This is a genomic window from Sphingobium sp. FG11 (assembly GCF_057809915.1).
On record NZ_JBMDKW010000001.1, the window covers coordinates 53840 to 166408 of the forward strand.

Consider the following 112569-nt stretch of genomic DNA (forward strand, 5'->3'; position numbering starts at 1 on the left):
GCGGTTTCCCCTTCGCGAAGGTCGGTGAGCCGGAAGTGCGGATCGACCATGAAGAGCGCAAGGGCGATCTCGATATCATCGTGACGCCGGGCGGCTATCGCAGCTTCGGCGCGATCCGGCTCAATGATGACTCGCTGTTCAGCGCGCGCCATCTGGAACAGATCGCGCGCTTTCATACCGGCGATACCTATAACGCCGCCGATGTCGAGGATCTGCGCCGGGCGATCGTCGCGACCGGCCTGGTCTCGTCCGTCAAGCTCAGCCCCAAGGATGCGGGCGACGGCGAGCATGTCGATCTGGCGGTCGATGTGGGGCCCGCGCCGTTGCGGACGATCGCCGGAGAATTGGGTTATGGCACAGGCGAGGGCTATCGCGCGGAAATTAGCTGGCAGCACCGCAATTTCTTTCCGCCCGAAGGCGCGATGACGTTTCGCGGCGTGCTGGGGACGCAGGAGCAGACCGCGTCGGCCACCTTCCGCCGCAGCAATTTCCGCGAGCGCGACCATGTGCTGACCGGCCTGCTGTCGGTCAGCAATATCAAGCGCGACGCCTATGACGCCCGCACTATCACCCTGTCAGGCGCGCTGGAACGCCAGACCAATATCCTGTTCCAGAAAAAATGGGTGTGGCGCGTCGGCGCGGAACTCGTGGCCTCCGACGAGGCCGATGCATTCAGCAACGGCAACCGGCGCACCTTCCTGATCGCCGCCGTGCCGCTCAGCCTGACCTATGACGGCAGCGACGACCTGCTCAATCCGACCACCGGGTTTCGTCTGGGCGGCCGGGTCAGCCCCGAATTGTCCTTCCAGAACTCGACCTTCGCCTACACCCGGGTGCAGGTGGACGGCAGCATCTACCAGCCGGTGAGCGATCGCGTCGTGCTGGCGGCGCGGACCCGCTTCGGCACGATTTTCGGGTCCACGGTCGACCGTATCGCGCCGTCGAGGCGTTTCTATGCGGGCGGCGGCGCGTCGGTGCGCGGCTATGGTTATCAGCGGATCGGGCCGCGCTATGGCGACAATGATCCGGTCGGCGGCAAGAGCCTGGCCGAATTTTCGCTGGAAACGCGCGTTCGCTTCGGCAATTTCGGCGTTGTGCCCTTCGTGGATGCGGGCAATATCTCGACCAGCTTTATGCCGCGCTTCCGCGACCTTCGCATCGGCGCGGGCATGGGGCTGCGCTATTATAGCAGCTTCGGTCCCATACGCCTCGATATCGGCACCCCGCTCAATCCGCAGGCGGGCGATCCGCGCGTCGCCGTCTATGTCTCGCTGGGGCAGGCTTTCTGATGGCCAAGCCGCTGCCCTTGCCGCGCAAGCGGGTCTGGGATGGACCTTGGCAGCGTCGACTGGCGGCCGTCCTCGGCGCGCTGTTGCTGATCCTCGTCGCCGCGCTCATGTGGCTGGATACGGGATCGGGGCACCGCTTTCTCGTCTCGCGGATCGTCGCGCTCCACCCGCCATCCGGCCTGCGTATCGAGGTGCGGGATATCGAGGGCAGCATCTACCGCAAGGCGGTGTTGCGCGGGGTGGCGTTGTCCGATGCGAAGGGCCGCTTTTTCGAAGCGCCCCGCGTGGAACTGGACTGGTGGCCCTTCGCCTGGTTGTCCAACCGCCTCGACATCGACCGGCTGGTGATCCCCCGCGCGACGCTGCACAAGCTGCCCCGGCTCAATCCCAGCACGCGGCAGGGGCCGATCCTGCCGGGCTTCGATATTCGCCTGATGCAGTTTTCCGTGGGTCGGTTGTCGATCGACAAGGGCGTGGCGGGGCGTGCACAAACGGCCAGCCTTTCGGGCGACGCCGACATTCGCGGCGGCCGGGCGATCATCGATCTGTCGGTCCATGTAACCGGCAGCGCCGACTCGCTGCAATTCGCGCTCGACAGTCGGCCGGATGCGGACAAATTCGACCTCGACGTAACAGTGAACGCGCCCGCCGGTGGGGTATTGGCGAAGATGGCCGGGCTGCGACAGGACGGCAATCTGCGCATTCAGGGCAAGGGCAGCTGGACGCGCTGGGACGGGCATCTGGCGGCGATGCTCGATGCCCGCCCTGCCGCCGACCTCACCCTCGCGGTGCGCAGCGGCACCTATTCGGCCAGCGGGTCGATCGAAGGGGCGGCGATCGCCGGGAACGGCCTCGTACGCCGCCTGTCCGACCCCCGCCTCACCGTGCGGGCGGACGGCACCCTGGTCGACCGCATCGTCAAGGGGCGGGTCACGCTTCGGTCGCAGGCGATGGATGTCAGCGCCAACGGAGCGATCGACCTGCGCAACAATGCGCTCGACAATCTGCTGTTCGATGTGAAGCTGATCCGGCCCGGCGCGTTGCTGAAAAACATGGGCGGACGTGACGTCGCGGCGCGCATCCGGCTCGATGGTCCGATGGCGCGACCGGGCTTTGAATATCTGCTGACCGCACGCCAGATCGCATTCGGCAAGACCCTTATCAACGATGTCCGCGCGGACGGAAAAGGCCGGCGAGCGGCGGAAGGGCCGGCGCTCATTCCCCTGCGACTGCGCGCCAGAACATTGGATGGGCAGGGGCAACTTGTCGGCGGCATCGTCCGCAATTTCGCGCTCGACGGGGTATTGCAGGTCCGGGGGCAGCAGATCATCAGCAATCCCATGCCGCTGCGCTCCGACAAGCTGCGGGGCAAGCTGATCGTGCTCGCCGATCTCAGGACCGGCCGTTATGATCTGGGTCTCGACGGGCAGATTATCGGCCTTGCCATTCGCGGGCTGGGTATCGTCGACGTCACGTCGAAGCTGCGGGCGGTGCCCGGTCCGAACGGCGCTTTCGGCCTCAGCGGCAATGCGCTGGCGCGGATGCGCCGGCTCGACAACGCATTTCTCCGATCGCTGGGCGGGGGGCTTCCGACATTGCGCAGCGCGCTGGCGCTCCGGCCGGACGGGCAACTGGCGCTCACGAACATGACGCTCGACGCGCCGCTGCTGACGCTGTCGGCCGATGGCGTCCGCCGCCGCGACGGCAGTTTTCATATCGAAGGCACGGGGCGTCACATCCGCTATGGACCGCTCACCCTGACGCTGGATGGCAAGATCGAGCGGCCGACCATCGACGTGCTGCTGGCGCGCCCGATGGATGCGCTGGGCCTGCGGGATGTGCGCGCGCATCTGGCGCCCAACGAAGCGGGCTATGCCTTCACCGCGCAGGGCGGATCGACCCTTGGCCCGTTCGAGGGCGATGGCGTCCTGCTACTCCCTCCCAATGCGCAGGCGATCATCCGCGTCGCCCGTCTCGCGGTGTCGGGCGTCACCGCGCGCGGGGATATTCGTCCAGTCACCGATGGTCTCGACGGCCGTCTCGACGTCGCAGGGCCGGTGACGGGCACGGTGGGGCTGACGCCGGTGCGGGGTATGCAGCAGGTGGCGCTAAAGCTCGACGCCACAAACGCCAGCTTCGATGGCCCGACCCTCATCTCGGTGCGGCGCGGAAAACTGGATGCGACGCTGCTGCTCGATCCGGCCGGAACATCGATCAATGCGACCGCACAGGCGCGGGGCCTGCGCATCGGTGCGGTGCAGCTCGGCCGGGTCGCGCTCAATGCCGATCTGATCGATGGCGCGGGCAAGGTGCGCGCCAGCCTGTCCGGCCAGCGCGGCCGCCTGTTCGACCTTCAGGGCGAAGCGGCGGTCGAGCCGGATCGCGTGGCGGTTTCGGCCACCGGCACGATCGACAAGCGCCCGATCCGCCTGACCCGCCCGGCGCTGTTCCTGCGCACCGACGATGGCTGGCGGCTGTCCCCGGCGACGATCAGCTATGCGGGCGGATCCCTGCAACTGGCGGGCGCGCGTGGCAATGATCTGACCAGCGTCGAGGCACGGCTGGATAAGCTGCCGCTCAGCCTTCTCGATATCGCGTCCGACGGTCTCGGGCTGGGCGGCGTGGCGACGGGATCGCTCAGCTATGCTCAGCCGCGCGTCGGGATGCCGACCGGCAAGGCGGAACTGCGGGTTCGCGGCCTGTCACGCTCGGGACTGTCGCTCAGTTCGCGGCCCGTCGATGTCGGCGTCAACGCGATTCTGACCCAGGATCGGCTGGCGACGCGCATGGTTTTCGTCGCCGATGGCCAGACGATCGGGCGCGGGCAGGCCCTGCTCTCGCCGCTCGGCAATCAGGGGAGCCTCGTCGACCGGCTGAACCGCGCGACATTTTTCGGGCAGTTGCGCTACAGCGGCACGGCGGACACGCTCTGGCGGCTGACGGGGGTCGAGATTGTCGACATATCGGGACCCGTGACCGTGTCGGCGGATGCGCGCGGCACGCTCGGCGATCCGGTCATCACCGGCCAGCTGGCGACGGATAATGCGGCGCTCACCAGCCCCGTCACCGGCATGCGGCTGAAAGGCGTCAAGGCGCGGGGCAGTTTTTCCGGCGCGCAACTGGTGATTTCCAGCTTTACAGCAACAGCGCAAAATGGCGGGTCGGTGACGGGTTCCGGGCGGTTCACGTTCGCCGGTATCGGGGGCGTGGACATGGACCTGTCGCTCGACGCCGATAATGCCACCCTGCTGGAAAGGGACGATATCGCCGCCACCATCACCGGGCCGATATCCCTCAAATCCAGCGGTGTCGGCGGCACCATCGCGGGCGATCTGCAACTGAACAAAAGCCGCTTCACGCTGGGGCGGGCGGCTGCGGTCGCGCAAATTCCCGAACTCAAGACCATCGAAATCAATCGCGGCGTCGAGGATTTCGACCGCTTGCGCCCGAATGTCCCATGGGCGCTGGCGATCAAGGCGCACGCCCGCAACCGGCTGACCGTGACGGGCCTTGGCCTCAACAGCGAATGGCGGGCCGATCTCGACATCGGCGGAACGGTGAACAGTCCCGCCATCGCCGGCACCGCCCAACTGGTGCGCGGCGGCTATGAATTTGCGGGCCGACGTTTCGAATTGCGCGAAGGCAAGATTCAGTTCGACGGCAAGACCCCGACCAACCCGACACTCGATATTCAGGCGGAAGCCGACGTCAACGATCTGTCGGCGACGATTCAGGTCGGCGGCACCGGCCTTGCGCCGGAAATCACCTTTACCAGCGTGCCCGCCCTGCCGCAGGACGAACTGCTGTCCCGCATCCTGTTCGGCACGTCGATCACCAGCCTCTCCGCGCCCGAAGCGCTTCAGCTCGCATCGGCGGTAGGATCGCTTCAGGGCGGCGGCGGGCTGGACCCGATCAACGCGGTGCGCAAGGCGGCGGGTCTCGACCGGCTGCGCATCATCGCCGCCGATCCGACCCAACAACAGGGCACGGCCATTGCGGCGGGGAAATATCTGACCCGCAAGACCTATGTCGAGCTGATTACCGACGGGCAGGGCTATTCGGCGACCCGCATGGAATATCAGGTGACGCGCTGGCTGTCCCTGCTCGGCGCGATATCGACCCTCGGTCGCCAGAGTGCGAATGTCCGGGTATCGAAGGATTACTGACCGCTCCGGTTCCAGATGACCTGCTTCAACTCATCCAAATTGAGGCACGGCTTTGCGACCAACGGTCCGATCCTGTGACAGATTCATCACATAAGTTCTTGTTTATCTGAGGTTCATGCAACCCTTGGCGTTCCCCTGACTTCATCGTCACTCCCTCGCGGGGGAGCGAATGACGAATGGAGTGAAACATGTATAAATTGATGGTCGCAACCCTTCTCGCCGGCGGCGTCGCCGCTACCCCGGCCATGGCGCAGGACCCGGCCCCCACTTTTACCGGACCGCGCGTCGAGGCGATCCTTGGCTATGATCATGTCGGAGCGGGCAGTTCGGTCGACAACAATAATGGCCGTGACGATCAGTCGATCGACGGCCTGCTTTACGGCGTCGGTGCGGGCTATGACGTAAATCTCGGCAGCGTCGTCGTCGGCGTCGAGGGTGAATTTACCGATTCCACCGCCAAGAGCGATCGCCGTGATCCGACCGACACGTTCGGTTTTGGTCGCGTCAGCCAGGGGCGTGATCTCTATATCGGCGCTCGCGCGGGCATCCTCGCCAATCCGGCCACGCTGGTCTACGTCAAGGGCGGCTACACTAATTCGAAGCTCAACGTGCTGGCCGGTGACACCAATCAGACCACCGACACCGCCTTCAAGCTCGACGGCTGGCGGATCGGCGGTGGCGTCGAACGGGCGATCGGCGAACATAGTTTCGCCAAGGTCGAATATCGCTATTCGAAATATGATGACGGCCGGATCAACTTCGCCAACGGCGCGACCAGCAGCCGCTTCGACGTTGATACCGATCGCCATCAGGTCGTGGCGAGCGTCGGCTATCGCTTCTGAATGAAAAGGGGAGGGGCCGTGTCATGCGGCCCCTTCACTTTAGAGTGCATTTCGGAGGGCCGGTGCGGCAACCCCCTATAACGTCGCTTCGATCGCGCGCGCAGCCATGTCGGGGTCGTCCGCCAGGCTAATCGGGCGACCGACCACCAGAATCGATGCGCCCCGGTCGAGCGCTTCACGCGGGGTGACGGCCCGCTTCTGATCGCCCATCGCCCCACCGGCGGGGCGAACCCCCGGCACCACGAAGAAACCATCAGGCCACGCTTTTTTCGCCAGCGCGACTTCCTCGCCCGAACAGACGATCCCGTCGAGGCCCGCGCTGCGCGCCAGATCGGCGAGCCGCGCGACCTGATCCTGCGCCTTGCCGCCAACGCCGATGTCCAGCAGGTCGCTATCGTCCAGGCTGGTCAGAACCGTCACGGCGACGACCTTGGTATTCACGCCCGCCGCCGCCTTCGCATCCTCCAGCATCGCCCGCCCGCCAGCGGCGTGCACCGTCAGGATCGCCGGTTCCAGCAGGTGCAGCGCCTGCACCGCCTTCGCCACCGTGTTGGGGATATCGTGCAGCTTGAGGTCGAGGAAGATCGGCAGGCCGAACTTCATCATCTCATGCACGCCATGATGCCCGTTCGCGCAGAAAAATTCGAGGCCAAGCTTCAATCCGCCCACATGATTGCGCACCTGCCGTCCAAGTTCCTGCGCCTTGGCAAGGTCGGGCGTGTCGATGGCGACATAGATGGGGCTGCTCATGCGGGACCTGTCGAAACTGGAGGGCTTTGCGTCGATTCTGAGTCTGTCACGACCGGCATGGTCGGCGCCGCGGTAAGGGCGGCCAGCGCGCGCTCGGCGCTTTCAAGACGGCGTTTGAGCCGCCAGCGCGTGGCCCGCGCCATGATCCAGAAGGGGATCGCGCCGAGCAGAAAGGCGATCAACATGGGAAACCAGATACGGGTCTCCCAAATGATGTCGCCCCAGATCTTGATCTCCATGGGTCGATTGTTCGCCTTGCAGAACAGGGCGATCGCGACGGCCATGACGACCCAGAAGGCGGTCCGCAAAAATTGCATCTTCATGGTCTCTAGCTGCTGATTTTGCACAGCCTAGGCGATTTTGGCGGCAGGCGGAAGCAGTTCGTGGGACGAACCGATGCGGCAGCCCATGATCGGCCTCGCCGGAACCGGCAATGCCGCCGCGCATTGAGCCAGGCAGGGAGTGCAGGAACATGGCGGCGCGCGCATATTGGCAGGGACAGATCAGGCTGGCGCTGGTGTCGATTCCGGTCGAAATCTATGCCGCCACCAAATCCGGTGCGCAGATCGCCTTCCACCAGATTCACGAACCGTCCGGCAAGCGCGTGCGTTATGAAAAGACGGTGCCGGGCCTTGGCGCGGTGAAGCCCGAAGACATCGTAAAAGGCTTCGAACTGTCCAAGGGCGACTATGTCCTGCTGGAACCCGAAGAGATCGATGCGGTAAAGCTGGAGAGCAAGAAAACGCTCGAACTCACCCAGTTCGTCGACGCGAGCGAGATCGACGTCCTCTATTATGAGCGGCCCTATTATGTCGTCCCCGCCGACGATCTGGCCGAGGAAGCCTTCATCGTCCTGCGCGAAGCCCTGCGCCGCACGAAGAAAGTGGGGCTGGGCCAGTTGGCGATGCGCGGCCGGGAATATGTCGTCTCGCTCAAACCCTGCGGGCGCGGCATGGTGCTCGAAACGCTGCGCTATGCCGACGAGGTCAACCGCGCGCAGAGCTATTTCCGGGATATCGATGATGTGAAACCCGATGCCGACCTGCTCGACCTTGCCGAAACGCTGATCGAAAAAAAGACCGCGACATTCGAGCCGGACAAGTTTCACGACCGCTATGTCGATGCGCTGCAAAGGCTGATTGAAAAGAAGAAAAAGGCCAAGGGGCGGCGGATCATCGAGGATGATGATAGCGCCCCGGCCAAGGCGGGCGGCAATGTCATCGATCTGATGGCCGCGCTCAAAAAATCGGTCGGCGGCAGCGCTCCGCCGCGCGCGGCGCCGAAAAAGGCGGCCGCCGCCAAGCGCCCGGCCAAATCGCCGCCGCGCAAGCGGGCATGATCCATGGTCGCCGATCCGCTCAGCGACTATAATCGCAAGCGCGATTTCACCCGGACGAAGGAACCGGCGGGCAAGCGCGGGCGCAGCGCCGGTAACAGTTTCATCGTGCAGAAGCATGACGCGACGCGCCTTCATTATGATTTCCGGCTTGAGATCGACGGCGTGCTCAAAAGCTGGGCGGTGACGCGCGGTCCCAGCGCCGATCCCGCCGATAAGCGGCTCGCCGTCAGGACCGAGGATCATCCGCTCTCTTATGCGCGGTTCGAAGGGGCGATTCCCAAGGGCGAATATGGCGGCGGCACCGTCATGCTGTGGGACGAAGGGACGTGGGAGCCACTGCCCGGCAAAAGCGCGAAAGATCTGGACAAGGGCCATCTCCATTTCATCCTCCACGGCCAGCGGATGAAGGGCGAATGGCTGCTGATCCGGCTGAAACCGCGCGGCGGCGAGAAGCGCGAAAACTGGCTGCTTCGCAAGATTGACGATGCGTATGCGGGCGGCGCGGACGATCTGGTGGCGCGCGAACTGACCAGCATCCGCAGTGGCCGCACGATGGGCGAAATCGCGGCGGACGCGCCTGCCGTGTCGCTCAAGGGCAAGAAGGGCAAGGCTTTCGACGCGGCGATGAAGCAGGCGGATGGCGCGATCCCGGCCATTCGCCCCAAAAAGACGGGAACGCGAGCGGGCGCTCTGCCCGCCTTCCGCGCGCCGCAACTTGCGACGCTGGTCGATGAAGTCCCGAACGGCAGCGGCTGGCTGCACGAAATCAAATATGACGGTTATCGCTGCCTGCTGGCGGTGGCCGGGGACAAGGTAAAAATCTTCACTAGGAGCGGGCTGGACTGGACCGACCGTTTCGCGGCGCTGGCCGCAGAGGCGGCGGAGATGGGCCTGCCCGCCGCGCTCATCGATGGCGAGATCGTCGCGCTGGACAGGCGGGGCAATCCGGACTTCTCGACCCTGCAAAAGCGCCTGAAGGGCGAGGATGAGGGCGTACTCGACCTGTTCGCCTTCGACCTTCTCGAACTGGACGGCATGGATCTGACCGATTTGCCCAATATCGCCCGCAAGGAAAAGCTGGCGGGCCTGTTGGGGAAGGGCGGCCCGCATATTCATGTGTCGGATCATGTCATCGGCGCGGGCGAAAAACTGTTCACCGCCATGTGCGGTGCGGGGCAGGAGGGGATCATCTCTAAGCGCGCCGCCGCATCCTATCGCGGCACGCGCACGAAAAACTGGCTCAAGGTCAAATGCACGCGGCGGCAGGAGTTCGTCATCATCGGCTGGACCCCCAGCAGCGCGAGTGGCCGCGCGATCCGCAATCTGCTGCTGGCGCAATATGACGGCGAAAATTTGGTCTATGCCGGCAAGGTCGGCACCGGGTTCAACGCGGGCAATAGCGAGAGGCTGATACGCGAACTCGGACATCGCGCGCGCAAGGAGGCCCCCGTCGCCGTTCCGCGCCCGGAGGCCCGCGGCGCGCATTGGGTCCGGCCCGAACTGGTGGCGGAAATCGCCTTCGCCGAATTCACGGCGGAAAATGTCGTGCGCCATGCCAGCTTCCTCGGCCTGCGCGAGGACAAGGAAGCCGCCGACGTCACAAGGGAGGAACCGATGGCGACACCCGATGACCATAGCGATGTCCGCATCAGCAACCGCGACCGGCTGATCTTTCCCGAAGCGAAGATCACCAAAGGCCAGTTGGCGGATTATTATGAGGCTGCGGGCGCCTGTCTGCTGCCCTGGATCGCCGCCCGCCCGATCAGCCTCGTCCGCTGTCCGCAGGGGCGGGCGAAGAAATGCTTTTTCCAGAAGCATGACAGCGGCAGCTTCGGCGACCATGTGAAGCATATCCCCATTGCCGAAAAGGACGGGGGGAGTGAAGATTATCTCTATGTCGAAGGTATCGACGGCCTGCTCGCCTGCGTGCAGATGGGCACGATCGAATTTCACGGCTGGGGCGCGCTGATCGCGGATGTCGAGCGGCCCGACCGGCTGGTGTTCGATCTCGACCCCGATGAAGGGCTGGACTTCGAGGATGTGAAAAAGGCCGCGCGCGACATCAGGCGGATGCTCGACGATATCGGTCTGGTCAGCTTCCCGCTGCTTTCGGGCGGCAAGGGCGTCCATGTGGTCGTGCCGCTCACGCCGCAGGCGCAATGGCCGCAGGTCAAGGATTTCGCCGACCGTTTCTCACGGGCGCTGGCGCAGGCGGAGCCTGACCGCTTCACCGCGACGATGAGCAAGGCCAAGCGCAAAGGGCGCATCTTCATCGACTGGCTGCGCAACCAGCGCGGCGCGACCGCCGTCCTCCCCTATGTCGTCCGCGCGCGCGAAAATGCGCCGGTCGCGACGCCGGTAAGCTGGGACGAACTGGAGGATGTGACGGGCGCGGGCATATTCACCATCGCCGATGTGGACAGGCTGATCGAGCGCGCGGCGTCTCGCGCCCTGCGGGGCTGGGGGCAGGCGGATCAGCTCTTGCCCGACATCTGAATGCGATGAACATTGTTCGTCCGGTCGACTTCGCTCTTTTCCGGCCAACGGGATTGGCTTAGACAGGAAGCCATGAGCAAAATCAAAGATCAAGCGCCCGTCAGCGGTGCGGAATCCGCCGACGCCACGCCCGCAGCGTCCCCTGCAATTCGCCCCGCGGCAGCCCGCAAATCGACCGGCAAGGCGGTCTGGATGGGAACGGCGGTAGGGATCGGTTCGGCCGCCATCGTCGCGGCCCTGCTTTACACCGGCCGCAATAAGGGCTGAGGCGCAAAAAAAGAGGCGGCATGGCTTTTATTCCATGCCGCCCCGGTGCGACCCGTGAGGGTTCTTATGTCCTGACTTCGTGACACAGGACAATCGGTATGCAGATCAGGCGCCGCCGCTCAGATAGGCGATCAGTTCCGGCTTGCTGACGGACGTGCTCTTGTCCTTGTCAGCCGTCGTGAACGCGCCGCTGGCCCAGGCCGTAACCTGATCGGGGGACAGGGTTTTGCCCGTCGCCTTCACTTCCTGATCTTTCAGCGCCACCATCCAGCGCGAAAACTCCGACTGGTCGAGTTGACCGTCCTTGTTCGCGTCATAAGCGGGAAATTCCGTATCCACGATCGCCGCAACCGCATTGGTGGCGCTCTGCGGCGAAGCGGGCTGCGCGGCGGAGGATTGCGGCGCGGCGGGCTGTGCCTGCGCGCCACTCTGCGTCGGGGATTGAGACGTCGCCGTGCCCTGCGCCAATGCAGGCGCAGTAATGGTCAGCACCGTGGTGAATAAAATCGTACGGATCATCGCAATCTCCTGAAACCGTGTCGAAGCCGGTTCAACTTCGTTCCTTCGAAACTCAGAGGTAACAATGAACGATAATCCGGCTTGTTTCATGAATATTTATTCATGTTGATCGGATCACCCGACAAACTCGGTCATCTTGTCCCCATAGGCAGCTAATTTTGCGATGAGCTGCGCCAGCGGATCGGCTTTTGCGCGATTTGCCCCAGCCTCGCGACGCTGCTACGCGCCCCGCCATAGCCTTTCTCTCATCATCAGGATTCGCCATGGTTCCGCGCTACGCCCGCCCGCAAATGACCGCTCTGTGGGAGCCGGAAGCCCGCTTCCGCATCTGGTTCGAGATTGAGGCGCACGCCACGGAGAAGCTCGGGGAACTGGGCGTCGTTCCGCCCTCCGCGGCCAAGGCCCTGTGGGACTGGTGGGGCACGAACCCCACGATCGACGTTGCCGCCATTGACGCGATCGAGGCCGTGACCAAGCATGACGTCATCGCCTTCCTCACCTGGGTCGCCGAACAGGTGGGCGACGAGGCACGCTTCATGCACCAGGGGATGACCTCCAGCGACGTGCTCGACACCTGCCTCGCGGTGCAGCTTGCGCGCGCGTCGGACATTTTGATCGAGGATCTCGACAAGCTGCTCGACGTCATCAAGCGCCGCGCGTTCGAACATAAATTGACGCCGACGATCGGCCGCAGCCACGGCATTCATGCCGAGCCGGTAACTTTCGGCCTCAAAATGGCGGAAGCCTATGCCGAATTTTCCCGCTGCCGCACCCGCCTGATCGCGGCGCGCGCCGAAGTCGCGACCTGCGCCATTTCGGGCGCGGTCGGCACCTTCGCCAATATCGATCCGCTGGTCGAGGAGCATGTCGCGCAAAAGCTCGGCCTCGCCATCGAGCCGGTCTCGACCCAGGTCATTCCGCGTGACCGCCACGCCATGTTCTTCGCGACGCTGGGCGTCATCGCCAGCTCGATCGAGCGGCTGTCGGTCGAGGTTCGCCACCTTCAGCGCACCGAAGTGCTGGAAGCGGAGGAATATTTCTCGCCGGGGCAGAAAGGCTCGTCGGCGATGCCGCACAAGCGCAATCCGGTGCTGACCGAAAACCTGACCGGCCTAGCCCGCATGGTGCGCAGCTATGCGATGCCGGCGATGGAAAATGTCGCGCTGTGGCATGAACGGGACATCAGCCATTCCTCGGTCGAACGCTATATCGGTCCTGATGCCACGATCACGCTCGACTTCGCGCTCGGCCGCCTGACCGGCGTGATCGACAAGCTGCTCGTCTACCCTGAGCGGATGATGAAGAATCTCGACAAGATGGGCGGCCTCGTCCACTCGCAGCGCGTGTTGCTGGCGCTGACGCAGGCCGGCGTCTCACGCGAGGACAGCTATCTCTATGTTCAGCGCAACGCGATGAAGGTGTGGGAATCGGACGGCCAGCTTTCGCTGCTCGAACTGCTCAAGGCCGATCCCGATGTCTCGGCGGCGCTGACGGCGCAACAGATCGAAGAGAAATTCGACCTCGGCTATCATTTCAAACAGGTCGATACGATTTTCAGGCGCGTTTTCGGCGAAGCCTGAACGGGTCCGGCGGGCGTGAATGGCGCGGCGTCAGGCCGCGCCGCTTATTTCCGGCCCGGCTTGCCCGGCACGGCGGCATTGTCCGCCACAGCGCCATCCGCTGCGTCGTCCTTGGGGGCGAAGATACGCAGGCTGTCGAGCACCTTCTGCGCGATCGGTCGATATTGTTCGCTCAGCATCTCGGGATAGACGAAGGTCGCGGTGACGATCGACCCGTCCGGCTGCTTGAGCAAGCGCACGGCGACATTATTGCCCTCGCCGTCATTGGCGGTGCCGCGATATTCGTTCGCGCCGACGAAATCGCCATCGACGGTGTCCGATCCGCTGCTGACCGACTCCACGATCTCCTGCAACGTCTTGTCATTGTCGTTCGCCTGCCAGAAGATACGGACGTCCGCACCCGCGCCGGGATCCTGAAACACCACGCCTGCGTCCGTGCTGGAACTCGCGTCCTTGACCCAGCCTTCGGGTAGCGTGGCCGAAAATCCGTGCACGACATTCACATAATTACGGCTTTCCGCCGCCTCGTCGGCGCGCGCACCGGCATTGGCCAACGCGCTCGCCGCCGCCGCGTTGGCGGCCGCGGCCAGCTCATTCTGGCTCGGCATATCCTCGACAGGTTCGGCCCTGCCGCAGGCGGCGAGCAGAAGGAAGGGCAGGAGCGGGGCGAGCGAAGCGGTTTTCATCCCCGTTCAAAAGCATAGGCGACCGCAATTATCAACGCTGCTGCGGTGCCGTGTCGCTGCCGATGGACGGAAAATCGCCTACGGGCCGGTGCGGCCTTCGCAATGCGCCCTTTCGCGCATTTTCAAACAGATTTTTACTCAGGCCGCGCTGTCGATGCCGAGTTCGGTCAGCTTGCGATAGAGGGTGGAGCGGCCGATGCCCAGCCGTCGCGCCACTTCGGTCATGCGCCCGCGATAATGGCCGATAGCGAGGCGGATGACATCGGCCTCGATTTCCGCCAGTTGCCGGACATGGCCGTCGCCTTCGAACAGGGTGATGCCCGCGCCTTCCTGCGACCGATGCACCACGGGGCTTCTAGCGCCCATGGGTTCGCTCTGCCCGCGAATCAGGATGTGCGCCGCGATCTGCGGAAAATCCTGCGGCGTCAGGGCGTCGCCCTCGCACAGCACCGCCGCCCGGAACAGGGCGTTTTGCAGCTGGCGGACATTGCCTGGCCAGTCATGCTGCATCAGCAGGTTGAGCGCGTCGCCCGTCAGGCCAAGGCTGCGCAATCCCGGCTGGGCCGCGATCCGCGCCAACAGGTGACGGCTGAGCGCCGGAATGTCGCCCATCCGCTCGCGCAAGGGCGGTACGGTCAGTTGCACGACATTGAGCCGGTAGTAGAGATCTTCGCGAAAACGCCCCGCTTCGACTTCTTCCTGCAATCGCCGGTTCGTGGCCGCGATCACCCGCACATCGACATGGATGGGACGGCGCGCGCCGATCGGCTGCACCTCGCCATCCTGCAAGACGCGCAGCAGCTTGACCTGCGCATCGAGCGGCATTTCGCTCACCTCGTCCAGAAACAGCGTGCCGGTGTCGGCGGCCATGAATTTGCCGACATGGCGCTCGAACGCGCCGGTAAAGGCGCCGCGTTCGTGACCGAACAATTCCGATTCGACGAGGTTGGCCGGGATCGCGCCGCAATTGACCGTGACCATCGCCTGTTTGTGACGCGGTGAGGCGGCGTGGATGGCGCGGGCGATGACATCCTTGCCGACGCCGCTTTCGCCCTCGATCAGCACGGGGATGCGCGCCCGCGCGGCCTTGGCGGCGATGGCGAGCGCCGCCCGGAACTGGGGCGCCGATCCCACCACATCCTCGAATGATAACGGAGCGCTTATCTTTTCGGTGAGCGGTCGCAACTCGCCATTAGCTTCATCAGTCAGCGTGGCGTTCAGCGCGGCGAGAATCCGTTCCGGCGCAATCGGCTTGGACAGATAATCGGTCGCCCCCGCGCGCATCGCTTCCACCGCGACGGCGACATTATTATGCGCCGTGAGGATGAGGATCGGCAAGGCGGGCCGTCGCGCGCGGATTTCGCGGATCAGGCCGGACGGTTCGTAATCCGGGCTCCACTGGTCGAGGACGATAGCGTCGAGCCGCATGCCGTCCTGCGTCCCCAGCATGGCGATCGCCGTTTCGCCATCGCTGGCGAGCAGCGTGCGCCATCCGGCACGCGCCGCGAGCGCCGCGACGAGCCGCCGTTGGGCGGGTTCGTCGTCTATCAGCATCAGCATCGGAATGCCGTCGCGCGCCATGGGTCCCCTCATTTCGGCCAGATCCGGACATTAGCGCCAAGGGGGTAAAGAGCGCCTTAATCTAAAAGGAATTTCTTGGACGCTGCGACTTGAGGGCCAGCCGCCTTGACGATATGAGGACGCCCGGAGATTGCATTAAGGGGATATGATATGGCGTCCGACGGTAACATGAAGAGCGCGACCCAGACCTATTCGAGCTTCATCTCGGTCATGAAATGGGGCACGATCGCGAGCGTGGCGGTGGCGGCGTTGGTGGTGTTGCTGATTTCCTGATGATCGCGGGCGGGTCTGTGCGCCGGGCGATGTCAGCGACGGTTCGCGTCTCGCCCAAGGCCCGGCTGCCCCTCCTGATATTATGCGGCATGCTGTGCGGGGTCGTCCTGCTCGGCGGGCTGATTGTTCTGGCCGAGGCGGGGCAGGTGGTCGCGCGCTATCTCGGACTGGCCTCGATCTTGTTGGCATCGACCGGCCTTGTCGGCGGTTTCGTGACGCTGGAGCGATTCAGCGGGTCCTTGCCGCAAGAATGCGATGAATGAGTGACGCCGCGCTTGCCTCACCGCTGATCGCCCTATGCTATGGGGTCGCGGGGGTCCTTTTTGTCCTCGCGCTGGTGACCATGGCGATGGCGCCGCGCCTGCTGGCGGGACGCATGGCCATGGCCGGTCTTTTGCTCGCATTTTTGACGACCCTTTGCACGCTCGACGCCCTCAACCTGCCGGAAATGATCGGTACGACGCTATGTGGCGCGGGTCTGGGTTGGTTGATCGCCCGGCGGCGGGCGGATGACGGACTTGTCAGCCTCGCGGTCGGCTTCCAGGGGCTGATCGGCCTCGCGCTTCTGTTTCTGGGCAGCGCCATCGCGCTCGATCCGGATTCGCTGGGCATTGTCCCCGGCGTGATCGGGCAGGTGGAAACGATCTTATGCGCTGGTCTCGGCGCGTTGGGCGCGATCATCGCCGGCTTCGCCTTGCTCAAGGGCATTGCCCCGCTGGCGCCGCTTTCCTTCTGCTCCGGGGCGGGGGCTATGGCGGCCGGCCTGCTGCTTGCCAACTGGGCCATGGTCATGGCTGGCGTACTGGTCATCATGCCCGCGCTGATCGTGATGATGCGCCCGGCGGCAGGAAGGGGCTTGCCCATCGTGCATCCCATCCCCTAACCCGATCCGGGTATCGGGCGAGGCATTTCGCTCTTATGTCAGGGTGAAGCGGGTAAGATGCACAAGCTAGGTTTGATCGGCGGTCTCAGCTGGACCTCCACCGCTCGCTATTATCAGCTCATCAACGAGGCGGTGCACCGCGCCAGAGGCGGACAGCATAGCGCGCCGCTGCTGATCGAAAGCCTCGACTTTGCCGAGATCGGCCGGTCGAGCAGCGAGGCGGACTGGGTCCACGCCGCCGATGTGCTGATCGGTTCGGCCCGGCGGCTGGAACAGGCGGGGGCGAGCGCGATCCTGATCTGCGCCAACAGCATGCATCGCGTCTATGATCTGGTGCAGGGGGCTGTCGCGATCCCGATCATCCACATCGCCGATACGGTTGGCCGCCGAATGAAGGCGGATGGCGTGGAGAAGGCGGCGCTCATCGGCACGCGCAATGTGATGACCGAGAAATTCTATCGCCAGCGGCTGGTGTCGCACGGCATTTCACTGCTGCCCGCCGACCCACAGTTGGCCGAGCGGATCGACCGTATCGTCTATGACGAACTGACAATCGGCAAGATCAGCCGCGAGTCGGAGCGCTATATGAAATCGGAGCTGACCGACATTGCGAAGAAAGATGTGCAGGCCGCGATATTGGCCTGCACCGAACTGGAACTGATCGTCGACATCAAGGCCAATGTCCTGCCGATTTACGATGGCACGTCGATCCATGCGAAGGCCGGGGTTGACGTGATCCTGGGGCAGTAGCCGGTCGTTATCAGAACGCCTTGCTGATCGAGCAGGCCGCCGGACCCAGAATGACCACGAACAGCGTGGGCAGAATGAACAGGATCAGCGGCACCGTCATGATCGCCGGCAGGCGCGCGGCCTTTTCTTCCGCCCGCATCATGCGCTCATGGCGGAATTCCGCGGATAGCACGCGCAGTGCGGACGCCAGCGGCGTACCATATTTTTCGGTCTGGATCATGGTCGTGACCACGCCCTTCACCGCGTCGAGCTTGACGCGGGTAGCCAGATTTTCAAACGCCATGCGCCGTTCGGTCAGGAAGCTGAGTTCGATGGCGGTAAGCTGGAATTCATCGCCCAGCTCGGGATAGGCCTTGCCCAGTTCACGCGCCACGCGATTGAAGGCGGCGTCGACCGTCAGCCCGGCCTCGGCGCAGATGACCAGCAAATCGAGCGCGTCGGGAAGCCCCTTGCGGATGGCGGCGGATCGCTTTTGCAGCTTGTTGTTGATGAAGATATCTGGCGCTTTGTAGGCGAGCAGAAGCGCGATCGCGAATGCCGCGAAACGCTTTCCGCCACCCCAGTCGGGCATCGCGCCCACGCCATACAGCATGATGGCCGCAAAGCCGCCCACAACGATCGGCAGGATCATGCGACCGAAGATGACGGCGACCGCCCAGTCCTTCGAGCGGATGCCGGCCTGCGCCAGGCGAATCTGCGCGTCCTTGAGCTGGTCGTCCTGCAACACTTTGAGGCTGGAGAGGAACGACCGCATATTGTCCGTGGTCTGGTTCTTCTTGACCAGCTTCGCGCGGCGCTTGGCGGTGGATGCGGTGATCCCGGCCTTGAGCTGCTCCCGGCGTTCGTTCAGCGCCTTCACGCGCTTGGCCATCGGATCGCGCACCGTCATGACGGCATAGAGCGCGAACAGCGTCGCAAGCGTCGCCAGCGCGGCCAGCAGCGTGCCGAAATCGGTCGCGGTCAGGCCGAACAAAGTGCCGGTGGGGGTGGGGCCGTCCATGATCTCTGCGCTCCCCGTCAAATTTCGAAATTGATCATTTGGGACATGATGAAGGCGCCGATACCCATCCAGCACATGCCGCCGATACCGATGATCTGCATCAGGCTAAGCCCGAAGGTGCCCGCCGGGTCCGGTGTGTAGAACGAACTCATATAGTTGAAATTGATGTAGCTGATCATGGCGAACACCAGAAAAGGCAGGGCGCCGATAATATAGGCCGACGCTTTGGATTCCGACGACATGGCGCGGATTTTGAGCTTCATCTGCGCGCGCTGACGCAACACCGTGGCGAGGTTGGACAGGGTTTCGGCCAGATTGCCACCCGTTTCCCGCTGGATCGCCAGGGTGATGACAAAGAACTGGAATTCGGCCGTGCCCAGCCGGTCGGCGGTCTCCTGCAAAGCCTGCTCCATCGTCCGGCCGATCTTGATGCGTTCGGTGATGAGCTTGAACTCTTCGCCAAGCGGCCCCGGAACCTCGCTGGAAACGATGCCGAGCGTTTCGGCGATCGGCAATCCGGACCGCAGGCCACGCACCAGCAATTCCAGCGCATCGGGGAACTTGGCGTTGAATTTATTAATCCGTTTGGCGATCATCCGCCCGACCCACCAGTGCGGCAGGCCGAGACCGGCGGCCAGACCGAGCATCACCGCGAACAGCGGCGGGAAACCGCGGATCATGAGCAGCGCGGCGACGCCAAGGACAATGGCGGCGCTGGCCCCCATATATTGGCTGAGCGTCCACTTCTTGCCCGTCATGCGGATGCGTTTGGCCAGATTTTCGGGGTTGGGGATAAGCGACACCAGCATCGTGGCGTCCGCGCCGGTGGCCCGGTTGGAGATCGCCTTGCGCATGCGCGCTTCCAGAAGGGCTTCCGCAGAATCGCTGTGACGGCCCCGGATCAGCGCTATCCGGCGCTTGCGCGCCGCTTCGGGCGAGGGACCGGCGAAGGCCATGTAGATCAGGCCCATAAGAGCCATCACCAGTATCGCCATCAGGATGATCTTGCCGTCCATAAATCCGCCCGTCCGCTGGGGAAATCACGCCGCCTTGTGGCGGCGCGCCCGGTCAATCTTCCAGTGCGCTGGCCTTGCGCCGCGAAGGGATCATTCCCCTGAAGTCGCCGATCTTGCCAAGCAGCGAGTCGCTTTTCTTACGTGCGACCTTTGCGCCTCCGGCAGAATTCTCGTCCACGCTCACACCGGCCACGGCTTCAAACAGCGTGGTGCAGGCCGCACCGACCTTGCTGCCCTTGGCGGTTTCCGCCAGCGTCTTGCCCAGTTTCGCCGCCTGAGCGGCGATGCGGAGGTCGAACGGAATGACGACATCGACCTTGCGTTCGATCGACTGTTCGAAATCCTTGCGCGTGATTTCGGGCGCGCCGGGATGCACCCGGTTGGCGACCACCAGCACGCGCGATTGCGGGGCGTGCGTTTTCAGCCAGGACAGGATGCGGATCGAATCGCGCGCCGCAGCCAGGGTCAGTTCCGTCACGACCAGTGTCACATCGACGTCGTTCGCGAGGTGCGGGTGCTGGACCAGCATATTGCGCGGCAGATCGATGACGCTGCATTCGAATGCGGCGCGAAATTCCTCCAGCAGCTGATAGAATGCGCCACCGTCGGTCAGTATCGGCTGGCTGATCGGCGCTTCGGCGGACAGGATCGCCAGCGTATCGCTCGCCCGCACCATCGCGCGCTCGATGAACAGGCCGTCGATGCGGCTGGGATTTTCGATCGCGTCGGTCAGGCCACGACCCGGCTCCAGGTCCATCGCCAGCGCGTTGGTGCCGAAATGGACGTCGAGGTCGAGCAGCGCCGTGGCGCGCTTTTTCTTTTCGCTCATCATCCAGGCAAGCGATGTTGCGATGCTGGATGCGCCGGTGCCGCCGCGCGTGCCGATGACAGCTACGGTCATATGCGGCCGTTCCGGTGCGGCGTCGCGCGGTGCCAGAAACACGGCCTGCGCCTGCGTCAGCGCATCGCGGACCTGATCGGCGCCGAAGGGCTTGAGCAGATAATCCTGAATGCCGCTCGCGACGAGATCGCGATACAGACGCACGTCATTGACCTGCCCGGCGGCGATCACCACCGTCCCCGGCTCGCACACTTCGGCAAGGCTGTTGATGTCGTTCAGCGGATCGCCGCTTTCGGACATATCGACGAACAAAATCTGCGGGCTTGCGGTGATCGACAGGCTTTGGACGGCATTGCGCATGCCGCCCTTGTTCACCTTTTCAGGCGCCCAGCCGAGATCGGCCGCCACCGAGCGCAGCACATCGAAGCTGTGATCGTCGCAGACGAAGGCATGGAAGGGATCACGCGGTCCGGCATGGCCAGGCTTCCAGGGAGCGTTCATCTCACTTGCCTCCTTCGATTGTCTTGAGGTCGCCGGACCCGGTCGGCGTCTTGTCCCGGTAAGTGGCGATCGCGCGGTTCGACGTGGCGGTGCGCAGCTCGCTGTCACTGGTCTGGCCGCGCACGAGATCTTCGGGGTTGGCGACCATGGCGGCGAGATTGCTGTTCACGCCGCAGCCGAAATTGGACGAAGTGCCAAGCTCCGGATCGGTCTCGCTCTTCGTGCTCCAGTCGGGGCAGCCGGGCACCTTGGCGCTCGCACGGCGAACGATCAGGCGGACGGCGCCGTCAGGTGCAGCGCCGGCCGCCGCCGAACTGTCCTCTCCCACGAGCAGCCCGTGCCGCGCCACCAGATCGGCGATGCCATCGCGCAGGCCGGAGCTATATGTGCCGCTGTCGGTCACGATCGCGATCTGGTCGCCATAGGACAGGTTGATGGAGGCGAACCAGTCGTTGAGCCGCCGGGCTTCGTAAGACGGCAGATTGCCGTCGCGGCCCGACATCACGTCGAATGTGTAGGATGTGTAGCTCACCACCGGCTGGTGGATCGATTCCACGCTGCGATTGACGCTGGTCTCGCAGGCCGCGAGCGGCAACGCCAGAAGGGCGAGCGCACCGATGCGAAGAGTGGTCATGCCGGACATAGAAATCATCTCTTTCGTCCTTCGGTCAGAAGCTGAAGCCGGGGGCGGCGCCGCCCGACTTGCTGGAGCGCTTGCCTTCGTCGCGCACGGCGACGGGCGGCAGCGCTGCGGAAGCCTGCGGCCCGTTCGATATGGGAACTGGCGAACCCGGCGCGCGCGTCGGCTTTTCACCCTGTTTGCCGCTGACGCCATCGGACCCCTGCTGAAGCAACAGGCCCTGGCCGATATCGGCGTTGCGGAACCCGTCGGTCGGCAGGCGCACGTCCGAAGCATTCATCGGCTTCACCAGATAGGGGGTGACGACGATGACCAGTTCGGTCTCGTTGCGCTGGAAAGACCGCGACTTGAACAGGCTGCCTAGGATCGGGATGTTGCCGATGCCCGGCACCTTGCTGATCGCGTTGCTGCTGTCGTTGCTGAGCAGACCGGCGATCATGAACGCCTGACCGGAACCCAATTCGACCGTGGTTTCGGCCGTGCGGCTCTTGAGCGCAGGAACGGTCGCGCTGACCGTGAAGTCGAGGCTGGACACGGTCGGACGAACCCGCAGCGAAATGCGGCCGTCGGCCAGCACGGTCGGCGTAAACGCGAGTTGCACGCCATATTGCTTGAATTCGATGCTGTTACCCGACGAAGGACCGTTGTTGACCGTGTACGGATATTCGCCGCCTGCCAAGAAGCTGGCCGTTTCGCCTGACAATGAGGTCAGGTTGGGTTGAGCGAGTGATGTTGCAAGGCCGCTATTCTCGGCGAGATCGAGCGCGCCTGCGACATCCATACCAAACAGCTTGGCCAGAAAGCCGACGGTCGTGGAACTGTCGTTCGGCTGATTGAAAGTGACCGAGCGCGTGATGTCACCCGGTAAGCCAGGTACACCGCCATTGTCGGTGATAGCGCCGCGGGTGGAGCGCCCCAAATAGCCGGAAAAGCTGCCGGAACCCGTGCCCAGCCCGGTGACATTTGTGCCAATCTTGTGAACCAGATCGCGCGATACCTCGGCGATCTTGACCTGCAACATCACCTGCAATGGCGTCGCCATCAACAGACGGCTGACCACGGTCACATCCTTGCCGACGAAGGCCTGCGTCAGACGCTCGGCTTCGGCAGCGTCCTCGGGCGCCTTGATCGTGCCGGTCAGCAGGACCATGCCGTTCATCTTGTTGACCGCGATGTTCGCGCCAGGCATCGCCAGCCGCAGCATATCATCGATGCTGGTCAGGTTGTTGCCGACGCGAACCGTGCCGGAAAACAGCACCTTGCCATTGGTCGCCGTCGCGAACACGGTGGTTTCACCGGGCTTTTTGGCGATCAGGTAGAGCTGGTTCTGCGAGCGGACATGAACGTCGACCACATCGGGATTGCCGATCACCACGTCCGACATTTTCGCGGACAGGTTGATGACCCGGCTGCCGCCGACCGACATCAGGATCGCATTGTCCTGCGTGGAGGATGGGGCGGCGTTGAGCGCCGTTGTGGGTATCGCGGTCAGCGCCATGGCCAGGCTTAGTGCAATCGCCGGACCGACGATCGACTTGGCCTTGCGTTGGGCCGGGCGCCGGGCGAATGTGTGGATGGTCTTCATCTCATTTCCCCCCGACCGAAACTTCGGTCACGTTGGTGCCGCGAGCGATGCGGATGACTGGTCCCCTGGGCGGGGCCGCGCCGACGATCGGGCCATTGGGACCCATCATCGGGGGCATGGCCGCGTCCGGCTTGGCGGGGACGGAACTGCGCTGGTAACGCGACACGTCCGCGCCGGTGGAGAAGGTTGACCCACGATCCACGGGCCGCGAAGCCAGCTTGGCGATGATCGACTTTTCCGCCTTGGGATCGCTGCCGTCGGGCAGCGGCACGTCGCTTCCAGCGATCGCGGCATCCAGATCGGACGCCGTATCGGCGATGGACCGCAGCGACAGCGACAGCGAGCCGACCGTCTGAGCGACCGCGATCTTTTCGGCGATCTTGGGCGTCACTTCGATGGTGACGTTGGAATAGGTCTGCACGACGGGTTTGCCGTCCGGCCCCATCGCATCGGTGCGCTGGTCGGTCGCCAGAACGCGCAGGTTGCGCAGGATGGTTTCGGACACTTTAAGAGGAGAGCCGTCGCCGCCGCCCGTCACGCTCTGCGTCAGGACGAGGTCGACACGGTCGCCGGGAAAGACGAAGCCCGCGACCGAGCTTTGCGCGGACACGGGCACCGTCACGGCTCGCATGCCGGGGCCAAGCGCCGCCGCCAGGAAGCCACGGTCGCCCGGCTTGATGACCGATCCTTGCGTCACCGGCTGACCGGCGGAGATCGCATTGCGCACGACGCTGCCGGCGAGCTTGCTGGGATCGGCCTGACCCTTGAGATAATAGGCCTGTTCGATCAGGTCCTTGGGCCAGGGCTGGAAGCGGAAGCTTTCCGCGTCAAGGATGGTGCCGACCGGCAGCGCCTTGGTCGCGACCAGCACATGCGGCTGATCGGCATCCGGCATCGCCGCGGCGCTTACTTGCGGCGTGCTCGAAGAACTGAGCATGCTGCGCGCCAGCAGAGCTGTAGTGATCGCTATGATAAGCGCCCCCACCAACAGCACGATTTTCTTTGCATCCATGACGAAATTCGCCTCCCTCAAGCGGGTACAGTGCCCCCTAGCACCCACTCATCACGCAAAATGGTTAAAATAACGTTCGCCAAGCAGCCACAGGGCCGCCAGGGAAATAGCCACTCCATACGGAATCTCGGGCTGACCCAGCCTTTTGGTCAGGCGGTGGTGGATTACGGTGACGATGGTGACGACGCCGCCAAGCACCGCCATCAGCACCAGCAGCGACACAACCGCCTGCCACGGGAACCAGAGAGCGAGAGCGCCAAGCAGTTTTACGTCGCCGCCCCCCATCCATCCGAGCGCGAACAGGCCCGCGAACAGGCCGAGTATCACAAGCCCGGTCAGGATTTGCGCCGCGATGCCGGGCCAGAGCGGCAAGCCACAGGCAAGCCACCAAAGCGGCGCAAGCAGCGCGATCACGATATTCAGCCGGTTCGATATGATCCGCGACCGCAGATCGGTGACCGCCGCGATTATCAGCAGCGCGACAAGAACGCTCATCAGCGCCAGCTTGAAATATTCCGCGATCATGGGGATTGGGGTCTAGACCATATGACTTACCAAAGCGTAACCATGCCGCGCATGGATTCGCCCGCGTCCTTTTCCCCGACTTTCGCCGCATCTGTTTTCGACCGGCGAGCCTGGCCGATGGGAGGGCGGCTCGACTATTGGCTGGCGGGCGATGGCTGGCCGCTGCGCCGCTACACGCTCGGATCGGGCGCGCGGGGGCGGATGCTCATTCTGGGCGGTCGTGGCGACATGATCGAAAAATATCTGGAAGTCATCCATCATTGGGCGGAACGGGGCTGGGCGGTGACGAGCTTCGACTGGCGGGGGCAGGGCGGCTCCGGACGGCTGACCGACGATCCGCTCACCGGCCATATCGCGGATTTCGGCCAGTGGATCGGGGATCTGAACGCCTTCGTCGCGGACTGGCGAGCGGCCGGGGATGGTCCCACCGCGATCGTGGCGCACAGCATGGGCGGACATCTGCTGCTGCGGGCGCTCGCCGAAGGGATGGTCGCGCCGGATGCCGCCGTCACGGTCGCGCCGATGCTCGGGCTGCATACGGCCCCAATGCCGCGCTGGGTCGCGGTGGCGCTGGCCGGGCTTATGTGCCGGCTTGGCTTTGCCGCTCGAAGGGCCTGGACCCAGAATGAAACGTCTGAGCGCCAGAGGGCGCTGCGCCAGAAACGCCTGACCCACGACCCCGAACGCTATGCGGATGAACTATGGTGGCGGGACCATAGCCGTGAGGTGGCCCTTGGGCCTCCCAGCTGGACCTGGGTCGCGCAGGCGCTCGATTCGACGCACGCGCTGGAGGCCGGTGGCGGCCTGAGGCGGATCGCAACCCCGTTGCTCGTGCTGGCGACGCGGGCGGACCAACTGGTCTCGACCGCTGCCATCGAGCGGATGGTCCGGCACATTCCCGATGCGCGCCTGCACCTTTATGGCAAGGAAGCGGCGCACGAATTATTGCGCGAACTCGATCCGGTTCGTCTCAACGCCTTGGCGCGCATCGACGCCTTTCTGGACGATGTTGCGCCTTGAGGCCCGATATCGTCATCATCGGTGGCGGCATAGCGGGGGCGAGTCTTGGCGCGATGCTGGCTCAGGATGCGAAGGTGATGATCCTCGAAATGGAGGACAGCGCTGGCTATCACGCCACCGGGCGCTCGGTCGCCTTCTGGGAAGAAACCTATGGCGGTCCGGCCATCCAGCCACTGACGAGCGCCTCGGAAAAAATGCTGTCCTCGCCTGATCCGGCTTTTTCCGAGCGCGGCTTCCTGTCGCCGCGCCGGACCCTGCATATCGGGCGCGACGATGATCGCCCTGCCTGTGAGCGGCTGTTGCGGGATTATGCGGGCAAGGTCGATCTGCTGCCGGTCTCGCCGCGCCAGATCGTGCCGGGATTGCGCCCCGCATGGACGATCGGGCTGCTGGAGCCAAGCTGTCAGGATATCGATGTCCATGCCTTGCATCAGGCCTGCCTGCGCGGCATCCGCCTGCTGGGCGGAGAGATCAGGCTGGCGACCATGCTCCATCGCGCGCGCGGCGGTGCGGATGGCTGGCGTCTCGAAACCAGCGGCGGGACGATCGAATGCGGCCTGATCGTCAATGCCGCCGGGGCCTGGGCGGATGGCGTTGCCCGGTCATGCGGCGTCGAACCCATCGGCATCCGGCCGCTACGCCGCACGGTGGTCCAGTTGCGCGTGCCGTCCATGCCGACGCCCGATCTGCCGCTCGTCATGGATCTCGCCGGTGGCTTTTACTTCAAGCCCGCGGGGGAGGGGCGCATCTGGCTGACCCCACATGACGAAGCGCCCGCCGAGCCGGGCGATGCCGCGCCGGAGGAACTGGCCGTGGCCGAGGCGATCGAGCGGTTCGGCACAGTGGTTGATTGGCCGATCGCGGCGATAGAACATAAATGGGCGGGCCTCCGCAGCTTCGCGCCCGATCGCGCGCCCGTTTATGGATACGATCCGGTCGTACCCGGCTTTTTCTGGTTCGCGGGGCAAGGCGGCTTCGGCATCCAGACGGCCCCCGCCGCCGCGATGCTGGCATCCGGCCTGATGACAGGGACCGCACGTACGCCGGCGATTGCCAGCCTCGACGCCGCGCTCTATTCTCCGGCGCGGTTTCTGACGTGACGGCAAGGAGCATGACCATGGCGCACAAGTTCGTGATCGAAAAGAACAAGGCCGGCGAGTTCGTCGCCAAGTTCAAATATAACAGCGAAACGATCTTCTGGACGGAGGGCTATGCCAGCAAGGCTGGCGCCCGGAACGCCATCGATTCGGTGCTGAAGAACGGCCCCGGCGCGCCGGTGGAGGAAGCGGAGTAAATCCGCCTATCGCAGCGTCCCCTTATTGACCGAAGCGGGCGCTGCGGGCCAGTTCGACGGCTTCGTGGGCGGCGGCGAGCAGGGCGCGGCTCTTTGCCTCGCATTCGCGCTGTTCATATTCGGCCGTCGAATCGGCGACGATGCCCGCGCCCGCCTGCACATGCATGACCCCATCCTTGAGGACGGCGGTGCGCAGGACGATGCAGCTGTCCATATTGCCGTCCGGCCCGAAATAGCCGACGCCGCCCGCATAGGCGCCGCGCGTTTCCGGTTCCAGTTCGGCGATGATCTCGCACGCCCGCACCTTGGGCGCTCCCGATACCGTGCCTGCGGGGAAGCCCGCGAACAGCGCGTCGAGCGCATCCTTGTCCGGCGACAGGCGACCGACGACGTTGGACACCATGTGCATGACATGGCTGTAAAATTCGATGCCATAGCTGTCGGTCACGGTCACGCTGCCCGCCGTGGCGACGCGGCCGACATCGTTGCGGCCCAGGTCGAGCAGCATCAGATGTTCGGCGCGCTCCTTGGGATCGACCAGCAGGCTCTCGCGATGGGCGGCATCCTCGACCGCATTCCTGCCGCGCGGACGGGTGCCGGCGATCGGCCGGATCGTCACTTCGCCATCCCGTGCGCGGACCAGAATTTCCGGGCTGGACCCGATCAGCGCGAAGCCGGGCAGGTCGAGATAATAGAGGAAGGGCGAAGGATTGATGCGGCGCAGCGCGCGGTACAGCGCGATCGGCGGCAGGGTGAAGGGGCTGGTGAACCGCTGGGCGAGGACGACCTGAAAAATATCCCCGGCGACGATATAGTCCTTCGCGCGCTCCACCATCGCGGCGTAGCGGCCTGGCTCCAGCATGGGTGTAACCGCGATGTCGGCGATCTCGGCCGGGAGTTCCTGCGCCGGGATCGGGGCGGCGAGCCGCGCTGCGGTGGCGTCGATCCGCTCCAGCGCCTCGTCGATGGCCCGCTCGATCCCCGCTTCGCTCGTATCGAAGCTGCCCTTCCACACCGGCGCGACGAGGAACAGCGCATCGGCAAGCCGGTCGAAAACGAGGATGACGGTCGGCCGCACGAACAGCATGTCGGGCAGCGCGATCGGATTGGGAGCAGGGCGCGGCAGTTTTTCGACTAGCCCGACCGTCTCATAGCCGAAATAGCCCACCAGACACGCCAAGGCGGGAGGAAGCGCGGGGTCGAGGTGAGCGCTGCATTCGGCAACGAGCGCGCGCAACGCATCCAGAGGGGGGCGTCGCTCGGCCACGAAGGCGTCGCGATCCGTCGCCCACTGGCGATTGATCTCCGCGCTCGTTCCGGCGGCACGAAAGACGAGGTCGGGGGCAAGGCCGATCAGGCTGTAACGGCCGCGCACCGCGCCGCCCTCCACCGACTCCAGCAGGAAGTCGCCCCGATCCGGCTCGAACAGCTTGAGCGCGGCGGAAATGGGGGTATCGGTGTCGGCGATCTGCCGCCGCCAGATGAGCGCCGAACGGCCCTCGCCCAGCGCGGCCCGCGCAGTCACCAGCTCATCGCCTCCCATCTGCGGCTCCTTATTGCGCAGGATTGCCGGTCGCGCCGAGCGCGCGTTCCACGTCCGACAGCGCGCTCGCCCGGCGCGTGACGCCAAGCTGCTTTTCGATGGCGCGCTCGAACTGCTGGCCATATTCCTGACCGACCACCTCGCCCAGCTGATCGCGCACCTGGCCGAGCAGGGCAGGCTGGCCACCGGCATCGCCGCGCTTGATGGCGTTGAGCTGGACAACGAACGTGCCGCGATCCTGCCCGATCGGCAGGGTCTTGACCGTGTTGGGCGCCATGGCGAAGAGGATCGCGACTTCGGCGGGCGGACGCTTGTCGCCGCGCATGATGTCGGCCCGGCGACCGCCGACCATTTGCGGCGCGGGCAGGCGCACCCCGGCGGCGGCGATGGCGTCGGCCAGCTTCGCGCCCTTGGCCACCTTGGCCCGGATCTGCTCGGCCAGCGCCTTGGCTTTTTCATTGCCAAGGTTGAGTTTATACTGGGCGATGACCAGCGGCTTCACCTTCGCGAGCGGCGGTGGCGCGGCGGCGATGATGTCCCCCGGCGCGGCCAGCGCGTAGCGCTTGTCCGCCACGATCGGCAGCAACTGCGCGTCGTCATCCGCGCTCATCGAAAAGACGGGGCCGAGCAGCGGCCGGATGTCGGGCGATGCCTCATAGGCCGGATTTTCCACCTGCTTGCCGTTCGCCACCAGCGCCGGAGTGGTTTCCAGCTTCAGGCCATTATCCTTCACCACCTCGTCGAACGTGCCGCCATTGGCGATCTGGTCCTCGATCTTGCCGGTAAAGTCGGTGAGCAACTGCTTTTGCTTCTGGGTGCGAAGGGCCTCCACAATCTCGCCACGCACCGCGTCCAGCGATCGCGCGGGCGTGCCCTTGATCGCCGTGACGCGCAGCACCACCCAGCCGAGCGAACCGCGAACCGGCCCGACCGGCTCACCCTGCTTCGCGGTGAAGGCGGCGGTCGCGACAGCGGCGGAAGCAGCCGTGGTCAGCGCCTCACGACTCTGGTCGGCGAAGGTCGCGACGGCGAGGCCCGCACCCTGCGCGGCGGCGGCGAGGCTCTTTCCGCCCTTTACCTGATCGGCGACGGCCTTGGCGGCGGTCTGCGTCGGCAGCACCAGCTGTTCGATGCTGCGGCTTTCCTTCGCGGCGTACCGCGCCTTGTTCTGATTATAATAGGCCGCGATCTCCGCGTCGGTCGGCTGCGCGGCCTGCGCGAAACGTTCGGCGTCGATCACCGCATAGCGAATCTTGCGCTGTTCGGGGATGGTGAAACGCGCGGCGTTGCGCTGATAAAAGTCCGCGAGCTGAGCGTCGGTAGGATCCTTGCCGTCGACGAACGCCATGGCCGGGATCGCGGCGATCATGCCTTGACGCGCTTCGAGCAGCAGGGACGCATAGGGCAGCACCAGACTATTGTTCAGCTTCACGCCGACCGCGACCGGCCCAAGCATCTGCTTGGCGAGAATCTCGCGCGCGATATCGTCGCGCAGGGCCTGTTCGGTGATGCGTTCGCGCAGCAGTAACTGACGAAACAGGTCCTGGCTGAAATTGCCCGCCGCATCCTGAAACGCCGGGATCTGCGCGATCTGCGCATCGACCAGCCGCTTGCTGATATGGACGCCCTGATCCTTGGCATATTGTTTGAGCGTCAGCGATGCGACCATCTGGTCAAGAACTTCGCGGGCGCCGCCCTGGGCCAGGAAATCGCCGATCTGCATGCCGGGATTGGCCTTGCGCGCATTTTCGAACACGCGCTGCACCCGGTCCTGAAATTCCGCTGAGGAAAGCCGCGCGCCGCCGGCTTTCGCCACCGTGTCGCCGCCGCCGATCGATGCGCCGAACTTGCCGCTGCTAATATCCCCGGCGATGAATGCGAACGCGATCACCCCCAGGAAGAGCAGGGCGGCGAAGGCACCATATTTGGATCTGACGAAGCGGCGAAAGACTGAAAGCATGAAACGTCCGAACCTGCGGAGATGTGGCGGCACGCTTTAGGCGGGGATCGGCGCGGCGGCAAGTGCGCCATGACGCGCGATCTGGACAAATAGGTTCGGGCCGTCCATCGCGCGGGCAGATGAGTGGCAACAGGGATGGACGGGCAATGAGCAGGCGCAAGCTGGTGGTCGGTAACTGGAAGATGAACGGGATCCGCGCGCATCTGGCCGAAGTGGAGGCGATCGGCCGGGTCGCGGCGGCGCATCCGGCGGTAGAGGTCGGGCTTTGCCTGCCGGCGACGCTGATCCTCGCGGCGACGCAATCCAGCGGCGGCGCGTTCATCGGCGGTCAGGATTGCCATATGAACGAAACCGGCGCGCACACCGGCTGCCTGTCGGCGCGGATGCTCGCCGAAGCGGGCGCGCAATGGGTCATCGTCGGCCATAGCGAGCGGCGGCAGGATCAGGGCGAAACCGACGCCCATATCGCGGCCAAGGCGCTGGCGGCCAGGGCAGCGGGCCTCAAGGTGATCCTGTGCATTGGCGAAAGTCTGGACGTGCGCGATACCGGCAATGCCGAAGCGGTGGTGTCGGCGCAGTTGCTCGCATCGCTGCCGCAGGGCGCGGCGGCGGACTGGCTGGCGATCGCCTATGAACCGATCTGGGCGATCGGCACCGGCCGTATTCCGACCATGGAGGCGGTGGCGCAGATGCACGCCGCGTTGCGCGCGGCGCTGGCCAGCCGGATCGGCGCGGAGGCGGACAAGATGCGGATTCTCTACGGGGGGTCGATGAACGGCGACAATGCCGCCGAGCTGATGGCGATCGGCGATGTCGATGGCGGGCTGGTCGGCGGCGCGAGCCTGACCGCCGCAAAGTTCGAGCCGGTGATCGCCGCGGCGGGCTGATTTTCGGCGGGATGGGCCGGGCAGGTTGAACCGCTGGCCCATCCCCGCTATGTGCCCGCCATCACTTCATTGTCCCGGACCCGACCGACCCCATGTTCACCTTCCTCCTCGTCGTGCAGGCCATCATTGCCGCCTGCCTCGTCACCGTCATTCTGATGCAGCGTTCGGAAGGTGGCGGTCTGGGCGTGGGTGGCAGTCCGGCGGGCCTGATGTCGGCGCGCGGCGCGGCGGATTTCCTGACGCGCTCGACCACGGTGCTGGCGACGATTTTCGTCACCCTGTCGGTCGCGCTGGCGGTGATCGCCTCGACCCGCCATGCGCCGAGCACGATCGACACGTCGCTGGTGAAGCCCGTGACCACCGCTCCGGCTGGGCCGCAGCCCGCGCCCGGCAGCGTCGATCCGCTGGCCGGCGCGGCCAGCTCGGTCGGCAATGGCGCGGCGTCCAACGGCGCGGTTCCGCTCGCCAACTAAGTTTTCGTCGCATCCGGCGATATTTTTACGGGCGTGCGGATTCGCGCGCTTGCCCTACTCGTTTGTATAAGGCTAAGCCTCACCCCCCATGGCGCGGTATATTTTCATCACCGGCGGCGTGGTCTCCTCGCTTGGCAAAGGCCTTATGGCCGCCTCTCTTGCAGCCTTGCTGCAAGCGCGTGGATATCGCGTGCGAATCCGGAAGTTCGATCCCTATCTCAACGTCGATCCGGGCACGATGTCGCCCTATCAGCATGGCGAAGTCTATGTAACCGACGACGGCGCGGAAACCGATCTCGACCTTGGCCATTATGAGCGCTTTACCGGCGTGTCGGCGCGCCAGTCGGATAATGTGACGCAGGGGCGCGTTTACCAGACGATCATCACCAAGGAACGGCGCGGCGACTATCTCGGCGCGACGGTGCAGGTGATCCCGCACGTCACCGACGAGATCAAGGCGTTCGCCACCGCCGACACCGACGACCTCGATTTCGTGCTGTGCGAAATCGGCGGCACGGTCGGCGATATCGAATCGCTGCCCTTCATGGAGGCGATCCGCCAGCTCCATAACGATCTCGATCGCGGCCAGTCGATCTTCGTCCATGTGACGCTGGTGCCCTATATCGCGGCGGCAGGCGAGCTGAAGACCAAGCCGACCCAGCATAGCGTGCGGGAACTGACATCGCTCGGCATCCAGCCCGATATCCTGCTGTGCCGCTGCGAAAAGCCGCTGCCCGACAGCGAGCGGCGCAAGATCGCGCTGTTCTGCAATGTCCGCCCCGAAGCGGTGATCCCGGCGCTCGACGCCCGCAGCATCTATGCGGTTCCGGCGCAATATCATGCCGAAGGGCTGGATATCGAAGTGTTGCGCGCCTTCGGCATCGAGGGTGCGCCAAGCCCTACGCTGGATCGCTGGGCCGATATCATGGATCGCCAGCAGAATCCGGAAGGCGAAGTGACGATCGGCGTAGTCGGCAAATATGTCGGCCTGCCGGACGCTTACAAGTCGCTGCACGAGGCGCTGACCCATGGCGGCTTCGCCAACCGGGTGAAGGTCAATGTGAAGTGGCTCGACGCCGAACTGTTCGAGGATGAGGGCGAGGATATCGCCTCCCGGCTGGAACCGATGCACGGCATCCTCGTACCGGGCGGGTTCGGCGTGCGCGGTTCGGAGGGCAAGATCGCCAGCGTCCGATTCGCGCGTGAACGTGGCGTGCCCTTCTTCGGCATTTGCCTGGGCATGCAGATGGCCTGCATCGAAGGTGCGCGGAACACGGCGGGCATTGCCCAAGCCTCCACCACCGAATTTGGCGAGACGTCCGAGCCGGTCGTCGGCCTCATCACCGAATGGATGAGCGCGGAAGGTTTGCAGAAGCGCACCGCGGAAACCGACCTTGGCGGCACGATGCGGCTCGGCGCCTATCCGGCGAAGCTCGACGGCAACAGCGTCGTGGCGGGCATCTATGGCGCGGGCGACATCAGCGAGCGGCACCGCCATCGCTATGAGGTCAATGCCGGCTATCGCGAGCCACTGGAAAAGGGCGGCCTGATCTTCTCGGGCATGTCGCCCGACGGCATGCTGCCCGAAATCGTCGAGCGGCCCGATCATCCCTGGTTCGTCGGCGTCCAGTTCCACCCGGAACTCAAGTCCAAACCGTTCGACCCGCACCCGCTCTTCGCGAGTTTCATCGAGGCGGCGGTAAAGCAGAGCCGGCTGGTCTAGGAAACGGGCGGGGGCCGCGCCGCACGAATAATCTTGCAGACGGCGTGCTTGCCGCCTATAGCGCCCTTGCTTCCTTACATCGTCAAACATGTCAGGGTCGCGGGCCAACAGCTCGCGGCGGCGACGAGCAGTTATTGGCCGGAGACATGCATGGCGGACATCGCCGAACTGACAGCGTTGATCGAACCCGAGGTAAAGGCTTTGGGCTTTGATCTCGTGCGCGTGAAGCTGTTCGGGTCGGGCGACGAACGCACCTTGCAGATCATGGCCGAGCGGCGCGAGACGCGGCAGCTCGTGATCGAAGATTGCATGACGATTTCGCGCCGGCTGTCGGATCTGTTCGATGAGGTCGATCCGATCGAGGAAGCCTATCGGCTGGAGGTCAGTTCGCCCGGCATCGACCGGCCGCTCACCCGCATTCACGACTTCGTCGAATGGGGCGGGTTCGAAGCGCGGATCACCGTGACCGAGGCGATCGGCGGGCGCAAGACCTTCAAGGGCGTGCTCGGCGGGGTCGAGGGCGAGGATATCCAGTTCAAGGATACGAAGGTGGGCGATGTCGTCATCCCGTTCGCACTGATCGAGGGCGCAAAGCTGGTGCTGACCGACGCGCTCATTTCTGCTACCATGCCGCTGTCTTCCGAAGGCGCGGACGAAATCGAAACCGAAGGATAAGGGTTTACAACTCATGGCCAACGCCATTTCCGCCAACAGGGCCGAACTGATCGCGATCGCCAACAGCGTCGCATCGGAAAAGATGATCGACAAGGCGATCGTCATCGAGGCGATGGAGGACGCGATCCAGCGCGCGGCCCGTGCCCGCTACGGCGCCGAAAACGACATCCGCGCCAAGCTCGATCCGGACAGCGGCGACCTGCGCTTGTGGCGCGTCGTGGAAGTGGTCGATACGGTCGAGGATTATTTCAAGCAGGTCGACGTCAAGGCGGCGCAAAAGCTGCAAAAGGGCGCCGTCGTCGGCGACTTTATCGTCGATCCGCTGCCCGCCATCGATCTGGGCCGCATCGACGCCCAGTCGGCCAAGCAGGTGATCTTCCAGAAGGTCCGCGATGCCGAACGCGAGCGCCAGCATGAGGAATTCAAGGACCGCGTGGGCGAGATCATCACCGGCGTCGTCAAGTCGGTCGAATTCGGCCATGTCGTCGTCAATCTCGGCCGGGCCGAAGGCGTCATCCGCCGCGACCAGCAGATTCCACGCGAAGTCGTCCGCGTCGGCGACCGCATTCGCTCGGTCATCCTCAATGTGCGCCGCGAAAATCGCGGGCCGCAGATTTTCCTCAGCCGCGCGCATCCCGAATTCATGAAGAAGCTGTTCGCGCAGGAAGTCCCCGAAATCTATGATGGCGTCATCACCATCATGGCCGCTGCCCGTGATCCGGGGTCGCGCGCGAAAATCGGCGTCATCAGCCGGGATGGCAGCATCGATCCGGTCGGCGCCTGCGTCGGCATGAAGGGCAGTCGCGTGCAGGCCGTCGTGCAGGAAATGCAGGGCGAAAAGATCGACATCATCCCCTGGTCCGAAGATACGGCGACCTTCGTCGTCAACGCGCTTCAGCCCGCTCAGGTCAGCCGCGTCGTCATCGATGAGGAAGAGGAGCGGATCGAAGTCGTCGTTCCCGACGACCAGCTCAGCCTCGCCATCGGCCGTCGCGGCCAGAATGTCCGTCTCGCCAGTCAGCTGACCGGCAAGGCGATCGACATCATGACCGAAGCCGACGCCAGCGAGAAGCGCCAGAAGGAATTCGTCACCCGCTCCGAACTGTTCCAGAGCGAACTGGACGTGGACGAAACGCTGTCGCAGCTGCTGGTCGCCGAAGGCTTTGGCGAGCTGGAAGAGGTCGCCTATGTCAGCATCGACGAGCTGGCCTCGATCGAAGGCTTTGACGACGATCTCGCCGCCGAATTGCAGAACCGCGCGCAGGAAGCGCTCGATCGCCGGGAAGCCGCCGCGCGCGAAGAGCGTCAGGCGATGGGCGTCGAAGATGCGCTGGCGGAAATTCCGCATCTGACCGAAGCGATGCTGGTGACGCTGGGCAAGGCGGGCATCAAGACGCTGGACGATCTGGCCGATCTCGCCACCGACGAACTGGTGCAGAAGAAGCGCGTCGACCAGCGCCGCCGCAAGACCGAAGCGACCGAGGACAAGGGCGGGGTGCTCGCCGCCTATGGCCTGTCGGACGAGCAGGGCAATGAGATCATCATGGCCGCCCGCGCGCATTGGTTCGAGGACGAGGAAGCCTGATCCCCATGCCGTTCGTCGATATCCGTCTGGCTGGCACCGCCACGCGCAAGCAGAAAGCCGCGCTGGTCGCCGACGTCACCCGGTCGCTCATGGAGCGGCTCGGGAAGCCGGCGGCTGCGGTGCAGGTCACCATTACGGAAGTGTCGACGGAAAATTACGGTGCTGGCGGTCAGTTGCTCGCCGATCGCGCGCCTGCCCCCCATCCAGGGCCAGACCTCCAGCCAAGGGAGGACGCCAATGCTGCGGTCTCTCCCCAATGAGAGGTTAGGCGCTCTCGACAGCTTCGGGGTTGCATGGTCGTCCGTTAACGCGGAGGGACAGGCATGACCGAACGCAAATGCATATTGACCGGCGACCGGGCCGACCCGGACATGCTGGTCCGGCTGGCGGTGGGACCCGAGGGACAGGTGCTGCCCGATATCCGCGCCAAGGCGCCGGGGCGCGGCGCGTGGATCGGCGTCACACGCGCCGAACTCGAAACCGCGCTGGCCAAGGGCAAGCTCAAAGGGGCGCTCGCCCGTTCGTTCAAGACGGGCGACCTGCATCTTCCCGATGGACTGGCCGACCTGATCGAAACGGGCTTGCGCAAGGCGCTGCTCGACCGGCTGGGGCTGGAGGCGAAGGCGTCCATGCTGCTCACCGGATCGGAAAAGATCGAGGTGGCGTGCCGCAAGGGCATCGTCCATCTGCTGCTGCACGCGGGCGATGCGGCGGCGGACGGCAATCGTAAATTGGATCAGGCGCTGCGTGTCGGACAGGAAGCGGAGGGCACGGATCTGGCCGGCCTCGTCTTGCCTGTGGACCGCGACGCCCTATCTATGGCAATGGGGCGCGATAATGTCGTCCATATCGCGGTGACCGACTCGCGCGCGGCAATGCGTCTGCGCGCGGCCCTGGGCCGTTTGGAAAGCTATCTGGGTTGCGCTACCGAGGCGCCCGTGCAGGGGGAGCAGGACTCCGCCGATGCGCCGGGCGCCAAGGTTGCATGAAATGATGCGTCGGCGGACATGCCGGCCGGTGATGCAAGTGAAGGGTTAAGTTCAGTCGTATGAGTGACAGCAAGGAAGACAAGCCGGTTCTGGGTCGCAAGCCGCTGGGCATCAAGCGGACCGTGGAATCCGGTCAGGTGCAGCAGCAGTTCAGCCATGGCCGCAAGAATACGGTCGTGGTCGAGGTGAAGCGGCGCCGCATCCTGGGCAAGCCCGGCGAAGCGCCAGCCGTCGCGCCCCAGCCCGATCCGACGCCCGCGCCCGTCGCCGCCGCGCCCGTACCCGCCGCGCCGCCGCCGCGCGCGCAGCAGCCGGCCCCCCGGCCGACGTCCGCGCCCCAGTCCAGCCTGATGTCGCGTCAGGAATTGCAGGCCAAGCTGCTGCGCGAGGCCGAAGAGTCGCGCATGAACGCGCTCGAAGACGCGCGTCGTCGCGAGGATGCGGCGCGTCTGGCCGCCACCGAGGATGAAAAGCGCCGCAGCGAGGAAGCTCGTCAGGCCGCGGAAAATCCGCCTGCCGAAAATGCGAAGGTCGAGAGCGCGCCCGCAGCCGTAGAAGCGCCAGCCGCTCCTGTCGCGCCCGAGGCTGTTGCGGCTCCCGCTGCTCCTGTGGTCGAGGAGGCTGCCGCTCCGGAGGCGGCACCGACGACCGCATCCACCACGCCGCCGCCGCGCCGCTTCACGCCCGTAGCGCCGATCAAGCGGCCCGAGCCACCCAAGACCGATCGCGCCAAGCGTGGCGAAGATAATCGCCGCCAGGCCGGCAAGCTGACCGTGACGAAGGCGCTCGCCGACGACGACAGCGCCCGCGCCCGCAGCCTCGCCGCGCTCAAGCGTGCGCGTGAAAAGGAACGCCGCGCCCATTTCGCGGGCGGCGCGCAGCAACGTGAGAAGCAGGTGCGCGACGTCGTCGTGCCGGAAAGCATCACGGTGCAGGAACTCGCCAACCGTATGGCCGAAAAGGGCGCGGATCTGGTCAAGTCGCTGTTCAAGATGGGCACTGCGGTCACGCTTAACCAGCCGATCGATCAGGATACCGCCGAACTGCTGGTCGAGGAATTCGGCCACCGCATCCAGCGCGTGTCCGAAGCCGATGTCGAAGCTGGGATTGAGGGCGATGTCGATGCGCCCGAAACGCTCAAGCATCGTGCGCCCGTGGTCACGATCATGGGCCATGTCGATCATGGCAAGACCAGCCTGCTCGACGCGCTGCGCGGCACCGATGTCGTGGCCGGCGAGAGCGGTGGCATCACCCAGCATATCGGCGCCTATCAGGTGACGACCAAGAATGGCGATGTCATCACCTTCCTCGATACGCCGGGCCATGAAGCGTTTTCGGAAATGCGCGCGCGTGGCGCGAACGTCACCGATATCGTCATCCTCGTGGTGGCGGCCGATGACGGCCTGATGCCGCAGACGATCGAGGCGATCCGCCATACCAAGGCGGCCGGTGTGCCGATGATCGTGGCGATCAACAAGGTCGACAAGCCCGAAGCCAATCCGCAGAAGGTGCGCGAGCGCCTGCTGAGCGAGGAGATCGTGGTCGAGGATATGGGCGGCGACGTGCAGGATGTCGAAGTATCCGCGCTCAAGAAGACGGGTCTGGACGAGCTGATCGAAAAGATCCTGTTGCAGGCCGAAGTCATGGAATTGTCGGCCAATCCCGATCGCCCCGCCGAAGGCAATGTGATCGAAGCGCAGCTCGACCGGGGCCGTGGCGCGGTCGCGACCGTGCTGGTCCGCAAGGGTACGCTCAAGGTTGGCGACACCTTCGTCATCGGTGCGGAAAGCGGCAAGGTGCGCGCGCTCGTCAACGACAAGGGCCAGAATATCAAGGTCGCGGGTCCTTCGACCCCGGTCGAGATCCTTGGCCTGTCGGGCGTGCCGATGGCCGGCGATCAGCTGAGCGTGGTGGAAAATGAGGCGAGAGCGCGCGAAGTCGCATCCTATCGTCAGGAACAGGCGACCAAGAAGCGGACGACCAACGCGCCGACCAGCTTTGAACATATGTTCTCGGCGCTGAACACGACGATGATCGAGTATCCGGTGGTCATCAAGGGCGACGTCCAAGGGTCGGTCGAGGCGATCGTCAATTCGCTCAACCGCATCTCCACCGACGAGATCAAGGTGCGCATCCTGCATTCGGGCGTCGGCGCGATCACCGAGAGCGATGTGACGCTGGCCGCCGCCAGCCGTGCGCCGCTGATCGGCTTCAACGTGCGTCCCAATGCCAAGGCGCGTCCGCTCGCCGAGCGGGACAAGGTGTCGTTGCGCTATTATGACGTGATCTACGACCTGATCGAGGAAGTCCGCAACGAAATGGCGGGCCAGCTCGCGCCGGAGCGGATCGAAACCATCGTCGGCCGCGCCGAAGTGTTGCAGGTTTTCCCGGCCGGCAAGAAGGACAAGGCCGCCGGTCTGCTCGTCAAGGAAGGCATTATCCGCAAGGGGCTCAACGCGCGCCTCACCCGCGACGATGTCATCGTGTCCAAGACCGTCATCCATTCGCTGCGGCGCTTCAAGGACGATGTGTCCGAAGTCCGCGCGGGCATGGAATGCGGCGCGGTGCTTCAGGATACTAACGACATCAAGGCGGGCGATACGCTGGAACTGTTCGAGGTCGAAGAGCGCGTGCGGACGCTGTGATCCATTCTGGAACCCCTCCCTTGGCGGGGAGGGGGGAGCGGTAAAATATGGCCCATCAAGGCGAAGGTCCGTCCGTCCGTCTGCTTCGCGTCGGCGAACAGGTGCGGCATATATTGTCCGATATCCTCGCGCGGGGCGACGTGCATGACGATGTGCTGGCAAAGCATGTCGTCAGCGTCACCGAAGTGCGCATGTCGCCCGACCTGCGCCACGCGACCATCTTCATCAAGCCGCTGCTGGGGCGCGACGAGGACGCGGTGCTCAAGGCGCTGCGCACCAACACCGCCTATCTCCAGCGCGAGGTGGCGCATCGCATGGCGCTCAAATATGCCGCCAAGCTCAAATTCCTCGCCGACGACAGTTTCGACGAGGGCAGCCATATCGACAAGCTGCTGCGCGATCCCAAAGTGGCGCAGGATTTGACGACGCCCGACGAGGAATGACATCGACAGCGACGGTCCGCCGCCGCTACCATCGTCTTTCCCGCAGGCGATCCATTGGGGGATAAGGCGATGAAGCAGCTTAAGACACTGGCGATGGCGCTGGCCCTGCTGGCGGGACCAGCGGCGGCGAAGGAGCCGCCGGTGCATCCCGCCGTCATTGCGGACCCGGCGCCCGATGCTGCCTATCCCGCTGGCATGGACGCCTTCGTCATCCCCGTGGATGGCGGCGCGATGAACGCGGTGATGTATCGCGCAGCGGGGGCGGGCACGCATCCGACGCTGCTGCTGCTCCACGGCTTTCCCGGCAACGAGCAGAATCTCGATCTGGCGCAAGCGGCGCGGCGCGCGGGATGGAATGTGCTGACGCTCCATTATCGCGGCTCCTGGGGCAGTCCGGGTGTCTTTTCCTTTACCCACGCCGCGCAGGACGCATGGTCGGCGTTGCTGTTTCTCGAACAATCCTCGACGGTGGTGAAATATCGCATCGATACGAGCGCGATCGTCGCCGCCGGGCACAGCATGGGCGGCTTCATGGCTGCCGACGCGGCCGCTGCCGAGCCACGAGTTGCGGGGCTGTTCCTGATCGACCCGTGGAACCCTGCGGAAACGGCGGCATCGCTCGCCACGCCGCAGGGCGAGGCCGCCTGGAAAGCGGAGGTCGCGGGCGACCTGCCGCCGCTGGCGGGCGCGACCTATGACAGCCTGACCGCCGAGATCAGGACGAACGCCGAGAGGTTCGATCTCGCTCGTCGTCTGGTCGCCTATGCCCGTCGGCCGCTGACCATCGTCGGGGCGGAGCGGGGGATCGGCGCAACCGCGCGGCGGCTGGCGGCGGAAGCGCAGGGCGGCAATCCGGATGCGCAACTGATGGTCTGGCCGACCGACCACAGCTTTTCCGACAAGCGCATCACGCTCGCCGACGCGCTGGTCCGATTTCTCAAGAGCGTCGCCCCGACCGCGCGTTGAACCGCGAATGAAGGGCTGACACGCTCATCGCCGCGCGATAGGGGCGGGCGATGCACGGCTGGATCATCCTTGATAAACCCCATGGCCTTGGCTCGACGCAGGCGGTCGCGGCGGTCAAGCGCGCGCTGCGGGAAAGCGGCGCGGGCAAATGCAAGGTCGGGCATGGCGGCACGCTCGATCCGCTGGCGACCGGTGTCCTGCCGGTGGCGATCGGCGAGGCGACGAAGCTCGCCGGACGGATGCTCGACAGCGACAAGATTTACGATTTCACGGTGGCGTTCGGGGCGCAGACCGATACGCTCGATCTGGAAGGCGCGGTGGTCGCGACCAGCGATCATCGCCCTACGCTGGCGGAGGTGGAGGCGATCCTGCCGCGCTTCACCGGTCCCATCGAACAGGCGCCGCCCGCCTATAGCGCCATCCTGATCGACGGCCAGCGCGCCTATGATCTGGCGCGCGCCGGGCAGGATGTGGAGATGAAGCAGCGGTCGGTGACGATCCATGCGCTGAGCGCGCATAGTCCAGCCGAAGCAGGCACCCTCGACTCGCTTACCCTCACCGCGCACGTGTCGAAGGGCACCTATATCCGCAGCCTCGCCCGCGACATCGCGTTGGCGCTCGGTACAGTGGGGCACGTCACCATGCTTCGCCGCGTCAAGGCCGGTCCGTTCGGGCTGGACATGGCAATTTCGCTGGACAAATTGCGGCAGGCTGCTAACGAGCGCGCCATCGGCCAGCTTTTGCTGCCGTTGACGACAGGGCTGGACGACATCCCGGCTCTGTCGGTGAACCCCGATCAGGCGCTGGCGCTCCGCCAGGGGCGCATACTGGACGGGGCGCGCATCGCCACTGGTCTCCACCTCGCCATCGACGGGATTGTCCCGGTTGCCCTGGTGAATGTGGAAGCCGGAGAAATCCGGGTGGTGCGCGGTTTCAACCTGATGTCGAAGGAAGAAGAATAGATGACGATTACGGCTGAGCGCAAGGAAGCGCTGATCAAGGAACATGCTCGCGCCGAAGGCGATACGGGTTCCCCCGAGGTTCAGGTTTCGATCCTGACCGAGCGGATCGTAAACCTGACCGAGCATTTCAAGGGTCACCACAAGGATAATCACAGCCGTCGCGGTCTGTTGATGATGGTCAACAAGCGTCGTTCGCTTCTGGACTATCTCAAGAAGAAGGATCAGGCGCGGTACACCGACCTGATCGCCAAGCTGGGCCTGCGCAAGTAACGCGGACCTTCAAAGGGACGGCCCCCATGCGGGGCCGTTTCTGATTCCGGGACATGGGCAATTCGGCACCATGTTCCCCACAGGGGCCAGATGACTGCCCCACACCGCCGCAGGCCGGTTTAGCCCGCGACTACAGGCCCCGCCCGGCAATAGGGCCGATGCGGGCAAAGGAAAAATCTATGTTTGATGTCAAGAAAGTTTCGATCGAGCTGGCCGGCAAGACGCTGACCCTCGAAACCGGCCGCATCGCGCGTCAGGCCGACGCCGCCGTGCTGGCCACCTATGGCGAGACCGTGGTGCTGTGCGCCGTGACCGCCGCCAAATCGGTGAAGGACGGGCAGGATTTCTTCCCGCTGACCGTTCACTATCAGGAAAAATATTCGGCCGCCGGTCGCATTCCGGGTGGCTTCTTCAAGCGTGAGCGCGGCGCGACGGAAAAGGAAACGCTGGTTTCCCGCCTGATCGACCGTCCGCTCCGTCCGCTCTTCCCCGAAGGTTTCTACAACGAAATCAACGTCATCGCGCAGGTGCTGTCGTTCGATGGCGAAAGCGAGCCGGATATCGTCGCGATGATCGCCGCTTCGGCTGCGCTCACCCTGTCGGGCGTGCCCTTCATGGGTCCGATCGGCGCGGCGCGCGTCGGCTATCAGGATGGCGAATATATCCTCAACCCCTCGCTGGATCAGGCGAAGGCCGGCGAACTCGATCTGGTCGTCGCCGCCACGCATGACGCGGTGATGATGGTCGAATCCGAAGCGAAGGAGCTTTCGGAAGAGGTCATGCTGGGCGCCGTCCTGTTCGCGCATGACGCCAGCAAGAAGATCGTCGAAGCGATCATCAAGCTCGCCGAAAAGGCCGCCAAGGAGCCTTGGGACATGGCCAAGGGCGATGATCTTGGCGATCTGAAGGGCAAGCTCAAGAAGCTGATCGGCGCGGATATCGCCGCCGCCTACAAGATCACCGACAAGTCTGCCCGCTCCAACCTGCTGAACGAAGCCCGCGCCAAGGCGAAGGCATCGTTCACCGCCGAGGGTCTCGACGCGCAGACCGTCATGGCCGGCATCAAGCTCACCAAGAAGCTGGAAGCCGAAATCGTGCGTGGCGCGATCCTCAAGGACGGCAGCCGTATCGATGGCCGCTCGACCACCCAGATCCGTCCGATCGAGGCGATGGTCGGCTTCCTGCCGCGCACTCATGGTTCGGCGCTGTTCACGCGCGGCGAAACCCAGTCGATCTGCACCACCACCCTGGGCACCAAGGAATCGGAGCAGATGATCGACGGCCTGACCGGCCTGCATTATGAAAACTTCATGCTGCACTATAACTTCCCGCCCTATTCGGTCGGTGAAGTCGGCCGCTTCGGCGCGCCGGGTCGTCGCGAAGTAGGGCACGGCAAGCTCGCCTGGCGCGCGCTGCACCCCGTGCTGCCGACCAAGGACGAGTTCCCCTATACGATCCGCGTCCTCTCCGACATCACCGAGTCGAACGGTTCGTCCTCGATGGCGACGGTGTGCGGCGGTTCGCTGTCGATGATGGATGCGGGCGTGCCGTTGAAGCGCCCCGTTTCGGGTATCGCCATGGGCCTGATCCTCGAAGGCAAGGACTTCGCCGTCCTGTCCGACATTCTGGGTGACGAAGATCATCTGGGCGATATGGACTTCAAGGTCGCGGGCACCGAAGTCGGCATCACGACGATGCAGATGGACATCAAGATCGCCGGCATCACGCGGGAAATCTTTGAAGTCGCGCTCAACCAGGCGAAGGAAGGCCGCGCGCACATCCTTGGCGAAATGAGCAAGGCGCTGTCCTCGACCCGCACCGAGCTTTCGGCCCACGCCCCGCGCATCGAGACGTTGCAGATCGACAAGTCGAAGATCCGCGAAGTCATCGGCACCGGCGGCAAGGTGATCCGCGAAATCGTCGCCGAAACCGGCGCGAAGGTCGACATCGACGACGAAGGCCTGATCAAGATCAGCTCGTCCGATCCGGCGCAGATCGAGGCCGCGCGCAAGTGGATCCTCGGCATCACGCAGGAAGCGGAAGTCGGAAAGGTCTATGACGGCAAGGTCGTCAACATCGTCGATTTCGGCGCGTTCGTGAACTTCATGGGCGGCAAGGACGGCCTCGTCCACGTGTCCGAGATGCGCAACGAGCGTGTCGAAAAGCCGACCGACGTCGTGTCGGAAGGCCAGGAAGTGAAGGTCAAGGTCCTCGAAATCGATCCGCGCGGCAAGGTGCGCCTGTCGATGCGCGTCGTCGATCAGGAAACCGGCGCCGAGCTGGAGGATACCCGTCCGGCCCGCGAACCGCGTGAACCCCGTGGTGATCGCGGCGACCGTGGTGATCGTGGTCGTGGCCCGCGTCGTGACGGCGGCGGCCGTGGTGGCGAACGGGGCGGCGATCGCGGCCCGCGTCGCGAACGCAGCGAGCGTTCGGACACTGGCGGCAAGAATGACGATGACGGCTCCAACGCGGGCCTGCCCGACTTCCTGACGCAGGACTGATCGGCTTCGCCACACAAAAAAGGGGCGTCCGGTTTCGACCGGGCGCCTTTTTTAATGCCCGGCGTCCCATGCTGATTTTGATCAATGGTCACGGAGGAAAGTTTTGATAGGGTAACGATCGGTTGGGGGGAAATATGCAACGCAGTAATGATCGGTTCGCCGAACGCCTGCCGCTGGTGCTCCACCGGCCCGGGCTGGCCTATCTCTTCACGACGCTGCTGTGCGTCATCGCTGTGGCGCTGCGTCTCACGGCGATGACGATCCTGCCGATCGGCTATCCCTTCGTCTCCTTCTTTCCGGCGGTCATCCTGGCCGCGTTCCTGTTTGGCGTCAGGCCGGGGATTTATGCCGCCATCCTGTGCGGCCTGCTGTCCTGGTATCTGTTCATTTCCCCCGACCGCAGCTTCGCCTTCAACCCGGCCGTCGCGCTGGCGCTGTGCTTCTATGCCGGGGTCGTGGGCGTCGACATCGCCCTCATCCACCTGATGCAGCGCGCCAATTTCAACCTTGCCATCGAACGTGAGCGCAGCCGTGCGCTGGCCGAAAATCGCGAGCTGCTGTTCCACGAATTGCAGCATCGCGTGTCGAACAATCTTCAGGTGGTGGCCGCGCTGCTCTCGCTCCAGCGGCGGAATATCGATGACGAATATGCCCGCAAGGCGCTGGACGAGGCGTCGGCGCGGCTTGCGCTGGTCGGCAAGATCAGCCGCGCGCTCTATGATCCGGCCGGGCCGGGGCAGGCGCTCCGCGCGTTCCTTGCGATGCTGGCGGACGATATTCTCGCCGCGAGCGGGCGGAGCGATATCCGCCTGTCGATCGACGCCCCAGACGAGCTGGTGCTGGACCCGCATGTCATGGTGCCGGTGGCGCTGATCGTGACCGAAGCGATGAGCAATGCGATCGAACATGGCTTTGCCGCGCGCGGCGGCGCGATCGGCCTGTCGGTGAGTCACGAGGGCAAGGATCTGGCGCTGCGACTGGCCGATGATGGCCACGGCCTGCCGGATGGCTTCGATCTGGGCGGGAGCGAGAGCCTGGGGCTGCGGATCGCGCGGGCGCTGGCGGCGCAGTTTGGCGGTCATTTCAGGCTGGATCGGCGCGCCGAAGGCGGCACGATCGCCTGCCTGACCATGCCCGCCACCCGCGCCGGTACGCCAGCCGCATTCTGACGCTTGGCGCGGGCGATCCGCTCGGCTATGACCCGGCGCATGCTGACGAAAACCATGACGCGCATCGGCGCGGCCACCGCCCTGGTCCTGCTTTGCGCCCCTGTGCTGACGGGGTGTGCGACATCGAAGAACAAGTCCGACACGCAATATGTCGCGCGCGATGTGTCGACCCTCTATAATAGCGGCAAGGCGCGGCTGGATCGCGGCCAGTATAAACTCGCCGCCGCGCTGTTTGACGAGGTGGAACGCCAGCATCCCTATTCGCCCTGGGCGCGCCGCGCGCAGCTGATGGCCGCGTTCAGCTATTATATGAATCGGGACTATAATGAGTCGATCGCCGCGGCGCAGCGCTTCCTGTCGATCCATACCGGCAGCAAGGATGCGCCCTACGCCTATTATCTCGTCGCGCTGTGCTATTATGAGCAGATCGCCGACGTCACCCGCGACCAGAAGATCACGCAGCAGTCGCTCGATTCGCTGGGCGAACTGATCCGTCGCTATCCCGAGACGCGCTATGCCGCCGATGCGCGGTTGAAGCTCGATCTGGTCAACGACCATCTGGCGGGCAAGGAAATGGAAGTCGGCCGCTTCTATCAGCGCCGTGGCCAGTGGATCGCGGCGACGCTGCGCTTCCGCGTCGTGGTCGACAAATATCAGACCACGACCCATACGCCCGAAGCGCTGGAGCGGCTGGTCGAAAGCTATCTCTCGCTCGGCATCCCCGAAGAGGCGAAGAAAGCCGCCGCCGTGCTTGGCGCCAACTATCCCGGCTCCAAATGGTATGAGCGGTCGTTCAAGCTGATCCGGGAACATGGCGCGAAGGCCTGATCCCCGCCATTTCTTTCGTGTGTCTCTGAGTCTGTTTGGAAATGCGCGAAAGAGCGCATTTCAGTTTGCGGATGCGCCAAAGGCGCATTTCCAAACCAACTCTTAACGGGTAGAAGCGCGGCATGCTGACCGCTCTTTCGATCCGCAACATCGTCCTCATCGAGGCGCTGGATCTGGAATTCGGGCCGGGCCTTGGCGTGCTGACCGGGGAGACGGGGGCGGGCAAGTCGATCCTGCTCGACTCGCTCGGGCTGGCGCTCGGCATGCGGGCGGACAGCGGCCTGGTGCGCAATGGCGAGGCGCAGGCGAGCGTCACCGCCACTTTCGACGCGCCGCCAGCCCGCCATCGCGCGATCGCGATGCTGGCCGACAACGCCATCGACCTGGAACCGGGCGAGCCGCTCATCATCCGCCGCGTGCTGAAAGCCGATGGCGGCAGCCGCGCCTTCATCAACGACCAGCCCTGTTCGGCGGCGCTGCTGCGCGAACTGGGCGGTGCGCTGGTGGAAATCCATGGTCAGCATGACGACAGGGGCCTGCTCAACCCGCGCGGCCATCGTGCCTTGCTCGATGCCTATGGCCGCTGCGATACCGCAGCCGTCAGCGCGGCGCATGGCGCATGGCGCGCGGCGGAGGCTGCGCTGGCGGAGGCGCGGGCCACCGTGGAAACGGCTGCACGCGACCGCGATTACCTGACCCATGCGGTCGAGGAACTGACGCAATTCGGCCCCGAAACGGGAGAGGAGGCGACGCTCGCGGAGGAGCGCGCGACGATGCAGAAGGGCGCGCGGCTGGCGGACGACCTGTCCGCCGTGACCGATTGCCTGACCGGATCGGACGGCGGCCTCGCCCAGTTGCGGCAGGCGGCGCGGCGGCTCGACCGGATCGCGCCCGACTATGCGCCGCTTGCCGAAGTGCTGGCCGCGCTCGACCGGGCCGTGGTGGAGGCGGGGGAGGCGGAGGATCGTCTGTCCCAGGTCGCCGAGGCGCTGAGTTTCGATCCGGCGCGGCTCGACCGGATCGAGACCCGCCTGTTCGACCTGCGCGGCCTCGCGCGCAAGCATCAGGTGCAGGCCGACGATCTGGCGACGCTGCGCGACGAGATGGCGGCGCGGCTGGCGGCGATCGAGGGCGGGGCGGAGCATGTCGCTGCGCTCATAGACGCGCTCGCGACGCGGGCGGCGGCCTATCGCAAGGCGGCGCAGGCGCTGTCGGGCGAGCGCCAGCTGGCGGCCGGCAAGCTGGACGTGGCGGTGGCGGGCGAACTCGCGCCGCTCAAGCTCGACGCCGCGCGCTTCCGCACCGTGGTCGCGCCGCTCGATGCAGCGCAATGGGGTCCGCAGGGCATGGACCGGGTGGAGTTCGAGATTTCCACCAACCCCGGCGCGCCCTTCGCCCCGCTGGTCAAGATTGCGAGCGGCGGCGAATTGTCACGCTTCATTCTGGCGCTCAAGGTCGCGCTGGCGGAGCAGGGCGGGGCCGACACGCTGATCTTCGACGAGATCGACCGGGGCGTGGGTGGCGCGGTCGCTTCGGCGATCGGCGAGCGGCTCGCCCGGCTGGCGCAGACCAACCAAATTCTCGTCGTCACCCACAGCCCGCAGGTGGCGGCGCGCGGCGCGGCGCATATGCTGATCGCGAAGGCGAGTGACGGCGCAGTGACGCGCACCGGCGTCCACGCGCTTGCGGAGGTGGAACGGCGCGAGGAAATCGCGCGCATGCTCTCGGGCGCGGAGATTACGGCGGAGGCGAGAGCGCAGGCGGAGCGGCTGCTGGAAGTGTAATCGCTTCCTTCGTCGCGGCTTCGGTGGTTATGAGGGCCTATGACCGACCCCGCCTCCCTGACCGACGCCGAAGCCGCCAATCGCCTGATGCGGCTGGCGAAGGAGATCACCCGCCACAACCGGCTCTATCATGATCGCGATGCGCCGGAGATCAGCGACGCCGACTATGACGCGCTGATCCGCGAGAACAGCGCGATCGAAGAAGCCTTTCCCCATCTCGTCCGCGCCGATTCGCCAAGCCGGCAGGTCGGGGCCGCGCCAACCTCCGCGCTAAAAAAAGTCGCCCATGCCCAGCGGATGATGAGCCTCGACAATGGTTTTGCCGACGAGGATATCGCCGAGTTCATCGCCCGTGTGCGCCGCTTTCTGGCGCTGGCGGAGGATGTGCCCGTTGCGCTGACGGCGGAACCGAAGATTGACGGCCTGTCCTGCTCGCTGCGCTATGAACAGGGCGCGCTGGTGCTGGCGGCGACGCGCGGCGACGGCGCGACCGGCGAGGATGTGACCGCCAATGTGCGCACCATCGCCGATATCCCGCAGCACCTGACCGGCGCGGACGTGCCCGACCTGTTCGAGATCCGGGGCGAGGTCTATATGGCCAAGGCGGATTTCGCCGCCCTCAACGCCCGGTTGCTGGCGGAGGCGGACGAGCCGGACAAGGCGCGCCAGTTCGCCAATCCGCGCAATGCGGCGGCGGGGTCGCTGCGGCAGAAGGACGCCGCCGTCACCGCCAGCCGGCCGCTGCGCTTCCTCGCCCATGGCTGGGGCGCGCATTCGGCGGTTCCGGCGGATACGCAACTTGGCGTCATGCAGGCGATTGCGCGCTGGGGTCTGCCGGTGTCGGACATGCTGACCCGCGTCGACACGCTCGAAACCCTGATCGCCCATTATCGCGGCATCGAAGCGGTGCGCGCCGAACTGCCCTTCGATATCGACGGCGTCGTCTACAAGGTCGACCGGCTCGACTGGCAGCAGCGGCTGGGCTTTGTCGCCAAGGCCCCGCGCTGGGCCATCGCCCATAAATTCCCGGCGGAACGGGCGCAAACCACGCTGGAGGCGATCGATATCCAGGTCGGCCGCACCGGCAAGCTGACGCCGGTGGGACGGCTGACCCCGGTGACGGTGGGCGGCGTGGTCGTCTCCAACGTGACGCTGCACAATGCCGACGAGATTGCGCGGCTGGGCGTGCGCCCCGGCGACCGCGTCGTCGTGCAGCGCGCGGGCGACGTCATTCCGCAGGTCGTGAAAAATCTGACCCGCGACGAGCCGCGCGATCCCTTTCTCTATCCCGATCATTGCCCGGTCTGCGGATCGGAAGCGGTGCGCGAGGAGGGCGAGGTTGATATTCGCTGCACCGGCGGCCTTATCTGCGCGGCGCAGCGGTTCGAGCGGCTGCGCCATTTCGTCAGCCGCGGCGCGCTGGATATCGAGGGTCTGGGGGAAAAAACGATCCAGGAGTTTCTCGACCTCGGCTGGATCCGGGAGCCTGCCGACATCTTCCGCCTCTCCGCCCATCGCGTCGAATTGCTGACGCGCGAGGGGTGGAAGGAAAAATCCGTCGACAATCTGCTCGCGGCGATCGAGGCCAAGCGATCGCCCGATGGCGCACGGCTGCTGTTCGGCCTCGGTATCCGCCATGTCGGCGCGGTGACGGCGCGCGATCTGCTCAAACGCTATGTCAGCCTGCGCGCGGTCGAGGCGCTCGCGCGCGACATCATCGCCCTGCGCGACGCGACCGTGCCGCTGGAGGGCGAGGAGCCGCATCGCTTCCATAACAGGCTGGACAAGGCGATCGCGGAGCGGATCGGCGTGGAAAATGTCGGCGCGGCGGTCGGCCATGCGCTCGCCGATTTCTTCCACGAACCGCATAATGTCGAGGCGTGGGACGACCTGCTGCGCGAAGTGTCACCGCCCGACACGGTGGTCGAAACGCAGGCCAGTGAAGTCACCGGCAAAACCGTGGTGTTCACCGGCAAACTCGAAACCATGAGCCGCGACGAGGCGAAGGCGCAGGCCGAGAGGCTCGGCGCGAAGGCGGCAGGATCGGTCAGCGCCAAAACCGATCTGGTGGTGGCCGGGCCGGGGGCCGGTTCCAAGCTCAAACAGGCCGCCGCGCTCGGCATCGCGGTGATCGACGAAGCGGCCTGGGCGGAGATTGTGAAGGCGGCGGGGTAAGCGCCGCCTTCAGGTTTCACGCCGCGCTCGGTTCCAGCTTGTCCTGCGTCCGGGTGTCGAAGTCGCTCGCGTCATGCCGCTCGTGCAACTGCTCTTCCAGCGGCCCGAACGCCTTGTTGACGATGCGGCCGCGCTTGACGGCGGGGCGGGCGGCGATCTGTTCGGCCCAGCGCACGACATTCTTATAGCTTCTCACGTCGAGAAACTCCGCCGCTTCATAGACATTGTTCAGGATCAGACCGCCATACCAGGGCCAGATCGCGATATCCGCGATCGAATATTCCTGGCCCCCGACATAGTCGTTTTCCGCCAGCTGCCGGTCCAGCACGTCGAACTGACGCTTGACCTCCATCGCATAGCGGTCGATCGGATATTGCCATTTTTCCGGGGCATAGGCGTAGAAATGGCCAAAGCCGCCGCCGAGAATCGGCGTCGCCGCCATCTGCCAGAACAGCCAGGACAGCGCCTCCGTCCGCGCCGCCGGATCGGTCGGCAGAAATGCGCCGAACTTTTCCGCAAGATACAGCAGGATCGATCCGGACTCAAAGACGCGCTGCGGCGGGGAGACGCTGTGGTCGACCAGCGCCGGGATCTTGCTGTTGGGGTTGGCCGACACGAAACCGCTGCCGAACTGGTCGCCCTCGCCGATGCGGATCAGCCAGGCGTCATACTCCGCGCCCGCATGGCCCGCCGCCAGCAATTCCTCCAGCATGATGCTGACCTTCTGGCCGTTGGGCGAGGCGAGCGAATACAGCTGAAACGGATGCCGCCCCACCGGCAGCGCCTTGTCATGCGTCGGCCCGGCGATCGGGCGATTGGTGGCGGCGAAAGGCCCGCCCGCATCCTTGTCCCAGATCCACACGCGCGGGGGAACATAAGCGCTATCGGTCATGCTGAGCCTTTCTGAACGGTGACGCGCGAGAAATAGGGGCGGGCAGGGGCATCGGCAAGGCGTTGGCCGCGCTGCGGACGCCTTCTGCCCCATATCGCTGGACCTGTCGCCGCCGCCGCGACAAAAAGCGCGCTCATCCCCCTTGACCCCGCGATCGATCGCGCCATATGTGGCGGCGCTGGCACTCTCCATGAAGGAGTGCTAACAAACACAGGTTCATCGGGAGAAGGGTGGGCGAACGGCAGACAGGTGGACATTCCGCCGCCGCGCGCTCCACCGATCCCAAAATTGAAGGGAAAGGCAATCAACATGGCATTTCGTCCATTGCACGACCGTGTTCTCGTCCGCCGCATCGAAGCGGAAGCGAAGACCGCCGGCGGGATCATCATCCCCGACACCGCCAAGGAAAAGCCGCAGGAAGGCGAAATCGTCTCCGTCGGTTCCGGCTCGAAGGCCGAAGACGGCAAGGTCACGCCGCTCGACGTCAAGGCCGGCGACCGCGTGCTGTTCGGCAAATGGTCGGGCACCGAGGTCAAGGTCGACGGTGAAGATCTGCTCATCATGAAGGAATCCGACATCCTTGGTGTTGTCGCCTAAAGGCGACGGACTGGGCCTGAGGGCCTGATCTATCGGACTTTCTTCTTCCCCTAATTTGCAAAAAAGAGGTTTTTACCCATGGCTGCAAAAGACGTAAAATTCTCCCGCGACGCCCGTGAGCGCATTCTGCGCGGCGTCGACATCCTGGCCGACGCGGTCAAGGTGACGCTGGGTCCAAAAGGCCGCAACGTCGTCATCGACAAGAGCTTCGGCGCGCCCCGCATCACCAAGGACGGCGTCAGCGTCGCCAAGGAAATCGAACTTAAGGACAAGTTCGAGAATATGGGCGCGCAGATGGTCCGCGAAGTCGCTTCGAAGACCAACGACATCGCCGGTGACGGCACCACCACCGCGACCGTTCTGGCTCAGGCCATCGTGCGCGAAGGCATGAAGTCGGTCGCCGCCGGCATGAACCCGATGGACCTCAAGCGCGGCATCGACCTCGCCGTCGTCAAGGTCGTCGATGATCTCAAGGCACGTTCGAAGCCCGTTGCCGGGACCAAGGAAATCGCCCAGGTCGGCATCATTTCCGCCAATGGCGATACCGTCGTCGGCGAAAAGATCGCCGAAGCGATGGAGCGCGTCGGCAAGGAAGGCGTGATCACCGTCGAGGAAGCCAAGGGTCTCGAGTTCGAACTCGACGTCGTCGAAGGCATGCAGTTCGACCGTGGTTATCTGTCGCCCTATTTCGTGACCAATCCGGAAAAGATGGCCGTTGAACTGGCCGATCCCTACATCCTGATCCACGAAAAGAAGCTCAGCAACCTTCAGTCGATTCTGCCGATCCTCGAAGCGGTCGTGCAGTCGGGCCGTCCCCTGCTGATCATCGCCGAGGACATTGAAGGCGAGGCTCTGGCCACGCTGGTCGTCAACAAGCTGCGTGGCGGCCTCAAGGTCGCCGCCGTCAAGGCGCCGGGCTTTGGCGATCGTCGCAAGGCGATGCTGGAAGACATCGCCGTCCTGACCAAGGGCGAAGTGATCTCGGAAGACCTCGGCATCAAGCTTGAGAACGTCACGCTGGCGATGCTGGGCACCGCCAAGCGCGTCACCATCGACAAGGACAACACCGTCATCGTCGATGGCGCTGGCGACCATGACTCGATCAAGGGCCGCACCGAGCAGATCCGTCAGCAGATCGAGAATACGACCTCGGACTATGATCGCGAGAAGCTCCAGGAGCGTCTGGCGAAGCTGGCCGGCGGCGTGGCCGTCATCAAGGTCGGCGGCGCTTCGGAAGTCGAAGTCAAGGAGCGCAAGGACCGCGTCGACGACGCTCTCCACGCGACCCGCGCGGCTGTCGAAGAAGGCATCGTCCCCGGTGGTGGCACGGCGCTGCTCTACGCAACCAAGGCTCTCGAAGGCCTCAAGGGCGCGAACGACGACCAGACCCGTGGTATCGACATCATCCGCAAGGCGATCGAAGCGCCGCTGCGCCAGATCGCCCAGAATGCTGGTGTCGACGGCGCCGTGGTCGCCGGCAATCTGTTGCGCGAAAATGACGAGACCAAGGGCTTCAATGCTGCGACCGACGTCTACGAAAACCTCGTGGAATCGGGTGTCATCGACCCCACCAAGGTGGTTCGCGCCGCGCTTCAGGACGCTGCTTCGGTGGCCGGCCTGCTGATCACGACGGAATCGGCGATCGCCGAACTGCCCGCCGACGACAAGGCGCCGATGGGCATGCCCGGCGGCGGCATGGGCGGCATGGGCGGCATGGACTTCTAAAGCGGTCGCATGCGGGCGGGTTTCGGCTCGCCCGCGAAGCGATCGTGAGGAACGTCTTGCTATCCTGACGACAGGAACGGGGCTGGCGGAGCGATCCGCCGGCCCTTTCTTTTGCGCGGCATGTGCGTCTCCCTAATCATGACCTGGCGGCTGGGGATAGACGGGGCTTGCAATCCTGGGCTGGACTGCGGGCAACCCCGACCGAAGCGCCGTTGTCGCATCATTTGTAAAATCCGTAATTTACCAAATGGAAATCATGTTCCGCCAAGGTTGGCGAGACGTGTCACGCTTTCTTCGCCATTGGAGCGCAAAATTGCGCGCGCGCCTTGCGCCCGAAACTCAGCAGAGTGCTGAAGTAGAGGCGAGTCTCGTCAAATCGCTCTATGCGTCCCCGGCATCGCTGATGATCGGCGCGGTCGCGGGCGGGGCGCTCAGCATGGTCGTCGCCTACCATGCCGCTCGGCCCCCGATCACGACGATCGCGATCCTGATCTGTATCGTCGCCGTGTCCCGATCGATCTCGGCCGTCTATTTCCAGCGGCAATATGCGCATCAGGAAGGCGGGATTAAGCAGTTTTGGGGCCTCGCCTATGAACTGGGCGCCTGGGGCTATGCCGCATTGCTGGGACTCCTTGCCTTCGCGACGCTGTTCCTGACCCACGACGCATCGCTGCATATTCTGAGTGTCTGTCTGGTCGCCGCCTATTCGGGTGGCATTTCCGGTCGCAATGCGGGACGGGTCCAGGTGGCGATAGGCCAGACGTGCTTCGCGCTGCTGCCGACGGTCCTTGGCCTCGCCGTGGCGGGCGGTCTTGGCTATCGCGTGCTGGCGGCGATGCTGTTCCTCATGGTCTTCGCCATGGCCGAAATCACGCGCACCACCCACCGCATCGTCGTCGAGGCGTTGCAGGGCAAATATGAAAAATCGCAACTCGCCACCAAGTTCGAGCGGCTGGCCCGTTTTGACAGCCTGACGGGCGTGGAAAATCGCATGGCGATGCAGATGCGCCTGCGGGAATTGTCGGAGCAGCGGTGGACCGATCAGGACCCGATGTCGGTGTTCTGGATGGATCTCGATCGCTTCAAGGAGATCAACGATTCGCTCGGCCACATCGTCGGCGACCAGCTTTTGTGCATGGTCGCCGAGCGGCTGTCGCGGGCGCTCGACGGTCGCGGCCATGTCGCGCGCTTCGGCGGTGACGAATTCATCCTGATCTGTCCCGACGCCGATGCCGTGATCGCCGAGCAGATCGCACTCGATGTGATGAGCGAATTCACCTATGATTTCGAGGTCGGAAGCTATCATCTGACCGTGACGGCCTCGATGGGCATCGCCGTCGCGCCGGAAGACGGGCGCGAGAGCGACGAACTGCTGCAAAATGCCGACATGGCGCTGTATAAAGCCAAGAATGCCGGCCGGAACCGGCACGTTCGCTTCGACTGGTCGATGAAAGAGCGGCAGAACCGCACCTACGAACTGGAAATGGGCCTGCGCAACGCGCTCGCGAACGACGAGCTGGTGCTGCATTATCAACCGATCTTCGACACCGTGACCGGCCGGATTTCGATTTGCGAGGCGCTGATGCGCTGGGAACATCCGACGCTGGGCCGGATATCGCCAGCCGAGTTCATACCGATTGCGGAAAGCAGCGCGCTCATAGAACCGATGACCGAATGGGCGCTCGACCGGGCCTGTCGCGACGCCATGGAATGGGATGACGATATTCGCGTGGCGGTGAACATATCGCCGGCGCTCATCAAAACCGACGGTTTACCGCGCGCCGTGATCGGCGCGCTCCTCGATTCGGGGCTGAAGGCGCGCAGGCTTGAGCTGGAAGTCACGGAATCGATCTTCCTCGAAGATGGCGGCCGCACCAACATCATCCTGTCGGAACTGCAACGGATCGGGCTGCGGCTGGCGCTGGACGATTTCGGCACGGGCTATTCCAGCCTCGCTTATCTGCGCGACTACAGCTTCGACACGATCAAGGTCGACCAAAGCTTCATTCGCGGTGTCGGGATAAATTCGCGTGACCGCGCCATCGCCCAGTCGGTCGCCTATCTGGCGCGCGCGCTCGATGTCGAAACCGTGGCGGAAGGAATCGAGACCGAGGATCAGCTCGCCTATGCCCGCGAGGCCGGATTCACCAATGTTCAGGGCTTCGTGCTGAGCCGGCCCATCCCGGCCGAGGCCCTGCTGGAGATGATGGCGGCGATGCGCGAACCCGAACGCGATATCGCCTGGCTCATGAGCCGAAGCGCCTGACCCGGTTCGGCCGGCGCTCCGCCTGGCATCAACTGTGCAGCCGCGTCTGCGCTGATGCCAGCCGCCGCATCAGCCGCAAGTCCCTGGGGTTGAGCTTCAACGCGGTTTCCGCCCAGTTTTCAACGATATCCACTAGTTCCTGATAGTCGAGCGGGTCCACTCGCCGTCCGGCCTGGAACACGCCGACATGGCCGGCGTGATGGGCATTGTTGGCGGCGATGTAATTGCGCACGGCCTCCTCACCCTCGCCATTTTCCGCCAGGATGGTGACGACACCCATGTCGTACATTTCCTCGGCGCTATAGACCTTGCCGGACAGGATCATGCGTTCGGCCATGCTGCGGCCCAGCTTGCGGGCGAGAATGGAATAGGCGCCCATGCCGGGGAACAGACCGAACAGCATTTCGGGCAAGCCGAAGCGCGCCTGCCGTTCGGCGACCACTACGTCGAAGCACAACAGCGCCTCGAACCCGCCGCCCAGTGCGTCGCCCTGCGCCAGCGCGACCGATACCACCGGCATGTCGGCGTTGCGCCAGGCGCGATGGACGACATCGATGCAGGAATGGCCATAGCGCACGAGGCCCGGCAGATCCGCCCGTTCGATACAGGCCGCGAACAGTTCGAGATCGCCGCCCAGATTGAAGACGCCGGGGAAGCGCGATCCGAGTACCATATATTTGAGCGGCAGGTCGCCCCGGTCGAACAGCCGTTTCGATTCGGTCTGCCAGCTACGGATGTCGCGCAGCATGCTGAGGTTGTAATTGGGCCGTTCTTCGGGGGTCATGAAGGCCCAGAGCGTGCTCGAAGGCGTGTCCCAATTGACCTCGATCTGGCCCAGATCGAACAGGGTGGACTGCCCAAGCTCGCTGGCAAGCGCGGCTTCCGTAGCGGCAATCGAAAAATCATCGGCGTCGTCCGACAGTCGTGGCGAGGACATTGCTTCCGCTTCCTCTCTCCCGGTGTGAAACCGGCCTGAATCTATCATCTGACGTACCCCTGTCTTGATCGTGCGCCAAGAGAACAGCCTTCCGATTCCGATGCAATGTCCCTCGCGGATCGGGGCCTCCGTTAACGATTTTTTAATGGTAACTGTTGCCGTAATGCAGCCAGAAATCGCCGGGAAATCGCGATGGCGTGACGATTATGCAACAAAACATACTTTCGGTCGTGATTTAAGGTTCCGCCGCAGGGCTTTGTTAACCTTTATTAATTACCTTTGGTGCCATGCACGCATATCGATCCGACCCGAAAAGAGTCACTCTCTCGCTCCAGACCGCCGACGGGGGCATCTGGCCCCTCAGCATGTCCGCGGATTGCCTGCGTTTTGTCGGCCGTTACCGGCGCGTCGATGGCTTCTGCATCGATGCCACGACCTTGTTCGAGGGCGTGCGCAAATTCGGCTGACACCGGGCGCGTCCCGCACCGGGGCGCTTGTGCCGCGGGCTTTTCGATCCTAGAGCGCGCGCGTGACCGGGCCACGCTTTTCCTTTTCCATCGCCGCGACGGACGGCAAGGCCCGCACCGGCGCCATTGCCATGCGCCGGGGCGAAATCCGCACGCCTGCCTTCATGCCGGTCGGCACCGCCGCGACGGTCAAGGCGATGCGCCCGGCCGAAGTGCGCGCGGCGGGTGCCGATATCATTCTGGGCAACACCTATCATCTGATGTTGCGGCCGGGCGCGGAGCGGATGGCCCGACTGGGCGGCCTGCATGGCTTCATGGCGTGGGACCGGCCGATCCTGACCGACAGTGGCGGCTATCAGGTGATGAGCCTGTCAGCGCTGACGAAGATCAGTGAGCAGGGTGTCGCCTTTTCCAGCCATATCGACGGGTCCAAGCATATGCTCAGCCCGGAGCGATCGATGGAAATCCAGCGGTTGCTCGACAGCGACATCGTCATGGCGTTCGACGAATGCACCAAAAATGGCTGCACTCACGAGGAGGCTGGCCGTTCGATGGAACGATCGATGCGCTGGGCCAAACGCTCGCGCGACGCCTTTGACGCGGGCGGCGACCATGCGGATCGGGCGGCTTTGTTCGGCATCCAGCAGGGATCGCTGGATGAAGCATTGCGACGAGAATCGGCGCAACGGCTGATCGAAACCGGGTTCGACGGCTATGCCGTGGGTGGCCTTGCGGTGGGCGAGGGGCAGGAGGCGATGTTCGCGACGCTCGATTTCGCGCCGGACATGCTGCCTGCGGATCGCCCCCGCTATCTGATGGGCGTGGGCAAGCCCGACGATATCGTCGGCGCGGTAGAGCGCGGCATCGACATGTTCGATTGCGTGCTGCCGACCCGATCGGGGCGCAATGGCCAGGCCTTTACCTGGGGCGGGCCGCTCAACATCCGCAATGCCCGGTTCGCGGAAGATCAGGGACCGATCGACCCGCGCTGCGGCTGTCCGGTGTGCACGACATGGGGCCGGGCCTATCTGCATCATCTGGTGAAGGCGGGCGAAATGCTCGGCGCGATGCTGATGACGCAGCATAATATCCATTTTTACCAGGATCTGATGCAAGCCATCCGCGCCAGCATCGCCGAGCAGCGCTTCGCAGGCTTTGCCGCCGATTTCCGGCGCGATTACCAGCGAGCCTAAGTAATCAGCTTAAGCAACCACCGTTATCATGATGCTGTAATCGCCGATTTCCGCATCATGATCGAGCGGCGCGCGCAACTGGCGTGAAAGTCCGGTCAGGACCCGGCCATAGCGATCCTGAAGATGCGCGGCCATGTCGTCCGATGCGCGCAGCGCGCCGGACGTGACGCGCAGCAGGGCACGGTCGGCCACCTCCGGTACGCGATGGGCGGAAATTCGCATCGATGCGTGCGGATCGGACAGCATCGCCAGCTCGACCAGCTCGGTTAGCAGGAAGGCGACCGGCACGGCGACATCCTGGCTGATATGCAGATCGTCGCAATCGAGCTGAATGCCGAAACGGCGCGCCTGCGCGGGCGCCGTGCTGCGAAGGCTGGCGGACAATTCGCTGATCAACGGGCGCACGCCGACGCCGCGATTTTCCTCCAGTTCGGCGAAATGATTGCGGTGAACCACGGACAGGGCGTCGACGCGGCGCTGGATCGACGCATAAGCCTCCACCGCCTCCGCCTCATGCGCCGATCGCGCATGGAGGTTGATGAGGCTGGCGATGATCTGGAGGTTGTTCTTGACGCGATGATGGACTTCGCGGGTCAGCTTGCGCTGGGTGTCGAGCGCGGCGGCCATCTCCGCCTCATGGGTGGCGACATCCTCGCTGATTTCGCGGAAGGTGTCGCCCAGCGCCGCGATCTCCAGCGCGGGAGTCCTTATCCGGCGCAGCGGTTCGAGCACTTCGCCGGGGTGATAGGCGGCCACGGTGCGACGCAGCGCCACCAGCGGCTGGATCAGCAACCGATTGACGACGAACCAGCCGATCGCGGCGGCGGCGAACCACATGACGAGCGGCAGGAACAGCGAGAGCAGTCGCGCGAGAGTCGCGGGCGGATCGCGGATCGTCATGGTCAGCAATATGTCGGGCGGGTCGAGTCGGGCCGACAGGCTGGTGCTGTTACCTTCGACAAGCGTAGCCGGCCGGCTGATGGCCATATGCTTGTCGTCCTGGCGCAGCGATAGCTGGCGGTTCTGCAAGGCCGTGGTCGGGTCGGCGACGCTTTCGAGATGCACGCGCGAATAATAGTTCAGCGCGACGATAGCGCCGTCGCGGCTCGTGACGCGGCTGACCAGAAAGCCGGCTGCGGGCAAAAGTTCGGCGGTGGCGTCGGAAAACCGTGCTGACGGGCCGATGCCTGCCGGTTCGGCAGTGGGAGAACCGCACCGACGCCGCCCGTCCTTACCGTAAATATAGAACCGCCCGCCCTCGCGATCGCGCGAGGAGAGAAACCGGCTGAGGCGGTTGCAGATGCCAGGGTCGGCGGTTCCGGCAGCGATCTCGTTCGCGGTGATCCCGAGCGCGCTGCGGTCCGACGCGATGTCGGCGGTCAGCTTGCGGGCGCTTTGCGTCACGGCGACGCGCAGCAGCGCCTCCTTTTCGAGATCGGCGGTTCGGATCGCCTGTAGCGACGCGATGAGCGCGATCAGCCCCAATGGCAGCAGGGCCAGCGTCAGGATGAGGAACATCTTGACGCCAGTGGAGCGGAACAACAGATTCAGAGTTTCGACAAGCGATCGAGGCTGCCCCGCCTGGGCTGCCGAACTATGGCGGCCCCCGACCATGACGGGGGTCAGTCCAGCTTGCTGAGAAGATCAAGCATCTCGGAGGGGATATCCTCTGCCACCGCGCGCTGATAGACCGTGCGCAGCGCTTGGGCGACGTGACCGTCATCCTTGGAAGCCGCCGGCGCCGCGCGTTTCCTGCGCGTGGACATGGCGGTTTTCAAGCCACTGTCAGGGACGTTCGCATCGACATGATCGTCCCCTCCCGTCAATTCCGGTCGCGTTTTCGAAGAAACCAAAACCAGCCCCTCTAAAGCCCATGGGTCGCATAACTGCGTCTTTCGTCTTTTGAACGAGGAACGTCAATTATGTCTGTTATGAACAGAAAATGACGCCCAGTGAAATTTCCAAAAAACCGAACGGCTGTGAAACAAATCTTTTGATCGTTGGTTCCTCTCTTCAAGCATTTTTTGTGCCTCCGGCTGTTTGGGCATGAATGGGGGTGGGGGCTTGCCACGGGGGCATCGTCGATCCATCTTCGTCACGAAGCCGGCCTATTGATTTTCAACGGCCTTTCAGCAGGCCAGGGAGTAGATTTGACGATGTCGCTTGGACAGCAATTGCACCCCCATCTGCCCTTTTTGCGGCGCTATGCCCGTGCGCTGACGGGCAGCCAGTCCCATGGCGATGCCTATGTCCGTGCGACGCTGGAAGCGATCGTCGCCGCGCCCGATGAATTTCCCGCCGATGTCGATGCGCGTCTGGGGCTATACAAGATTTTCCATGCCATCTGGTCGTCGTCCCACATCGATGACGCGCCGCTGTTCGACGATCATGGCGGGCAGGAAGCGATCGCGCAGGCGCGTCTGGCGCGGCTCACCCCCTTGCCACGGCAGGCGCTGTTGCTGACCGCGCTGGAAGGTTTTACGATCGAGGATGTGGGCTATCTGATCGGACTTGAACCGGGCGAGGTGGACTCTCTGGTGAACGAGGCGCTGCTCGAGATCGAGGCGCAAACCCGCGCCAAGGTGCTGATTATCGAGGATGAACCGATCATCGCGATGGATATCGAAACGATCGTGCGGGATCTTGGCCATGACGTCACCGCCATCGCGGTGACGCGCGAGGATGCCGTGCGCGAAGCGATGGCGGAGCGTCCGGGGCTGGTGCTGGCGGATATCCAGCTTGCCGATGATTCGAGCGGCATCGACGCGGTGAAGGATATTCTCGCGGAATATTCGGTGCCCGTGATCTTCATCACCGCCTTCCCCGAACGGCTACTGACCGGCGAACGGCCCGAGCCGACATTCCTCATCACCAAGCCGTTCCAGCGGTCGACGGTCAAGGCCGCCATTTCGCAGGCGCTGTTCTTCGATGAGGCGACCGCGCCCGTCTGAGTGGGTGATCGATGCCGACAATAATGCGGAACCCCCGGCGCGGCCTTGCGTTTGTCAACCGTAACGATCGGGAGACAAGTCATGGCCGACCAGGAACAGCATATCGCCACCGATAAAGCTCGGGCCGGATCGACGCCGCATATCGTACGCTATGTACTCGGCATTTCACTGACGCTTGCCATCATAGCCATGCTGTTCGCGGTGTGGCGCTGATCGGCATCGGTGATTGGTCCTTGGCGATAAACATTATAGGATGCGGATGCATTTATGGCTTTGACGACTTCGGTGCGGGCGGCAAGGACAATGGCGACGGCGGGGGCAAATCCGATGGATGAAGAAACCGTACCGTACGAACAGCGCGAGGCGCTGTCGGATTCCGAGTTCAAGCATGAACTGGCGGCCGTCATCCCGCATCTGCGCGCCTTTGGCCGCTCGCTGTCGGGCAGCCGCGATCTCGCCGACGATCTGGTGCAGGAAACATTGCTCAAGGCCTGGGCGGCCCGCGCGCGCTTTCAGGCCGGGACGAACATGCGCGCCTGGACCTTCATCATCCTGCGCAACCATTATCTGTCGCAAATGCGCCGGTCGCGCTTCCGGGGTGAATGGGACGATCTGACGGCGGACCGGCTTCTCGCGGCCCCGGCCGGGCAGGACAAGCATGTCGAGCTTTCCGACATGCAACGCGCGCTGCTCCAACTTCCCCAGCCACAGCGTGAAGCGCTGATCCTCGTGGGGGCGGGCGGTTTCGCTTATGAGGAAGCGGCGGAAATTTGTGGCGTCGCGGTCGGCACGATCAAAAGCCGCGTGGCGCGCGGCCGGGCAGCGCTGGAACATATCCTCGAAAATGGCGAATTGCCGTCTCGCCGTACCCAGCCGACGACTGACACGGCCGTTCTGGACGAGATCATGGACGATGTCGACCGGCTGAGCCGGGGACGGGCGTCGGGCGGTGATTGACAGCCAAGGAACGTTCTATCTCCTTTGACCGTTGGAAAGATCGGAGGAGATGGATCATGCGCGAGGATTGGCTTCGGGAGCGGCAGCCACCCGACATTCCTGTGGTGAACCGTCAGGCCGGCAGCGCGATCATTTTTGCGATCATCGCGCTGGCCCTGGTGCTGGCGGTCGGATTTTTCTACCTGACCGGGGATCGTGACGATGATCGTCCCGCCGACACCGTAACACAGGCTGCGGGATCGCTCGATGATGCCGCCCGGTCGGTTGGCGATGCGGCTAAAAATGCCGCCCATTCCCTGCGCAAAGATAAATAGTCGGGAAAGAGGATGGCGCGCTACGCTTTGACAGGCGCGCCGGAAATCAGCATGGCGCTGCGGTGGCCATGCAATTGCACAATTTCGATATCGACGCCTTCCTGCGCGATCACTGGCAGAAAAAGCCGCTGCTGATCCGCAATCCCTGGCGGGAATGGACCAATCCCATCGAGCCGGACGACCTTGCCGGTCTCGCCTGCGAAGAGGGGGTGGAGGCGCGGATCATCACCCGGAAGCGGGACCGATGGACGGTGGAACATGGTCCCTTTGCCGAAAGCCGGTTGCAACGTCCCGGCAAAAGCCCGTGGACCCTGCTCGTGCAGGCCGTCGACCAGCATGTTCCCGATGTCGCCGCGCTGATCGCGCCGTTCCGCTTCATCCCCAACTGGCGCATCGATGATGTGATGGTGAGCTACGCCGTGGACGGCGGCGGGGTCGGGCCGCATTTCGACCAGTATGACGTATTTCTGATCCAGGGCGCGGGGCGGCGGCGCTGGCGGCTCGGCGGCGCTTGTGACGCCACCACGGCGCTGATGCCCAATGACGATGTCCGGCTGCTGGCGCATTTCGAGGCGACCGACGACTGGATTCTCGAACCCGGCGATATCCTCTATGTGCCGCCAGGCATCGCGCATGACGGCGTGGCGATCGGCGATGATTGCATGACCTATTCGGTCGGCTTCCGCGCGCCCTCGCGTGGCGACCTGATCGAAGGGTGGAGCGCCGCGCTTGTGGACGAAGCACAAGGGGATGAGCATTATGCCGACCCGGATTTGCAGCTTCAGGACAGCGCAGGCGAAATTTCGGCCGCCGCTATGGACCGGCTCCACGCGATGGTGACGGACGCCCTTCAGGACCGTGAAGGCTTCGCCCGCTGGTTCGGCTGCTATAACAGCGCGTCCAAATATCCCGATCTCGACTGGACGCCGGAGGAGCCGGCCGATCCGGCGCATGTGCGCCGCGCATTGGCCGATGGCGTGCCGCTTCGCCGCAATCCCGCCAGCCGCTTTTCCTTTTATCGGCAGGATGGCGATCATCTGATGCTGTTCGCGGACGGCGAATGTTTCGATTGCACGGGCGCAGTCGCGTTGCTGGCGGAACGGCTGTGCGAACAGGAATGTTTTGTCGTCGATTCCGCAGAGCAGGAATCGCTGGCGTTGATCGTGACGCTGATCGATCAGGGCAGTATCGCGCTGGATGACGAGGCATGAGTTGCGTTCGTCACGGAGGAGAACGCTTATGTCGCGACTGATCCTGCTCAACAAACCCTATGGCGTCCTGTGCCAGTTCACCGACGAGCGGGCAGGGCCGCCGCGACCGACGCTGGCGGACTTCGTGGCGGTGCCGCATGTCTATCCCGCCGGTCGCCTCGACACCGATAGCGAGGGACTGCTGCTCCTGACCGACGACGGGCGGCTTCAGGCGCGGATCGCCGAGCCGCGATTCAAGACGCCGAAAACCTATCTCGTTCAGGTGGAAGGCGACCCACAGGACGCCGACCTCGAACCGCTGCGGCGCGGTGTCCGGCTGAAGGATGGCATGACGCTGCCGGCCGAGGTCGAACGGATCAACGCGCCCGACCTGTGGCCGCGTGACCCGCCGGTGCGCTTTCGCAAGAGCGTGCCCGACACATGGCTGCGGCTGACCATCCGGGAGGGGCGCAATCGTCAGGTGCGGCGCATGACGGCGGCTGCCGGTTATCCGACATTGCGGCTGGTGCGATGGCGCATCGGCGACTGGAGCCTTGATGGCATCGCGCCGGGCGAATGGCGGGATGCGCCGATCGGCTGAAATGCCTCGTTTCGCGGCCTCTTCAGACTTTCTTTGCCATTTTCCGGCACTGTCCTGTCCCTGTCGGATTTGCTTACACACGGTGTAAGGCGAGTCCGGCGACAAGGCCCGGCGCACGGAGCGCGGCCAGCGGGACGAACGCGGAACGATGATAAGGCTGTTCAAACATTATGTGCCGCATGCCGTGCTGCTGCTCGGGTTGCTGGACTTCGTCCTGCTGCTGTGCGCGGCCGAGGGCGGCTGGATCTTGCGCGCGCGCCAGATCGGCATGAACGTTGATTATATCATGTCGCGGATCGGCCCGCTGCTAAGCTTCGCGATCGCGATCCAGACGGCGATGATCGCGGTGGGCGTCTATGGCACCGAATCGTTGCAGTCGATCCGCTTTGCCCTCGCGCGGCTGCTGGTCGCGATTTCGCTCGGCGTCATCTTCCTGTCGCTCATGTATTTCCTCGCGCCCGGCATGACGCTGTGGCGATCCAATTCATTGTACGCGATGGGGCTGGCGATCGGCCTGCTGCTGGCGCTGCGGCTGCTGCTCGGCTCGATGCTGGGCGGCGAGGCGTTCAAGCGGCGGCTGGTCGTGCTGGGCGCGGGAAACCGGGCCAACCGCATTCGCGAACTGGAGCATAAGCGCGGCGCGGGTTTCCTTGTCGTGGGCTATATCGCGATGAATGACGGGCCGCAGGTGGTGGCGGAATCGATCAACCGCAGCGCGATCTACAATCTCTCCGATTTCGTGGTCCGGCTGAACGCCAGCGAAGTGGTGCTGGCGCTGGAGGAACGGCGCAACGCCATCCCCATGGCGGACCTGCTGCGCATCAAGACGACCGGCGTTCATGTCAACGACCTGTCGACCTTCCTTGAACGAGAGACCGGTCGCGTCGACCTCGACAGCGTCAATCCGAGCTGGCTGATCTTTTCCGACGGCTTTTCCGCCGGTCGTCGCCTGTCGAGCATCGCCAAGCGGATTTTCGACATCATCGCCAGTTCGATCCTGCTGGCGCTGACCGGCCCGGTGATCCTGCTCGCGGCGATTCTGGTGAAACTCGACAGCAAAGGCCCGGCCTTTTACCGCCAGCAGCGCGTCGGCCTGTTCGGCGAGGAATTCTGGATCGTGAAGCTGCGCACGATGCGGCAGGACGCCGAAGTCGCGGGCAAGGCGGTGTGGGCGGAAAAGGAAGACCCGCGCATCACCCGGCTCGGCTGGTGGCTGCGCAAGCTGCGCATCGACGAACTGCCGCAGACATGGACGGTGCTGAAAGGGCAGATGAGCTTCGTCGGTCCGCGCCCGGAACGCCGCCAGTTCGTCGAGGATCTGGAGCAGCATCTGCGCTATTATGCCGAACGGCATATGGTGAAGCCCGGCATCACCGGCTGGGCGCAGATCAACTATCCCTATGGCGCGTCGATCGAGGACAGCCGGCACAAGCTGGAATATGACCTTTATTACGCGAAAAATTACACGCCGTTCCTCGATCTGCTGATCCTGATCCAGACGGTGCGCGTCATCCTGTGGCCCGACGGGGCGCGGTGAGGCGCTGACGCGATGGGCGCTCTGCTGCAATTTGTCGGCGATTGGGGCCATGCGCTGGCGGCGGTGCTGTTCGCGGCGCTGGGCATCTTCATGCTGCGACGACGCGACGAGGGGGCGGAATCGCGCCTCCTGTCCGCAGCGCTGCTGCTGACGTCCTGCTGGGCGCTGTCCGTATCGTTCGGCGGCGTGGCAAAGCCTTTGTCGGGCCTTGGCGAAAGTGTCCGCAACGCCGCCTGGGTCCTGCTGATCTTCATGATGCTGCGGCGCGGCCCGGCGGGACGGAGCGGGCGGATCGCGGCCATTGGCGCAGTCTATGCGGCGGTGGTCGGATTGCTGCTGCTCCAGACATTCGCCGACCTTATCGGGCGACAGCTTTCGCCCGACGGCGAGTTGCATCGCGCGCTGGTGGTGACGTCGCTCACCTTGCACATGATGACCGCGATCGGCTGCCTTTTCGCCCTCCACCATATCTACACGGTCTGGCCCTCGCGCGATCGGGGGCGAGTGGCGCTTTTGCTGGGCGCGCTGGCGACGATGTGGACCTATGATCTCTGCCTCTACGCGGTCGGCTATTTCGCGCCTCATCAGGCGACCGAACTTTATGCGCTGCGCGGCTTGCTGATGGCGCTGGTCGCGCCCGCGATCGCGGTGGGCTTGCGCAAGGACAGGGCGGGCCGGTTGCAGCTTTCGCGCAAGCTGACATTCCAGTCGCTGTCGCTGGCGGCGCTGGCGCTTTATGTCGCCGTGCTGCTGGCGGCGGCGCTGCTGGTCGAAATGATCGCCGGTCCTTATGCGCGCATGATCGAGATCGGCAGCGTGTTCCTGATGGCGGTGATCGCGCTGGTCTTTCTGCCCTCCGCCCGAATGCGCGCCCTGTGGAAAGTGCAGGTCGCCAAGCATTTTTTCCAGCATCGCTATGATTATCGCACGGAATGGATGCGCTTTGGCGAAACCATCGGGCGGCCGGGCGACTCGGCGTCCGCGCTGGGTGAGCGCGTCGCCAAGGCGGTGGCTGACATTACCGATTCCCCGGCCGCGATCTTGCTGTTGCGGGACGAAGGCGGCGGTCTGGGTTTCGAGACGCACTGGAACTGGCGGGGGGACCTGCCCGGATCGGCGGTTTTGCCGGCAAGCCAGACCGCCTTGCTGGAACAGCATGGCTGGATCATCGATATCGACCGGCCCGGTGGCGGCGGGGCGACGATCCGCCTGCCCGAATGGATCACCGCCGATCCGCGCGCCTGGGCGCTGGTCCCGCTGGTTCATTTCGGCAAGCTGATCGGTGCGATCCTGCTGGCGCGTCCGCTGGTCGATCGCCGGCTCGACTGGGAGGATTTCGACATGCTGCGCGCCGCCGGACGGCAGGCCGCCAGCTATATCAGCGAGGCGCAGGGCCAGCAGGCGCTGGACGACGCCCAGCGTTTCGAGGAGTTCAACCGCCGCTTCGCCTTCATCATCCATGACGTCAAAAATCTGGTCAGCCAGTTGTCCCTGCTCGCCCGCAACGCGCAGCGCCATGCCGACAATCCCGATTTCCGCGCCGACATGCTGCTGACGCTCAGGGAGTCGGTCGGCAAGATGAACGACATGCTCGCCCGCCTGTCGCAGCATAATAAGGCGCGCGCGGAAGAGCCGCGCCCGATGTCGCTGCACGACATGGCGCAGCATGTCGCCCGCGCCAAAGCACGCCAGCATGTCGTGCGCGTGACGGGAGAAGTGCCCGCCGCCCTGGGCGATCCCGCACGGGTCGAACAGATCCTCACGCACCTCGTCCAGAATGCGATCGACGCGAGCGCGCCCGGTCAGCCCGTCGAAATGCGGCTGGCGGGCGAGGGCGAACAGGCGCTGGTCCACATCATCGATCGCGGGCGCGGCATGACCGCCGAATTTATCCGCCGCGATCTGTTCAAACCCTTTTCGTCCAGCAAGGCCGGCGGCTTTGGCGTCGGCGCGTTCGAAGCGCGTTCGCTCGCGCAGGCGATGGGCGGCGGGATCGAGGTCGAAAGCATGCCGGGCGTGGGCAGCCGCTTCACCCTGCGCCTGCCGCTCGCGCCGCAAAGCGCCCTGCCCGACAGCAAAGGAAAGGCCGCCTGATGAGCGACACGCGCCCCAAATTGCTGATCGTCGAGGATGATCCGGGACTTCAGCGGCAATTGCGCTGGGCCTATGAGGATTATCAGCTTTTCATCGCGGGGGATCGCGAGGAGGCGATCGAGCTGTTGCGCGCCGAAACGCCCGATGTGGTGACGCTCGATCTGGGCCTGCCGCCCGATCCCGACGGGACGAGCGAGGGCTTTGCGACGCTGGCCGACATCCTGCGCATTAAGCCCGATACGAAGGTGATCGTGGCGTCGGGTCATGGCGCCCGCGAAAGCGCGCTCGACGCGATTTCCGGCGGCGCCTATGATTTTTATCAGAAGCCGGTCGACATCGACGAGCTGGGGCTGATCGTTCGTCGCGCCTTCCACGTCCACGCGCTGGAACGCGAAAATGAGCGGCTGGCCGACGCCGCGCCGCAGGATGGCCGGGTGCTGGGTCGCCTCATAACCGGCGCGCCCGAAATGATGAAGGTCGCCCGCACGATCGAGCGCGTGGCGAGCACCAACGTCTCCGTATTGCTGCTGGGCGCGAGCGGCACCGGCAAGGAATTGCTGGCCTTTGGCGTGCATGATTCCAGTCCCCGGCGCGACGGCGCGTTCGTGGCGATCAACTGCGCGGCAATCCCCGAAACCCTGCTCGAATCCGAACTGTTCGGACATGAGAAAGGTGCCTTCACCGGCGCGATCAAGACGACGCCGGGAAAGATCGAGCTGGCGCAGGGCGGCACGCTGTTTCTGGACGAGGTCGGCGATATTCCGCTCGCGCTTCAGGTGAAACTGCTGCGCTTTCTTCAGGAGCGGGTGATCGAGCGGATCGGCGGACGCCAGTCGATCGCGGTCGACACGCGGATCGTCTGCGCGACCCACCAGAATCTCGAAGCCATGATCGCGGCGGGCACCTTTCGCGAGGATCTTTATTATCGCCTTGCCGAAATCATGGTGCATATCCCCGCGCTCAAGGATCGTCCGGGCGACCCCGCGCTGCTGGCGCGGCATTTCCTGACGCGGTTCGCGCGCGATATGAACCCGCAGGTCAGGGGGCTGGCCCCCGATGCGCTGGCCGCGCTCGACGCGTGGCACTGGCCCGGCAATGTGCGCGAACTGGAAAACCGCATGAAGCGCGCGATCATCATGGCGGACGGCAAGAATGTGACCGCCGCCGATCTCGATCTGGATGGCGAACGGGGCGAAGGGGGGGAGATCATCAACCTCAAGGCCGCGCGCGAAATGGCCGATCGCCGCGCCATCCGCCGGGCGATCGCGCGGACGGGCGGAAATATCTCCGGCGCGGCGAAGATATTGGGGATCAGCCGCCCGACGCTGTACGACCTCCTCAAAAATTACGAAATGCAGGTCTGACCGATGAAGCGCAGCCGTCTCGTCCTGCTTGTCGGACTGGCCCTGTTCGCCCTTGCTTGCGCGATGCTGTGGCAATGGCGCGCGGGGGAAAGCAATGGCCGTTCGGCCCTCGCGCGCGGCGAGGCGGCGCTGGCGAAGGGAGATGCGCGCACCGCGCGGGTCGAACTGATGAACGCGATCAAGGCCGATTCCCGGTCGGCGGCGGCGCGCACGGCGCAGGCACAGGCGCTGGTCGCCCTGGGCGATGGGGCTGGCGCGCAGGCGGCGATCGAGCGGGCGCGGCAACTGGGCGCGCCTGTCGCCGCCACCCGGCCGCTGCTGGCGCAGGCGCTGCTTTTGCAGGGCGATCATGACGGGGCGCTGCGACAGGCGAGCGCGAAGGATATTCCGCCACCCGACGCGGCGACGATGGCGCGCGTCATCGGGCGGGCAAGGCTGGCGCGGGGCGAGGCCGCAGCGGCCATCGCCGCGTTCGGACGGGCGCTGACACTATCGCCGGCCGATCCCGAAAACTGGGTGGATATCGGCCGCTACCGCATCGCCATCGGCGATCAGGCGGGGGCGATCGTCGCCGCCGACCGGGCCGTGGCTCTGGCCCCCGCGAACGACAAGGCGCTGACCCTGCGCGCGGAACTGACCCGCGGCCAATATGGGCTGACCGCCGCGCTGCCATGGTTCGAACGGGCGGCTGCCGCCAATCCGGATTCCGTCTCGACCCTGACCGAATATGCCGCAACCCTTGCCGATGCGGGGGAGGCGGGGCGGATGCTGAGCGTCACGCGCCGCATCCTCGCGCTCGATCCCGCCAACGCCCGCGCCTGGTTCATGCAGGCGGTCATGGCCGCGCGGGCCGGTAATGACGATCTCGCGCGGTCGCTGCTGGCCCGGACCAATGGGCGGCTGGATGGCGACCCGGCGACGATGCTGCTGCGGGGCGTGCTGCATATGGCGGCGGGAAACGCCGTGCTCGCGACCGACAATTTCGCGATGCTGCTCGCACAGCAGCCCGATAACCGGACCGCGCGATCGCTGCTGGCCCGCGCCTTTTTCCAGAATGGCGATTATGCTTCGGCCGCAACGACGCTCGCCCCGCTGGTGGCGCAGCGCGACGCCGACCCCTATGTGCTGACGCTCGCCGCGCGGGCGCAGGAAGCGCTGGGCAACCGGGCGATGGCGGAAGATATGCTGGCGCGCGCCGCCTGGCCCGATCGCGCGGCCGCCGCGCCCTTTGCGTCACCCAATGACGGCGCACTGGCGGATCGGCCGCCCGCAAACGTCGCGACGGCGCGCGACAACATCCCCTACATCCGTGCGCTGCTGAGCACCGGCCGCTCCGCCGAGGCGGTCGAGCGTGCCCGCCTGCTCAGCCGCGCCAATCCGGGCGTGCCGGAAGCATGGACCATATTGGGCGACGCGCTGGGTGCCGATGGCGCGGTGCGGGATGCGACCCGCGCCTATGAAGCCGCCGCCAATATCCGCTTTTCGCGCGAGGTCGCCTTGCGGCTGGTGGCGGCATGGCAGCGGGCGGGTGATCCCGCGCGCGCGGGGCAGGTGCTGCGGCTCTACCTTTCGCAGAACCCCGCCGATGTCGAGGCGCAGCGGCTCGCCGGTGCCGCCTATCTGGCGGCGGGACAATGGCGCGACGCGCGGCGCATGCTGGAAGCAGTCCGCGCGCAGTCGGGCGGCAATGACGCGACGCTGATGACGGATCTCGCCAGGGCGGCGCTGGAGGGCGGCGACAACAGGGCGGCGCGCGCCTACGCCGCCTATGCCTATCGCCTGATGCCCGCCAGTCCGGTGACGGCCGACATCTATGGCTGGACCCTGTTCAAAACCGGCGCGCGCGGGCCAGCGGCCATCGACCTGCTCGAAAAGGCGACGATGCTGGCGCCGGGGCATCCGGTCCTGCAATTGCATCTTGGGCAGGCTTATGCCGCCGCCGGGCGCAAGGACGACGCACGAGCGGCGCTGGGTCGCGCGGTCGCGGTCAGGGGCTTTGCCGAGCGGCAGCAGGCAGTGGACGCGCTCGCCGCGCTGTAGCGCCTTACGTTACGCCTTCTGGAGATCGACATCCTCGATACGGATGCCGAGACGTCGCATCTGCGCCGCGACCGGAGGCCAGACGCTATCGAAAAAGCGGCTTCGCTCCACCTCTCTCAGCCGGCGGGTCGCGCCGTCCGCCACGAACATACCGACGCCGCGCCGCACGACCACCAGCCCATCATCCTGAAAACTCTGATAGGCTTTGGCGACGGTCAGCGGGTTCGCGCCCTGCTGGGCGGCAAAGGCGCGCACCGAAGGCAGAAGATCGCCGTCATGAAAATCGCCATCCAATATAGAGGCGGCGATGACTTCCCGCAGGCGAAGATAGACTGGCTTGGACTCATCGACCATAGGTGCATGACTGCCATAATACAGCCACGCAGTCAAGCGAGGCTGCCCTAACGGAAACAGCCGTCAGCCTTCCCACGTCGACAGGACCGCGTCGAGATCGGGGCGAGGCCGTTCGTCCAGTTCGCGCCCCGGCGTGCCGATGAAGATGAAACCGGCGATCTTCTGGCCGGGCTGGCAGAAGGCCGCGCGCACGCTCTCATTATAGCTGGGCCACCCCGTCAGCCATCCGCCCGCAAAGCCGATCGCATGGGTCGCGTGCAGCAGGTTCATGATCGCGGCACCCGCGGACAATTCCTGCTCCCACAGCGGAATGCTGCTGCCCGCGACCGGCGCGGACAGCGCGACGATCAGCGCCGGGGCCTGATGCGCGAACTGGTGCATCGATTCGATCTCCAGCCGACCCGCATCGGGCTTTTCCGCGCGATAGGCGGATTCCAGCAACGCGGCGAGCGCGGCCCGCTTGTCCGGCGGCACGATGACGAAGCGCCACGGGGCGAGCTTGCCATGGTCCGGCGTGCGGCTGGCGACCGCCACGATCTGCCGCAACTGCGCGTCATCGGGACCGGGCGCGATCAGGTCGCGCGGCTTGCCCGACCGGCGCGTGGACAGCAGCGAGAGCGGACTGGAAAGATCGTTGAACATCGCCCCCAGATGGCGCGAAGCGGCATCCGACGCAAGGGCAAGGCGGGCTTTTGACAGCATCGCCATTGGCGCTCTACTCTGTCCGTCCGCGCCCGGAGAGACATCGACATATGGCGACCACCCTCACGACCGAACCGCAGGACGGCCCGACCTGGATCGGCCATCCGCGCGGCCTGTTCCTGCTGTTCTTCGTGGAGATGTGGGAGCGGTTTTCCTTCTACGGGATGCGCGCGCTGCTGATCTTCTACCTGACGCAGCATTTCCTCTTTTCCGATCGCGACGCGAGCTATTCCTACGGCGCCTATATGTCGCTCATCTATATCTCGCCGCTGATGGGCGGCTATCTCGCCGACCGCTATCTCGGCCAGCGCAAGGCGGTGCTGTTCGGCGGGATCGTGATCGCCATCGGCCATATCCTGCTCGGGCTGGAGGGCGACGGCGCCGCCGATCCGGCGGGACTCGGCCTGTTCTGGCTCGGCCTGTCGACGGTGATCGTCGGCACCGGCTTCCTTAAATCGAGCGTGTCGGCGCTGGTGGGGCAGCTTTATCCGCGCGACGATATGCGCCGCGACCCGGCCTATACGATCTTCTACATGGGCATTAATGTCGGCGGCGCCATCGGCCCGATCATCTGCGGCTATCTCGGCCAGACATGGGGCTGGCACTGGGGCTTCGGCGCGGCGGCGGTGGGCATGATCGCGGGCGTCATAGGCTTCGCCCTGTGCCGCTCGCTGCTCAGGGGCGCGGGCGAACCGCGCGATCCGGCCCTGCTGGCCCATCGCGTCGGCGGCCTCGTCAGCCGCGAATGGCTCGTCTATCTCTCCAGCCTCGCCGCGATCCTGCTGTGCTGGCTGCTGATCCAGCATCACGGCATAGTCGGCTGGATGCTCGGCGCGGCGAGCGTCATCATGATCGGATATATATTGTGGGAAGCGAGCCGGATGCAGCCAGTGGGCCGCGACCGGATGCTGGCGCTGCTGTTCCTGCTGGTCGTCAACCCGATCTTCTGGGGCCTGTACGAACAGACCGGATCTTCGCTCAACCTGTTCACCGATCGCTATACCGACCGGCATATCTTCGGCCTGGACGTGCCAGCCTCGGTGTTTCAGTCGATCAACGCCTTTTACATATTGCTGTTCGGGCCGGTCATCGCGGCGTTGTGGCTGTGGCTGGCCCGGCGCGGGCGGGAGCCGTCGACGCCCGCCAAGTTCGGCATCGCCATCGCGCTGGTGGGCGCGGGCTTCCTCGTGCTGGTCGCGGGCGCTGGCGGTTCGGGCGCGCTGACGCCGGTGCTGGTCCTCTTCCTGCTCTATCTCTGCCACACGATCGGCGAGCTTTGCCTGTCCCCGGTCGGCCTGTCCGCCACCAGCAAGCTTGCCCCCGCACGGATGATCGGCCTGATGATGGGCACCTGGTTCCTGGCGATGGCGCTCGGCGAATATGCCGCCGGGCTGATCGCTGCGGCGACGGGAGGTGACAAGGGCGTGGCCTCGCGCGACGGGATGCTGGCCGTTTATGGCACGATCGGCTGGTGGTCGGTCGGCATCGGCGTCGCGATCATGGCCGTCGCGCCGTGGGTCAAGCGGCTGATGCACGAGCACCAGCGCGAGGATTCATGAACCCGCGCCACCCCCCTGCGCCCGGAACCACGGCGTCATCCGCGCGATCGCATCCTCGACCCGGTCGGTCGATACGGCGAAGCTGAACCGGATGAAGCGCCGCCCGTCCACCGGATCGAAATCCACGCCGGGCGCGGTCGCGACGCCGGTCTCGCGCAACAGGCGCTGGCAGAAATTCAGGCTGTCGTCCGTCAGATGGCCGACATCGGCATAGATGTAGAAAGCGCCATCGGGCGGCGCGATGCGGGCTAGTCCCATGGCGGGCAGCGCGTCGAGCAGCAGCGCGCGGTTCCGCCTGTAGGTCGCGACATGCCCCTCCAGCTCCTCGCCGCAATCGAACGCGGCCAGCCCCGCATGCTGGGCGAGCGAGGGCGGTGTCAGGAACAGATTGCCCATCCGCGCCCGCGCCGCATCGATCAGGTCCGGCGGCACGATCAGCCACCCCAGCCGCCAGCCCGCCATGCTGAAATATTTGGAGAAGCTGTTGACGATCACGGCGTTCGGCGCGAATTCCAGCATCGACCGCGCCGGCTCGCCATAGGACAGGCCGTGATAGATTTCGTCGGAAATGATCCGCACGCCGTTCGCCGCGCATACCCGCGCGATCGCCGCCAGTTCGTCGGCCGGGATGATCGTGCCCGTGGGATTGGCCGGGCTGGCGAGGATCAGGCCATCGGGCGCAGGCTCCAGCGCGTCGAGCGCCGCCGCGCCGATCTGATAGCGTTCGGCCGCGCCACAGGCGATTTCCACCGGCTCCAGATACAGCGCCTTCAACGTGTTGCGATAGGCGACATAGCCCGGCCGCGCCGTCGCCACCCGCGCACCCGGCGCGAACAGGCTCGACAGCGCCAGCACCAGCGCGGGGGACGCGCCGCAGGTCAGGAATATCCGCTCGGGATCGACCGTCACGCCATGCCGCCCGGCATAATGGCGGGCGATCCGCTCTTTCAGCAGCGGGCTTTCCCAATAGCCCATCGGGTCATGGTCCAGCACATGATGCGCGGCGGCGATGGCAGCGGCGGGCGCGCCGGTCGACGGCTGGCCGAACTCCATGTGCAGGATGGAGCGGCCCTCGCTCGCGAGGCGATGCGCTTCCCGGCTGATGGCGATGGCGTGAAAGGGTTCGATATGGGCGATCATGCAGCGTGCCTAGGATTTGCGCAGCGCGTCCGCAACCATGCGCGCGATGTCGCGTTGGCGGCTTCATGAACCAGACACTGCTTCAAGCGCTGCAATATTATGGAGCCGGTGCGGCGACCGTGGCCGCGCTCGTCGTTTCGCTCAACCTTGGCCGTCGCATCACCGGCTGGGCGTTCGTCCTGTTCGTGACCTCCTCGATCGCGCTGATCGGCTGGGGCTTCATGGCGCAGGATAGCGAGGGCATCGGCTGGCAGAATGTCGCGCTGCTGCTCATCAACATGGTGGGTGTCTGGCGCTACCTCATCTCGAAGCACAAGCCGCGAAATTAGGCGCTGATCCACAAGTCGACCGGCACGGCATCCTGACAGAGCGCCAGCCGGATCGGCAGTATCTCGACCGGCCCGCCAGCCATGGCGCGATCATAGACGGATGTCTTGGCCTCGCCCGCGATCTGAAGGAGGATGTGGCGGCTGTCGAGAATGGCCCGCCGGGTCAGCGACATGCGCTCGTGCGGCGCAACCGGCGGTGTTATCGCAATCGTCCGTGCCGTCGAGGACAAGCCCGCCGCCAGTTCGGCAGCGCCCGGAAACAGCGACGCGGTATGCCCGTCCTCGCCCATGCCCAGCACCACGACATCGAGCGGCCATGCAGTCGCCGCCATCGCCGCCTCGCAGGCGGGCTGTCCCGCATAGGCATCGGCCGCGTCATTCTTCATCGGCACGAACCGGGCCGCCGCCGCCGGTCCTTGCAACAGGGATTCGCGGATCAGCCTTTCATTGCTGTCCGGATCGGTCGGCGCGACCCAGCGCTCATCGACCAGCGTGACGATGACCCGGCTCCAGTCGAGCGCTACACCGGACAGCGCCTCCAGCACCGGCTTGGGCGAACGCCCGCCCGACAAGGCAAGGCTCGCGACCCCACGCGCAGCAATCGCCTCACTCAACAACGCAGCGATATGTGCAGCCAGATCAACCGCGGCGGCGGCGCTATCGGGGAAATGATGTTCGGTCAGCATGTCAGTCCCCTTCGCCCGGCATGGTGCAGGCGTCCACCCATATCGCGCCGGTCAGCGCCGCCAGCCGGTCGGGCGTCAATTCCACTGATGCCGTGCGCGATCCGGCGGCGGGAAAAACCGTGTCGAACGCCCGCAACGACTGGTCGCAATAGACGGGTAGGGGTGTGGCCAGCCCAAACGGGCAAACGCCGCCGACCGGATGGCCGGTGATCGCCTCGACCTCGTCCGCACCCAGCATGCGCGGCTTGGCCCCGAGCGCCGCCTTGGCCTTGCCATTATGCAGCCGTGCATCGCCGCGCGTCACGATGAGCGCGATGCGTTCGCCCGCGCGCACCGACAGCGTCTTGGCGATCCGCGCCGGCTCCACGCCCAGCGCCTGCGCCGCCTCCACCACCGTCGCGGTGCTTAAGCCCTGATCGATGATCGCGACATCGGGCGCATGCGCCTCGAAAAAGGCCCGGACGGAATCTTCGCTCATGCGTCGGCGCGTTCGCCGAGCTTGCGCTCCCACGCCAGCGCATGCCGCACGATCAGGTCGAGATCGGCAAAGCGCGGCTGCCACGGAAACGTCGCCAGGATCGCGCGATTGTCCGAAATCAGCGCGCCGGGATCGCCGGGGCGGCGCGGCGACAGGGTGCGCCTGACCGGATTGTTCGTCACCCGGTCCACCGCGTCCAGCACCTCCAGCACGGAAAAGCCCCGGCCATAGCCGCAATTGAGCAGATGGTTGCGCTCCGGCTCCGCGATCAGCGCCTCCAGCGCCAGCACATGTGCGGCGGCAAGATCGCTGACATGGATATAATCGCGCACCCCGGTGCCGTCGGGCGTATCGAAATCGGTGCCGAACACCGCGACCCCCTCGCGCTTGCCGAGCGCCGCCTCGACCGCGACCTTGATGAGATGGGTCGCGCCCGCCGTCGACTGGCCGGTGCGGCCTTCCGGGTCCGCGCCCGCGACGTTGAAATAGCGCAACGCGCAATAATTCATCGGATGCGCCGCCGCGACATCGCGCAGCATATATTCGGTCATCAGCTTCGACATGCCATAGGGATTGATCGGCCGTTGCGGCGTGTCCTCCCGCACTGCCTCGACATCGGGCGTGCCATAGGTCGCGGCGGTCGAGGAAAAGATGAAATGCGGCACGCCGACGCTGATCGCGCTGTCGATCAGGTCGCGGGTCTTGGCGCTGTTGTTATGATAATATTTGAGCGGATTTTCGACCGATTCCGGCACCACCACGGACCCTGCAAAATGCATGATCGCGCTGATGCCATGATCGCGCAATGTCGCCCGCACCAGCGGCTGGTCGGCGATATCGCCTTCGACGAATGGCACATCGTCGGGCACCGCCCAGCGGAATCCGGTGACGAGATTGTCGATCACGACCACGCCATAGCCCGCATCGCGCAGCGCCAGCACCGCATGGCTGCCGATATATCCCGCGCCGCCCGTCACCAGAATCGAAGGCTTGTCGCTCATGCCATAGGTCTCCCTGTCATGGGGAGACCTAGACCAAGGGCGTTCCGCTTTACAACCGCTTCAGGCCGCTTTCCGGGCGGATATGGCCGGATAAAAGGTCGCGCCGCTCGCCGCCATGTCGCGCAACTGGGCGGTGGGCGCGAACCGATCGCCGTGGGCCGCCGCCAGCCGATCCAGCACGGCCACCACCTGCGCGGCGCCGATCATGTCCATATGGCTGAACGGCCCGCCGGTGTAGGGCGCAAAGCCCCAGCCGAAAATCGCGCCGATATCGCCATCCTCCGGCGTATCGAGCACCCCTTCCTCAAAGCAACGCGCACATTCGATCAGCTGGCGGTAGAGCAGCCGTTCCTTCACCGCCTCGACATCGGGCTGTTGCGCGGCGCGGGGGAACAGGTCGCCCAGCCCCTCCCACAGATGTTTTTTCCCGGTCTCGGGATAGTCATACCATCCCTTGCCGTTCTTGCGCCCGAGCCGCCCCAGATCGACCATCTTTTCCATCACCGCGTCCGACGCCTGCGGCATGAAGGCGTCGCCCAGTTGCTGGCGGGCGGCCAGCATGATCTTGTGGCCCAGCTCGATCGACACCTCGTCACCCACAGCCAGCGGGCCGGTGGGCATGCCAAGCTGCTTCCCCGCATTTTCGATGAGCGCGGGATTGATTCCCTCGCCGACCATTTCCGCGCCTTCCTGCACATAGGTGCCGAAACTGCGCGAGGTGTAAAAGCCCCGGCTGTCATGCACGACGATCGGCGTCTTTTTGATCTGCGCGACGAAATCCAGCGCCTTGGCGATGGCGGCGGGGCCGGTATGCTTGCCGAGGATGATCTCCACCAGCGGCATCTTCTCGACCGGCGAGAAGAAATGGATGCCGATGAAATGTTCGGGCTTGCTCCACGCTTTCGCAAGCCCGGTGATCGGCAGGGTCGATGTGTTGGAGCCGAACATCACGTCCGGGCCGAGTATCTTCTCGACCTCCCGCGTGACCTGCGCCTTGATCGCGGCATCTTCGAACACCGCCTCGATCACGAAATCCGCGCCCGCGAGCGCCGCATAATCGGCGGTCGGCGTGACGCGGGCGAGGGTCTGCGCGATTTTCTCCGCCGTCATCCCCTTGCCCAGCCGCTTGTTGAGTTGCGCCTCGACATGGGCCTTGCCCTTCTGCGCAAAGGCGATGTCGCGATCGAACAGCATGACCTCGATCCCCGCCTGCGCCGCGACGGTGGCAATGCCCGCGCCCATCATGCCCGCGCCCAACATGGCGAGCGTCTTCGTGGGGGCAGGGGGCTGATCTTTGGGTCGCCGCGCGCCGCGTTCGGCCGCGTTCTTGCTGACGAACAGGGTGCGGATCATATTGGCCGCCTGCGGATCGGCCGCGACCTTCGCGAAATATTTGCTCTCGACCCGGATCGCCCGGTCGATCGGCAGCAGCGCCCCTTCATACACCGCCGACAGCAGCGCCTGCGGCGCGTTCATATTGCGCTGCGTGGTCTTGAGCGTCATCGGCACCGCCGCCGCCATCGTCTGGATGAAGCCTGGGTTGAATCCGCCCGCGCCGCCGGGGAATTTGAAGCCCTTTTGGTCCCATGGCTGCACGGCGGCGGCCGGATTGGCCTTCACCCACGCCCGCGCGGCCTCCAGCGCCCTACCCTGCGGCACCACCTCGTCCACCGCCTTCATCATCGCCGCTTCCGCCGGGCGGAACAGCTTGCCCTGCAACATATACATGAGCGCCGCCTGCACCCCGATCAGGCGCGGCAGCCGCTGCGATCCGCCGCCGCCGGGGAACAGGCCGATCAGGATTTCGGGCAGGCCCAACTGCGTCCGGCTGCTGTCGCCCACGATCCGCCGATGGCAGGCGAGCGCCAGTTCGAACCCGCCGCCAACGCACGTCCCCTCGATCGCGCAGGCGACCGGCTTGCCGCAGGTTTCCAGCCGCCGGAACAGCGCGTTCAGCACGAACAGATCGTCGAACAGCGCGGCGGGGGAGGGGCGTGGTCCCGCCTTCGCCAGCATCGCGCTGAAATATTTAAGGTCCATGCCGGCCATGAAGCCGCTGTCCTTGCCGGACGCGATCACCGCGCCCCTGATGGCCTCCTCAGATGCGATGCGGGTGATCGCCGTATCCAAATCGGCCAGAAATTCCGGGCCGATGACGTTCATCGACTGACCGGGCACATCGATGACAAGTGTCGCGATGCCATCTGCGTCGATATCGAAGCGGATCGTGTCCATGTTGATTTCTCCCTGATCCGCTCAGATACGTTCGATGATCGTGCCGGTGCCCATGCCCGCGCCGACGCACAGGTTGACGAGCGCGGTGCCCTTGCCCGACCGTTCCAGTTCGTCGAGCGCGGTCCCCAGCACCATCGCCCCGGTGGCACCGAGCGGATGGCCCATGGCGATCGCCCCGCCATTGACGTTGATCCGGTCATGGTCGAGCCGCATCGCCTGCATGTAGCGCAACACGACGCTGGCAAAGGCTTCGTTCAGTTCCCACAGGTCGATGTCGGACACGCTCATGCCAGCGCGGCCCAGCAATTTGCCCGCGACGAATTCCGGCCCCGTGAGCATGATCATCGGCTCCGACCCGATCGAGGCCATCGCCCGGATTCGCGCGCGGGCTTTAAGCCCATATTTCTCGCCGATCGCCTTGCTGCCGACCAGCACCGCCGCCGCGCCGTCGACGATGCCGGAACTGTTGCCGGCATGGTGGACATGGTTCACCCGCTCCAGTTCGGGATAGCGGAGCAGGGCTACGGTGTCGAAGCCGGGCATCTCCTCGCCCAGCGCGGCGAAACTGGGTTTCAGGCTGCCCAGCGACTGCATCGTGGCGTCGGGGCGCATATGTTCGTCATGGTCGAGCACGACCTGCCCGATCACATCGCGAACCGGCACGATGGAGCGGGCGAAGCGGCCCTCGTCCCACGCCGCCTTGGCGCGGCGCTGGCTTTCGATCGCATAGGCGTCGACATCGTCGCGGCTGATCCCGAACTTCGTCGCGATCACATCGGCGCCAATGCCCTGCGGCGCGAAATAGGTTTTGTAGGCGACCGCCGGGTCCATCGCCCATGCGCCGCCGTCCGACGCCATCGGCACCCGGCTCATCGATTCGACGCCGCCGCCGATCGCGAACAGCGCTTCGCCCGACATCACCTTGGCCGCCGCGATATTCACCGCTTCAAGGCCCGACGCGCAGAAGCGATTGACCTGCACCCCCGGCGTCGTCTGCGCATAATCGGCGTTCAGCGCGGCCACCCGCGCGATATCCGCACCCTGTTCGCCGACCGGGCTGACGCAGCCCAGAATTACATCGTCGACATCGGTCGTGTCGATCCCCGTGCGATCGCGCACGGCCTCCAGCACCTGCGTCGCCAACTGGATCGGCGTGATTTCATGCAGCGCTCCGTCGGCCTTGCCGCGACCGCGCGGCGTTCTGACGGCGTCGTAAATATAGGCTTCCATCGATCATCCCTCTCCGTCAGCCGCGACGATGCGCGCTTCGGACGTGAGTAGATGTATTTACGTTTACGTAAAGTGCAAGTCGAAAACGCAGATGCCGTGTGGTGTGATCGCGGAAGGGCAGGCTGGCAGGTTTGCCCTCAGCAGGGCCATACGCTGCGATCGCGCTCAGCGTCCCGTGGTGTCGAATAGGGTCTCATGCTCTTCCAATATGAAGACCGCGCGTTTTTCACGTTCCAGAAACTGCGCTTCGTCCTCGATGATGAGGTCATAGGCGGGCGTCATCACCTCGATCATCTCGTCGAAATGGGCGCGATCGCGAAACCATATTTCCATCGACACATCATAGTCCTGCTCGGCATCCGGATCGGCCGCAGCAATGGGGTCCGGCAGCGGGTGAAGATATTTTCGCACATATTTAAGCGGCGCGAAGTTACCCTTGGCAAAAAGCGCCGCTCCCAGGACAGCATGTTTGGTTTCGTAATAGTCGATAAATTCAGCCATGGACGTGCCTGCCTTGCGCTTCAAAAGCCACATCACTTTCAACATCCTGGTCTCCTGACACCCATGCCACCCGCCACCGCTATGCGCCGTGACGGTAGCCCGGCATTCTGGTTGTAGCGGTGCCCGGCTATGCGTTCAACGCCTCTGCGCGGAACCGCCGGGCGTCCTCGCTTCAGGCGGGACGGTCTGCACCGGCATGGGTCGCATGACGGCAAGCCTGGTTTGACGGCGCGAGCCAATTCCGCTTCATGACGTCGCGTGTCGCAGTCTGATTCCTCCCCGGCGCCATCGCCGCTGTCCGTTCCGATCTTTCGCGCGATCTGGTTCGCCAGCATGGCGTCCAATTTCGGCGGGCTGATCCAGTCGGTCGGCGCGGCGTGGATGATGACCTCGCTGGCGGGATCGCCGCAACTGGTCGCGCTGGTGCCGGCGGCGACCACCTTGCCGATCATGCTGCTGTCGCTGTGGGCCGGGGCCGTCGCCGACAATGTCGACCGGCGCAAGGTCATGCTCGCCTGCCAGATTTTCATGCTGATCGTCTCGGCGCTGCTGGCGCTGTGCGCGTGGGCACGCATGCTGACCCCCTGGACGCTGCTCGGCTTCACCTTCCTCATCGGCTGCGCCACCGCGATCAACGGCCCGGCGTGGCAGGCGTCGGTCGGCGACATGGTGCCGCGCGCGACGCTGCCCAGCGCCGTCGCGGTCAACAGCATGGGGTTCAATCTCGCGCGCAGCGTCGGCCCGGCGCTCGGCGGCGTCATCGTCGCGCTGGCGGGCGCGGCAGCCGCCTTTCTGGTCAACGCGGTCAGCTATCTGGGTCTCGTCGCCGTGCTGGCGCGCTGGCGGCCCGAACGACCGCCCCAACTGCTGCCGCGCGAGCGACTCGGCGTCGCGATGGGCGCGGGCATCCGCTATGTCGCCATGTCGCCCCATATCCAGAGCGTCCTCGTCCGCTCGGCCGCCTTCGGTGTGGGGGCGAGCGCCGTGTCGGCGCTGATGCCGCTGATCGCGCGCGACCTGCTGCACGGCGGCGCGCTCACCTTTGGCCTGTTGAGCGGTGCGTTCGGCATCGGCGCGGTGGCGGGCGCGCTCTCATCGGGCTGGCTGCGCGCGCGCTTTTCGATCGAAACGATGGTGCGGGGCGCGACGGTGGCGCTGGCGGCGGGCACGGCGATCACGGCGGCCAGCCCCTGGCTCGCGCTGGCGATGCTGGGGCTGATGCTGGCGGGCGGGGGCTGGGTCGTGGCGCTGTCGACCTTCAACGTGTCGGTCCAGATGTCCGCGCCGCGCTGGGTGCTCGCCCGCGCCGTCGCGCTCTATCAGATGACGGCCTTTGGCGGCATGGCGGTGGGCGCATGGCTGTTCGGCGCGCTGGCGGAGGCGCATGGCGTCGTCGCCACCCTCCATATCGCCGCCGCCATGCAGCTTGCGGCGGGCCTCATCGGTTTCCTGCGCGGGTTGCCGCAGGTCGGGCAGGATAATCTCGATCTGCACAATCGCTGGACGGAGCCGGAGACGGCGGTGCCGGTGGAGGCGCGCAGCGGGCCGGTCGTGGTGACGATCGAATATCGCATCCCCGCCGGGTCGATCGTGCCGTTCCTCGCCGCGATGAGCGAACGCCGCCGCATCCGCCGCCGCGACGGCGCGCATGGCTGGTCGCTGTTGCGCGATCTCGGCGATCCGCAGCTCTGGCTGGAGCGCTATCATGTATCGACGTGGCTCGACTATGTGCGGCACAACCAGCGCAGGACCGTGGCCGACATCGCCAATAGCGACGCGATCCGCGCCTTGCACATCGGCCCGGACGCGCCGGTCGTGCACCGGATGATCGAGCGGCAGACCGGCTCGCTCCCCGCCACCCGCGCGCCCGACGCCCGCGAGATGGGCGACGCGATGACGGACCCGACCCGCTCCAGCTAAATGTTATGCGTCCCGCGCCGGTGGCTGCCAGCCCGGCAGGTCCTCGGGCACATCGATGTCGTGCAGCACGGCGCCGCTCGTCTCGATCTGCACGCCATGGCTCAGCAGCGCGCGCGCGCCCTGATCGCCGCGCAACGCCAGCAGTTCGGGAAAATGCTTGCGCCCGATAAAGGCGGGGGGTGACGCGGAAAAGCCGTCCGTGCTCGCCACCACCGATCGGATATCCTCGGCGGCGAGGCAGAGGCGGGTATAATGGCTTTGCGGCACATCGGGCATATCCGCCAGACAGATCAATATGCCCCGGCATTTTTGCAACGGCATGACATGCTCGACCGCGCGCACGATGCTGCCGGAAATCCCCTGTTCGGGCTGGTCGTTGACCAGGATCGTGTAGCCGCGCCGCTCCAGCTTGCGATGAATGACCGGCGCATGTTCGATCGGCCGCACCACCGCCACCAGTTCGGCGAACTTGAGCGACGCGACCGTTTCCAGCGTGTGGGCGACGATCGGCTTGCCCCGCCATGGGGCCATCAGCTTGTCATCCTCGCCGAAACGGGTCGACAGACCGGCGGCGAGCAGAACGGCGGCGATCCGGTCAGTGCGCATGAAAGATCGTCAGCAACATGGGGGAAAGGATTCCGGCAAAGCCCGGATTTGCCATCGGCGCGATCTTCTGTCCAGCGACCGGAAAATACTGGTCATCGCCAACCCTAATCTCCATATGCCGACGAACCAACAAGGAGCGCTCTGTTCATGCCATTTGACCCCGACGCGGAAACCGTGGGCGAAGGATCGAAACTGCCGGTGCCCGCTGAAGTGTCGGACGCGATCCGCACGCTGATCCGCTGGTCCGGCGATCAGCCCGAGCGCGAGGGGCTGTTCGAAACGCCCGAGCGGGTTGCCCGCGCCTGGAAGGAATATTGCCGGGGCTATGCGGATGATCCCGCCTATCATCTGTCGCGCATCTTCCATGAGGTCGGCGGCTATGACGATATCGTCCTGCTCAAGGATATTCCGTTCCAGTCCCATTGCGAACATCATATGGCCCCGATCGTCGGCAAGGCGCACATCGCCTATCTGCCGGGCAAATATGTCGTCGGCATCTCGAAGCTCGCGCGGGTGCTGCATGCGTTCGCGCATCGGCTTCAGGTGCAGGAACGGCTGACGTCCGAAGTCGCCAACTGCATCTGGGAGAATCTGAAGCCTCAGGGCGTTGCCGTGGTGATCGAGGCAACCCATGGCTGCATGACCGGGCGCGGGGTGCGCACCCCCGATGTCATCATGAAGACCAGCCGCATGCTGGGCGTTTTTCGCGAGGATCAAAAGAGCCGCGAAGAAGTGCTGCAACTGATTCAGGCATGAACGAGGACGAAGCGCCCTACCGGCCACTGGGCCGCCCGCAGGCGTCATCGGAGCCGGCCGCATCGCTGCCGCTGCAAAAGCGGCTGGCGCTGGTCACGGGCGGGCATCGCCGGCTGGGCGGCGTCATTGCGGGCGCGCTCGCCGCGGCAGGCTACTCGCTGGCGCTGCACGGCAGCCACGACACGCGGCTCGACAGTCCTCTCGCCCTGACGCTGGAGGAGCATGCGACGGAGTGGGAAGGCTTCGTCGTCGATTTCACCGATCCGGAGGCGGCGGAGGAACTGATCGCCAAAGTGGCCGCCCATTTCGGACGTCCGCCGGATTTGCTGGTCAACAGCGCCGCGCTGTTCGGGCAGGACCGGCTCGATTCGGTGACGGCGGACGACCTCATGCGCCACTATGCCGTCAATTGCGCCGCGCCGACGCTGCTCAGCAAGGTGTTCGCGGCCGCCCCGGCGGGATCGGGGGACCGCTGCATCGTCAATATTCTCGACCAGCGGATCGACCATCCCCATAGCGACCAGCTTGCCTACACCCTGTCCAAAATGGCGCTGGCGGGCCTGACCCGGCTGACCGCCCATTCGCTGGCCCCCAGGGTCCGGGTCAACGCCGTCGCGCCGGGCCTGACCATCGCGACGCCGGATTATGACGAGGCGCAGATGGAGACGCTGGCCGGGCTGATGCCGCTCGCACGGCTGCCGCAGGCGGCGCAAATCGCCGAGGCGGTGCTGTATCTCGCCAACGCCACGGCCATGACCGGCCAGACGCTCTATGTCGATGGCGGCGCGCATCTGCGCAGTTATGACCGTGATTTCATGCATATGGGGCGATAGGCTTCCATGATTTCCGCACTGCGGCGCGACGGCGCGTGAAAGCTGATCGACGCGGACGTTCCGGCCCGCTAAGGGGAGTCGTGATGTCACAGGAGCGGTCGCATTTCGCCCATGCAGCATAAACCCAAGCGGAGCCGGGCAGTCGCCCTGCCGGACAGCCCGTTCCGCATCCGTGCGACCGAATATCTCGACTTTCTGGCCGCCTGGCTCAAAAAGCCGCGCCAGACCGCGTCCGTCGTACCGAGCAGCCGTTATCTCGCCCGGCTGATGGTGGCGGATATCGATCCTGCCGATGGGCGCGTGCTGGAACTGGGCGGGGGAACCGGGGTGTTTACCCGCGCCATCCTGCATACCGGCCTGCCGCCTGAAAAGCTGGAAGTGGTGGAGATCAACCCCGCCTTCGCGCGCGGCCTGCGCCGTCATTTTCCGGCGGTGTCGATTCTGGAAACGCCCGCGCAGATCGTGTCGACCGCGACGGCGGGCGAACCGGGCGATTATCAGGCGGTGGTGAGTGGCCTGCCGCTGCTGGCGATGGACCGGCATATGCATAGGGACATATTGACCGAAGCGTTCCGCATGTTGCAGCCGGGGGGCAGCTTCATCCAGTTCACCTATTCGATACGGCCGCCGGTGAGCGGGGATGTGCTGGATGCGCTCGATCTGGCGGTGGAGCGCTGCGGCCAGACCGTGCGCAATTTTCCGCCTGCCACCGTCTTTCGTTTTTTCCGCCGGGCCGACTGACGCCTGTTGCTTAAGAGCGGGGCCGTCCTATCTCCTTGGCCAAGCGAAGGGGACTGATCGCGCATGGCGCCCATCATCACGATTACCGGACTGACCAAGACCTATGCCACCGGCTTCAAGGCGCTGAAGGGCATCGACCTCCAGATCGAGGAGGGCGAAATTTTTGCACTGCTCGGTCCCAATGGCGCGGGCAAGACGACGATGATCTCGATCATCTGCGGCAATGTACGCCCCGGTGGCGGGTCGGTGAGTGTCGCGGGCCATGATATCGTCCGCGATTATCGGCAGGCGCGCTCCACCATCGGGCTGGTGCCGCAGGAATTGTCGACCGACCAGTTCGAACGGGTGATCGACACTGTCCGCTTCAGCCGGGGCCTGTTCGGCAAGCCCCGCGATGACGCCCATATCGAACGGGTGCTGCGCGATCTGTCGCTCTGGGACAAGCGCAACAACCGCATCCTCGAACTGTCGGGCGGCATGAAGCGGCGGGTGATGATCGCCAAGGCGCTCAGCCATGAACCGCGCGTGCTGTTTCTCGACGAGCCGACCGCAGGCGTCGATGTCGAATTGCGGCGCGACATGTGGACGCTGATCGGCGAGCTGCGCAAGACCGGCGTCACCATCATCCTGACCACCCATTATATCGAGGAGGCCGAGGAGATGGCCGACCGGGTGGGGGTCATCACCGGCGGCGAGCTGATTCTGGTCGAGGAAAAGACCGCGCTGATGGAAAAGCTCGGCAAGAAAACGCTGTCGATCATCCTCGCCGAACCGCTTGCCGCCATCCCCGACGGGCTGGCCGACTGGAATGTGGCGCTGAAGGATGAAGGGCGCGAGATCGAATATATATTCGACACCCGCGCCGCCCATAGCGGGGTCGCCTCGCTGCTGCGGCGGCTCAGCGACCTTGGCATCGGCTACAAGGATCTCAACACCCGGCAAAGCAGCCTCGAAGATATTTTCGTCAGCCTCGTTCATCAGGAGAAACGCGCATGAGCGGTTTCAATGCGCGCGCCATCGCCTCGATCTACGGCTTCGAACTGCATCGGTTCCGCCGCACCTGGCTGACCGGGCTGCTCGTGCCGGTCATCACGACCTCGCTCTATTTCGTCGTGTTCGGCGGCGCGATCGGGTCGCGGATGACGGAGGTCGACGGCATTCCCTATGCCGCCTTCATCGTGCCCGGCCTCATCATGCTGGCGATGTTCACGGAGAGCATTTTCAACGCGAGTTTTGGCATTTACATGCCAAAATTCACCGGAACCATCTACGAATTGCTGTCCGCGCCCGTCTCCGCGACCGAAACCATCATCGCTTATGTGGGCGCCGCCGCGACCAAAGCGCTCATGGTCGGCTCGATCATCTTCGCAACCGCCCATATTTTCGTGGATCTGCCCGTCGCCCATCCCTTCGCCATGGTCGGATTCATGATCCTGATCGCCATCAGCTTCTGCCTTTTCGGATTCATCCTGGGAATCTGGGCACAAAGCTTCGAACAGCTGCAAGTCATCCCCATGCTCATCATCATGCCGATGACGTTTCTGGGCGGCGCTTTCTATTCGATCCACATGCTGCCGGAACCATGGCGCACGATCACGTTCTTCAACCCGATCGTCTATCTGATTTCAGGCTTTCGCTGGACATTCTTCGGCCGCAGCGATGTCGGGATCGGCTTCAGCCTGCTGTTCATGGCCGGGATGCTGACCATCTGCCTGGCCATCATCGCCTGGATGTTCAGGACGGGCTATCGACTGAAGAAATAGCGGCCGGTCAGGCGGCTGCGCTTTGCGGATCGACAGCGAACAGGGTCACGCCCTTATATTTCGCATCGTCCGGATCGAACAGGCCGCCCATATATTCGAAATGCTCGTCAAGTACGCTCACGTCGCTGAGGCCCGCGAGCTTGAAAACGCCGAGCTTGAGTTCCCGCGGCGCACGGCCTTCGCGTTCAATCGCCACTGCGTCGATGAACATTTCGTCATGGCGGGTATACAGGATGTGCGGCGCCAGTTTCACGACCAGTTTATTATAGGTCGCGATCAGGCATTTCTGGAGCGCTATCGCTTCGAAAATATTCGTCGGTGCTTGCATGACAATGTCCGCTCATACTCATTCCGGCATAAAATTCAATATTTTTGTGCAATGCACCATGGCCGTTCAGAGCAGCTGATCGCATTAATCCCGTGTTTCGGCGAGTGGCCCGACGAGACCAAGCCGCTCTCGCATGCACCAGCGCAGGACGAGTAGCGCCGCCACCACGCCAAGGCCGCTGGCGAGTCCGAGCCAGATGCCAAGTCCCTTTAAACCGAATGGAAAAGCAAGCAGCGCTCCAACGCCGATGCCGATCGCCCAATAGCCGAAGAGCGCAAAAATCATCGGGACCTTCATGTCCTGAATCCCGCGCAATGCCCCTGCACCTACGGCCTGCGCTGCATCTGCTAACTGGAACAGGGCGGCGACGCCAAGAAAGCTCACTGCAAGCGCGACGGTGCGTTGATTGGCAGGGTCAGAAAGGTCGAGAAACACGGATACGAGCATGCGCGGCGCAACGATCAACAGGCTCGCGGTCACGCCTGCAAAGCCGATGCTGGCGGTCAGCGCGACCCAACCGGCGCGGCCGACGCCGGCATGATCGGCGCGGCCATGAGCAAGGCCGACTCGCACCGTCGCCGCCTGGCCAATGCCCATCGGCACCATGAACACAAGCGCGGCGATCTGGATCGCGACCGCATGTGCCGCAAGCGAATCGCGATCGATCATGCCCATCAGGAAGGCGGACGCGTTGAATACGCTGGTTTCGAAACCCAGCATGATCGCAATCGGCAGCCCCAGCGACCAGACCGCGCGCAGCCGCTGGCGATCAAATGCCCAGAACTGGCCCATCAGCCGATAGCGGCGGAACCGCCGGTCGATCATCACCACCGCGAGCAGGGCGAGAAACAGAAAGGTCGAAGAAAGGCTGCTGGCGATCCCGGCTCCGCGCAGACCAAGTGCTGGAAAACCAAGCTTCCCGAAGATCAGCGCCCATCCCGCCAGCAGATTAAACGGAATGGCGCACAGCATGACGACCAGGCTCCAGAGCGGCCGTTCCAGCGCCGAGATGAAGTTGCGCAGGGTGGTGAAGCCCAGGAAAGGCAGCAGCGCCCACTGCAGGCCGCGCATCATTCCGCCAGCTTCCCGTGCCAGTTCAGGGTCCTGCCCCAGCGCGATCAATATGGGTTCGCTATGCCATAGAAGGAACCAGGCGGGTAGGGCCAGGATCATCGCGGCCCGCAAGGTCTGGTGGACGGTGCGGCGTACGTCGCGCACCGAATGGCGTCTGCGACCACGCTCCTGCGCGATCAGCGGCGAAGCGGCGGCGACCAGGCCCATGCCGAAGATCAGCAGCGCGTTGAACAGGTTGATCGCGAGCGCGCCCGCCGCGACGCTTTGCGCGCCCAGTCGCCCGAGCAGCAGCAGATCGGTCGCGGCGATTCCGGCCCAGGCGATATTGCCCGCGATGATAGGCACGGCAAGCGCGAGCAGCGCCCGCGCCTCGACGCGCCAAAGAGAGGCCATGTCTAATGTTTCTTGAAAAGATGCAGCGCCGCCACGACGATCGCGCCAACGACCAGCCCTACGATGCCTGCACCGATTGCACTCACCAGCCATTCCACGACGGGCGCCGCGGCAGGGGTGAAGTGGGCCGCACCTTTGGCAAGGTGATGGATGGCGCCGGGGACCATATCCCAGTGAAATTCGTGCAAGCCATGAACGATCAGGCCACCGCCAACCCACAGCATCGCGGCCGTGCCGACGACGCTCAATATCCGCATCAGCACCGGCATCGCCTTCACCAGTCCGCGCCCGATGAGGCGGGTAGGGGCGGCAGAAGCTTTGGCCAGATGCAGGCCGATATCGTCCATCTTAACGATAAAACCGACCACTCCGTAGACGCCCGCAGTGATAAAAATGGCCACGACCACCAGGATGATCGCCTGTTCCCACAATGGCTCGGTCGCGACGGTGCCAAGCGCGATCGCCATGATCTCTCCCGACAGGATGAAGTCGGTACGGATCGCGCCGCTGACCTTCTGGTCCTCCAGTTCCTGCGCGTTGAGGGTCGCCGCCGCATCATCGGCCGCGTCATGGCCACCCTGCATCGCCTCGACCAGCTTCTCGGTTGCCTCGAAACACAGAAACGCGCCTCCCAGCATCAGCAAAGGCGGCAGTAGCCAGGGCGCCAGAGCACTGAGCGCGAGTGCGGCAGGCAGCAGGAACAGCAATTTGTTGCGAAGCGACCCTTTCGCGATCTTCCAGATGATCGGCAGTTCGCGTTCGGGCGTCAGACCCATGACATAATTGGGGGTAACGGCCGTATCGTCGATCACGACACCCGCTGCCTTCGATCCTGCTTTGCCCGCTGCGGCAGCGACATCATCCAGCGACGCAGCCGCCATCTTGGCGATGCCGGCGACATCGTCCAGCAGCGCAATCAATCCTGACGGCATGGTTTATCCTGTTCCCCTGTCGGGTAGCCGGCGATCGGCATCCCTCCGGACGCCTCATAAGAGGACGGGCGGGGAGGGGCAATGGAGCGGTGGACGATCAGGACACGCCGCGAAAATTGCCGGGCGGATCGCTGGCGGGGAAGGATTCGTCGGCCTGCTCGTCCACAAGATCCCAGTCTTTCGCCTCGATTCCATGCTGTTCGTCAGGCCCCGCGTCACGTACGATACCCGATGACCCTATTGGCCCGCGATCGTCGGCTTCGGACTTCGCCGTCCAGCTTCGCCAGTTTTTCCAGACCACGGCTCCCAGGCCGGTCACAAAGGCGAGTTTCAACAATCCCTTCACGATCCTGTCTCCTTCAATCCTTGAGGTGAATCCAGCCGGCTTTGCTGGCAGTGTCGGCATGTTCGGGTAATTGCATCTCGCCTTCTTCATCGAAACCGCTCGTGTCGCTGGCTTGCCCGGACGAGTCCGGGGCCACTTGCCAGCGCTCGCGCAAAGCGGCGTCGATCATGGCGCGCCAGCCTGAACCCTCCCCGGCCTCCAGCATGGCGGCGTCCGGTTCCTTGAGGATAGCAAGGATGCTGGCGGCATCCTCGACCTTCGTCCGCCAGTGCTCTGGTTCGCCCGCCGCAAGATGGCGGGCAAGGCGTTCGATAAGGCTATGTTGTTCCATGGGTCGGCAACGCCTTGCCTGCCGCTCCGTTCCTCTAAATCGTGACGCCGTCGCAGCGATATGAACTCCGATGCGGCTGAGGAATTGATGGGCTTAAGCGGCGGGTCAGCAGGAGACGGATCATGCCTCAGGGTGGCAAGAGCAGCTATACCGGCAAGCAGAAGCGCAAGGCCGCTCATATCGAGCAGGGTTATGAAGATCGCGGCGTGCCTGAGAAAGAGGCCGAACGCCGTGCCTGGGCTACGGTCAACAAGGAATCGGGCGGCGGCAATAAACCCGGCTCCGGGCGCGGCAAACCCGATAGCCACGGCTCGTCACGCAAAGGCGGCAGGAACGGGGGTGTGGCTTCGGCCGGTCATTCAGCGGCCGATCGCTCTGCGGCAGCGAAGAAAGGGTGGGCGACGCGGCGCAAGCGGGCGGCGCAATAGTGAACGGTCAGTATCGCCAGCGCTCCCATGGTGCCGGATGCAGGATTTGAACCCGCGACCTTCGGTTTACAAAACCGCTGCACTACCACTGTGCTAATCCGGCGCACCATGGGTCGACACGCCCTTACTATCAGATGACGCCGAAGGTCCAGCCCTCCGTTAATGCGATTTGTGCGTCGATGGGTGCGGGCGACCACATGGCGGGCTGGCTTGCAACTTTCCTCATCCACGCTGCGGTAACGATCGCGTCCGCGCCATGATCGTCGGGCATCTCTGCCTCATGCGATGCTGAACAAAGCGCCATGAGAGCATCGTTCAGCGATGTGAGATCGCGCATCTTGGCTCGGCCTTTGGGACGACCGGCGGCGCGAGCGGCGATGCTCGTATAAATTTCGACCACGAGCGATCCATTCTCAGGCAAGGGATCGAACGGCCAGATCGGCACATGAGGACGGATGTGGTGGAGCAGGCGCATGCCGGCGAAACTGGCTTTCGCGACCTGCGCCGCGCCGATCGCGTCGAACACGGTGGACAGCTTGCCACCGCCGCCCGCATTATAGTGATCCTCGCAGATGCGACGATGAAGAAAGCCGGCTTTCGCCCCGTCAGCCTTGCCGAAATAGAAGTGGCGACGATGGCTAACCTCCAAAAGGCTGGCCGCGCCAAGATCGGTGTCGTCGCAAATGCTGTCGACATAGGCCCAGAAGGACCGGGCGTCTCCCGGAACGTCGTCCCCCGGAAGATACGAGCCGCGCGCGACGAACGGCGGCGCAAAGGTGAAATCGAAGCCGAACAGGGTTGGCGCTTCGGCTGCCCGCGCGACCAGCCATTCAGCGACCGCAGTCCGGGACCAGGCGCGTCCACCGGGCGGGGCGATGAGGCGCGGGGTAGCGTTGCCCATTTCGCACAAGGCGACCGCAATGCCCTTGTGCCGATCTCCCTTGGCGCCGGACCAGTCGATCGCGACGAAGCGGGTGAAAGCGGGCGTCAAGCCTCGCGCTCTGCCCGCAGTCGGTCCCAATGTGCGATCCTTTCGGCGATGCGCGCTTCGAATCCGCGTTCGGTCGGCGCGTAGAAGCTCTGCGGCGTCATCTCCTGCGGCCAGTAATTGTCCCCGGAAAAGCCGTCTTCGGCGTCATGATCGTAATGATAATCTTTGCCGTAGCCGACATCTTTCATCAATTTGGTCGGTGCGTTGAGGATATTGGAGGGAGGCATCAGCGACCCGGTGTCACGCGCGGATTTCCAGGCTGATTTCATCGCCACATAGGCCGCGTTCGATTTGGGCGCGGTCGCGCAATAGAGGCAGGCCTGCACGATCGCCAGTTCGCCCTCCGGGCTTCCTAGAAAATCATAACTGTCCTTCGCCGCGAGACACTGAACCAGCGCCTGCGGGTCTGCCAAACCGATATCCTCGCTGGCAAAGCGGACGAGGCGGCGCAGCACATAGAGCGGCTGTTCGCCCGCGGTCAGCATCCGCGCCAGATAGTAGAGCGCGGCCTGCGGATCGGACCCGCGCAGCGCCTTGTGCAGCGCCGAGATCAGGTTGTAATGACCCTCGCGATCTTTGTCATACACAGCGACCCGTCGGTGGAGCAGCGCGGAAAGACCCGCCGGATCGAGCGGCGCGGGGATATCGATCGCATAAAGCGTCTCGACCTGATTGAGCAGGAAACGCCCGTCGCCATCGGCGCTGGCTACCAGCGCCTCACGCGCGTTCGGATCGAGCGGCAGGGGGCGATCGATCAGCGCTGCGGCGCGGTCGAGCAGCAGTTCGAGCGCGGCGGCATCCAGCCGGCGCAGGATCAGCACCTGCGCGCGGGACAGGACCGCGGCGTTCAATTCAAAGCTGGGATTTTCCGTCGTCGCGCCAACCAGCGTGACCGTGCCATTTTCGACAAAGGGCAGGAAGCTGTCCTGCTGCGCGCGATTGAAGCGATGGATTTCGTCCACGAACAGGAGTGTCCGCGCGCCGGTGCGGGCATGATCCTTCGCCGCTGCGAACACTTTCTTGAGATCGGCGACGCCGGAAAACACCGCCGAGATCGGCTCGAACCGCATGCCTACCGCGTCGGCCAGCAGCCGCGCGATGGTGGTCTTGCCGGTGCCGGGCGGTCCCCACAGGATGATGGAGGAGAGTCGTCCGGCGGCGACCATCCGCCCGATCGCGCCTTGCGGGCCGGTCAGATGCTCCTGTCCCACCACCTCATCGAGCGCGCGCGGGCGTAGACGATCGGCGAGCGGCCCGTTTTCGGAAAGCGGTTCAGGGCGCGACATGTCGTCGGGAGCGAAAAGATCTGGCATATCCCCGATATAGGGGGGACAGGTCGTTCAGGGAACTGGCGATCGGGGCACCGGGCTGGCGTGAAGAAGGGCGCCCTGCGCGCGCTGGCGGATGACGCGGACATAGGTGTCGACCAGCGCCTGATTGACCTGATCCCAGCCATTGCGTTCCGCCCGCGCCTGCGCCGCCGCGCCCGCGCTCTTCCGCGCATCGGTGTCATGGCAATAGGTCTGGAGCGCGTCGGCGAACGCCCCGATCGCGCCGGGACGGATGAGCCGCCCGGTCACGCCATCCGTCACCAAACTTTCGCTACCCGTCGCGCGCGCCGCGACCGTGGGCAGGCCGCAGGCCATCGCTTCCAGCGTGACGTTGCCGAAGGTTTCGGTGACGGAGGGGTTGAACAGCATGTCCATGCTGGCGACGGCCCGGCCCAGATCCGCGCCGCCCTGGAAGCCGGTGAATATCGCATTGGGCAGGCGGTTGTGGAACCAGTCGCGCGCGGGACCATCGCCCACCACCAAAACCTTATGCCGCACGTGTCGAGACTCGAGCTGGTCGATCGTATCGGAAAAGACATCCAGCCCCTTTTCCATGACCAGCCTGCCGACAAAGCCGACGGTGGGCGCGTCCGGCGCAATGCCGATCCCCTCCCGCCATGCGAGATCGCGGCGGGCGGGGTTGAAGATGTCGCGGTCGATGCCACGGGTCCAGATGCCCACATCATAGCTCATCCGCTGTTCGCGGAGCAATTGCGCCATGGACTCGGACGGCGCGACGATCGCGTCGCACCGCCGGTAGAAACGGCGGAGCATCGATTCGATCAGCGGTTCGAGAAAGGCGAGGCCATAATAGCGGGGGTAGGTTTCGAAGCGGGTGTGGACTGATGCGACCGCTGGCAGGCCGTGAGCGCGCGCCCAGCTGACGGCGCGATGGCCGAGCGGGTCGGGGCTGGATACATGGACAAGATTGGGAGCGAAGTGTTTGAGGTCGCGACGCATCGCGCTCGAAAGCCGGTAGGGGATGCGATATTCCGTGCGGCCGGGAACCGGAATAGAGGGCGCGGTCACAAGGTCGCCGGTCGGATCGAAGGCGGGCTTTCCCGTCGTCGGTGAATAGACGCGGACGGCCGCACCGTGGCGCAGCAGATAGCCTACGAAGCGATTGAGCGCCTGGTTCGCGCCGTCACGCACATAATTATAATTGCCGCTGAACAGGGCGATGCGCAGGCCGGTGACATCCATCCGCCGCCCCTTATCGCATGACGCGTGAAAACCCAAGGAACCGGATTTGAGTCCGAGGATTTTTCCTTCGCAAGCACGCGGTTGCAACCGTCGCGACCGCGCAGGACAAGAGAGATGTCATGACCGAGAGATTTCGCAAAGGGACGCGGGTCAAATGGAATTGGGGCCAGGGTGTGGGCCGCGGTCGGATCGCCGAGCGGTTCGACCGCCATGTCGAGCGTACGATCGAAGGGGCGCTGATACGGCGGAACGGTTCTCCATCCAACCCGGCCTTTCTGGTGCAAACCGACCGCGGCGACGAGGTCTTGAAGCTGGCATCCGAACTCAGCCCGTCCTGATCCAGATTAATTTCGTTCGGCCATCGCCAGCCGATTGCGGGCATGGCATAGCGCCTGAATGGGCGAAATAGGCATGACGATCGAAGCGCTGCTGGTGGGAAAGCCGGCGCCATTTCGCGGGAGTGACTATAGCGCCATCGCCAAGCGTCCGGTCGGAGGGCCGGTGTCGGTCACATGGGCGGGACTGGCGGGCGACGGTGTTGCCGATCCGATCCATCATGGCGGGTGGGACAAGGCGATTCATCTTTATCCGCAGGATCATTATGTCTGGTGGCGGCAGGCCAAATCCGGGCACCCGCTGTTCGATGCACCGGGTGCTTTTGGCGAGAACATAGCTTCGCGCGGCATGACGGAGGAAGATATCTGCCTTGGCGACCGCTTCACGATGGGCAGCGCTGTCGTGGAGGTCAGTCATGGTCGTCAGCCGTGCTGGAAGCTGGACCATCGGTTCGGCGCGCCCGATATCATGTCCACGATCGCGCGCACGGCAAGAAGCGGTTTGTATTTCCGCGTGATCCGCGAGGGCGAGGTGGAAGCCGGGACGCGTATGGACCTGCAGGAGCGGCCGCTGCCAGATTGGAACATCGCACGTATTTTTCACCTGCTGATCGGGGGTGGTCATAAGCTTGACAGGCCTGCGGTGCGCGCGCTCGCACAGATGCCGGTGCTCGCGGAAGCGTGGCGGGAACGGGCGCGGAAGCTGGCCGGATAGGTAATCAGACAGATGGCTGGCGTACGGGATGAGCCGACCCTATAGTCCGGTCATGGTATCTACCCCCAAAACAAAGTCCGCTCCCGCTCGATCGAAGGTGCGGCCGGCCGGTTTTCCCACTCGCGATCAGGTGATGGATTTCATCACCACCTCCGATCAACCCGCGGGCAAGCGAGAGATCGCCAAGGCGTTCGGCCTGAAAGGGCAGGAGAAGATCGCGCTCAAGGCGCTATTACGCGACATGGCGGACGAAGGGCTGCTGGATCACGGCCCGGCGCGCGCGTTTCACAAAATGGGCGGCGTGCCCAAGGTCACGGTGCTGCGGATCGTGGATGTCGATGACACGACCCTAATCGCGACGCCCGAGCGCTGGGAGGCGGAGGGCCATCCTGCGCCGCGCATCCGCATCGTCGAGCGCGGCAAGCGGGGCGCGCTGACCATCGGCGATCGCATTCTCGCGCGTACCGAGGAAGCGGACAAGGGCTGGCTTGCCCATCCGATGAAGAAGCTCGCCAAGGCAAGCGAAACGCTGCTCGGCGTGGTGCACGAAGGGGATGGCGGCAAATTATGGCTGCGCCCGGTCGACAAACGCATCCGCAAGGATACGCCGATCAGCGACGCGGGGTCGGCGAAGAAAGGCGATCTCGTACTGGCCGAGCCGACCGGCCGTCCGCCCCGGATCAGCGCGCGTGTTACCGACATATTGGGCGATCCGTTCGCGCCGCGCAGCTTCAGCCTGATCGCGATTCATAAGCATGGCATCCCCCATGTCTTTCCCGATGGCGTCGAGGATGAGGCGGTGAACGCTGCGGCCATTCCTCTGCACGAGGACAAGCGCGAGGATTTGCGTCACCTGCCGATCGTCGCGATCGATCCGGCCGATGCGCGCGATCATGACGATGCGGTCTGGGCCACGCCGGACGAGGACGCGGCTAATCCGGGCGGTTTCCGCGCGATCGTCGCGATCGCCGATGTCAGCTATTATGTGCGACCCGGCAGCATGCTAGACCGGGAGGCACGAAAGCGCGGCAACAGTGTCTATTTCCCCGATCTTGTCGTCCCGATGCTGCCGCACCAGCTCTCGTCCGACATATGCTCGCTGCGCGCGGGGCAGGACCGGGCGGCGATGGCCTGCCACCTCGTCATCAATGCGCAGGGCACGGTGATATCCTGGCGCTTTACCCGTGCGGTGATCCGGGTCGCGGCGGTGCTGGCCTATGAAGATGCGCAGGCGGCGATCGACGGGACGAAGGAGAATGCGCTGCTCGATGCCGCGCTCAAGCCACTCTGGGCCTGCTGGGCGCTGCTGCGCAATGCGAGAGACAAGCGCGAGCCGCTGGCGCTGGATTTGCCCGAACGGCGGGTAGTGCTGGACGAATGGGGCAAGATCGTCAGCGTCGCGGTGCGCGAGCGGCTCGACGCGCATATGCTGATCGAAGATTATATGATCGCGGCCAATGTCGCGGCGGCCAAGGCGCTGGAGGCGAAGAAGGCGCCGGTCATGTATCGCGTCCACGAGCCGCCGAGCCGTGACAAGCTGGTGGCGCTCAAGGAATATCTCGCGACCTTCGACATGGAATTCGCACTGGGGCAGGTGATCCGGCCATCAACCTTCAACCAGCTCATCAAGCGGGTGGGCGAGAGCGAGGAGCGGGACCAGATCATGCAGCAGATCCTGCGCAGCCAGACCCAGGCCTATTATGCGCCGGTGAATATGGGGCATTTTGGCCTCGCGCTCGGGTCCTATGCGCATTTCACCTCGCCTATCCGCCGCTATTCGGATTTGCTCGTCCATCGCGCCCTTGTCGGAGCTTATGGGCTGGAACTGCCGGCGCCCAAGGGCGGTGACATTCCGGCCAAATCATCGCTCAGTGCCGATGACTATGAAAATATGGCGCGTGTCGGCGAACTGATCAGCCAGCATGAGCGCCGGGCGATGGAGGCGGAGCGTGACACGATCGACCGCTATGTCGCAGCCTATCTCGCCGCCCATGTCGGCGAGACCGTGCAGGCGCGGATCACCGGGGTCCAGAATTTCGGCTTCTTTGCGACGGTCGAGGGGCTGGGCGGCGACGGGCTGGTGCCGGTGTCGACTTTGGGGGCGGAGCGCTTCTTTTTCGATGAAGCTGGCAAAGCATTGCAAGGGGTGGAAAGCGGCGATCGTTACTCGGTCGGGCAGCGGCTGGAGCTGCGGCTGGCGGAGGCGGACCCGATCAACGGGGTGCTGCGGTTTGAACTGCCCGATGCGCCGGCGGGTGGCCGGTCCGGCCCGCGCAAGATGGATCGGGTGCGGCCGGGCGTTAATCGAGGGCGACCGTCCAATATCCGCCATATGGGCGGCGCGCGGGGCAAGCATAAGAAGCGGTAGGGGCTGTCAGCTCAGCCGGTCGATCGTGTCCGAATCCAGCCCGCCCGGAATGATCATGATCGGGCAGGGCATGCCACCGGCGTCGGCCCCGGCGAAATGCGACACCAGCGCGCCCGGTGGGCCGCTCGCCGCCGCGCCCAGCACCAGAGCGGCCACATCGTCCATTTCCTTGAGCGTATCGCGCACGACCGTTACCGGGTCGCCCTGGCGCACGGTGATGCTGGGGCGGATGCCGGATTCCTCGCTCAGCGTGCCCGCGGCGCTGAACACCAGGGCTTCGGCGCGTTGCAGCGCCTCGTCTTCCATCGTCGCCTGCACGCCGCCCCACTGGACGAATTCCGCTGGCGGGATGAGGGCGAGGATTCGCACGGCCCCGCCCGTTTTCGCGGCACGGCGGGCGGCAAAGCGCAGCGCGGTCTCCGCCTCGGGGGATTCATCTACCACAACCAGATAGGTCCGCATCGCCCTGTTCCTTAAAAAATGCGCCGCCCTCCGCGCATCCGCCGCCCACGAGGCAAGCGCCCTTGTCCCCTAAAATGTGAGCCATTATCGCATTGTGCGCAAGCCGTGGCCTTGACCGGCAAGGCCAAAGCGTGAAAACGGGCTGCATCCGCCGCGCGCGCCGAACTGAAGAGACAAAGGCCCCGAACGCATGAGCAAGTCGATCCAGATGCCTGCCCTTTCCCCGACGATGGAGGAGGGGACATTGGCCAAATGGCTGGTGAAGGAAGGCGATACGGTCGTCGCCGGCGATCTGATCGCCGAGATCGAGACCGACAAGGCGACGATGGAGTTCGAGGCAGTCGATGAAGGCACCATCGCGAAAATCCTGGTGGCCGAAGGAACCAATCAGGTGAAGGTAGGCACCGTCATCGCGATGATCGCCGAAGAGGGTGAGGATGTGGCGGCTGTCGCGGGCGGTGGCGCCCCGACTGCGGAGGCGGCCAAGCCCGCCGAAAAGGCCCCCGCACCAGCCTCCGCCGAAGCCCCCGCGCCAGCCAAGGCGGAAGCCGCAGCGCCCGCAGCCGCAAAGACAGCGCCTGCACCGGCCGCAGACGGCCGGGTGAGGATCAGCCCGCTGGCGCGGCGGCTGGCCGAAACCAAGGGCGTCGATCTCGCCAGCCTGACCGGCTCCGGTCCCAATGGCCGGATCGTCAAGGCCGATCTGGAAGGCGCGAAGGAAGGCGTGGTTTCGGCTCCCGCCGCCAAGGCCGCGCCTGCCGCCGCTGCCGCTGCCGCTGCCGCTGCCGCTGGCGCAGCGCAGCCTGCCGCCGCCGCATCCGCCCCGGCCATCCCGTCGACCGGCATCGATTTCGGCATCCCCAATGAGGTCGTCAAACTTTCGGGCATGCGCAAGACGATCGCCCGCCGCCTGACCGAATCCAAACAGCAGGTGCCCCACATCTACCTGACGGTGGATATCCAGCTCGACAAGCTGCTGGCGCTGCGCGGCGAACTCAATGCGGTATTTGCCGATCGCAAGGTCAAATTGTCGGTCAACGACCTGCTCATCAAGGCGCTGGGCGTCGCGCTGATGCAGGTGCCCGAATGCAATGTGCAGTTTGCAGGCGACACGATGCTGCAATTCAAGCGCGCGGATATCGCGGTCGCGGTGTCGATCCCCGGCGGCCTTATCACCCCGATCGTCACCGGCGCGGACAGCAAGGGCATTGCCGCGATCTCGACCGAGATGAAGGATCTGGCCAGCCGCGCCAAGGGCGGCAAGCTCAAGCCCGACGAATATCAGGGCGGCACAGCCTCGCTATCCAACATGGGCATGTTCGGCATCAAGCAGTTCGAAGCGGTCATCAATCCGCCGCAGGCGATGATCATGGCGATCGGCGCGGGCGACCGGCGACCCTATGTCGTGAATGACAGTTTGCAGATCGCCACCGTCATGTCGGCGACCGGCAGCTTCGACCATCGCGCGATCGACGGCGCGGACGGTGCCCGCCTGATGGCGGCGTTCAAGTCGCTGGTCGAAAATCCGCTGGGCATGCTGGCATAGGGGATAGAAGTGTTTGAGGACGAACAAGGAACTGTGTTCAATGCCAGCAAAATTGTTTGGATTGGGCCGTCCACCTATAAGGGCGTCATTGATGGTGTCTCAACCTACCAACATTTGATAAAACTGGATGGTTGTGATGAGCCGGTTAACGTCAACTGGGATGTGGTGGAGCGAATAAGAGAGTTGGCCGGACAAGCGATCTCGGCGGCGCCTGATTTTTACGTGGTGGATTTTAGTCATTCCGAAAGAGGTTCGTCACTCTTGGAGCCAGTGATTGGTTGGATCATCCCATCTATTTCTGACCAACCTCCAATACCGATAACCATCAAAGGTGCTAATAATGGCCGCGCAGGTAGTATCTGGCCAATCCTGCATCCCTCCGGGAAAGTTACTGAAATAGACGATGAGTGGCCATCGCTATCGGCTTGCCTCGAAGCATCGAAGGGCTAATAAAATGGGGGTTAAAATATATAATTCGATAATGTCCGCTGCCGATTCTGGTACTTTATTAGCAGTCACGGAATCTTGGTATTTGGGCATGCTGGCCTGATGGGCCGTCCGGACGAGCCGCCGCCGGTTGAAAGCCCGGCGGTGCGCGTGATCGCCATGCCGGCGGACACCAATCCCTATGGGGATATTTTCGGCGGCTGGCTGATGAGCCTGATGGATTCGGCGGCGGGATCGATCGCGGCGCGTCATAGCCACGGCCGCGCGGTGACGATCGCGGTCAATGGCATGGAATTTCTGCGGCCGGTGGTCGTGGGCGATGAAGTGTCGGTCTATGCCAGGCTGATCTCGGTCGGCTCCACATCGATGAAGATCGCGGTCGAGGCGTGGCGGCGCACCCGGCATGACGACCGCACCTATCGCGTGACCCAGGCGACATTCACCTTCGTGGCGATCGGTGAGGATCGCCAGCCCCGCACCGTTCCGCCCCTGCCGGTTTCGGCGGCGGATCCCGTTTCAGACGACAAGAGAGACTGACCATGGCTGATAATTATGACGTCATCGTGCTGGGTTCCGGCCCCGGCGGCTATGTAGCCGCGATCCGTGCGGCGCAGCTGGGCCTCAAGACCGCGATCGTGGAGCGCGAAAATCTGGGTGGCATCTGCCTCAACTGGGGCTGCATCCCGACCAAGGCGCTGCTGCGGTCTGCCGAAATCTATCATTATATGCAGCATGCGGCCGATTACGGCCTCGCCGCAGAAAAGATCAGCGCCGACATCGACGCGGTGGTGAAGCGGTCGCGCGGGGTCGCGTCGCAGCTCAACAAGGGCGTCACCGGCCTGATGAAGAAGAACAAGATCACGGTGCATATGGGCACGGGCAAGCTGCTCGCGCCGGGCAAGCTGTCGGTAACGGCGGCAGACGGCAAGGTCGAGGAACTGGAAGCCAAGCACATCATCGTCGCGACCGGCGCGCGGGCGCGCGACCTGCCCAAGCTGAAAGCCGACGGCAAGCGCGTGTGGACCTATCGCCATGCGATGACGCCGACCGAAATGCCGACCAAGCTGCTGGTCGTGGGATCGGGCGCGATCGGTATCGAATTCGCCAGCTTCTATAACGACATGGGCGCGGACGTGACCGTGGTCGAGATGATGGACCGGGTCGTGCCGGTGGAGGATGCGGACGTTTCCGCCTTCCTCGAAAAAGCGCTGAAAAAACAGGGCATGACCATCCATACCGGCGCGAAGATCGAGAAGATCGAAGCGACCGATGCGGGCGTGACCGCGACGATCAAGGGCAAGGACGGCAAGGATATTGCGGGCGAGTACAGCCATGTCGTCGTCGCCGTCGGCATCGTCCCCAATGTCGAGAATCTGGGGCTGGAGGATGTCGGCATCGAGCCGGACCAGCGTTATCATATCAAGGTCGATGGTTATGGCCGCACCAATGTCGCTGGCATCTGGGCGATCGGCGACGTCACCGCGCCGCCATGGCTGGCGCACAAGGCGAGCCATGAGGGCGTCATTGCCGCCGAAGCGATCGCGCAGGCGCTGGGCAATGCCGATGTTCATCCGCACGAAATGGATGTGCGCAACATTCCCGGCTGCACCTATTGCCACCCGCAAATCGCGTCGGTCGGCCTGACCGAAGCGAAGGCCAAGGAAGCCGGTTATGAGGTGAAGGTCGGCATGTTCCCCTTCATCGGCAACGGCAAGGCGATCGCGCTGGGCGAGGCGGAAGGCTTCACCAAGACCGTGTTCGACGCCAAGACCGGCGAACTGCTGGGCGCGCACATGATCGGCGCGGAAGTGACCGAGATGATCCAGGGCTTCACCATCGGCAAGACGCTGGAGACGACCGAGGCGGAATTGATGCACACCGTGTTCCCGCATCCGACCATTTCGGAATCGATGCATGAAAGCGTGCTCGCCGCTTATGGACGCGTGATCCATCTCTGATCGCCCGATCTGGCTGAGGGGCGCGGGGGTATTCGTCCTTGCGCTCCTTTGCATAGTGCTGATCGCGCTGGCGCAGCGGGCGGGATGGCTGGCTCCGCTGAATGACGGGCTGATGCTGGCGGCCGGGCGGGCGCGCGATACGGCCGTGGGCGGGCGGATCACCCATGTCCTGCGGCTCGCGACGGTGATCGGTGACACGGTGCCGCGCCTGTGCCTGTTGACCGCTGCGATCGTCACGCTGGTCATGCGCGGGCGAGGCCGGGCGGCGCTGTGGCTGGGGGCGATGATGGCGGGGGGGACGCTGCTCAACCTTGCGCTCAAGCAGATGTTCGCCGCGCCGCGCCCCGATCTGCTCCAGCATCTGGATGCTGTGACGACCTATAGCTTCCCGAGTGGCCATGCGGCGGGCAATATGATGTTCTTCGGCACTCTGGCATTGCTGGCGGGGCGGCGGACTGGCTTTGTGCTGGCCGGGGTGGCGATCGCGTTGATCGGGATCAGCCGGGTCTGGCTGGGCGTGCACTGGCCGAGCGATGTGGCGGCGGGATGGGTCGAGGGGTTGGGCTGGATCGCCTTTTGCGCCGCTTGGCTACCAGCGCGGGGAGGGCAACAGCAGGGCGCGCCCGATGCTGCCATGGGGCGGCATGCCGTCGCTGGTGACGAAGCCATGGAGCCAGAAGCTGTCGATGACGGTCGCGGCGGCGATCAGCGATAGCAGGATTGCGGTGATGGCGAAGGTCGCCCGCGCACCGCGCACCGGCTGATCCGGCATGATCGCCAGCAGGACGAGCGGCAGCAGCGGCAGGAAATAGCGCCCCTGCGTCCCCTGAATATAGTCCGCGCCGAGCGGCGTGCCGGTCAGATACATGGCGGTTTCGATCAGCAGCGCGACGCCGGTCGCCACCAGCAGCCACCAGAGTCGCTGGCCCGGCCCAAAGCGCATGCCCGATCCGCTCAGCACCGCCGCGCCCAGCATCACTGCGGCGAGCGGGTAGGCGAGCAGGGGCAGCAGGATCGCGTTCCAGCCGAAGCGGCCGACGATCTGAAGCGCATAGACCGGCGCGCGTTCGGCGATGCTGGCGACGAGGATATGGGCGTAAGCCATGGGATCGGCGGTGACGATGGCCAGTTGGGCGGCGAGCGGCGCGGTCATTTCCGCCGCGCCGGTCTTGCGCGAGACGATATGGTAGAGCGCCTGGCTGCCGCCCGACATTTTCAGCCACAGCGCGAAAGCGATCGCGCCCAGAGCCATCGCCGCGAGGATCAGCAGCGGTCGGCCGTCGCGGCGATCCTGCGGCCAGCGCAGACCCGCAGCCATCAGCGGCAGATACACACCCTTGGCGAGCGCGAGCAGCGGCGCGGCGAGGAGCAGGCCGATGCCGCCGCGCCGAACGAAGCCTGTGCGCAGGGCCAGTGCCAGCCCCACAAAGCCGAGGCCGTTGATGACCGCGTCCGGCGACAGGGAGCCAGACTGATAGGTGAAGGTCGGCAGCAATGCGACGCCCAGCATCGCGCTGCGGCCGAAGGGGATGAGCCGCAACGCCGCGATCAGCAGGGCGAGGCCCGTCAGCGCATTGACGATTCGTCCGGCATAGAATGCGCCAAGGCGTGGCAGGCCCATCCTGTCGCCCAGCGCCAGCCCCGCCGCGCCGGGGGCATAGAGCGTCGGCGCATAGCTTGCGACATTGGGGAAATCGGCGAAGTCCATGCCCGGACGGTGAGGATCGGCGGACCAGCTTTTCTTAAGGTCGGCCTTGTCGAAGCGGCGGAGCGTCGGCGCGACATCGGTCGGGAAATCGACCGCATGAATGGCCAGCGCGGCGCGGGGCAGGGGCGCGCCGATCAACTCGCCCTGCCGCCGCGCAAAGGCATGACCCTGCGCAAGCCACGACGCCTTCATATAATGTTGATTTTCGTCGGGGGCCTGGAACGGCGGAGTGATGATGGCGAAAAACAGCGTCAGCGCACAGACGAGCGCCAGCAGAAGTTGCTCGACGCCGGTCCACGGGACGGCGAATAGCATCTCCGGGCCTCTTTTGCCCGCCAATGTTCGCCTTTCGCTGCGCATGTTCGTCCGCCTGTTCGCCGCCGCATATCCGACGAGACCGATCTGTTACCGCGCAGCCCTTAATATTTCCCGCGCGTTTCGCCGAATTGCAATGTTTAGACGGCGGCGCGGGCGCGGACCGGGAGACCGGCGATCGTCATGAAATTGGCAAGCATCTCATGACCATATTCGGTCGCGATGCTTTCGGGATGGAACTGGACCGAGTGGATCGGCAGGCTGGCGTGGCGGAAGGCCATGACCGATCCGTCCGCGCTGGTCGCGTTGACGACCAGATCGGCGGGAATATCCTCGACGATCAGCGAGTGATAGCGGGTCGCGGTGAACGGCGATGGCAGCCCCTTGAACAGGCCGGTGCCGTCATGTTCCACCGGAGATGTCTTGCCGTGCATCAGACCGCCGCGCACCACCTTGCCCCCAAAATGCTGGCCGATCGCCTGATGGCCGAGGCATACGCCGAGCAGCGGCGCACCGGCATCGGCGCAGGCGGCGACGAGATCGAGGCTGACGCCCGCTTCATTGGGGGTGCAGGGACCGGGGGAAAGCAGGAACGCCTTGGCGCCGGTGGACAGGGCCTGCCCTGCGGAAATGGCGTCGTTGCGGACCACCTCCACCTGCGCGCCCAGTTCCATCAGATAATGGACGAGATTCCAGGTGAAGCTGTCATAGTTGTCGATAACAAGGATCATAGGAAAAGGCGTATAGAGCGGCGCGGCGGCCGGGCCAATCGGAATTACGGCGGGCGGTGCGGAACTCGCGTGGCTTTCGCTGCTTTGATGAGAACCCATTCCTGAGGAGGATCATCATGGCGAAGGACGAATATGCGGACGCGATCGCATTGCTGAAAGCCGACCACCGCGCCGTCGAAAAGCTGTTCGAGACATTCGAGAGCACGAGCGCGTCAGCGAAGAAACAGGCCATCGCGCATCAGATTTGTGTCGAACTCAAAGTGCATACGATGATCGAGGAAGAGCTGTTCTATCCCGCTTTCCGGGGCAAGATCGAGGATGACACGCTGGACGAGGCCTATGTCGAGCATGACGGGGCAAAGATATTGGTCAACGATATCGAGGCCGGGTCGCCGGAGGACGATTTTTACGACGCCAAGGTCAAGGTGCTGTCCGAAGAGATCAAACATCATGTTCATGAGGAAGAGGCGCGCGGCGAAGGCATGTTCGCCCAGTGCCGCAAGACCGATGTCGATCTCGTCGCGCTCGGGCAGCAGATGGCGGCGCGCAAGCAGGAACTGATGGCGCAGGCGAAGGCGGAAGGATTGCCGCCGGCGGCTCCGCGCACCGTGAATCTGATGGCGGCCTGACGGGATTGCCAAGGAAGCGGTTGAAAAGTTTCGCCGCTTCCCCCATATCGATGCTGCCGGGTTCGCCCGGCTATGGTGATAAATTGTGTCGTATAATAGACGCAGCGGACCCGGGGGCAGTACCCGGCGGTTCCACCAAAAGTCCCGGTCGTTGCAAGGCGGACGGGACCTTTGACGGGGCCGAACTAGGATCGACGTGTGTTCAAAGGCGATATTTTTACCCGGCCCGTGTAAGCCGTTAAACTGTGCAAAACTCACAAGTGCCAACGATAACGAAGCACTCGCCATTGCAGCGTAATTGAGGGCCTCACGGCCTGACATTATTCTAAAATAGCGCGGTTGAACCCACCGGGCAACAGAAGGGAATTCAGCGGTTCGGGGAGCACCGGGCAACAGAAGCTCCCCACTTTCCCGCTATTTGCCCTTCATGAAAACGCGCTTGCCGCCGATCCAGGTTTCCAGCACCTGCGTCGTGCGGATGTCGGCGGGGCGCGCGAGCGATATGTCGCGGTCGATCAGCAGGAAGTCGGCGCGCTGGCCGGGGATCAGGCTGCCGAAGCGTTTTTCGGCAAAGCCCGCATAAGCCGCTTGCCGCGTGAAGCCGTCGATTGCCGCCTCGAAGCCGATCCGCTGTTCGGGCATCCAGCCCCCGGCGGGTTCGCCCTTCGCATCCTCCCGCGTGATCGCCACGGCCATGCCCGCAAACGGATTGGGGCTTTCCACGGGGACGTCCGATCCAAAGGCGAGCGGCACGCGATTGTCCAGCATCGACTTCCACGCATAAGCGCCCTTGAGGCGCGCTTCGCCCAGCCGCGCCGTCGCCATGCGCCAGTCGGAGGCTTCGTGCACGGGCTGCATCGAGGCGACGATGCCGAACTGGCCGAAGCGCGGCAGGTCGGCGGGCGACACGATCTGCGCATGTTCGATCCGCCAGCGGCGGTCGCCCTTGTAGGTTTCGGACAGTTCCTGAATCGCGTCGAGCAGTTCGCTGTTAGCGGCGTCGCCGATGGCGTGGACGGCGACCTGAACATTGTCCATCGCCGCGCGGCTCATCATGTTGCGCAGCGACGTGGCGGAGATCATCGACAGGCCGCGCTGGCCCGGCGCATCGGCATAGTCGGCCTTGAGCCACGCCCCGCGCGAGCCGAGCGCGCCGTCCAGGATGAGCTTTAACCCGCCCATCCGCAGATGATCGTCATAGAGCCACGGCGTCGGCTCCGGCCCCGCGATCAGCACCATATTGTCGAGACCGGCGGCGTAGGACATGATTCGCACCCGCAGCGCGCCGCGATCGGCGGAGCGGCGGAATGCCTGCCAATCCTCGATCGTGGTGCCCATGTCGGCGATGGCGGTCACGCCCATGCCGAGCAGCGCCTGTTGCGCCTTTTCGAGCGCGATGTCGCGATCCTTGGGGGCGGGGGGCGGCACCACTTTCGTCATCAGGTCCATCGCCTGATCGACGAACACACCGGCGGGCTTGCCGCCTGCCATTTCGATGCGGCCGCCGGGCGGCGCTTTGCTGGCGGCGGTGATGCCCGCCGCGCGGATCGCCGCGCTGTTCGCCCAGCCTGCGTGGCCGTCGACCCGCTCCAGCCAGACCGGAATGTCGCTGACGGCGGCATCGAGTTCGGCGGCTGTCGGGAAGCGGCCCAGCCCCCATTGTTCCTGGTTCCAGCCGGTGCCGATGATCCATTTGCGGCCTGCGCTCGCCTGCGCATAGGCGCGGATTTTCGCCTGCGCCTCGGCAAGCGAGCGGGTGTCCGACAGGTCGAGCGTGATGAGCGAGAGGCCATAGCCCATGACATGGCCGTGCGCGTCGATCAGGCCGGGAATCAGCGTCTTGCCGCCCGCATCCAGCCTGAAATCCAGCCCCTTGGGCCAGCTTTCGCCCTTTTTGAGCTTTTTGCGCGGCGGCTCCTGATAACGGCCAGGGATGAGTTGGGCGACCTTGCCCTCATCGTCGATCAGCAGCGCGCCGAAATGCACGACCCGGCCGTTGGCGTCGAGCGCGATGCCGTTGACGTTATCGATGACGCCCGAAGCCAGCGCAGGAACCGGCAATGCAAGCGCGGTCAGGGCCGCGAGCAGCGCCCGCTTCACGCCCGCGTTATCCGCCGCACGAGGGCGCTCGTGTCCTGTCGCGCGCCACCCAACGCCTGCACATCGGCATAATATTGATCGATCAACGCGGTGACGGGCAGGGTCGCGCCATTGGCGCGGGCCTCCTCCAGCGCGAGGCCCAGATCCTTGCGCATCCAGTCGACCGCGAAGCCGAGATCGAAACTGTCGTCCGCCATCGACTTCCAGCGATTGTCCATCTGCCAGCTTTGCGCCGCGCCGCCAGAAACGGCCTCGAACACCCGGTCGAGATCGAGTTCGGCGGCCTGGGCGAAGCGCAGCGCTTCGGACAGGCCCTGAAGCACGCCCGCGATGGCGATCTGGTTCACCATCTTGGTGGTCTGCCCAGCGCCCGCGCCGCCGACATGGACGATCCGCGCGGCATAGGCCTGCATCACGATCTTCGCCGCAGCCACCGCAGGCTCGCTGCCGCCGCACATGATCGATAGTTTGCCGTTTTCCGCCCCCGTTTGACCGCCCGAGACCGGCGCATCGACGCAGTGGATGCCCAGGCTCTCGCCCTCGACAAATAATTGCCGCGCGATCCGCGCCGATACGGTGGTGTGGTCGATGAACAGGCCGCCCGGCTTCATCGTGCGGAAAGCGCCCTCGCGCCCAAGCGTCACCTGCGACAGATCATCGTCGGTGCCGACGCAACTGATGACGATGTCGCATTCTTCCGCCGCCTTGGCCGGGCTGATCGCAACCGCGCCACCATAGGCCTCCGCCCAGCTCTTCGCCTTGGCGATCGAACGGTTGTAGACAGTGACGGCGTGGCCCGCTTTGGCCAGATGCCCAGCCATCGGGGCGCCCATGACACCCAGCCCGATAAACGCGATATTAGCCATATGCCCCGTAATGTTGGTGCGTGGGCCTTCGCCATAGGGCCAGTTTTCCGCCAGTGCCAGTTTCTTCCGACCCAATTATGCTTTACGGGGCTGCCCATGAACACGCTGACCAAGATCCAGGGGGCGCTGCCGCTGCCCGTGTCCGTCGATGACATACTCGCCGCGCGGACGCGCATCGCGGGGTCGATCGTCAAGACGCCGACGCTCATCAGCCAGACTTTGTCGGAGATGCTGGGCTGCAAGGTCTATCTGAAATTCGAAAATCTCCAGTTCACCGCCGCCTATAAGGAGCGCGGTGCGCTCAACCGGCTGTTGCAACTGGATGCCGCCGCAAAGGCCAAGGGCGTGATCGCGGCGTCGGCCGGTAATCATGCGCAGGGCCTCGCCTATCATGGCAAGCGGCTGGGTGTGCCGGTGACGATCGTCATGCCCACGACCACGCCCACGGTGAAGGTGACACAGACGCAGGGCCATGGCGCGACCGTCGTGCAATATGGCGAGAAGTTCGACGACGCCTACGCCCATGCGCGGCTGCTGGAGGTGGAGCAGGGGCTGACCTTCATCCATCCGTTCGACGAGCCGGACATCATCGCCGGGCAGGGTACGGTCGCGCTCGAAATGCTGGAGGATGCGCCGGATATCGACACGCTGATCGTGCCGATCGGCGGCGGCGGGCTGTTTTCCGGCATGGGCACGGCGGCGCGGGCGATGAAGCCCGATATCCGGCTGGTCGGGGTGCAGGCCGAACTATATCCTTCCATGTATGATTTCATCAAGGGTGCGGACCTCGCCTGCGATGGCGATACGCTGGCCGAGGGCATCGCCGTCAAGCAGCCGGGCGAACTGACCCGGCGCTTCGTGGAGCGGCTGGCCGACGATGTGGTGCTGGTGACGGAACGGCGGCTGGAGGAGGCGGTCAGCCTGCTGCTCCAGATCGAAAAGACGGTGGTCGAGGGGGCGGGCGCTGCGGGCCTCGCCGCGCTGCTGTCCCATCGCGAAATGTTCAAGGGACGTACGGTCGGGCTGATCCTGACCGGCGGCAATATCGACACGCGCCTGCTCGCCAATGTGCTGCTGCGCGATCTGGCGCGGTCGGGGCGGCTGGCGCGATTGCGGATCATCCTGCAGGACCGGCCCGGCGCGCTGTTCCATGTCGCGAAAATCTTCGATCAGGAAGCGGTCAACATCCTCGAACTCGCGCACCAGCGCATCTTCACCAACCTGCCGGCCAAGGGGCTGAGCCTCGACGTCGAGTGCGAAACGCGCGATCGCGCGCATCTCCAGCGGCTCCTCGCGGCGCTGCGTGAAGCGGGTTATGAGGTCGCTCCGATCGAGGTTGCCTGACCGATTGTCCCAAAAGGGAAAAAACTCTTAATTTTTCGTGGTAAACAGCCTTTTCACAGATCGTTGCGAGCGGCATAGTCTGTTTATGGATCGGGGCCATGACAGCAGATGCAGGGAGGGCGTGACGTGACGGCACCATTTCGCTTCCCGCGTTTTTTCGTCACCAATCCCTCGCCCTGCCCCTATTTGCCGGGCAAGAGCGAGCGGAAGGTGTTTACCGAGCTGAACGGTGACAATGCCTCCGAGTTGAACGACGCGCTCGGCCGGATCGGCTTTCGCCGCAGCCAGAATGTCGCCTATCGTCCGAGTTGCGCGGATTGCTCCGCCTGCGTCTCCGTCCGCGTCGTGGCGCAGGAGTTTCAGGCCAATGCGACCCAGCGCAAGCTGATCCGTCGCAACAGCGATCTGATCGCCACCGCCTGCAAACCCTGGTCGACCGAGGAGCAGTTCGCGTTGCTCCAGCGCTATCTCAAGGCGCGCCATCCGGGCGGCGGCATGACCGAGATGGACGAGATGGATTTTGCCGACATGGTCGAACAGACCCCGGTGGAAAGTCACATCGTCGAATATCGCGAACCCGGCATAGACGGCCGCGTCGGCAAGCTGGTGGGGGCGTGCCTGACCGATCGGCAGGGCGACGGCCTGTCGATGATCTACAGCTTTTTCGATACGGAATTGCCGCATCGTCAGGGCCTGGGCAATTATATCATCATGGATCACATTCTCCGCGCGGCGCAGGCTGATCTTCCCTATGTCTATCTGGGCTATTGGGTCGAAGGATCGCAGCGGATGCAATATAAGGTCCGCTACCGCCCGCTCGAAAAGTTGAGCCGCGGCGGCTGGGTCCGGTTCGATCCCGACCAGCAGGTGGAGGCGATTCATGCTCCGGTCGATGCGCGGCCCCGCGTGCTGGAACTGGCGGGTATCTTCCAGAAATAGCGGCGCGGCCCGTGGTGATCGCCTGCGATCGCTGCCACGAAATTCTTGGCCGACAGGTCCGGCCAGGTTGCATCTTATTTAACTTTTTCCGCTATCCCGGTCGCATGGACAGGATAAACAAACGCATGATCGGAGGCGGTTGATGGACCGTTTTGCCGATCGGCGATTCGACGCATTTCTGGAAGAGGGCGATCCGGGTCTTTCCGGCGCCTTGGAATCGCGCCGCCAGTCCGACCTTTTATCGTCTCCTCATTTTTCCGCCCTGTCGCCGCCGGTCGTGCGCTGGATGGCCGATGGGCGCGGCCGTGTGTTGATGCGGGAGGATCAGGGCGCGGCGAATGACCCGTTCGGTGC

Annotated in this window: 106 protein-coding genes, 1 tRNA gene, 1 other RNA gene and 1 pseudogene (2 of these 109 only partly in view); 67 read left to right on the forward strand and 42 right to left on the reverse strand. The window is 64.6% G+C overall.

What is annotated here, in order from left to right; genetic code table 11:
* The 3 genes from ACODSN_RS00315 to ACODSN_RS00325 all read left to right on the forward strand — a co-directional run.
* Positions 1-1289, forward strand: the 3' portion of a protein-coding gene (locus tag ACODSN_RS00315; protein ID WP_489052597.1) for an autotransporter assembly complex protein TamA. Its footprint begins 682 nt before the window's first position; only the last 1289 of its 1971 coding nucleotides appear in the window; its start codon lies off the left edge, out of view; it ends in the stop codon at positions 1287-1289.
* Entirely contained in the window at positions 1289-5455 is a 4167-nt protein-coding gene (locus ACODSN_RS00320) for a translocation/assembly module TamB domain-containing protein (protein ID WP_489052232.1), read from the forward strand. The genes ACODSN_RS00315 and ACODSN_RS00320 overlap by 1 nt, the downstream gene beginning before the upstream one ends.
* Before the next feature lie 188 nt (positions 5456-5643).
* Complete coding sequence (locus ACODSN_RS00325; RefSeq protein WP_489052233.1) at positions 5644-6297, forward strand: outer membrane protein; 654 nt, start codon at positions 5644-5646, stop codon at positions 6295-6297.
* A 75-nt stretch (positions 6298-6372) separates the two neighbouring features.
* Here the strand turns inward: ACODSN_RS00325 and pyrF are convergent, their stop codons facing one another.
* Together pyrF and ACODSN_RS00335 are read right to left on the reverse strand one after the other, a co-directional pair.
* A complete protein-coding gene (pyrF, locus tag ACODSN_RS00330) occupies positions 6373-7047 on the reverse strand; it encodes an orotidine-5'-phosphate decarboxylase (RefSeq protein ID WP_489052234.1) in 675 nt (224 codons plus the stop codon).
* Positions 7044-7370, reverse strand: coding sequence for a lipopolysaccharide assembly protein LapA domain-containing protein (locus tag ACODSN_RS00335; RefSeq protein ID WP_489052236.1), 327 nt, complete (start codon positions 7368-7370; stop codon positions 7044-7046). Before ACODSN_RS00335 ends, pyrF begins: the two co-directional genes overlap by 4 nt.
* Positions 7371-7519: 149 nt before the next feature.
* Here ACODSN_RS00335 and ku point away from each other — a divergent pair, with 149 nt between their 5' ends.
* From ku to ACODSN_RS00350, 3 genes are all read left to right on the forward strand, one after another.
* Positions 7520-8386, forward strand: coding sequence for a non-homologous end joining protein Ku (gene ku / locus ACODSN_RS00340; RefSeq protein WP_489052237.1), 867 nt, complete (start codon positions 7520-7522; stop codon positions 8384-8386).
* A gap of 3 nt (positions 8387-8389) precedes the next feature.
* Positions 8390-10882, forward strand: a complete 2493-nt coding sequence (ligD, locus tag ACODSN_RS00345; protein ID WP_489052239.1) for a DNA ligase D — start codon at positions 8390-8392, stop codon at positions 10880-10882.
* A gap of 72 nt (positions 10883-10954) precedes the next feature.
* Positions 10955-11149: a hypothetical protein gene (locus ACODSN_RS00350; RefSeq protein ID WP_489052240.1), complete on the forward strand. Its 195-nt coding sequence runs from the start codon at positions 10955-10957 to the stop codon at positions 11147-11149.
* Positions 11150-11254: 105 nt separating this feature from the next.
* Here ACODSN_RS00350 and ACODSN_RS00355 read toward each other — a convergent pair whose 3' ends face one another.
* Complete coding sequence (locus ACODSN_RS00355) at positions 11255-11668, reverse strand: EF-hand domain-containing protein (RefSeq protein WP_489052241.1); 414 nt, start codon at positions 11666-11668, stop codon at positions 11255-11257.
* A gap of 263 nt (positions 11669-11931) precedes the next feature.
* Between ACODSN_RS00355 and purB the strand changes: the two genes are divergently transcribed.
* Positions 11932-13248 (forward strand): adenylosuccinate lyase, encoded by a 1317-nt coding sequence (gene purB / locus ACODSN_RS00360; RefSeq protein ID WP_489052242.1) that lies wholly within the window; start codon positions 11932-11934, stop codon positions 13246-13248.
* A gap of 44 nt (positions 13249-13292) precedes the next feature.
* Here purB and ACODSN_RS00365 read toward each other — a convergent pair whose 3' ends face one another.
* Both ACODSN_RS00365 and ACODSN_RS00370 read right to left on the reverse strand, forming a co-directional pair.
* Positions 13293-13934 (reverse strand): hypothetical protein, encoded by a 642-nt coding sequence (locus ACODSN_RS00365; protein WP_489052243.1) that lies wholly within the window; start codon positions 13932-13934, stop codon positions 13293-13295.
* 138 nt (positions 13935-14072) lie between these two features.
* Positions 14073-15515 (reverse strand): sigma-54-dependent transcriptional regulator, encoded by a 1443-nt coding sequence (locus tag ACODSN_RS00370; RefSeq protein WP_489052245.1) that lies wholly within the window; start codon positions 15513-15515, stop codon positions 14073-14075.
* A 150-nt stretch (positions 15516-15665) separates the two neighbouring features.
* Here ACODSN_RS00370 and ACODSN_RS00375 point away from each other — a divergent pair, with 150 nt between their 5' ends.
* From ACODSN_RS00375 to ACODSN_RS00390, 4 genes are read left to right on the forward strand one after another with little or no spacing between them, the layout of a single operon-like run.
* The gene (locus ACODSN_RS00375; RefSeq protein WP_489052247.1) at positions 15666-15788 is read left to right on the forward strand and encodes an aa3-type cytochrome c oxidase subunit IV; all 123 of its coding nucleotides are present in this window, start codon (positions 15666-15668) and stop codon (positions 15786-15788) included.
* A 29-nt stretch (positions 15789-15817) separates the two neighbouring features.
* Entirely contained in the window at positions 15818-16051 is a 234-nt protein-coding gene (locus ACODSN_RS00380) for a proton-translocating transhydrogenase family protein (protein WP_489052248.1), read from the forward strand.
* Positions 16048-16671 carry a hypothetical protein gene (locus ACODSN_RS00385; protein ID WP_489052249.1) on the forward strand — a complete coding sequence of 208 codons (624 nt, stop codon included), beginning with the start codon at positions 16048-16050 and terminating at the stop codon, positions 16669-16671. The genes ACODSN_RS00380 and ACODSN_RS00385 overlap by 4 nt, the downstream gene beginning before the upstream one ends.
* 57 nt (positions 16672-16728) lie before the next feature.
* Positions 16729-17421 carry an aspartate/glutamate racemase family protein gene (locus ACODSN_RS00390; protein WP_489052250.1) on the forward strand — a complete coding sequence of 231 codons (693 nt, stop codon included), beginning with the start codon at positions 16729-16731 and terminating at the stop codon, positions 17419-17421.
* A 10-nt stretch (positions 17422-17431) separates the two neighbouring features.
* Here ACODSN_RS00390 and ACODSN_RS00395 read toward each other — a convergent pair whose 3' ends face one another.
* Genes ACODSN_RS00395 through ACODSN_RS00425 form a run of 7 tightly spaced genes read right to left on the reverse strand, consistent with a single transcriptional unit; the run spans position 17432 to position 24541 of the window.
* Positions 17432-18421, reverse strand: a complete 990-nt coding sequence (locus ACODSN_RS00395) for a type II secretion system F family protein (protein WP_489052252.1) — start codon at positions 18419-18421, stop codon at positions 17432-17434.
* 17 nt (positions 18422-18438) lie between these two features.
* Positions 18439-19437 carry a type II secretion system F family protein gene (locus tag ACODSN_RS00400; protein WP_489052254.1) on the reverse strand — a complete coding sequence of 333 codons (999 nt, stop codon included), beginning with the start codon at positions 19435-19437 and terminating at the stop codon, positions 18439-18441.
* 52 nt (positions 19438-19489) lie between these two features.
* Entirely contained in the window at positions 19490-20779 is a 1290-nt protein-coding gene (locus tag ACODSN_RS00405; protein WP_489052256.1) for a CpaE/TadZ family protein, read from the reverse strand.
* Position 20780: 1 nt separating this feature from the next.
* Complete coding sequence (locus ACODSN_RS00410; protein WP_489052257.1) at positions 20781-21431, reverse strand: CpaD family pilus assembly protein; 651 nt, start codon at positions 21429-21431, stop codon at positions 20781-20783.
* 16 nt (positions 21432-21447) lie between these two features.
* Positions 21448-23004, reverse strand: coding sequence for a type II and III secretion system protein family protein (locus ACODSN_RS00415; protein ID WP_489052259.1), 1557 nt, complete (start codon positions 23002-23004; stop codon positions 21448-21450).
* 1 nt (position 23005) lies between these two features.
* On the reverse strand, positions 23006-24016 hold the full coding sequence (cpaB, locus tag ACODSN_RS00420; protein ID WP_489052261.1) for a Flp pilus assembly protein CpaB: 1011 nt from the start codon (positions 24014-24016) through the stop codon (positions 23006-23008).
* A gap of 51 nt (positions 24017-24067) precedes the next feature.
* Positions 24068-24541 carry an A24 family peptidase gene (locus tag ACODSN_RS00425; protein WP_489052263.1) on the reverse strand — a complete coding sequence of 158 codons (474 nt, stop codon included), beginning with the start codon at positions 24539-24541 and terminating at the stop codon, positions 24068-24070.
* Between the two features lie 42 nt (positions 24542-24583).
* Here ACODSN_RS00425 and ACODSN_RS00430 point away from each other — a divergent pair, with 42 nt between their 5' ends.
* Genes ACODSN_RS00430 through ACODSN_RS00440 form a run of 3 tightly spaced genes read left to right on the forward strand, consistent with a single transcriptional unit; the run spans position 24584 to position 26855 of the window.
* On the forward strand, positions 24584-25561 hold the full coding sequence (locus tag ACODSN_RS00430) for an alpha/beta fold hydrolase (protein ID WP_489052265.1): 978 nt from the start codon (positions 24584-24586) through the stop codon (positions 25559-25561).
* Positions 25558-26661, forward strand: a complete 1104-nt coding sequence (locus ACODSN_RS00435; RefSeq protein WP_489052267.1) for an NAD(P)/FAD-dependent oxidoreductase — start codon at positions 25558-25560, stop codon at positions 26659-26661. The genes ACODSN_RS00430 and ACODSN_RS00435 overlap by 4 nt, the downstream gene beginning before the upstream one ends.
* A gap of 17 nt (positions 26662-26678) precedes the next feature.
* Entirely contained in the window at positions 26679-26855 is a 177-nt protein-coding gene (locus ACODSN_RS00440) for a YegP family protein (RefSeq protein WP_489052268.1), read from the forward strand.
* A gap of 22 nt (positions 26856-26877) precedes the next feature.
* Here ACODSN_RS00440 and trpE read toward each other — a convergent pair whose 3' ends face one another.
* Complete coding sequence (trpE, locus tag ACODSN_RS00445) at positions 26878-28398, reverse strand: anthranilate synthase component I (protein ID WP_489052269.1); 1521 nt, start codon at positions 28396-28398, stop codon at positions 26878-26880.
* A gap of 10 nt (positions 28399-28408) precedes the next feature.
* Complete coding sequence (locus ACODSN_RS00450) at positions 28409-30358, reverse strand: peptidylprolyl isomerase (protein WP_489052270.1); 1950 nt, start codon at positions 30356-30358, stop codon at positions 28409-28411.
* Between the two features lie 146 nt (positions 30359-30504).
* On the opposite strand from ACODSN_RS00450, the gene tpiA reads away from it, so the two are divergent.
* From tpiA to ligA, 17 genes are all read left to right on the forward strand, one after another.
* Positions 30505-31245, forward strand: a complete 741-nt coding sequence (gene tpiA, locus ACODSN_RS00455; RefSeq protein ID WP_489052271.1) for a triose-phosphate isomerase — start codon at positions 30505-30507, stop codon at positions 31243-31245.
* Between the two features lie 92 nt (positions 31246-31337).
* Positions 31338-31718: a preprotein translocase subunit SecG gene (secG, locus tag ACODSN_RS00460; RefSeq protein WP_489052272.1), complete on the forward strand. Its 381-nt coding sequence runs from the start codon at positions 31338-31340 to the stop codon at positions 31716-31718.
* Positions 31719-31806: 88 nt separating this feature from the next.
* A complete protein-coding gene (gene pyrG, locus ACODSN_RS00465; RefSeq protein WP_489052273.1) occupies positions 31807-33441 on the forward strand; it encodes a CTP synthase in 1635 nt (544 codons plus the stop codon).
* A 150-nt stretch (positions 33442-33591) separates the two neighbouring features.
* Positions 33592-34116: a ribosome maturation protein RimP gene (gene rimP, locus ACODSN_RS00470; RefSeq protein WP_489052275.1), complete on the forward strand. Its 525-nt coding sequence runs from the start codon at positions 33592-33594 to the stop codon at positions 34114-34116.
* Between the two features lie 13 nt (positions 34117-34129).
* Positions 34130-35701 (forward strand): transcription termination factor NusA, encoded by a 1572-nt coding sequence (gene nusA, locus ACODSN_RS00475; protein ID WP_489052277.1) that lies wholly within the window; start codon positions 34130-34132, stop codon positions 35699-35701.
* Positions 35702-35706: 5 nt separating this feature from the next.
* Positions 35707-35961 carry a tautomerase family protein gene (locus ACODSN_RS00480; RefSeq protein WP_489052278.1) on the forward strand — a complete coding sequence of 85 codons (255 nt, stop codon included), beginning with the start codon at positions 35707-35709 and terminating at the stop codon, positions 35959-35961.
* A 63-nt stretch (positions 35962-36024) separates the two neighbouring features.
* Positions 36025-36690 (forward strand): DUF448 domain-containing protein, encoded by a 666-nt coding sequence (locus tag ACODSN_RS00485; RefSeq protein ID WP_489052279.1) that lies wholly within the window; start codon positions 36025-36027, stop codon positions 36688-36690.
* A gap of 59 nt (positions 36691-36749) precedes the next feature.
* On the forward strand, positions 36750-39335 hold the full coding sequence (infB, locus tag ACODSN_RS00490) for a translation initiation factor IF-2 (RefSeq protein WP_489052281.1): 2586 nt from the start codon (positions 36750-36752) through the stop codon (positions 39333-39335).
* 47 nt (positions 39336-39382) lie between these two features.
* The gene (gene rbfA, locus ACODSN_RS00495) at positions 39383-39778 is read left to right on the forward strand and encodes a 30S ribosome-binding factor RbfA (protein ID WP_489052282.1); all 396 of its coding nucleotides are present in this window, start codon (positions 39383-39385) and stop codon (positions 39776-39778) included.
* 69 nt (positions 39779-39847) lie between these two features.
* Positions 39848-40744 (forward strand): alpha/beta hydrolase family protein, encoded by an 897-nt coding sequence (locus ACODSN_RS00500; protein ID WP_489052283.1) that lies wholly within the window; start codon positions 39848-39850, stop codon positions 40742-40744.
* Between the two features lie 50 nt (positions 40745-40794).
* A complete protein-coding gene (gene truB / locus ACODSN_RS00505; RefSeq protein WP_489052284.1) occupies positions 40795-41706 on the forward strand; it encodes a tRNA pseudouridine(55) synthase TruB in 912 nt (303 codons plus the stop codon).
* On the forward strand, positions 41707-41976 hold the full coding sequence (gene rpsO, locus ACODSN_RS00510; RefSeq protein ID WP_489052285.1) for a 30S ribosomal protein S15: 270 nt from the start codon (positions 41707-41709) through the stop codon (positions 41974-41976).
* A gap of 179 nt (positions 41977-42155) precedes the next feature.
* Entirely contained in the window at positions 42156-44480 is a 2325-nt protein-coding gene (pnp, locus tag ACODSN_RS00515; RefSeq protein ID WP_489052287.1) for a polyribonucleotide nucleotidyltransferase, read from the forward strand.
* A gap of 134 nt (positions 44481-44614) precedes the next feature.
* On the forward strand, positions 44615-45649 hold the full coding sequence (locus tag ACODSN_RS00520; protein ID WP_489052288.1) for a sensor histidine kinase: 1035 nt from the start codon (positions 44615-44617) through the stop codon (positions 45647-45649).
* A 39-nt stretch (positions 45650-45688) separates the two neighbouring features.
* A complete protein-coding gene (locus ACODSN_RS00525) occupies positions 45689-46477 on the forward strand; it encodes an outer membrane protein assembly factor BamD (RefSeq protein WP_489052290.1) in 789 nt (262 codons plus the stop codon).
* 122 nt (positions 46478-46599) lie between these two features.
* On the forward strand, positions 46600-48261 hold the full coding sequence (recN, locus tag ACODSN_RS00530; RefSeq protein ID WP_489052292.1) for a DNA repair protein RecN: 1662 nt from the start codon (positions 46600-46602) through the stop codon (positions 48259-48261).
* A 39-nt stretch (positions 48262-48300) separates the two neighbouring features.
* Positions 48301-50436, forward strand: coding sequence for an NAD-dependent DNA ligase LigA (gene ligA / locus ACODSN_RS00535; RefSeq protein ID WP_489052293.1), 2136 nt, complete (start codon positions 48301-48303; stop codon positions 50434-50436).
* Positions 50437-50452: 16 nt separating this feature from the next.
* Here the strand turns inward: ligA and yghU are convergent, their stop codons facing one another.
* A complete protein-coding gene (gene yghU, locus ACODSN_RS00540) occupies positions 50453-51328 on the reverse strand; it encodes a glutathione-dependent disulfide-bond oxidoreductase (RefSeq protein WP_489052294.1) in 876 nt (291 codons plus the stop codon).
* A 309-nt stretch (positions 51329-51637) separates the two neighbouring features.
* Here yghU and groES point away from each other — a divergent pair, with 309 nt between their 5' ends.
* The 3 genes from groES to ACODSN_RS00555 all read left to right on the forward strand — a co-directional run bounded on the left by groES (position 51638) and on the right by ACODSN_RS00555 (position 55916).
* Positions 51638-51925 carry a co-chaperone GroES gene (gene groES, locus ACODSN_RS00545; protein ID WP_037492430.1) on the forward strand — a complete coding sequence of 96 codons (288 nt, stop codon included), beginning with the start codon at positions 51638-51640 and terminating at the stop codon, positions 51923-51925.
* Between the two features lie 78 nt (positions 51926-52003).
* Positions 52004-53650 carry a chaperonin GroEL gene (groL, locus tag ACODSN_RS00550; RefSeq protein ID WP_489052296.1) on the forward strand — a complete coding sequence of 549 codons (1647 nt, stop codon included), beginning with the start codon at positions 52004-52006 and terminating at the stop codon, positions 53648-53650.
* A 280-nt stretch (positions 53651-53930) separates the two neighbouring features.
* Entirely contained in the window at positions 53931-55916 is a 1986-nt protein-coding gene (locus tag ACODSN_RS00555; protein WP_489052297.1) for a putative bifunctional diguanylate cyclase/phosphodiesterase, read from the forward strand.
* 28 nt (positions 55917-55944) lie between these two features.
* On the opposite strand, the gene ACODSN_RS00560 is transcribed toward ACODSN_RS00555, so the two are convergent.
* Entirely contained in the window at positions 55945-56853 is a 909-nt protein-coding gene (locus ACODSN_RS00560; RefSeq protein ID WP_489052299.1) for a crotonase/enoyl-CoA hydratase family protein, read from the reverse strand.
* 529 nt (positions 56854-57382) lie between these two features.
* Here ACODSN_RS00560 and tgt point away from each other — a divergent pair.
* Positions 57383-58513, forward strand: coding sequence for a tRNA guanosine(34) transglycosylase Tgt (tgt, locus tag ACODSN_RS00565; protein WP_489052300.1), 1131 nt, complete (start codon positions 57383-57385; stop codon positions 58511-58513).
* Positions 58514-58522: 9 nt separating this feature from the next.
* On the opposite strand, the gene ACODSN_RS00570 is transcribed toward tgt, so the two are convergent.
* Positions 58523-60031 (reverse strand): sensor histidine kinase, encoded by a 1509-nt coding sequence (locus ACODSN_RS00570; RefSeq protein WP_489052302.1) that lies wholly within the window; start codon positions 60029-60031, stop codon positions 58523-58525.
* A 104-nt stretch (positions 60032-60135) separates the two neighbouring features.
* Positions 60136-60291, reverse strand: coding sequence for a NepR family anti-sigma factor (locus ACODSN_RS00575; RefSeq protein ID WP_489052304.1), 156 nt, complete (start codon positions 60289-60291; stop codon positions 60136-60138).
* A gap of 378 nt (positions 60292-60669) precedes the next feature.
* Here ACODSN_RS00575 and ACODSN_RS00580 point away from each other — a divergent pair, with 378 nt between their 5' ends.
* The 10 genes from ACODSN_RS00580 (at position 60670) to ACODSN_RS00625 (ending at position 71561) form a co-directional block, all read left to right on the forward strand.
* A complete protein-coding gene (locus ACODSN_RS00580) occupies positions 60670-61464 on the forward strand; it encodes a response regulator (protein ID WP_489052600.1) in 795 nt (264 codons plus the stop codon).
* An 81-nt stretch (positions 61465-61545) separates the two neighbouring features.
* Positions 61546-61677, forward strand: coding sequence for a hypothetical protein (locus tag ACODSN_RS00585; protein WP_489052306.1), 132 nt, complete (start codon positions 61546-61548; stop codon positions 61675-61677).
* Between the two features lie 90 nt (positions 61678-61767).
* Complete coding sequence (locus tag ACODSN_RS00590; RefSeq protein WP_489052602.1) at positions 61768-62421, forward strand: sigma-70 family RNA polymerase sigma factor; 654 nt, start codon at positions 61768-61770, stop codon at positions 62419-62421.
* Between the two features lie 56 nt (positions 62422-62477).
* On the forward strand, positions 62478-62735 hold the full coding sequence (locus ACODSN_RS00595; protein WP_489052308.1) for a hypothetical protein: 258 nt from the start codon (positions 62478-62480) through the stop codon (positions 62733-62735).
* A gap of 68 nt (positions 62736-62803) precedes the next feature.
* Positions 62804-63946 carry a JmjC domain-containing protein gene (locus tag ACODSN_RS00600; RefSeq protein ID WP_489052604.1) on the forward strand — a complete coding sequence of 381 codons (1143 nt, stop codon included), beginning with the start codon at positions 62804-62806 and terminating at the stop codon, positions 63944-63946.
* 28 nt (positions 63947-63974) lie between these two features.
* Positions 63975-64526 carry a pseudouridine synthase gene (locus ACODSN_RS00605; RefSeq protein WP_489052309.1) on the forward strand — a complete coding sequence of 184 codons (552 nt, stop codon included), beginning with the start codon at positions 63975-63977 and terminating at the stop codon, positions 64524-64526.
* A 148-nt stretch (positions 64527-64674) separates the two neighbouring features.
* Positions 64675-66063 (forward strand): TIGR03013 family XrtA/PEP-CTERM system glycosyltransferase, encoded by a 1389-nt coding sequence (locus ACODSN_RS00610; RefSeq protein WP_489052311.1) that lies wholly within the window; start codon positions 64675-64677, stop codon positions 66061-66063.
* A gap of 12 nt (positions 66064-66075) precedes the next feature.
* Complete coding sequence (gene prsK, locus ACODSN_RS00615) at positions 66076-68157, forward strand: XrtA/PEP-CTERM system histidine kinase PrsK (protein ID WP_489052312.1); 2082 nt, start codon at positions 66076-66078, stop codon at positions 68155-68157.
* Positions 68157-69521: a PEP-CTERM-box response regulator transcription factor gene (gene prsR / locus ACODSN_RS00620; RefSeq protein ID WP_489052313.1), complete on the forward strand. Its 1365-nt coding sequence runs from the start codon at positions 68157-68159 to the stop codon at positions 69519-69521. Before prsK ends, prsR begins: the two co-directional genes overlap by 1 nt.
* A 3-nt stretch (positions 69522-69524) precedes the next feature.
* Positions 69525-71561 carry a tetratricopeptide repeat protein gene (locus ACODSN_RS00625; RefSeq protein WP_489052315.1) on the forward strand — a complete coding sequence of 679 codons (2037 nt, stop codon included), beginning with the start codon at positions 69525-69527 and terminating at the stop codon, positions 71559-71561.
* 9 nt (positions 71562-71570) lie between these two features.
* On the opposite strand, the gene ACODSN_RS00630 is transcribed toward ACODSN_RS00625, so the two are convergent.
* Together ACODSN_RS00630 and ACODSN_RS00635 are read right to left on the reverse strand one after the other, a co-directional pair.
* Positions 71571-71915, reverse strand: a complete 345-nt coding sequence (locus ACODSN_RS00630; RefSeq protein ID WP_489052606.1) for a GntR family transcriptional regulator — start codon at positions 71913-71915, stop codon at positions 71571-71573.
* Between the two features lie 63 nt (positions 71916-71978).
* A complete protein-coding gene (locus tag ACODSN_RS00635) occupies positions 71979-72557 on the reverse strand; it encodes a nitroreductase family protein (protein WP_489052608.1) in 579 nt (192 codons plus the stop codon).
* A gap of 110 nt (positions 72558-72667) precedes the next feature.
* On the opposite strand from ACODSN_RS00635, the gene ACODSN_RS00640 reads away from it, so the two are divergent.
* On the forward strand, positions 72668-74176 hold the full coding sequence (locus ACODSN_RS00640) for a peptide MFS transporter (protein WP_489052316.1): 1509 nt from the start codon (positions 72668-72670) through the stop codon (positions 74174-74176).
* Here the strand turns inward: ACODSN_RS00640 and ACODSN_RS00645 are convergent.
* Positions 74171-75316 (reverse strand): pyridoxal phosphate-dependent aminotransferase, encoded by a 1146-nt coding sequence (locus ACODSN_RS00645; protein ID WP_489052318.1) that lies wholly within the window; start codon positions 75314-75316, stop codon positions 74171-74173. The genes ACODSN_RS00640 and ACODSN_RS00645 overlap by 6 nt on opposite strands.
* 65 nt (positions 75317-75381) lie before the next feature.
* Here ACODSN_RS00645 and ACODSN_RS00650 point away from each other — a divergent pair, with 65 nt between their 5' ends.
* The gene (locus ACODSN_RS00650) at positions 75382-75645 is read left to right on the forward strand and encodes a hypothetical protein (protein WP_489052319.1); all 264 of its coding nucleotides are present in this window, start codon (positions 75382-75384) and stop codon (positions 75643-75645) included.
* On the opposite strand, the gene pgl is transcribed toward ACODSN_RS00650, so the two are convergent.
* The 6 genes from pgl to ACODSN_RS00680 all read right to left on the reverse strand — a co-directional run bounded on the left by pgl (position 75642) and on the right by ACODSN_RS00680 (position 81821).
* A complete protein-coding gene (pgl, locus tag ACODSN_RS00655) occupies positions 75642-76331 on the reverse strand; it encodes a 6-phosphogluconolactonase (RefSeq protein ID WP_489052321.1) in 690 nt (229 codons plus the stop codon). The genes ACODSN_RS00650 and pgl overlap by 4 nt on opposite strands.
* Before the next feature lies 1 nt (position 76332).
* Entirely contained in the window at positions 76333-76809 is a 477-nt protein-coding gene (locus ACODSN_RS00660) for a YbaK/EbsC family protein (protein WP_489052323.1), read from the reverse strand.
* On the reverse strand, positions 76806-77810 hold the full coding sequence (gene galE / locus ACODSN_RS00665; RefSeq protein ID WP_489052324.1) for a UDP-glucose 4-epimerase GalE: 1005 nt from the start codon (positions 77808-77810) through the stop codon (positions 76806-76808). Before galE ends, ACODSN_RS00660 begins: the two co-directional genes overlap by 4 nt.
* Before the next feature lie 60 nt (positions 77811-77870).
* Entirely contained in the window at positions 77871-80045 is a 2175-nt protein-coding gene (locus tag ACODSN_RS00670; RefSeq protein WP_489052326.1) for a 3-hydroxyacyl-CoA dehydrogenase NAD-binding domain-containing protein, read from the reverse strand.
* A 21-nt stretch (positions 80046-80066) separates the two neighbouring features.
* Positions 80067-81275 carry an acetyl-CoA C-acetyltransferase gene (locus ACODSN_RS00675; RefSeq protein ID WP_489052328.1) on the reverse strand — a complete coding sequence of 403 codons (1209 nt, stop codon included), beginning with the start codon at positions 81273-81275 and terminating at the stop codon, positions 80067-80069.
* A 165-nt stretch (positions 81276-81440) separates the two neighbouring features.
* A complete protein-coding gene (locus tag ACODSN_RS00680) occupies positions 81441-81821 on the reverse strand; it encodes an EthD domain-containing protein (protein WP_489052329.1) in 381 nt (126 codons plus the stop codon).
* 288 nt (positions 81822-82109) lie between these two features.
* On the opposite strand from ACODSN_RS00680, the gene ACODSN_RS00685 reads away from it, so the two are divergent.
* The gene (locus ACODSN_RS00685) at positions 82110-83696 is read left to right on the forward strand and encodes an MFS transporter (RefSeq protein WP_489052610.1); all 1587 of its coding nucleotides are present in this window, start codon (positions 82110-82112) and stop codon (positions 83694-83696) included.
* Between the two features lie 3 nt (positions 83697-83699).
* Here the strand turns inward: ACODSN_RS00685 and ACODSN_RS00690 are convergent, their stop codons facing one another.
* Complete coding sequence (locus ACODSN_RS00690; RefSeq protein ID WP_489052330.1) at positions 83700-84302, reverse strand: nucleotidyltransferase family protein; 603 nt, start codon at positions 84300-84302, stop codon at positions 83700-83702.
* Between the two features lie 147 nt (positions 84303-84449).
* Here ACODSN_RS00690 and folE point away from each other — a divergent pair, with 147 nt between their 5' ends.
* The 5 genes from folE to ACODSN_RS00715 all read left to right on the forward strand — a co-directional run bounded on the left by folE (position 84450) and on the right by ACODSN_RS00715 (position 88395).
* Positions 84450-85058: a GTP cyclohydrolase I FolE gene (gene folE / locus ACODSN_RS00695; RefSeq protein WP_489052331.1), complete on the forward strand. Its 609-nt coding sequence runs from the start codon at positions 84450-84452 to the stop codon at positions 85056-85058.
* Entirely contained in the window at positions 85055-85891 is an 837-nt protein-coding gene (locus ACODSN_RS00700; RefSeq protein ID WP_489052333.1) for an SDR family oxidoreductase, read from the forward strand. Before folE ends, ACODSN_RS00700 begins: the two co-directional genes overlap by 4 nt.
* A gap of 111 nt (positions 85892-86002) precedes the next feature.
* On the forward strand, positions 86003-86632 hold the full coding sequence (locus tag ACODSN_RS00705) for a class I SAM-dependent methyltransferase (RefSeq protein WP_489052334.1): 630 nt from the start codon (positions 86003-86005) through the stop codon (positions 86630-86632).
* 63 nt (positions 86633-86695) lie between these two features.
* Positions 86696-87628 (forward strand): ABC transporter ATP-binding protein, encoded by a 933-nt coding sequence (locus ACODSN_RS00710; protein WP_489052336.1) that lies wholly within the window; start codon positions 86696-86698, stop codon positions 87626-87628.
* A complete protein-coding gene (locus tag ACODSN_RS00715; protein WP_489052338.1) occupies positions 87625-88395 on the forward strand; it encodes an ABC transporter permease in 771 nt (256 codons plus the stop codon). The genes ACODSN_RS00710 and ACODSN_RS00715 overlap by 4 nt, the downstream gene beginning before the upstream one ends.
* A gap of 7 nt (positions 88396-88402) precedes the next feature.
* Here ACODSN_RS00715 and ACODSN_RS00720 read toward each other — a convergent pair whose 3' ends face one another.
* From ACODSN_RS00720 to ACODSN_RS00740, 5 genes are all read right to left on the reverse strand, one after another.
* Positions 88403-88723 (reverse strand): hypothetical protein, encoded by a 321-nt coding sequence (locus ACODSN_RS00720; protein ID WP_489052340.1) that lies wholly within the window; start codon positions 88721-88723, stop codon positions 88403-88405.
* A gap of 84 nt (positions 88724-88807) precedes the next feature.
* Entirely contained in the window at positions 88808-90190 is a 1383-nt protein-coding gene (locus ACODSN_RS00725; RefSeq protein WP_489052342.1) for an MATE family efflux transporter, read from the reverse strand.
* Between the two features lie 2 nt (positions 90191-90192).
* Positions 90193-91122 carry a DUF808 domain-containing protein gene (locus ACODSN_RS00730; RefSeq protein ID WP_489052344.1) on the reverse strand — a complete coding sequence of 310 codons (930 nt, stop codon included), beginning with the start codon at positions 91120-91122 and terminating at the stop codon, positions 90193-90195.
* Positions 91123-91219: 97 nt separating this feature from the next.
* A complete protein-coding gene (locus tag ACODSN_RS00735; protein WP_489052346.1) occupies positions 91220-91468 on the reverse strand; it encodes a hypothetical protein in 249 nt (82 codons plus the stop codon).
* A gap of 13 nt (positions 91469-91481) precedes the next feature.
* Positions 91482-91799, reverse strand: a complete 318-nt coding sequence (locus ACODSN_RS00740) for a hypothetical protein (protein ID WP_489052347.1) — start codon at positions 91797-91799, stop codon at positions 91482-91484.
* 122 nt (positions 91800-91921) lie between these two features.
* On the opposite strand from ACODSN_RS00740, the gene ACODSN_RS00745 reads away from it, so the two are divergent.
* Positions 91922-92227 carry a plasmid stabilization protein gene (locus ACODSN_RS00745; protein ID WP_489052348.1) on the forward strand — a complete coding sequence of 102 codons (306 nt, stop codon included), beginning with the start codon at positions 91922-91924 and terminating at the stop codon, positions 92225-92227.
* A gap of 28 nt (positions 92228-92255) precedes the next feature.
* Here the strand turns inward: ACODSN_RS00745 and ACODSN_RS00750 are convergent.
* The 4 genes from ACODSN_RS00750 to ACODSN_RS00765 all read right to left on the reverse strand — a co-directional run bounded on the left by ACODSN_RS00750 (position 92256) and on the right by ACODSN_RS00765 (position 95752).
* Positions 92256-92330, reverse strand: a tRNA-Thr gene (locus ACODSN_RS00750).
* A gap of 27 nt (positions 92331-92357) precedes the next feature.
* Positions 92358-93218: a hypothetical protein gene (locus ACODSN_RS00755; protein ID WP_489052349.1), complete on the reverse strand. Its 861-nt coding sequence runs from the start codon at positions 93216-93218 to the stop codon at positions 92358-92360.
* Entirely contained in the window at positions 93215-94531 is a 1317-nt protein-coding gene (locus ACODSN_RS00760; protein WP_489052350.1) for a replication-associated recombination protein A, read from the reverse strand. The genes ACODSN_RS00755 and ACODSN_RS00760 overlap by 4 nt, the downstream gene beginning before the upstream one ends.
* A 27-nt stretch (positions 94532-94558) precedes the next feature.
* Entirely contained in the window at positions 94559-95752 is a 1194-nt protein-coding gene (locus ACODSN_RS00765; RefSeq protein WP_489052351.1) for a glycosyltransferase family 4 protein, read from the reverse strand.
* Between the two features lie 119 nt (positions 95753-95871).
* On the opposite strand from ACODSN_RS00765, the gene ACODSN_RS00770 reads away from it, so the two are divergent.
* From ACODSN_RS00770 to rnr, 3 genes are all read left to right on the forward strand, one after another.
* Positions 95872-96090 carry a hypervirulence associated TUDOR domain-containing protein gene (locus ACODSN_RS00770; protein WP_489052352.1) on the forward strand — a complete coding sequence of 73 codons (219 nt, stop codon included), beginning with the start codon at positions 95872-95874 and terminating at the stop codon, positions 96088-96090.
* Between the two features lie 73 nt (positions 96091-96163).
* Positions 96164-96802 carry an MOSC domain-containing protein gene (locus ACODSN_RS00775; RefSeq protein ID WP_489052354.1) on the forward strand — a complete coding sequence of 213 codons (639 nt, stop codon included), beginning with the start codon at positions 96164-96166 and terminating at the stop codon, positions 96800-96802.
* A gap of 52 nt (positions 96803-96854) precedes the next feature.
* Positions 96855-99170, forward strand: coding sequence for a ribonuclease R (gene rnr, locus ACODSN_RS00780; RefSeq protein WP_489052612.1), 2316 nt, complete (start codon positions 96855-96857; stop codon positions 99168-99170).
* A 6-nt stretch (positions 99171-99176) separates the two neighbouring features.
* On the opposite strand, the gene ACODSN_RS00785 is transcribed toward rnr, so the two are convergent.
* Positions 99177-99632 carry a universal stress protein gene (locus ACODSN_RS00785; RefSeq protein ID WP_489052355.1) on the reverse strand — a complete coding sequence of 152 codons (456 nt, stop codon included), beginning with the start codon at positions 99630-99632 and terminating at the stop codon, positions 99177-99179.
* 190 nt (positions 99633-99822) lie between these two features.
* Between ACODSN_RS00785 and ACODSN_RS00790 the strand changes: the two genes are divergently transcribed.
* The 5 genes and pseudogenes from ACODSN_RS00790 to ACODSN_RS00810 all read left to right on the forward strand — a co-directional run.
* A complete protein-coding gene (locus ACODSN_RS00790) occupies positions 99823-101178 on the forward strand; it encodes a pyruvate dehydrogenase complex dihydrolipoamide acetyltransferase (RefSeq protein ID WP_489052357.1) in 1356 nt (451 codons plus the stop codon).
* A gap of 9 nt (positions 101179-101187) precedes the next feature.
* Positions 101188-101628 (forward strand): hypothetical protein, encoded by a 441-nt coding sequence (locus ACODSN_RS00795; protein WP_489052358.1) that lies wholly within the window; start codon positions 101188-101190, stop codon positions 101626-101628.
* Positions 101629-101727: 99 nt separating this feature from the next.
* Complete coding sequence (locus ACODSN_RS00800) at positions 101728-102162, forward strand: acyl-CoA thioesterase (protein ID WP_489052359.1); 435 nt, start codon at positions 101728-101730, stop codon at positions 102160-102162.
* Between the two features lie 2 nt (positions 102163-102164).
* Positions 102165-103583: a dihydrolipoyl dehydrogenase gene (gene lpdA, locus ACODSN_RS00805; protein WP_489052361.1), complete on the forward strand. Its 1419-nt coding sequence runs from the start codon at positions 102165-102167 to the stop codon at positions 103581-103583.
* Between the two features lie 325 nt (positions 103584-103908).
* A pseudogene (locus tag ACODSN_RS00810) lies at positions 103909-104124 on the forward strand (phosphatase PAP2 family protein); the annotation flags it as partial.
* Between the two features lie 48 nt (positions 104125-104172).
* Here ACODSN_RS00810 and ACODSN_RS00815 read toward each other — a convergent pair.
* Positions 104173-105606: a DUF2142 domain-containing protein gene (locus tag ACODSN_RS00815; RefSeq protein ID WP_489052363.1), complete on the reverse strand. Its 1434-nt coding sequence runs from the start codon at positions 105604-105606 to the stop codon at positions 104173-104175.
* 140 nt (positions 105607-105746) lie between these two features.
* Positions 105747-106337 carry an anthranilate synthase component II gene (locus ACODSN_RS00820; RefSeq protein WP_489052365.1) on the reverse strand — a complete coding sequence of 197 codons (591 nt, stop codon included), beginning with the start codon at positions 106335-106337 and terminating at the stop codon, positions 105747-105749.
* A gap of 116 nt (positions 106338-106453) precedes the next feature.
* Here ACODSN_RS00820 and ACODSN_RS00825 point away from each other — a divergent pair, with 116 nt between their 5' ends.
* Together ACODSN_RS00825 and ssrA are read left to right on the forward strand one after the other, a co-directional pair.
* A complete protein-coding gene (locus ACODSN_RS00825; protein WP_489052366.1) occupies positions 106454-106966 on the forward strand; it encodes a hemerythrin domain-containing protein in 513 nt (170 codons plus the stop codon).
* A 16-nt stretch (positions 106967-106982) separates the two neighbouring features.
* Positions 106983-107336, forward strand: a transfer-messenger RNA (tmRNA) gene (gene ssrA / locus ACODSN_RS00830).
* 44 nt (positions 107337-107380) lie between these two features.
* On the opposite strand, the gene ACODSN_RS00835 is transcribed toward ssrA, so the two are convergent.
* Complete coding sequence (locus ACODSN_RS00835; RefSeq protein ID WP_489052613.1) at positions 107381-109054, reverse strand: amidohydrolase; 1674 nt, start codon at positions 109052-109054, stop codon at positions 107381-107383.
* An 8-nt stretch (positions 109055-109062) separates the two neighbouring features.
* Entirely contained in the window at positions 109063-109932 is an 870-nt protein-coding gene (locus ACODSN_RS00840; RefSeq protein WP_489052614.1) for an NAD(P)-dependent oxidoreductase, read from the reverse strand.
* A 96-nt stretch (positions 109933-110028) separates the two neighbouring features.
* Between ACODSN_RS00840 and ACODSN_RS00845 the strand changes: the two genes are divergently transcribed.
* The 3 genes from ACODSN_RS00845 to ACODSN_RS00855 all read left to right on the forward strand — a co-directional run.
* Positions 110029-111276 (forward strand): threonine ammonia-lyase, encoded by a 1248-nt coding sequence (locus ACODSN_RS00845; protein WP_489052367.1) that lies wholly within the window; start codon positions 110029-110031, stop codon positions 111274-111276.
* 126 nt (positions 111277-111402) lie between these two features.
* Positions 111403-112215, forward strand: coding sequence for an arginyltransferase (locus ACODSN_RS00850; protein ID WP_489052369.1), 813 nt, complete (start codon positions 111403-111405; stop codon positions 112213-112215).
* A 142-nt stretch (positions 112216-112357) separates the two neighbouring features.
* Positions 112358-112569, forward strand: the start of a protein-coding gene (locus ACODSN_RS00855) for a putative bifunctional diguanylate cyclase/phosphodiesterase (protein WP_489052370.1). 2302 nt of this gene lie beyond the right edge of the window; only the first 212 of its 2514 coding nucleotides appear in the window; it begins with the start codon at positions 112358-112360; its stop codon lies off the right edge, out of view.

What these genes read in the sequence shown, in the direction of transcription:
- ACODSN_RS00320 (WP_489052232.1), top strand. Translation starts at nt 1,289, where the DNA reads ATGGCCAAGCCGCTGCCCTTGCCGCGCAAGCGGGTCTGGGATGGACCT.
- ACODSN_RS00325 (WP_489052233.1), top strand. Translation starts at nt 5,644, where the DNA reads ATGTATAAATTGATGGTCGCAACCCTTCTCGCCGGCGGCGTCGCCGCT.
- pyrF (WP_489052234.1), bottom strand. Translation starts at nt 7,047, where the DNA reads ATGAGCAGCCCCATCTATGTCGCCATCGACACGCCCGACCTTGCCAAG.
- ACODSN_RS00335 (WP_489052236.1), bottom strand. Translation starts at nt 7,370, where the DNA reads ATGAAGATGCAATTTTTGCGGACCGCCTTCTGGGTCGTCATGGCCGTC.
- ku (WP_489052237.1), top strand. Translation starts at nt 7,520, where the DNA reads ATGGCGGCGCGCGCATATTGGCAGGGACAGATCAGGCTGGCGCTGGTG.
- ligD (WP_489052239.1), top strand. Translation starts at nt 8,390, where the DNA reads ATGGTCGCCGATCCGCTCAGCGACTATAATCGCAAGCGCGATTTCACC.
- ACODSN_RS00350 (WP_489052240.1), top strand. Translation starts at nt 10,955, where the DNA reads ATGAGCAAAATCAAAGATCAAGCGCCCGTCAGCGGTGCGGAATCCGCC.
- ACODSN_RS00355 (WP_489052241.1), bottom strand. Translation starts at nt 11,668, where the DNA reads ATGATCCGTACGATTTTATTCACCACGGTGCTGACCATTACTGCGCCT.
- purB (WP_489052242.1), top strand. Translation starts at nt 11,932, where the DNA reads ATGGTTCCGCGCTACGCCCGCCCGCAAATGACCGCTCTGTGGGAGCCG.
- ACODSN_RS00365 (WP_489052243.1), bottom strand. Translation starts at nt 13,934, where the DNA reads ATGAAAACCGCTTCGCTCGCCCCGCTCCTGCCCTTCCTTCTGCTCGCC.
- ACODSN_RS00370 (WP_489052245.1), bottom strand. Translation starts at nt 15,515, where the DNA reads ATGGCGCGCGACGGCATTCCGATGCTGATGCTGATAGACGACGAACCC.
- ACODSN_RS00375 (WP_489052247.1), top strand. Translation starts at nt 15,666, where the DNA reads ATGGCGTCCGACGGTAACATGAAGAGCGCGACCCAGACCTATTCGAGC.
- ACODSN_RS00380 (WP_489052248.1), top strand. Translation starts at nt 15,818, where the DNA reads ATGTCAGCGACGGTTCGCGTCTCGCCCAAGGCCCGGCTGCCCCTCCTG.
- ACODSN_RS00385 (WP_489052249.1), top strand. Translation starts at nt 16,048, where the DNA reads ATGAGTGACGCCGCGCTTGCCTCACCGCTGATCGCCCTATGCTATGGG.
- ACODSN_RS00390 (WP_489052250.1), top strand. Translation starts at nt 16,729, where the DNA reads ATGCACAAGCTAGGTTTGATCGGCGGTCTCAGCTGGACCTCCACCGCT.
- ACODSN_RS00395 (WP_489052252.1), bottom strand. Translation starts at nt 18,421, where the DNA reads ATGGACGGCCCCACCCCCACCGGCACTTTGTTCGGCCTGACCGCGACC.
- ACODSN_RS00400 (WP_489052254.1), bottom strand. Translation starts at nt 19,437, where the DNA reads ATGGACGGCAAGATCATCCTGATGGCGATACTGGTGATGGCTCTTATG.
- ACODSN_RS00405 (WP_489052256.1), bottom strand. Translation starts at nt 20,779, where the DNA reads ATGAACGCTCCCTGGAAGCCTGGCCATGCCGGACCGCGTGATCCCTTC.
- ACODSN_RS00410 (WP_489052257.1), bottom strand. Translation starts at nt 21,431, where the DNA reads ATGATTTCTATGTCCGGCATGACCACTCTTCGCATCGGTGCGCTCGCC.
- ACODSN_RS00415 (WP_489052259.1), bottom strand. Translation starts at nt 23,004, where the DNA reads ATGAAGACCATCCACACATTCGCCCGGCGCCCGGCCCAACGCAAGGCC.
- cpaB (WP_489052261.1), bottom strand. Translation starts at nt 24,016, where the DNA reads ATGGATGCAAAGAAAATCGTGCTGTTGGTGGGGGCGCTTATCATAGCG.
- ACODSN_RS00425 (WP_489052263.1), bottom strand. Translation starts at nt 24,541, where the DNA reads ATGATCGCGGAATATTTCAAGCTGGCGCTGATGAGCGTTCTTGTCGCG.
- ACODSN_RS00430 (WP_489052265.1), top strand. Translation starts at nt 24,584, where the DNA reads ATGCCGCGCATGGATTCGCCCGCGTCCTTTTCCCCGACTTTCGCCGCA.
- ACODSN_RS00440 (WP_489052268.1), top strand. Translation starts at nt 26,679, where the DNA reads ATGGCGCACAAGTTCGTGATCGAAAAGAACAAGGCCGGCGAGTTCGTC.
- trpE (WP_489052269.1), bottom strand. Translation starts at nt 28,398, where the DNA reads ATGGGAGGCGATGAGCTGGTGACTGCGCGGGCCGCGCTGGGCGAGGGC.
- ACODSN_RS00450 (WP_489052270.1), bottom strand. Translation starts at nt 30,358, where the DNA reads ATGCTTTCAGTCTTTCGCCGCTTCGTCAGATCCAAATATGGTGCCTTC.
- tpiA (WP_489052271.1), top strand. Translation starts at nt 30,505, where the DNA reads ATGAGCAGGCGCAAGCTGGTGGTCGGTAACTGGAAGATGAACGGGATC.
- secG (WP_489052272.1), top strand. Translation starts at nt 31,338, where the DNA reads ATGTTCACCTTCCTCCTCGTCGTGCAGGCCATCATTGCCGCCTGCCTC.
- pyrG (WP_489052273.1), top strand. Translation starts at nt 31,807, where the DNA reads ATGGCGCGGTATATTTTCATCACCGGCGGCGTGGTCTCCTCGCTTGGC.
- rimP (WP_489052275.1), top strand. Translation starts at nt 33,592, where the DNA reads ATGGCGGACATCGCCGAACTGACAGCGTTGATCGAACCCGAGGTAAAG.
- nusA (WP_489052277.1), top strand. Translation starts at nt 34,130, where the DNA reads ATGGCCAACGCCATTTCCGCCAACAGGGCCGAACTGATCGCGATCGCC.
- ACODSN_RS00480 (WP_489052278.1), top strand. Translation starts at nt 35,707, where the DNA reads ATGCCGTTCGTCGATATCCGTCTGGCTGGCACCGCCACGCGCAAGCAG.
- ACODSN_RS00485 (WP_489052279.1), top strand. Translation starts at nt 36,025, where the DNA reads ATGACCGAACGCAAATGCATATTGACCGGCGACCGGGCCGACCCGGAC.
- infB (WP_489052281.1), top strand. Translation starts at nt 36,750, where the DNA reads ATGAGTGACAGCAAGGAAGACAAGCCGGTTCTGGGTCGCAAGCCGCTG.
- rbfA (WP_489052282.1), top strand. Translation starts at nt 39,383, where the DNA reads ATGGCCCATCAAGGCGAAGGTCCGTCCGTCCGTCTGCTTCGCGTCGGC.
- ACODSN_RS00500 (WP_489052283.1), top strand. Translation starts at nt 39,848, where the DNA reads ATGAAGCAGCTTAAGACACTGGCGATGGCGCTGGCCCTGCTGGCGGGA.
- truB (WP_489052284.1), top strand. Translation starts at nt 40,795, where the DNA reads ATGCACGGCTGGATCATCCTTGATAAACCCCATGGCCTTGGCTCGACG.
- rpsO (WP_489052285.1), top strand. Translation starts at nt 41,707, where the DNA reads ATGACGATTACGGCTGAGCGCAAGGAAGCGCTGATCAAGGAACATGCT.
- pnp (WP_489052287.1), top strand. Translation starts at nt 42,156, where the DNA reads ATGTTTGATGTCAAGAAAGTTTCGATCGAGCTGGCCGGCAAGACGCTG.
- ACODSN_RS00520 (WP_489052288.1), top strand. Translation starts at nt 44,615, where the DNA reads ATGCAACGCAGTAATGATCGGTTCGCCGAACGCCTGCCGCTGGTGCTC.
- ACODSN_RS00525 (WP_489052290.1), top strand. Translation starts at nt 45,689, where the DNA reads ATGCTGACGAAAACCATGACGCGCATCGGCGCGGCCACCGCCCTGGTC.
- recN (WP_489052292.1), top strand. Translation starts at nt 46,600, where the DNA reads ATGCTGACCGCTCTTTCGATCCGCAACATCGTCCTCATCGAGGCGCTG.
- ligA (WP_489052293.1), top strand. Translation starts at nt 48,301, where the DNA reads ATGACCGACCCCGCCTCCCTGACCGACGCCGAAGCCGCCAATCGCCTG.
- yghU (WP_489052294.1), bottom strand. Translation starts at nt 51,328, where the DNA reads ATGACCGATAGCGCTTATGTTCCCCCGCGCGTGTGGATCTGGGACAAG.
- groES (WP_037492430.1), top strand. Translation starts at nt 51,638, where the DNA reads ATGGCATTTCGTCCATTGCACGACCGTGTTCTCGTCCGCCGCATCGAA.
- groL (WP_489052296.1), top strand. Translation starts at nt 52,004, where the DNA reads ATGGCTGCAAAAGACGTAAAATTCTCCCGCGACGCCCGTGAGCGCATT.
- ACODSN_RS00560 (WP_489052299.1), bottom strand. Translation starts at nt 56,853, where the DNA reads ATGTCCTCGCCACGACTGTCGGACGACGCCGATGATTTTTCGATTGCC.
- ACODSN_RS00570 (WP_489052302.1), bottom strand. Translation starts at nt 60,031, where the DNA reads ATGTTCCTCATCCTGACGCTGGCCCTGCTGCCATTGGGGCTGATCGCG.
- ACODSN_RS00580 (WP_489052600.1), top strand. Translation starts at nt 60,670, where the DNA reads ATGTCGCTTGGACAGCAATTGCACCCCCATCTGCCCTTTTTGCGGCGC.
- ACODSN_RS00585 (WP_489052306.1), top strand. Translation starts at nt 61,546, where the DNA reads ATGGCCGACCAGGAACAGCATATCGCCACCGATAAAGCTCGGGCCGGA.
- ACODSN_RS00590 (WP_489052602.1), top strand. Translation starts at nt 61,768, where the DNA reads ATGGCGACGGCGGGGGCAAATCCGATGGATGAAGAAACCGTACCGTAC.
- ACODSN_RS00595 (WP_489052308.1), top strand. Translation starts at nt 62,478, where the DNA reads ATGCGCGAGGATTGGCTTCGGGAGCGGCAGCCACCCGACATTCCTGTG.
- ACODSN_RS00600 (WP_489052604.1), top strand. Translation starts at nt 62,804, where the DNA reads ATGCAATTGCACAATTTCGATATCGACGCCTTCCTGCGCGATCACTGG.
- ACODSN_RS00605 (WP_489052309.1), top strand. Translation starts at nt 63,975, where the DNA reads ATGTCGCGACTGATCCTGCTCAACAAACCCTATGGCGTCCTGTGCCAG.
- ACODSN_RS00610 (WP_489052311.1), top strand. Translation starts at nt 64,675, where the DNA reads ATGATAAGGCTGTTCAAACATTATGTGCCGCATGCCGTGCTGCTGCTC.
- prsK (WP_489052312.1), top strand. Translation starts at nt 66,076, where the DNA reads ATGGGCGCTCTGCTGCAATTTGTCGGCGATTGGGGCCATGCGCTGGCG.
- prsR (WP_489052313.1), top strand. Translation starts at nt 68,157, where the DNA reads ATGAGCGACACGCGCCCCAAATTGCTGATCGTCGAGGATGATCCGGGA.
- ACODSN_RS00625 (WP_489052315.1), top strand. Translation starts at nt 69,525, where the DNA reads ATGAAGCGCAGCCGTCTCGTCCTGCTTGTCGGACTGGCCCTGTTCGCC.
- ACODSN_RS00630 (WP_489052606.1), bottom strand. Translation starts at nt 71,915, where the DNA reads ATGGTCGATGAGTCCAAGCCAGTCTATCTTCGCCTGCGGGAAGTCATC.
- ACODSN_RS00635 (WP_489052608.1), bottom strand. Translation starts at nt 72,557, where the DNA reads ATGTTCAACGATCTTTCCAGTCCGCTCTCGCTGCTGTCCACGCGCCGG.
- ACODSN_RS00640 (WP_489052316.1), top strand. Translation starts at nt 72,668, where the DNA reads ATGGCGACCACCCTCACGACCGAACCGCAGGACGGCCCGACCTGGATC.
- ACODSN_RS00645 (WP_489052318.1), bottom strand. Translation starts at nt 75,316, where the DNA reads ATGATCGCCCATATCGAACCCTTTCACGCCATCGCCATCAGCCGGGAA.
- ACODSN_RS00650 (WP_489052319.1), top strand. Translation starts at nt 75,382, where the DNA reads ATGAACCAGACACTGCTTCAAGCGCTGCAATATTATGGAGCCGGTGCG.
- pgl (WP_489052321.1), bottom strand. Translation starts at nt 76,331, where the DNA reads ATGCTGACCGAACATCATTTCCCCGATAGCGCCGCCGCCGCGGTTGAT.
- ACODSN_RS00660 (WP_489052323.1), bottom strand. Translation starts at nt 76,809, where the DNA reads ATGAGCGAAGATTCCGTCCGGGCCTTTTTCGAGGCGCATGCGCCCGAT.
- galE (WP_489052324.1), bottom strand. Translation starts at nt 77,810, where the DNA reads ATGAGCGACAAGCCTTCGATTCTGGTGACGGGCGGCGCGGGATATATC.
- ACODSN_RS00670 (WP_489052326.1), bottom strand. Translation starts at nt 80,045, where the DNA reads ATGGACACGATCCGCTTCGATATCGACGCAGATGGCATCGCGACACTT.
- ACODSN_RS00675 (WP_489052328.1), bottom strand. Translation starts at nt 81,275, where the DNA reads ATGGAAGCCTATATTTACGACGCCGTCAGAACGCCGCGCGGTCGCGGC.
- ACODSN_RS00680 (WP_489052329.1), bottom strand. Translation starts at nt 81,821, where the DNA reads ATGTTGAAAGTGATGTGGCTTTTGAAGCGCAAGGCAGGCACGTCCATG.
- ACODSN_RS00685 (WP_489052610.1), top strand. Translation starts at nt 82,110, where the DNA reads ATGGCGTCCAATTTCGGCGGGCTGATCCAGTCGGTCGGCGCGGCGTGG.
- ACODSN_RS00690 (WP_489052330.1), bottom strand. Translation starts at nt 84,302, where the DNA reads ATGCGCACTGACCGGATCGCCGCCGTTCTGCTCGCCGCCGGTCTGTCG.
- folE (WP_489052331.1), top strand. Translation starts at nt 84,450, where the DNA reads ATGCCATTTGACCCCGACGCGGAAACCGTGGGCGAAGGATCGAAACTG.
- ACODSN_RS00700 (WP_489052333.1), top strand. Translation starts at nt 85,055, where the DNA reads ATGAACGAGGACGAAGCGCCCTACCGGCCACTGGGCCGCCCGCAGGCG.
- ACODSN_RS00705 (WP_489052334.1), top strand. Translation starts at nt 86,003, where the DNA reads ATGCAGCATAAACCCAAGCGGAGCCGGGCAGTCGCCCTGCCGGACAGC.
- ACODSN_RS00710 (WP_489052336.1), top strand. Translation starts at nt 86,696, where the DNA reads ATGGCGCCCATCATCACGATTACCGGACTGACCAAGACCTATGCCACC.
- ACODSN_RS00715 (WP_489052338.1), top strand. Translation starts at nt 87,625, where the DNA reads ATGAGCGGTTTCAATGCGCGCGCCATCGCCTCGATCTACGGCTTCGAA.
- ACODSN_RS00720 (WP_489052340.1), bottom strand. Translation starts at nt 88,723, where the DNA reads ATGCAAGCACCGACGAATATTTTCGAAGCGATAGCGCTCCAGAAATGC.
- ACODSN_RS00725 (WP_489052342.1), bottom strand. Translation starts at nt 90,190, where the DNA reads ATGGCCTCTCTTTGGCGCGTCGAGGCGCGGGCGCTGCTCGCGCTTGCC.
- ACODSN_RS00730 (WP_489052344.1), bottom strand. Translation starts at nt 91,122, where the DNA reads ATGCCGTCAGGATTGATTGCGCTGCTGGACGATGTCGCCGGCATCGCC.
- ACODSN_RS00740 (WP_489052347.1), bottom strand. Translation starts at nt 91,799, where the DNA reads ATGGAACAACATAGCCTTATCGAACGCCTTGCCCGCCATCTTGCGGCG.
- ACODSN_RS00745 (WP_489052348.1), top strand. Translation starts at nt 91,922, where the DNA reads ATGCCTCAGGGTGGCAAGAGCAGCTATACCGGCAAGCAGAAGCGCAAG.
- ACODSN_RS00760 (WP_489052350.1), bottom strand. Translation starts at nt 94,531, where the DNA reads ATGCCAGATCTTTTCGCTCCCGACGACATGTCGCGCCCTGAACCGCTT.
- ACODSN_RS00765 (WP_489052351.1), bottom strand. Translation starts at nt 95,752, where the DNA reads ATGGATGTCACCGGCCTGCGCATCGCCCTGTTCAGCGGCAATTATAAT.
- ACODSN_RS00770 (WP_489052352.1), top strand. Translation starts at nt 95,872, where the DNA reads ATGACCGAGAGATTTCGCAAAGGGACGCGGGTCAAATGGAATTGGGGC.
- ACODSN_RS00775 (WP_489052354.1), top strand. Translation starts at nt 96,164, where the DNA reads ATGACGATCGAAGCGCTGCTGGTGGGAAAGCCGGCGCCATTTCGCGGG.
- rnr (WP_489052612.1), top strand. Translation starts at nt 96,855, where the DNA reads ATGGTATCTACCCCCAAAACAAAGTCCGCTCCCGCTCGATCGAAGGTG.
- ACODSN_RS00785 (WP_489052355.1), bottom strand. Translation starts at nt 99,632, where the DNA reads ATGCGGACCTATCTGGTTGTGGTAGATGAATCCCCCGAGGCGGAGACC.
- ACODSN_RS00790 (WP_489052357.1), top strand. Translation starts at nt 99,823, where the DNA reads ATGAGCAAGTCGATCCAGATGCCTGCCCTTTCCCCGACGATGGAGGAG.
- ACODSN_RS00800 (WP_489052359.1), top strand. Translation starts at nt 101,728, where the DNA reads ATGGGCCGTCCGGACGAGCCGCCGCCGGTTGAAAGCCCGGCGGTGCGC.
- lpdA (WP_489052361.1), top strand. Translation starts at nt 102,165, where the DNA reads ATGGCTGATAATTATGACGTCATCGTGCTGGGTTCCGGCCCCGGCGGC.
- ACODSN_RS00815 (WP_489052363.1), bottom strand. Translation starts at nt 105,606, where the DNA reads ATGCTATTCGCCGTCCCGTGGACCGGCGTCGAGCAACTTCTGCTGGCG.
- ACODSN_RS00820 (WP_489052365.1), bottom strand. Translation starts at nt 106,337, where the DNA reads ATGATCCTTGTTATCGACAACTATGACAGCTTCACCTGGAATCTCGTC.
- ACODSN_RS00825 (WP_489052366.1), top strand. Translation starts at nt 106,454, where the DNA reads ATGGCGAAGGACGAATATGCGGACGCGATCGCATTGCTGAAAGCCGAC.
- ACODSN_RS00840 (WP_489052614.1), bottom strand. Translation starts at nt 109,932, where the DNA reads ATGGCTAATATCGCGTTTATCGGGCTGGGTGTCATGGGCGCCCCGATG.
- ACODSN_RS00845 (WP_489052367.1), top strand. Translation starts at nt 110,029, where the DNA reads ATGAACACGCTGACCAAGATCCAGGGGGCGCTGCCGCTGCCCGTGTCC.